We start from the raw sequence: 100,074 nt of genomic DNA on the forward strand, positions 1-100,074 counted from the left end.
TAGGTTTCCTAAAAGTTATTCAACGATTTTACTCTGAACTCGATGAATTGAAGAAACCCATATGGCAGCTGCCATAAGTAAATAGCTTCCTAGCTGCTCTTTGTAACAGGTAATACCTCCGCTATTTCGCTATCTAACATATCCAACACGCTAGCAAAACTATGCTTGGGTAACCAACTTAATTTTTCTTGTCCTGCCGAGGAGTCATATACACGGTCTAAGCTTGATGGCAACGACCACCTCCTTGCTCACAGGTAACAATCAGGTGAATCCTAAATCTATTCGCCTCAGTGTCAGGCTACAATACAAAGGAAGGGCTTTGGTTTATGTAAAGCCCCTTTACAAAGGGGGCTTACACTTTTTCGTGACTCTAGATTTTACGGTAAATTGATGTGCCTTATGAATGTTGGCGGCTATGCAGCAACATTCATGAAATTTTTATCAAAGCGGCCATCAGGATCCTTTACGATGACCAGTTCATGCAGTGACTTTGTTTGTAAAGCTGGGTTTTCTGAAAAAAGAGTCAATAGTAACGACTTAACCGTGTTTTTATTTAATGCTTCAGCGAGTGCTTCATGTGAGAGTAAACATAACATATCCTCTAAGGTACCATCACCATCTTGCTCTAGCTTTTCCCAGCTCTCCATTATATCTCTTAATTCATAGACGTGAGAGTGATCTTCCTCAAAGTCAGACAAGGTAATAAATGGGGCTGCTAAAAAGTGCTGGTGAGGAGAAAAATGCGTTTCTGGATGACTGTGAATTTGCCAATTAATATCATAGTGCCAAAATTCAACCGAGAGAGACATATGTGAAAAAGCGTTTTGATTAATATAAAAATGTAGTGCGCTTTTGCGCTCGTTAAGCAGTGTAATTAATACACTTTCATATACTGCAATTAGCGTGTTTTTATTTATCATTATGTATCCTAACTACTGCCTTACGTAATCTAAGGTTTGGATAGAGTATGAGTCATCCAAAGTAAATGAGTAAGACGGACTTTCCTATTTTTGCCAAAAAAGCGTCACACCACTTTACTACACCTGTATGAACTTTTACCACTTTTCGTGACAAAGAAAGTGGTATTATGCAGTAGCTAGGTAATACCAATTTTCTTAATTAAGTGGTCTACTTTGAGGCGAGAAAATCTTGTCGATAACCTGGCAAAAATTTTGCTATTTAGTTGTTCTAAATAAGAAATTTTTAACGCTGTTCGCGTCAGATTTACTCCTTCAAACTGAGCAAGTATTAAGTCAAATTGGTATAATGTTGGATCTGAGTGATTACGCTTACCTCACAATACAGAGATAGAGTGCTACACCTCCAATAAACACGTTAGCAATAGAGGTGCTTTAAAAGAGGATACAAGCGCACAGTCAATATAAAACTTGCTACTTGTATCAAGCCAAATCTCGACACCTGTTAATATCGAGTGTGCATAACGCATCTACAAGTTGTGAAAAGTCCCTAATGACAATATCTGCTTGCTCCGCGTAATGCGGTATATTGTTAGGAGCAAATAGACATGAAGGCATCTGAGCATTGTGTGCGGCCTGTATATCATATAAGTAATCTCCGACATATACACATTGATAAGAAGGAACTTGCCATGTTTGGGCGACTCGCAGGAGTGCCGTTGGATCTGGCTTGGCGGGGGCATCATCTCTGGTGAGTGTCAGAGGTATAGGGAGTCCCGTCGCTTTTAATTTTAAATGTGCCGCTTTAGCAAAGTTTCTGGTGACCACAGCAAGTGGTACACCCATCTGAGAAAGCTGCGTTAGCACTGGCTTCACCCCAGGTATCACTTCACAATGTTGTGCGTCGCAAAGCTCATGTTGGTGCACTATATTCATTGCTTCTTCTCGCATATATGGAGATGGCAATGAGTTGATATAACTGAGTAAATCATGTCCTGACGGACACCCAATCTGTGCCCGAATAAGAGAAAAATCAAGTTCCGATGTCACTAATGTGCCATCTAAGTCAAATATGATGCCTTTAACCGGTATCCTATCCATTTTGATATCCTTTGGTTTTGCATTAGTACTGCGCAGCCCTAGTTAAAGGTAGGTACGTAATTGGGGTTTGTAAAGATCAAGGTGAGAGAGTTTTGGCCCATTATTTAGACTCACCTTTACATGGGTGAGTCTAGATTCTGGTTAACGGTATTAAGCTAGTTTGCGTAAGAGGCCTTGGGTGTTTTGCTTCATGGTCTTTGCAACCATAAAATAGCCGATAGTTGCTACAAATGTTGCACCTGTGGCAGGTCCAAGTACCCATATATATGGATGCAATCGACCATCAACATCAAAGGTTTGGATCTGGATCACCAACAGAGTAACGTCGCTTACAACGGCTGCAACGAGTCCTGCGAGTGCTCCGAGTAGCAAAAACTCGTAAAGTGTTGCTAATTTAATGAGCCGCCCTTTGGCGCCAAGAGTACGCAAGATAACAATCTCTTGCATCCGCTCTGCAAGGCTCGCTTGAACTTGCGATATAAGAACTAAAGCACCACTTATCAGTACAATACTCAAGACAAAACTGATAGCCAAAGAGACTTGAGAAATCATAGACTGCGCTTGTTTGAGTCTACTTTGAATATCTATCATGCTGATAGTCGGGTAATCTTTCAAAAATTGGCTGATTACTTTCGTGTCTGTTTCTTTTAACTTAGCAGCAGTAAAATAGGTCACTGGAAATTGGCCAGCAATTTGATCGTTAAATATCATCACAAAGTTTGGCTTTAACGACCCCCAGTTGACACTACGTAAACTTGTTACTTTAGCGTCAAGCGTCTGACTATTAATCAAAAAGCTAAGCGTATCGCCGACCTTAATTCCTACACGTTCAGCAAGTCCTTGTGCAACCGAAACTTGAAGTGTATCAGAGTCATCAAACCATTGGCCGTCAACAACTTCATTGCCCTCTGGTAGTGTATTAAGCCATGTTAGGTTGAGTTCTCGCCCTACCCCTTCTCGCGCTTCATCGTCTTTCTCTTCACCTTCTTGAAGTGACACTCGACGTGCAAACACTTCTCCGTTTAGGGCATTGACTCGACCTAAAAAGACGGGATAAAAATGTTCATGTTTAATACCACTGTCATCCAGCTGTTGTTGCATTGGCTGAATTTCTTGTTCCGAGATATTGATAAAGAACGCATTTGGCGCGTCTTGTGGCACTTGCATTTGCCAATCTGAGATCATGTCGTTTTTAAGCACCACTAAAAACAGCATTAGTTTGATAGCCAGAGCAAAGCTTATAAGCTGTATCGCGTTTGCATTAGCGCGTTTTTGCAAGGTAGCAATAGCCAAAGACCAGCTTGAGCCCGGGCTTAGTCCAAGTTTTCGACCTGCTGAAAACAGCAGTCGTGAGATAACGAACAATACCGCCATGAGTAGTGAAGTTGCACCGAACAAAATCGCAGTGATCTTAATATCACGACTAAATAGCCACATTAAGCCAAAAATAGTGAACACTGAGAGCGCCATATGGATCCGGCTAACTGCAATGGTGTCTCCCAGGTTGCGCCTAAGGACGCGTAGCGGCGGAATGTCAAATAAATCTAATAACGGCTTTAACGAGAACATCATGGCGCAGACGACTCCCACCGCAATACTCAGAAGCCAAGGTCTAAAGCTAGCTTCCGGCAAGGTGGTATCCATAAAGGTTACTAGATAAGATGCTCCTACGCTTTGTAATACATAGCCAATTGCAAGACCCAAAATAACAGAAAAAAACGTAACCAAAGATAGGTGTAGCAGATAAATACGGCGAATAGTTTTTCTGCTTCCACCTAAGGTTTTCATCATGGCTACTGGGTCATACTGACGTTCGCAGTAGCGCTTTGCAGAAACCGCCATTGCTACCGCTGCGAGCATGATCCCGAATAACCCCGCTAGGAGTAAAAAGCTCTCTGATCGGGCTAAGTTCTCTCCAAGAGGGGACTGCCTATCTTTTATTCCCTGCCAAGACTGGTTGTTTTTGAGTTGTGGTTTGAGCCATGTGTAGTAGTCTGCCAACTGCTGCTCGGAGCCTGAAAACAGTAATCGATAAAATACGCGACTTCCTGGCTGAATAGCCTTAGTCACAGGGATATCGTCATAATTAATAAGTACACGTTTATTCCCCGCGAGTGAGAAGAAGGGGGCATCGGGTTCGTTAATGAGTACTTTACTCACAGTAAACTGTCCAGCTCCTATTTCTACCTCATCACCAATTTTGAGACCAAGTGAGTAAAATAAGCCTTCACTGAGCCATACATTGCCTTTTTTGGGCGCAGCTTGAGCTTGGTAATTCTCTCCATCAAGTTGATCTCTTAGTGTTAGCTCGCCTCTGAGTGGATAAGTATCTGTCACTGCTTTGAGCGAGCCTAAAACGAGCTCGTCATTGGCAAATAACATAGAGTCAAAGTAGACCTGTTTTGCGGTGTTTAAGCCAAAATCTTGTGCGGTGGTCAAGATTCTGTCATCAAAGTCATGGTTACTCGATAGCCTTCTATCGGCTGCGATAAAATCTGCGGATTTTTGCTCTATATTCAAGCGGATCCGCTCGGTAATCGAAGATAAGCTAAACACCGTCAGTACAGCAAGCGCAATCGCTGCAAGAATGATGGTTAGCTCGCCTCTTCTTAACTCTCTAGAGAATAAAGTGAGTGCTAACTTAAACCACATTAACCGATGCTCCTTGTTTTATTACCTCCAGCTTACCCGCTTCAATATGAATGATTCGATCGCACTGTTGGGCGAGTTGCTCATCATGTGTAACTAACACTAAGGTCGTGCCATTTTCTTTGTTTAGGTCAAATAGTAAGCGCTCGATAAGGTGGCCATTCTTACTGTCCAAGTTAGCCGACGGCTCATCAGCAAATAGAATTTTAGGTTTGCCAACAAAGGCTCTCGCAATGGCCACTCGTTGCTGCTCACCACCTGAAAGCTGTGATGGGTAGTGGGTTAAGCGGTGTGATAAGCCGACCTTTTCTAATAGCTTTGTTGCTTGATTTTTTGCGCCTTTGTCCCCAGCTAGTTCTGCAGGAAGCATGACATTTTCAAGAGCGGTTAGGCTTTGAACCAGCATAAAAGATTGAAATACAAAGCCAACCTTTTCCGCGCGTAGTTGCGCTCTGGCTTCTTCATTCATTGTTTGCAGCGGCTCACCGTCCAAGTGAACCTCTCCTTTGGAGGCGATGTCTAGCCCTGCGAGTAAACTTAGCAAGGTAGACTTGCCTGAGCCTGAGGCTCCGACGATGGCGACGGACTCGCCAGACTTGACAGTGAAATTTATATCACTAAGGATAGTTAGATTACCTTCAACTGTAGAGACCTGTTTAGTAAGGTCTTTTACTTGGATCATATTTAACTGAGAAAGCACTGACATGAAGTACTATTTCCTAAAGTTGTTGTTCATACTTGTTATTTTAATGGCGCCTATTAGCGCAATTGCCAAGCAAAAACTCATGATAGTTGGTGATAGCTTAAGCGCCGCTTATGGCCTGAAACAAGACGATGGCTGGGTTAAATTGTTACAAAATAAATACGAAGCAGAACAAAATCCGATCGAAATTATCAATGTGAGTGTCAGCGGCCAAACAACTGGTAATGCTCTAGCTAAAATTGATCAACAATTACAAACTATTGCCCCATCCCATGTACTGATTGAATTAGGTGGGAATGACGGGCTACGAGGGTTCCCAATCAAGCGATTACGAGCCAATCTTACTGAGCTTGTTGTTTCGAGCCAGCAGTTCGGCGCGAAAGTGGCTGTAATGGAAATCCAAATTCCTCCTAATTTAGGGCCGCGCTACACCACTATGTTTACGCAAAGCTACCAACAAGTAACAGAACAAACAAAGAGTCACCTGATGCCTTATTTTATGCTTGAGATAGCAGGTAAGCCCGAACTAATGCAGGATGATAATCTACACCCTAATAAAGCAGCACAGCCGATCATCAGAGACTTTATGTATAATGCCATTAACCAATGGTTAGCTGAGTAGCACAGCCCGCTTTGCATGATGCTTATCGCTTTGCGGATAGTTGGTTGACTGTATTAAAAAACCCGCAATCCTGCGGGTTTGGTGGTGTTTTAGTTTTTGGGCAGCATAGATAGCGGATACCACTACACTGATTTAGCTTGTGCCAAGGAAATACAGCCTTATTAATAACCTGAGACGCTGGTGAAAAAGGTACGTATACCAACTTGACTTAATACTTGCTCAATTTGAAGGAGTAAATCTGACGCGAACAGCGTTAAAAATTTCTTATTTAGAACAACTAAATAGCAAAATTTTTGCCTCGTTATCGACAAGATTTTCTCGCCTCAAAATAAACCGCTTAATTAAGGAAGTTGGTATTATTCATGGCTTTTCGTCTCAAGCCAATCAGGACATGCTTGCTTTACGCAATATCATTTGTCTCGCAAGCAGGCCCTAGTTGGTTGAGCTAATTGGTATTACTTAAAGTTTGCAATGCTCGTTTTTGTTGCATCTACTGTTTTCCAAGCAAACGCTTTACCAACGATGCCGTAAGGTTCACCGCCTACTGACCAATTTGGATTAGAGAAATAGTCATACTGCGTTGCATTACCAAATACATGTGGGTATGCCATAATACTAGCAAACTTGTCTTTTACACCGTAGCCCATACCATCGACATAAACACCGCCACTCGTATCACCTTGCTCACGCGAGTGAGTTAAGCCCTGATTGTGACCTAATTCGTGTACGAATGTTGTTGCGCCACAATCAATACCTGTAATACTAAACATACGGTCACTCATATATGAGTGCAGGTTACCTGTGCTGCTACTACCTTGCCCTACCCACGCTAAACCACAGGTAATATAGTTACCATCACGTTCACCAGTGCCAAGTACTGCGACCATGTCTGCACGCCAAGTATCACGCAGGTTTGCCACATAGCTACTGTTAGTCACAGAGTCTAACCACCCACTCGTTGGAGTAATGTTGTAGTTACCTAGGTTTTGTTTGCCTGCAAGACGTAGTTGTAGATCAATACCATTTTGGCTATACACTTGGTTTGTGAAAGCAATTAATTGGTTGATTTTTGTATCGATGTTTGATGTTGCAGCCGCTGATTGGTCAGTATATAAAATACCAATATCGACTGTAACTGCTGATGCGCTTGCTGATAGTGCGAGTGCTGTTGCCAGCGATGCTACCTTTACTGTTGTTTTCATTGTTTTTCCTTTCTTTTAGTGAACGTTATACCAATTTGCCATAATACTTACTCAATTTCAGTGCGCTAATTAGACGCGAAAAGAGTCAAAACTTTCTATTTAAAACAAATAGATAGAAAGTTTACCGTCAAGTTTTAGTTAAGACCCTCTTGTTTCAAAATAAAGCAGTTAAATAAGCAAATAGGTATTACTTTTTGGGTGTAAAAATATCTTCTTCTATTGAAACTAAGTCTTGTTTCGTGTCCTTGTGGTGATCATGGGGGTGAAGTTCTTCTTCTTGATGCGACCGATACAGATCTCGTTTCGCTGCAATCCAGCCGTATTGATCTTTGGACTCAAATACGTAATTCCCACTAGGTGCAGTAAGCTGACCGTAAACAGCGTCTTTGCCGACGGTTAATACTGTGGTGTGAAAGCGCCCATCTGCACCCGTTACTTTACCAAACACACTTTTATCGCCATTTTCAGCTGAAGAAATTCCGGTAACTTCGGCAATAAATGACTCCTGCGTTTGTGGGATCAGCAGCTCAAAGTTATCACCACCTTCGAGTTTTCTCAGCGATGCTAAATCAAACTCAATATAAGCTTCGTTATTGAGATCTTTTGGCAGCACTTTTGCGGCTTCGAGTACAGCTTTTGCTTTGTCTGATACTTTGTTTACAGCATAAAAATCACTGTCTTTGTGTTGTGAAGTTGCTTGTAAGTCTTTTTGAGACGTTGATGTGGGTACTATGACCTTTAAAGTTGAACTTATTTCATCACTTTGTTCATTGCTCTGAGTATTCTCTACTTGAATTAAATTTGTATGTGATTGCCCCGTTTCAGGCATCATTTTCCAAACAGCAATACCAATAAAACCAATAAGTAATGCAATAATCAGTAACCGCATAATTCACCACGACGACGTTAATAATTAGTGAAATACTATTCATGATGCGGGATCTTGATCAACTTATAATTTACGATGTTTTTTCAAATGGATTCATTGAGATTAAATATCTTCATGATATGTATGTATATTTTTCATTAACAAATCTTTACAATGTGTGTGTTTTTATCATGTTGAATCTCCTTTTTGTCAAACAAATGTAACTAAAGTATGTTGCGTTAAAGTGGTTGATTCGTTTAGCTTTTATTTCAGTATTTGATAATTGTATCTAGTGTATTTTTTTATCTTATTGATTCTTATGTTTAAAATATTTTGATTCATCTGTAATTTTTTTGCATGAGCAATACGGGGATTTCTGTTCCTATTTTTAGTTCAGAACAGCTGCAATTTTCATGTGAAACCTCATTTCTATTTGCGTAGTTGAAAGCGCATTGACGCTAATATCAGAGTAGTGAGTTGAGGACTACAAACAAGCCTTTGGTCAATGAGGGGATATACATTGATGGATCGGTTGCCAAGTGAACCGTGGATTAAAAAGTGTATCTCTTGTATGGCCACTTAGATTTGGGTTGAGGAGTTTTAATACCTGCCTGTCCTCGAATTTTGCTTTGGTTATTGCCTCGCGAGTTACTGGGTGACTAAAAAATAGTTTGTCGAATGACCCATCATCAATGGCTTTTTTCAAGCCAAAAGAGAGTCGCTCTTTTAAACGTGTGTTATTTTTATTAACGAAGAAATACATGGCAGCGGGATAGCAAAATGCAAACTGAGGTTCTACTACTGCGTTATCTATGTGCGCAAGCTCGGTCCAGGGCTCATGCAGTGCCCTTGGAAATAACTCAAAACGTTTTTCCTCAAGCATCTTAGGTAATAGTGTTGCAACGCTGGTAACAACATCAAAGCCGTTTTTTTCATAGATTGCGGTATCAGGCCAGTCAATGCCACTTCCTATGGTAAGGCTTGCCAACTGCACGGGGGAGTTGAGTAATGCTATGCTAGCTGCGGTATCTTTGTGAATGAGGAAAAGCCGTGCCCCCATCATCCCTTTTAGAAGCGGGATATACACGGTGCCTAAGTGTTGTTCTCGTTGAATAGATGTCATACTCCAGTGGACATCTAGTAACTTCCCTTGTTCTAAAATCTCCAATGTCCTACCTTGAGGTGTTTGATCAAAGGAGTTTTCGATTAATTGATATGGGCCATATTGATCACGACTTTTATTAAGTGCCAATCGCAACAAGGCGATATAATAATCTTGTTTAGGATCGGCAAATTCTTTGGAAATATTGTAGCGAACCACATCTTTTGCCACAGAAGTAAGAGGCGCTAGCAAAATAAAGATAAGTATATATACCACTGAGGCGTTCATTCCTTGCCCTCACTATCGGATAAATTTATAGTTAGTTTTAGTCTAGGATATTTACGGGGAAAGTAAAAAGCGCCGTAGCGCTTTAGGTTAAAATGTCACTTTGAGCCAGTCATCGCTGCCATCGAAGTGTAAGGACTTCACTTTTCCTTTACCTTCAAAATTAACTAGGTTCACCTGTTGCGGCCAGACATCTCTGAGTGCACCGTGACGCATATTCAGCGCAGTAATTGGTGAGAATAAAGGGGTCTGTTGGTATACCCAAAAAAACTGACCGTCGATTTCAGCACCCACTAATTGTAATGGGAGCGCTTTACCGTTAGTTGCTTTTAACTCAACTCGTTTACTGACATAGCTTGCAAAGTTATCTCTATCTTTTTGATTGTTAAAAATGTCAGCATCTTGACTAAAAAGGTGCTCAATTGCGTGCTCAGTGTCATGTAGGTAAAAGCGGTGCATTATTTCAATGTTTCCGCTTCGCTCATTAAATAACACAGTAGTGATTGCCGCTTTTAGTTGATGTGCATGACATAATGAAGACAGCATTAGTAGTATTAAAACACAGCTGAAATACCAGACCCTCATGGCTTATCCTCGTTTTCGTCAAGTGGTTTCAGTTTGGATTTTACATCTTGCATAATGTCACGATATACCTTCCCTTCACGGGCTTTCTTTTTATAAAGCTCCAAACGAGACTCTATAATCCGCCTCGGATAATGATTATTCTCAATGTCAACATCAGCGGTTTCCCAGCGCGGATCAATTGTGACTGATGCAAGTAACTTATCTTTGTCGGTGATGATTAATTTATTCACCGTTTTGGCATTACGGCGCCAAATTTCAGCTGGAATATATCGCGACTCTTTTGTCCCATCTTGATAGGTTAGCTCCAAGAGAATAGGCATCACCAGTCCACCTAGATTGCTAAAAGCGAGTACGTAATAATTTTTGTCTTCTTTGATTGCGCGCTCAAGGGTTCGCCTCTCCCAAGGTTTTAGTTCTGATAAGAACTCTTGATACTCATTGCGCTCTTCGTTCGTTACGGTGAACTGATCATGGTCATCGTAAAAGTCACGAATGTCTTTGTTTTTATCAACCCACAGCTCACGGCCTTCTTCTTGGTTGCGCATAACAAACAACGACACGGGCTTGCTTTGTTCAAATTCTCTTAGGCGATTAAAGTCTATGTCTGGATCTTTGGTATCCAAACGTAACTGATAGACTTTATCCAGTGAGATGTCGACGTGATCTGTACTATAAAACCAGCCGCGCCAAAACCAATCCAAATCAACGCCTGAAGCTTCTTCCATGGTTCTAAAAAAATCAGCTGGGGTTGGGCGCTTATACTTCCAACGCAGCGCATATTCTTTAAAGGCAAAATCAAATAGTTCACGACCTAAAATCACTTCACGTAATATGTTCAATGCGGCGGCTGGCTTGGTATAAGCGTTTGGTCCTAAATGTAGTACACTATCAGACTGAGTCATGATGGGAGATTGGTTTTCAGATTTCATGTAGGCTGCAATGTCTCTTGGCTCGACTCCCCAGGGGATGGTGGGATCCCACTCTCTTCCCGCCACGCCATCTAAGAAGCTGTTTAGACCTTCATCCATCCAAGTCCACTGGCGTTCATCTGAGTTGACTATCATAGGAAAGTAAATATGCCCAATCTCATGAATAACAACACCAATCAAAAAGCGTTTTTCAGCAAGTGAGTAAGTCCGGGTAGCATCTTTTTGTAGTGTAGTTCTTGGTCCGTTGAAGGTAATCATCGGATACTCCATTCCTCCAACAGGTCCATTAACTGACTGTGCGGTTGGATAAGGGTAATCAAATGAAAACCGAGAGTAGACCTCCATGGTATGGATAATTGCTTCTGTTGAATACTTTTTCCAAAGTTCCCCACCCTCTTTTGGATAAAATGACATGGCCATGACGAGTGGTTGCTCACTACCACCTTGCTGATAGCCTTTTGCATCCCACATAAACTTTCGTGAGGATGCCCAAGCAAAGTCACGCACATTCTTAGCTTTGAAATGCCATGTTTTAGTTTCATTCGTCGCGGTTTTTTCGTTGGCAACTGCCTCCTCTTTAGAGACTATAAAAACTGGGCGAGATGCTGTTTCTGCCTGAACTAGGCGTTGTTGTTGTGACTGGCTTAATACCTCTTGCGGATTTTCAAGCGCTCCTGTTGCGGCGACGATATGATCCGCTGGCACAGTAATTTCAACATTATAATCACCAAACTCTAGTGTAAATTCACCACTGCCAAGAAAAGCCTTATTTGTCCACGCTTCGTAGTCGGTATAGGCCGCAAGTCGTGGAAACCACTGAGCAAGTAAAAATATATCGTTACCATCTTTATCAAAATGCTCATATCCTGAACGTGCGCCGACGGCATCTTCTTCAACAATATTAAAGGCAAACGCTAAGTTTAACTGTGTTTCCTTTCCTGGTTTTAGTGGCTCGTTTAGGTCCACACGCATCAGGGTGTCTACAATGGTTATATTGAGCGGTTTATGGTGCCTATCTGTAACTTTTTCGATGATGAACCCTAATTCGTTATCATCCATAAATTGCTGGCGTCTGAGTTGATTGAGTGAAATTTTTGCAGGGTTTGCAACAGGATTACTCTGTAATTTATTCTCAAATGTGGTGCTGCGCTCTGCAATTGAGTCCATTTTAAAAATATTTTGGTCTAATTGTAGCCATAAATATTTGAGGGTATGGGGTGAGTTATTTTTATAGTGGATAGTTTGCTTCGCACTTATCTTTTTAGCCTTTTCATCTAAGTGAACATCAATATCATAATCCACTTTTTGTTGCCAATAGTGTTCACCTGGCTCCCCTGCTGCACTGCGATATATGTTGGGGGTGGGGAGTGTTTCGTCAAGTTGGCGGAACTTATCTTCGAAATGGCCTTTGGTCTGAGCAATCGCACTAGCATGCGCGACCTGTGATAAAGCCAGTATTGCCATCAAAGGGATGGCACGTGTTGATATTTTCATTATTATTTCCTGTTTTACCGTACCAAAACTCTGATCGATAAGTCCTATTTTTCAATGTTTTATATTATATGAATCCGAAGCGAATAGTGTGTCGACACGTGGTGATGAAGGCGCTCGGTCAATGCCAATAAGTTGACAAAGAAAAAACCAGAGATCAAAGTTTTGAGATAAAGTAACAAGTTCCGATAACCGATGACTTTCATACTTTTCAATTCTTTGTTTTTGATAAGGAAAAGTGGCAAATTAGGATAAATTAATTTGCATGCCATAAAGGTATTCTGCCAATTTATTGTCTACATTTTATAAATAAATAAAGAAATCAAAATTAGTTGTTGATATTGACCTAAGTTTGTCATTAAAATCGCGCACTTCACAATATTTGAGTAAAACTGGCGTTAGTTTTGCTCAGTACTAAATACCCGTTTAGCGAATCTAATGTGGTGAGCAGTATGGATTTCTACATACTAAAAAAACAAGAGAAGTTTGTTGCAATTCCTGCAGACGAACAGAACTGTAAAGACTATCTAGATGATGGCTATTTTTACGTTGATAAAGTAGCAGCATGTAATGAAAAATCGGCTATCAAACGTGTGCAAGATAAACACAGTCGCGTTTTGAAGCTGCCGGCAAAATTCTTTTTAGTCGCTCTACCGGTGATCATTTTTGCGTGGTGGCAATTAACTCGATAAGTAGGTAAAGCGCCAATATTCACAAGACGAATATTGCTTGACGATGTTATATTAGCGTTTCTTGAGAAAAAGGAACGCTAAATGAAGGTTTTACACACATCTGACTGGCACTTAGGGCAAACATTCTACGAACATGATCGGATAGAAGAGCACCAATGCTTTTTAGACTGGTTATGTGATGAGTTGGTCAAAAACCAAATCGATGTGTTATTGGTAAGTGGTGACATCTTCCACACTGCTACGCCGCCAGCTACGGCAGAAAAACAACTATATACTTTCATTCAAAAAGCCACTCAATTGTGCCCTGCGCTGCACATCATAATTATTGCTGGCAACCACGATTCAGCTAATCGTATTGAAGCTGCAAAACCTCTATTAACACTGTTCAACACACATGTAATTGGTCGCTTTGACAAATTAGCACCAGAGAAAGTGGTGATAGAGCTGACAGTCGCAGCCCAGCAACTACACGTCGTTGCAATGCCATTTCTGCGTAGTGCCGATCTTCCTAAACCCTCAGATGAAGAGTTTGATTATCAAACAGGTGTTAAGCTCGCTTACCAACAGGCGATTGATACCATACCCAAACGCAAAGGCCCGGTTATATTGATGGGGCATTTGCATGCCAAAGGTGGCGCTATTTCGGAGGATTCAGAGCGCAACCTCAATATAGGTGGCTTCGACTCAATTTCAGCGGGTGTGTTTGGCGAGCAGTTTGACTATGTTGCATTGGGTCATTTGCATAAAGCGCAGAAGGTGGCAAAGCACGATGCGATTAGATATTGCGGCACACCCTTACCTATGTCTTTTTCTGAACGACATTATAGCCACCAAGTACTGTTGGCCGAATTCAGTGAACACAGGCTGGTGGCTGTAAATCCCCTTTACGTTCCACGCTTCAAAGATGTACTTTATATTCCTGATACGGGATCAAAGCGTCTTCGCGAGTTATGTGAGGAAATCACGACAAACGATTTTAGCCAGTACGACAGTGCTCCTTATATTAGGTTAAGGCTTTCCTCAGCAGAGACGAGTAGTCGCTTTCGTGCTGAAATTGATGCTGCATTAAAAGGCAAAGCGATAAAGTTTTGCGGAATTGAGCGTGTAACACAGGCGCGCGACACCGTAGAGGATTTGTTTGAGGACCTAGCCAAAGTAGAATCACTGTCTGTTACCAGTTTACTCGATATTGCATACAGAGAACTTGAGCCTGATGAAGAAAAAGCGCCTGTAAGTCTACACAATAAGCTTGCGGAAGTTATCGCTAACATGGAAGAGTTAAACGATGAAACTTGAAAAGATACAGATCACCAATCTTGCATCCATTGAAAGTGCTGAAGTAGACTTTACGAAAGCGCCTCTCAAAGATACCGGTCTTTACGCAATCACAGGTGACACCGGCGCGGGAAAAAGCACCTTACTTGATGCCATTTGTCTTGCGTTTTATGGTAAAACCGCAAGGTTAAAATCAGATGACAAAGAAAAGGTAGCGTTTAACGGCGACAACATAAAACTCAATGATCCCCGAAATTTGCTGCGCAGAGGCTGTACAGCAGGATCGGCATCGGTTGTTTTTGTCGCACAAGATAATAATCGATACCAAGTGGTTTGGTCTGTTGAGCGTGCCAGGAAAAGCCCAAAAGGCAATCTAAAACCGGCATCGATAGAGCTATTTCGTCTACCTGATATGACGCTGGTGTGCGAAAAGAAGAAAGACACTGAGCAAAAAATTGAACAGTTAGTCGGGCTGACCTTTACCCAGTTTACTCGGGCTGTATTACTTGCTCAGCATGAATTTTCCGCATTTTTGAAAGCGGGAGGTGATGAGCGAGCGCAATTACTCGAGTGCCTAACCGGCACCGAAAAGTTCAGCCAGATCGGTAAAGCAATTTTTGAAGCGCATAAGGTAAAAAAACAAGAGTTAACTGCACTGCAAGAAAGGTTAGGGCAGATTGTCTTGTTATCAGCAGAGCAGCGTGCCGAGCTTAAAACACAAAAAGACTCACTGCTGACAAACAGAAATCAACTACAAAGCAAAAGCACTCAGTTTCACACCCAGCTTCAGTGGTTAGTTGATATTGAAACACGACAACAAAAAATTATTGATATTGAACAGAGGTTGCAGCAACAAGAACAGCAACTGATACAGAGTGAACCGCAGCAAAAACACGCAGAGCAAGTACTCAAAGCGAATGAGATCCGAGATAATAGAGAGCAGCTAGAGCAAGTACAATTACGCCAAACAAAGTGCCAAACACAGCTCTCAGAACTACAAGAGCTAGAATTTGAGACTACCTTGGATACGTTACGAACACATGAGCAAGCGTTAGAATTGCAACTTGCCCAGCAGCAGGCGCACTTTACCCAGCAAGCGACAAAATTTGATGCAATCACGCAATTAGATGACAAATTAAAGTTGCATCGTGCTCAGGAGCAAGAAACTAAACCCATCATTGCAAAACACACTGAGTTGGCAGCTCAGTATGACTTTGAATTACAGCAGCAGCTATCGCAGCGTCAAGACATTGAGAGCGAACTTACCCAGCTTAAACAGCAGCAAACAGGCTTACAATCGGTTGCCAACATAGCATCGCAGTGGCACACAGTACTGCCTCAGTTTGAGGACTTACAGCAATTATTGTTACAGCTCAAAGAATGTACTTCGTTACTCGATAGCTTACCGGAGCAGCAGCAACAACTCGCGACGCGTTTACAGGAATGCCAAGTACAAGCACAAGCCCTAAACTCAGCCTATCTTACTGATGTTCAAACGCTTGAAGAGTTGAAAGCAAACTTAGCCCCGTTAACGGCTCGAGACTTAACTCAAGATATGCAAAACTGGACGGCGTGTGTTCAAGCGCACAAGAGTATCAATGAAGGAGAGGCACTTTTACATCAACTGCGCTCGCAGCAAACTCAACATCATATTGGTTTAGAGCGATTAGAATTACAGATAAAAGATACTAAACAGCAGGACGAACTTTCAAAACAGCGCCTAGCACTCACCCGAGATAATTTAGAACAAGTGCAACTCAGAGCTAGTGAGCGGATCAGTGACTTACGTTCACAACTCAAAGCCGGCCAAGAATGTATGGTGTGTGGTGCAAAAGAGCACCCCTATGGTGTTGAGCATATTGATACACATTGGGAGCAATTATTGCGGGACTTTCGTGCTCAATATCAGGCTGCGGAGCGAGCTCGCGAACAAGTGTTGCAGCGGTATAATCAACAAGTGGGTGAAAAAGAGCGTGAGAATGCGTTGTGGCAATCTGTGAACCAAGAGATTGCTCATTGCACTAAGCAGATTGATGAAAGTCGCAAATATTTAGAGACGTTACCGAACAACTATCAGGTAGAAAACGCGACGCAAGCCGAACAAAAGTTACTCCAAATTCAGTCTCAGATCGCTGAATTAACACGTTTGAGAAGCCAGATAGACGAACAGTGGCAACATGTTCAGCTGTCACAGCAAAGACTTGAGAAAGCTAAAGATCAAGAGCAGGCGATACAGCAACAGCATCATGACCTAGATAATCAGATCGTTCATATACGTACTGAACATGAGAAACTTGTGCAAAAGTCCAAATCATTAAGAGACAGGTTAGCGTCATTAATTGATGATAAACAGTGGTGGCAGCAATTTGATTTATCATGCAGTACCGGTTTGGCTGAGTTGGAAGCGCGAGTACAACGTTGGCTTACCACCACTAAGCGCTATGATGAGCTGTTACAAAATCAAGACAGTTTGACGCATCAGTGCAATTTATTGGCACAGCAAAAGCAAGACGAAGCGCTGAGGCTAGCTGAGTTGGAAGATGTGCTACAGCAGCATCAACAGCACATACAAGATATTGTGTGTGAAAGGCAAAAGCATCTACCATCACAACATTCGACATTAGATGAGTGGGTTACTGCGTTAAAATCGCAGCAAAATACGACCCAAGAATCGCTCATACAATTGCGAGTTGACATTAGTCAGACGGAAGCCAAACGTGAAAGTGCCTCACAAGCTAAATCACAATTAACAGAGCAACTTGCTGAGTACGGCGAACGTGTGCAGCAGCTAACACAGCGATTTGAACACTGGTTAAATGAGAATCGCTTAGAACATGCACAGGTATTAATATTACTCGATGCTTGCTCAGAGGAGGCACGTACCGAGTTGGATCAGTATCATCAAATCCAGCGTATGTGCGATGACACAAAAATACTTTTGTCACATCAACGTGAGGAGTTGCTACAGCTACAACAAAAATTTCCTGATGGAATAGATAAAGAGCGCGTGCAGGCTGAGCTTGAGGTGAGCAACCAAGCACTCGAGGAAGTACAAAATCAATTACTACAAGTGCAGAGCACTTTGGAAATTGATACGCAGAATAAACAACAATTTTCAGACCAAGCAACTATTTTGGCTCAGCTGCAAGAAGACTATGAGCACTGGCATTTACTAGATAAGTTACTTGGCGATGCAACGGGCAAAAAATTACGCAATTGGGCGCAAACACAAACATTAAAAATATTATTACAGTACGCTAATCAACAACTTCGGACACTGTCTAGACGCTATCTGTTGACGACGATTGAGCAGTCATTAGAAATCGCGGTAATAGACAAGGACATGGCGGATGAGCAGCGAAGTGTCAATACGCTATCAGGCGGTGAGTCGTTTTTGGTGTCGTTATCTTTAGCTCTGGGGCTTGCCGCATTATCTTCCAATCAGGTGAGTATACATTCTCTATTTATTGATGAAGGTTTTGGGACATTAGATCCAGAAACACTGGGAGTCGCGATTGACGCGTTAGATGCGCTGCAATCTCAGGGGCGTAAGGTTGGTGTGATCTCACACGTAGCGCAAATGAGTGAGCGGATCGCAACGCGGATCCATGTCGATAAGCAGCCTGGAGGCTATTCATCATTACATTTGGTACCACAAACATAAGGAAATTTGGATGCCGACTTTTACGGGCGAAGAAGCCCAAAACTACGACTCAAGAATCACTAAACTAGTACCAGGTTATGAGTTACTTCATCAGTTAAGTAGCGCTCAATTATTAGCGCTCTATCCTGATGATGCGACAATTCTGATCGTTGGTGCTGGAACAGGAAAGGAAGTGGTTGAGTTAGCAAAGCTTAATCATACGTGGCGTTTTATCGCGCAGGATGTATCTGCTGATATGTTAGAAATAGCAGATCAATATTTTACTAAGCTGAAAATCAACTCACGTGTTCAACTTCACTATGGTGCGCTTTCGCCTTCGGCCTATCAAGTTGATGCTGTGCTGTGCTTATTGGTGATGCACTTTGTGAAAGACAATGGCGATAAGGCTCGGTTATTTAAACAAATGAGTGAGCAGCTAAAACCCAATGGTCACCTTTTTATTGCTGATTTGGAGAAGCCGGTGACGCCCTTTGAACGTGACGCACAGCTTATCGCTTGTAAGCAACTGGGGCTATCTGAGAAAGGTGAGCAGCACATGCGAGTCAATTTAGAACATGAGTTTTTTCCAGTCGATAAAATACGCTTAGCGGAATTACTCGATGCAGCAGGGTTTGGGGTCGCTAAACCCTATTTCAAGGCACTTGGTTTTTCAGGTGTTGTTGCAACCAAAAAATAGAGCAAGTTTTTACCAAGTCTACTACCAATTTGCTTGCCTCAAAATAGACCTCTTAATTAAGCAAATTGGTATAAGAGGTGTTAGTAAAATATTGATCTAGATTGCTCGCTTTCTGTTGTTTTATCCCATATTTCGACGTTAAGAAGCCGATTTGTAAGCAATATAACTGCTAATTAGGTTAGTAAAATGATGATCTGATACTAAAGCGCTTTACGTTAGATCACATTTTTACCTAGTAAAAGTGTGATCTAAGAGTGTGAAGTTAACGTCAATGATGGCAGGAATGAGCTTAGTTTCCCTTAATTATCTTTGCTAACCTATTGATTTTTATATTACTTAGCTGGCGATAGTCTAAAAATGGTGAAACGATCAGGTTTAACTCTGTATCTACTGCAAACTCATCATCTAACCATATCAAGCTGTTAGTAAAAATCTGATCTTTCAATAGCGATTTAGCATATGTTCGCCCTGCAATTATATGCCAGTTGTATGATTTTATTGAAAAATCTGGTGATGAAAAGAGTAGGGCTTCTTGGCTTGAGGCTTGTAATAAAGCGCTATCTCGATATGACTGCCAACTTGGGAAGTTAGTAATATTGTGATCTGGCAACTGAGCAGCGAACAAAAACTTGGCAAAAACATTAAATATTTTCCGCCAGCCATTACCACATTGGTTGTTGATATAATCAATCTCTCCACCCTCTAGGGGTATGATTTTACTGATGTTCTTATAGGAAAGTATGGCTGGTGGATGTTCAATATAAAAGGCAACATGACCTGTCTTTGCACCAAAGCCACGAGTTAGTATTTTTTTGTTTTGTGTTGTATCCATGGGGCATTGCTGAGATAAATTTTTATAAGTGTAAAATAAATCGGGAAAAATTGGCATGCTAAACGGTAAATCACTACTTTCTTTACATACCAAGTACTAATTATATTTTGATCTAATCTACAACATTAATAAGCGCGTATGATTAGGATGACAAAATTGGAGACAATAATGAAATTAAGACAGCTACTTTTGGGTGCGATCGTGACCATATCGATGGCGGCCTGCACCGGACTGCCAAATGGAATTGAACCGGTCAAAGAATTTAATGTTGAGCGATACCAAGGTACTTGGTACGAAATTGCAAGGTTGGATCACGCATTTGAGAGAGGAATGCAAAATGTTACCGCGACTTACAGCCAAAATTCGGATGGCTCTATCAAGGTTGTTAATCGGGGGTATGTAACAGAAGAGCGAGTGTGGAAAGAAGCGATAGGAAAGGCCAAGTTTGTTGCAAATAAGGAAATAGCGCACCTTAAAGTATCATTTTTTGGACCATTTTATGGAAGCTATGTGGTATTTGAATTAGATGAAGACTATCAATATGCTTTTGTAACAAGCTATAACCGAGATTATCTATGGTTACTTTCAAGAACTCCGAAAGTGTCTGAAGCTGTTATGAATAAATTTAAAGCGACATCTGATAGATATGGCTTTGACACTGAAGCACTTATTTATATGGAGCATGAAGCAATAGAGCCAGAGTAGTGTAAACCCCCTTTACAACAAGTACCCTTTTTGGGTTTTTATTTCAATGGTCGTGAGACAACGGCCATCGTGTCTTATTCCTGTAGGAAATGGTTAATAAATCATTCAGTCAACTGTAACAGGAACACTTCACACTGTTGCACGCTTTTCAAAACAATAATACTTAGGAACTGGAGTAACTCATGAAGCGTGTAGCATATTCTTTAATAGCAGCGGCAGTTGCCATGGCACTGACAGCTTGTGACGGTGACGATGGTGCGCAAGGCGCCACGGGCCCGAAAGGTGAGCAAGGAACTGCGGGTCAAGATGGAACAAATGGCACCAATGGTCAGGATGGTGTCGATGGCACTGATGGCACCAGCGGCAAGGACGGTGTGGATGGTACTGACGGTACTGATGGTCGTGACGGTAGTTATAGTGTTCCTGGTCTAGTCCGTATCGCAACGGTACCAGCAGGTGCAGAGGTAACGGGTCTTTTCCTCTCTCAAGGTGGTGATTTATTCTTTAATGTGCAACATCCAAATGACACAAACACTGAGACAGATAACTTTAACAACACGCCTTTTAATACAGGTACAGTGGGTGTCCTCACAGGTGTGAATTTTAATAACTTGCCATCTAATATACCCAGTGCTCCAGTACCTGCATCAACCATGGAGCAACAAACGGTGGTTTCTGCAATTGGCCAATACCAAATTTTGGGGCAAACAGGTGATAAGTTCTCGCAGCTAGGTGACAAAGGATTAGCCGGCGGTCTTGGGGTACATTACAGTATCTCCACAGGTGAAGAAATCATTAAAAACGACAATCCTGATTTTAATGGCTTTATTCCAGTAACTGCGGATTCTGGTTACCTGTTTACAAACTGGGAAGCCTACCCTGGTGGCGTAAGCCGTTTAAAAATGAGCAAATCGACAACTGGTAAGTGGTCAATTGAAGAAGCAATGATGGTTGATTTTGATGGTGTTAAAGGCACTGCGGCGAATTGCTTTGGCTCAGTTTCTCCTTGGGGAACTCCGCTAACTTCTGAAGAGTGGATTGTATGGTCCGCGGTTGATACGACACAAGATCCACAGTGGAATAACCCTGCCGAAACAGGGAATGACACGATGGAAGCGTTGACAGCACCTGACTTTCCTAATCCATATCGCTACGGCTATATTGCAGAGATCCAAAACCCGACAACAGACACTCCAGATGTGGTGAAGCACTTCACAATCGGACGATATGAACATGAAAACTCAGTCGTGATGCCGGATCGTCGCACTGTTTATTCATCACAAGATGATACCGGTGGAGTATTGTTTAAGTTTATTGCCGATCAACCTGAAGATTTAAGTGCAGGTGTGCTATATGCGGCAAAATTAAAGCAAGATAGCGGATTGACAGATCCTGCTGTTACCGGGTTTGACATCTCTTGGGTGGAGCTTGGCCGAGGTAGTAATGCGCAAATTGAAACTTGGATTGCTGAGTATGATGGTATTAATACATCAGACTATGTGGAAGGGCAAACAAGCTACTTGTCTGTTGCGGACGTTAAAGCGTGGGCGACAGGGGCTGCAACCTATCCAACCATAGAAAATGGTGGCGGCAAAGTAACAGCTGGTAAACCTATGGATAACAGAGCTATTTTCCTTGAGTCACGACAAGCTGCACGTCAAAAGGGCGCAACGGCTGAATGGCGCAAGCTTGAGGGCATTAGTATTAATCATAACCGCGTTTTGGAGGCTGTAACCGGACAAGATGTGGTGCCTGGAGAAGTCGTTGATAAAGCGTATATGTATATCGGGATTGCAGATATAGATAAAACCATGATTGATGGTGAGGGTGATATTCAACTTTCAGCACGGGTGAAAGATTGTGGCGGTGTATATCGAGCACATATCGACAATAACTATAACTTAACACGTATTGAGCCAGTTGTGATGGGATCGACGTACCGCTCTTCACTTACTGGTGCTGAGCGCTGTGATGTGAATCAACTCTCACAACCTGACAACGTGATTGTGATGGAAGATGGTCGCATCATTATCGGTGAAGATGGCTTCCAAGAAAACAATACGCTATGGCTTTATGATCCAAAGCAAAATAACTAAATAGATGGCAGTGCATTTATCGATGCACTGCATTTTTTTGTCCAAATTTTGGAGTCATAAAAGTGAAATACGTTAGCCTTTTTACCGTACTTTTTAGTTGTATTAGCATAGTTGGTTGCGATAATGAGCAACCTAACATAGTGAACAATACGTTGTTAGAAGTAGCGCAAGCTTCGCCACCTTATCAGCCAGGAGATGATATTCCCGCTACTGCATATATGGAACATAATGAAGTTTATAACCCTGAATCAGTTATCCCACCTCAGTGTTACACAAAAACAGATGGCGTGAAGAACCCATGCTACGCGTGTCATCAGTCATACGACGATAAAAGTAGGCCGAACATGATGCGAGATGCAAACTTACAAGGTGCCTATGAGTTTTCTGATTTGGGGTTCAAAAACCACTGGAAAAACTTGTTTATAGACCGCTCTGAACTTATTAAGCGTATTTCAGATCAAGATATTACTAACTGGGTTAATCAAGACAATTACACACCTTTTATTGAAAAGCTTAAAAATGACCCAAGCTGGAAAGGCGAAATAACACCAATCAAAGATTTGGCATACCCAGATAAAGCATTCAATGAATTAGGGATAGCGAATGACGATAGTGGTTGGGTGGCATTTAATTATAAACCTTTTCCTAGCACCTTTTGGCCAACCAACGGCTCAACTGGGGATGTGATGATAAGGCTTGCCGACGCTTTCAGAGAAAAAGGTGATACGTATAACCAAGATGTGTACTTAACAAATCTGAGTTTAGTGGAGTTGGCTGTAAAGGGGCTTGACGAAATATCTACGCCCTTAATTTCAGAATTGCGAGTTGGTGAGGATTTAAATGGCGATGGCAAAATAGCACAAGTAAATAAAATAAAACGCCGCCTACATTATGTTGGAGATGCGAAGCACATCCAACTTGCCCATCAGCTGTACCCTGAAGATACTGAGTTTTTGCATACTGTTCGTTACATAGGAGTAGACGATAATGGGCAGATATTTAACGCGCCCAGAATGAAAGAAGTACGCTATATGAAAAAGCATAACTTTAAGTCAAAACAATCTCTGGGAGCCGCTTATTATCGTGAAGCAAAAGAAAAGTCTTTTGAAAACTACCCTCAAACACTTTACCTTGGTGATTTAGGGATTAACAACAACTTCGGCTGGACCATTAACGGATACATCGAAGACAAGTCGGGGCAACTTCGTCCGCAGCATGAGCAAGAATTAGCGTTTTGTAATGGCTGCCACAAGACGATCGGCTCTACGTATGATCAGACTTTCTCGTTTGCGCGAAAAGTTGAGGGTAAGCTTGGTTGGGGTTATATCAATTTACACGATATAAAAGATGTGCCAAATAAAGGTGAAGTACAAGGAGAGTTTTTAACTTATATGATGCGTGTCGGAGGAGGGGATGAGTTTAGGCAAAATCAAGAAATGCTAATGCGCTGGTTCAACAAGGATGGCTCGCTAAATACAGAGAAAGTGAATGCTATTGAAAATATATATGAGCTAATTACACCTTCAAAAGCGCGTGCATTGGCATTGAATAAAGCATACTTGACGATTGTGCATGAGCAAAGCTACTTATTTGGTCGCGATGCTACCTTAGTGAAAGCAAAAAACGTGCTTGAGCAAGTTGATGACTCGCAGCAACCACTCGCCCCCCAACACCGATATGTTTGGGATATGCAGTTAGACTGGAAGGCAACAACCCAGCATGTCTCACGATAAAAAGGGTACTCATTTCATAAGAGTTAAGCGATACATTGTGAGTTTACTCTAGTACGTAAGCTTCGCAGTAGGCAATGACTTCAGCCGCTGTTATTCCTCAATATCGTATCGGTGGAAATAATAGCGGCTTCAAGGCCTATCATCACTCCCATCATGTATTAGATCGTAATTTTACTAACTGAGTTGGACAGTGACATTAAAGTTAACTTTCACCATCAGCTTTTCAATTATCTAAAATAGACACGCTAGATAAAGGAATAATATGCTGTGAGTTTAAAAGCCATGAGTTAGCACATCCCTCATCTCTGTTGGTTTGTAACTTTAGGGCTATGTTCCCTTGTTTGGATCAGATTTTTACTAAGCTAATGCAAAGAGAAAATATATAGATCATATTTTTACTAACTAACCAATCAAAAAGAGCGAATTGGATCAGAATTTTACTAAGTGTATGTGGTTTGAGTTAGTAAATTTGCGTCTTGAAGTGGAGTGCTGGCGATATTTTGTTCTAAATGTTGTTCTTTCAAAGGGTTAACTAAGAAACCTTAGTAAAATAGTGATCTGAAAAGGGCGCTGCAAGCAGCGCCTTAGTTAAATAATGATCCAATATAGTGAGCACAATACGATGCTAAAGCTCACTAGGTAAAATAGTGATCTGAAATAGTGAGGCTTGGTTGCAAAAATAGCCACCAGTAGCAGCACTGCTACTGTCATGTAACCAATAAATTGTACGCTACCATATGCGCCTTGAGTTACGATTGACAGTATCAGGCTGCCTATAAGACAAAGCCAGCTGGCAATATTTAAGTGACTTGTTATATTACCTTTTGGGCGTTTGCCTAGTACTTCTTTATAGTGGTTGGGTTTCGCTATGGCAAATCCCATAAAGGCAAGTAGACAAAATAAAAATATCAGCCATTGCATCAGATCTTAACCTCGCGTTGAGAGCGGCGGGAGGGTGCTGCTGGTGTTACTTGGGAGCGACCTAACTTCCTAGCTTGCACCAAAAAGCTTACGGCAATACCAATAGCCAGTGCGTCAAAACCAAATAATACCCACTGTTTATGTATTAAATAACTCACCAAGTTCCCTTCAATCGTGAGCATGGACACTACAGGAAGTCCCGCCCATGCGAGCGCGTTTACTTTAGCCGTCAGTTGCCAAGCTAATCTATCCGATTTGTAACAGGCAGCGATGGCAACGATAGCCCAGACAATAAAGAATACGAGTACCTCTTTGTCTGCGCGTGCAACAAGCTCCGTGGGTAATAAACGATTGGCATAGAAAAATGCTGCCGTTGCCGCTGGTAGACCCATTATTGTACCTAAGTTTAGAGACTCTACCAGTTTAAGGCCAAAGCCTGGCTTTTCATCTCTCTTAAGCTTTTGGCGTAGCCGCTTAGCCCACATGACAGCACCTGTTGCTATCATTACGCAGCCTGCGAGTCCTGCAATAAAGTACAGCCATCGCAGGGTCGGCTCTGCCAACCGTCCTGTGTGTAGTGCTATCATGCCGCCGTAGAGGTTTTCTGCACCAGATAAGGTGACATTGTGTGTTTTTAATAACTCACCAGATGCGGCATTGTACATCCAGCTCGGTGGATCATCCTGTACAGCACGCCCCGCGTTGGCATAAAGCTTTATAGTTGCGCTTGCATCGTTTGGTGATGAAATAACGACACGGCGAAGTGGCGCATTGCCTGAGTTAGTATAATAGTGATCCAATGCTTTATTTAACGCAAGCTCCTGAAGCGGCAGCCCTGTAGCAGGTGCTGTCGCAAGTAGAGGATAGCGTTCGGCTCTTAGCGTTCGTTTGTCTTCATAGCGTTGCTGCGCAGGTTGTGGTAACAGCATAAAAATTAGCGTAACCAAACCGGTGTAGGTGATCATTATATGAAAAGGCAAAGCAATGACGGATGAGACATTATGTGCATCTAACCAACTTCGAAGACCTTTTTTGCTTCTAAATTGAAATAAATCCTTAAAAATACGCTTATGGATCACCACACCAGAGATTAGCGCAATCAGCATGAATAAGGTCGCGAAGCATACAATCCACCGTGCGGTTATTGCATTCATATAATGTAAGTCGAAATGAAGGCGATAGAAGAAGTTGCCTCCTTTTGTATCTCTAAACTCAGGTAGCGCATCTAACGTGATCGGATCCAAGTATTCTGAATGGCGCTTCCCTCTTCTTTCTCCTTCTTCGGGTTTCTCAGAGTACATAAGTAAAAGGCTCGGGCGGCGCTCGGTTGGCAGTTCTATACGCCAAGATTCGGCTGTGGGAGCAATGTGTTGAAACCGTTCTATGCTTTTTGTAACGGTTTGCTGTTGAAAAGCATGGTTATATTGCGGTAAATGATGTGTCGCTGGCTGCGCCCATAAGCTAATTTCATGTCTGAAAAAACTCGCAGTCCCAGCAAAGAAGATTAAAAATAGCAACCAACAAACGAGTAAACCAACCCAGGTGTGTAACCAAGTCATACTACGAAAAAATGACTCCCTCACAGCTTGCCTCCAAGCAGTGTCAACGTGCCGTAAAGAATACAAAGTACTCCAATCATGCTAAGCAATACCTTTCTAAAAGAGCGGCATCCGAATACCCATATAAAAGTGATAGGATAAAAAAGAATGCCTGTTGTTAATGCGTATAAAAGCGCATCTAAGCGCTTTATTGGTAAGGTTAAAGCAAGCAGAGACGAAGCCATAACGGTGACAAAATAGCCGCCGATTATAGCGATTAAAAAACGTGAAATTACTTGCGATTTGTATAAAGCTGCCTCAATTTTAGTGTTATCCTGATTAGGCATAGTACCCCTTAAAATTACAACAAGAGTAATAGATTATTATCCAATAATTTGCATCTAAATGATAGTGATTCGCACTTGTTTTCATGGCCTGCTACTCAATTGACATAACTTGAGCTGCTACCGTTGGGTGATATTCTGTACTTGTATATTTCGTCTAGTTGTTATGGTGGGAGTCGGTTACACAACAGGCTTCAAATGGAGTTAAACTAAGTAAGTATTAAATAAAAGCTTCAGTGCATTGGGGGATAAGCGTTGCTATGCGATAATCTTGGTTGTTTTTTATTGCCAAAACCAGCAAGCTAAAATGGATATTTTTACACAAGTGAACTTATGTCGGTTCTGCGAACCTGAGTTACCTCTTGGGGCTAACCCAATTATTCAGGGAAATAGTCTTTCGAAAATACTCATCATTGGACAAGCTCCGGGATTGAAAGCGCATAACAGCAGGTTACCGTTTAATGATCCTAGCGGCGATAGATTGCGCAGTTGGCTCGCTGTGGAGCGGGCGCAATTTTATAATCCAGATCTCTTTGCCATCATGCCAATGGCGTTTTGTTATCCCGGTAAAGGTAAATCAGGTGATTTAGCACCAAAGGCAGTGTGCGCGCCAAAGTGGCATCAACAGGTGTTCGCATCTCTGAAACAAGTGTCTTTGACCTTACTTATCGGTCAATACGCACAGCGATATTATTTACCGCAGTACTCATCAGTGACAGACGTGGTAAAAGCAGCAAATTATGAAACCCAAAACATGATCCCGCTACCTCACCCAAGCCCTAGAAACCAAATATGGTTGAAAAAGCATAACTGGTTTGAAGAGTGTGTTATTCCACAACTGCAAGCAAAGGTAAGGAAGGCATTAGATGGGCATGAAGCGGCGATAATACCAATTTGACTTAATACTTGCTCAATTTGAAGGAGTAAATCTGACGCTAACAGCGTTAAAAATTTCTCATTTAGAACAACTAAATAGCAAAATTTTTGCCTCGTTATCGACAAGATTTTCTCGCCTCAAAATAGACCACTTAATTAAGCAAATTGGTATAAAAAGTGGGCGATAGATTCGTGTCATTGTTTGTTTCAAATACCGAAACTTTACATTTATTTGAAATACCCCTTTTGGGAATAAGATATTCCATATAATTTTATTTTTTGTAACCTTATATGTGGTCAATAATTAGCTCGTTCAATGCAGCCATAGTGGCAGAAGTAAACCAGCTTAGGTGATCTGAGCCTGCGCCAAGCAGTAATTTGCGTGAATATTTCTCATCATTTGGTTGCGTAATTAAGTGTATTACTCCATACTTCACTCTGTTTACATCACATACACTTTTTAACATTTTCAAAGGACTTGATAATGATTTATAAAGCTACCGGTTGGGCCGCCGTGCTCCTTTCTATCGTTGCATTATATCCAAGTATGCAGCCTGGTGCGTATTCTGTTATTGGTTTCTACCTTTGTTTGTTTTCTCTCATTATTGCTGCATTCGCGAGCCACATGGACAGGCCTATTTATTTTCGCGGGGCGATAGGCATATCACTCGTTAACATACTATTGGTTAACGATGGCACGCGAGCCAGCTTATTACTTGGACAAAGCGACTGGGTGTATATCGGTTCTATGTATGGGATTTTTCTCGTCGTGGTCAGCATCTGTGGATTTTTGGTGAGTAGAGACTTACTGATTTCAACTCTTGAAAACCATCGATAATGCTTAACGCCATGCAGCTGTTACATCAGGTTAATTAGACTGGTATTGAATGATGTTGTGTATGAGTTATGTCCTCTCTGTTTGGGGACGGCTATATATTATACTAGTTAGTCCGAGCTTAAAGGTTAAATCAGTTTCTTCCTTATCTCAGCCTAAGACTCGCTTTCATTCTTATAATTAGAATGAAGTTAGTGATTTTTACAAATTTTATATTATAAAATGGAATGTATACTTTCCTCATCGGCTCTTCAATAAAGAGCTCCCAATTTTATCAACTGAGGAAAGTATCATGAACATCATTAATATCATCAATCCAAGTAGTACGTTTTCATCGTTAGCATCTTTGTTTGGCCGCGTTGGGTTGTCAGCGATTTTCATCTTAGCCGCTGTTAATAAGATCCAATTTTACGAAGGCAACGCGGCGTATATGGCCTCCAGTGGTTTGCCTAGTGAGTTATTACCTTTGGTTATTGCGTTTGAGTTAATTGGAGCGCTCTTCATTTTGATTGGCGCTTTTACTCAACTAACAGCGCTCGCTTTTGCCGGATTTAGCTTAGTTAGTGCTTTGCTGTTTCACTTTGACCTTGCGGATCAAATCCAGTTTTTAATGTTTTTTAAAAATATAGCCATGGCCGGAGGCTTTTTGGCATTAGCGGCAACTGGCGCTGGTGACTTTAGTGTTGATAAAAAACTAAATAACTCACGTTTGATTAAGGTAAAAGGCGAGTCATAAAACTAAAGCTGCCCTTGCAAAAATAATTGCCGAATGTCGTAAAAGAAGCGCACAGGGTAGGGTCTGTGCGCTTGCGGGATCAATGCTAGGCTTGTTTAAATTTGGTATGTGCAACAAAGCACAGGAGACAGGTTTGTAGGGTGAATATGCTCAGGTGGTAATAAATTGCAAAACCTAAAGCGGCGTCAATAACACCAAGCGCTAACTGCGAAATATGGAAGGTAGGTAAAAGCCAAGCAAACCACTGCATAGGCTCAGGAAAAAGAGTAATTGGCAGCCAAAGACCTGACAACAGTGAAAGTGGTAAGTAGACTAAGTTGACGACAGCTGGCGCTGCTTTTGCCGACACACACAAGCCAATTACGAGCCCTAACAGACATAAAGGAAAGGTACCTAATAAGGCGATTAACACAATTATAAGAAACTGTTCCAAGGCTAATGATACACCTGAAAACAAAGCTAACATACTCATTAAACAGGCCACAATTAATGAAAAAACCGAGGCACTTACGCATTTTGCGAAGAGGTATTGGTATGCAGAAACAGGGGATAATTGCTTAAGAACCAACCAGCCATTTTGCTTTTCAATAGCCACGTTCACACCAAATGAAAATAACGCCGGGCTTATCATTCCAAATATCAAATAGTTGATAAACATATAATTGTGAGAGTCGTCATGGCTGAACATGATGCCAAAGAAAAGATAAAACAAGCATGGAAAGACTGATGCAGGGATCACAAATCCCTTACTTCTAAAAATACTCAATAGTTCAACTTTGCTTTCTAGTAAAAAAGACGTTGTATTCATCATGTTAAGCATTTCCATTATTCATTAAAGAAAGGTAAGCCTCTTCTAGGCTCATTGGTGCTACCTGTAAATTGTGAACATCAAATTGCGTTAATAGTCGCTGTAGAATGGGGTTTGGCTCGTTCGTTAGTATGGTGAACTTATTGCCTTCAACACTAAGATTTACCATAGGGAGAGCGTCAAGAAGTGTGACCTCAGGCAAATCGCAGGTAAACTTTATTTGAGCACGGGGGTAGATGTTAGCTAATTCTGGTATATCGGTTAGGTTTGTACACTTACCCTCCCTTAACACCAATAATTCATCAGCCAGTGTCTCAGCTTCATGAAGATAGTGTGTGGTAAGCAACACCGTTTTATTTTGCTGCTTTAGCGCGAAAATGGCTTGCCAAAGTTGTTGTCGCGATTCTACATCCATACCAACGCTTGGCTCATCTAAAAAAATAACATCCGGATCGCCCACCATCGCGATGGCCATAAATAATCTTTGTTTCTGCCCTCCAGAGAGCGTATCAAAGGTTTGCTGTAAAAAACCTTCGAGCTGACAGAGTGAGATAATGTCATCCAATGGGGTAGGGTGTTGATGATAGCTTGAAAAAAGCTCGATAAACTCTCGCACTTTGATATGCAGAGGCAGCCCGCCCAACTGCATCATAGCGCCAACACGCTGGCGACAAAATAATGAGTCTGGAGGATGACCAAGTACACGAACCTGTCCCGATGTTGGCTTTATTCTTCCGAGCATGATGTTTATTAAAGTAGTCTTCCCTGCACCATTTTGCCCCAAAATAGCATGCACTTGGCCTTGTTGAAGGGTAAGGTTTAGCCCCGCTAAAAGGGGGTTACTGTCTCGGTATCCAAAATTGATGTTTGATAAATCGATTGCGCTATTCACGGTCTTGATTCCATTTACTAGGTATATTTGCAGTATGTATAGGTAACGGAATGAATATCAGTGAGTGTTGTCAGAAAATAAAATGACAATTGTCAGAGGTGGAAAACGCAAGACAGGTGTGACGAACACCACACCTGTTAAAACCTCAGATATTAAAGGCCTGTGACTTTTGATAAATGTGTAGAGAGCGTAAGTTGTATTTTTGTATTGGGCGCTTTGACCGTAAATAACGCTTCTTCAAAATCACCTTTTGAAAAACTGTCATGAATATTATTGGATAAGGCGTAAGGCTCACTGGGCATGCCTGTAAATGGGAAAATCATTCGATCCATGCCACCATCACTGTCTTCGTCATGAATAACATGAATGGCATACTTACCAGCTGGTACCGACTCAAAAGTAACAGTGGTTAAGGGAGAAGTTGGGGCGACAACCAGTTTTCGAAAAAAGTGTGCATCGGGATCATTCACATTCTTGTCACTGTGGTAGTCGGCGCTGTTGTCAAATAACAATACCAGCATTTGTCCTTTAGTGTTACTTACTTCAGTAATTTCAACAGTTAGATTAGTTGGTGGGCCTGCAACAGCGTTTACACTGACAGGGCTGGTAGAACTACACGCCGTAAGTAATGCTAGCGCCATCAAAATAATTAGAGACTTCATCCTTTGCTCCTAGTAGCAGTTAAATTGTAGCCTCTCAAGCTTGTCAGATAATTGTGTTATTACTGTTAAAAATTGTTATTTTTGACGTGCATTATCACTGTTCAGACCAGAGTGAAGTGCTGCTGAGTATTTAATCTAATTATAGGCTAAGTTTATTCCATTCTATTAAATCGAACGTACTAACCAAATTTGACTAATTTTAATCTTTTTCAGCTTTGTTATGCTAATTCTCAACAAAGATATTGAGACATTATTATGAAGATACGTCGAATACAAAAAGCACAAGCAACAAGTGACGGAGCTGGTGTAAAGATTAACCGAGTGGCAGGTTTCGATGGAAAAAGTTTAGATCCATTTCTAATGATTGATGAATTAAGGTCGGAAGATCCGAAGGATTTTATGGCTGGTTTTCCACCTCACCCACATCGCGGTATAGAAACATTAACGTATATCAGAAAAGGTGGATTTGAGCACCAAGACCAAATGGGCAATCGTAAGGCAATCCAAGCCGGAGATGTTCAATGGATGAGTACGGGGCGTGGCGTAATACATAGTGAAATGCCGTTAAGTGATAAAGAGGGGATGCATGGGTTTCAGCTTTGGTTGAATATGCCAGCTAAAGAAAAGATGCGGGCGCCCAGATACCAAGATTCAACAAAGCAACCTGCAAAACAAGTAATGCTCGACGAAACAAGTTATTTTACAGCGCTAGCGGGTACATGGCAGGTTGGAGAGATGCAGCTAAAGACGGCGCTACAAGAGTTAGCTGGTCAAAGTGCACTTGCTGATGTGTGGCTACAAAAAGGAGCGCATTTACAGGTAGATATTACTCAATTTGCTAAAGTGATGATCTATATCCATACCGGACAATTGGAAAGTTATGGTGAGCAAACGCTTATCGAATTAGACTCAGACTTTTTGCTTGATATGGTGGCGACAAATAACGTCGGTTTCTTGCTCCTCGCTGGACAACCGATTAACGAGAAAATAGCGCATATGGGACCGTTTGTTATGAATACGCAAGAAGAGTTGCAACAGGCGGTGAGAGACTACCAAATGGGTCGCTTTGGCGACATTGTATAGGTGGTTTACATGGGACTATTAATTGATGGTCAATGGCACGACAAATGGTATGACACCAAGCGCAGCAAAGGCAAATTTGAACGGGAATCTGCAAAGCTACGTAATTGGATCACGCCCGATGGTCGTGAGGGAGCAACAGGAAAGGGTGGATTTAAAGCTGAGTCTGGTCGTTATCACTTGTATGTATCGCTAGCCTGTCCTTGGGCACATCGTACGCTTATTTTTAGAAAGCTCAAACAGTTAGAAGCGCATATTGATGTCTCGGTTGTGGATCCTGATATGCTTGACCAAGGTTGGAGTTTCTTAAGTCAACGCCCTGAGGTTGAAGAACGAGTGTACGGGCTTGAATTTATGCACCAGCTGTATACAAAAAATGATAAAAGCTACTCAGGCAGAGTAACCGTTCCCGTACTTTGGGATAAACAAACTGCACAGATCGTCAGTAATGAGTCGAGTGAAATCATCAGGATGTTCAATAATGCGTTCAATCACATCACAGGAGATAGTAGCGACTATTATCCACATGCGCTGAGAAGTGAAATTGATGAAATCAATGACTTTGTTTACCACAATATTAATAATGGTGTATATAAAGCAGGGTTTGCTACAACGCAAGATGCCTATCGCATTGCTGTTCATGATTTGTTTGAGGCATTAGACGAAATTGAAACTAGGCTTGCTAACACTCGGTACTTGGTTGCAGGGCAATTAACGGAAGCGGATTGGCGACTATTTACGACTTTGCTCCGGTTTGATAGCGTATATCATGGGCATTTCAAGTGTAATATTAAGCAGATAGAAGATTATCCAAATCTTAGTGCTTATTTGCGGGACTTATATCAACATGCTGGGATAGCTGAAACCGTCAATTTTGAGCACATAAAACGGCATTATTATTTTAGCCACACTATGATTAATCCGACCCAGGTAGTACCGGAAGGACCCAATATTGACTATCTGAGTGGCCATAACCGCCACAGACTTTCATTGTAAAAGAGAGCCAACATTGCCTTTGTATTGATTTAGACTAGAGTTAAATAGGCGATGATTATGTGGCTTTATGGTGTCGTCATCGTCTATTCTGAAAGTTGAGAGGCGGTGTTGGCGTCAACACATACGATTGTTTATTGTAATGTTAGTCGCAGCTTTGCGTAGTGTTGAATTTGGATAAAAAGCGAGATAAGTTGCGATTTTAAGTTATACCAATTCGCTTAGTTAAGCTTTCTATTTTGAGGCGAGAACACTTTGTCGATAGTCTCGTTACCACGCTTTGCTATCGCCAAGGTTTTTGCATTTGTGCGGGCACGGTAAAAATTTTGCTATTTAGTGGTTTTAAATAAGAAATTTTCAACGCATTTAGCGCTAGGGTTAATGCTTCAAATTGAGCAAGTATTAAGTCAAATTGGTATAAATCAATGCCTGTCTAGGTATAGAGCTATAGTGGTGATGCAGGGAGTACATGCTGCGGTCACAAAATCAAGGAGAAAGCGTGTCTTCTTCCAATATTGCTAAAAGTGCGATTGTATTATTGTTGGCGGTTCTGCTCGGGGCTATTTTATATTTTGAAAATAACATTCAAGACGACCTCAATGACAGTTTTTATCAGCGCTTGGAGCAAGTGCACTTAGCTCAAAATAATATCTATTTAAGTGAAATTGATGCCAGTAGAAGGTTTTTGTACTTTCTACTTGATACGCCCCCTATCCAAGGTATTGCCAGAGCTGAAAAAAATAATGGCATCGACCCGCAGGAGAATACGCCTTTACAAGTGTGGCGAGCGCGACTAAGCACAATTTTTAGATCTATGCTTTATTCTTACGACGGTCTGATTCAGATCCGGTTATTGGATGCACACACTGGACTGGAGCTAGTCAGAGTGGAGCGACAACTCGGAAAAGTTATTACGGTTTTAGATAGCAAGTTGCAAAATAAAAGCCAATATGATTATTTTACGCAGTCACTGCAACTGCCTGAGCGAACTATCTACTCAACGTCAATTAATTTGAACAAAGAGCGCGGTCAAATTGTTGTGCCGTTTCAACCCACGAAGCGTTTTACCTTACCCACCTACGATATTGATAACGATTTGTTCGGCATATTAGTGATCAACACCAATGCAGAAAAAATGATAAATAAAATTGTCTCACAAGCACCCAATACGCAAAAAGTGATAGTGCTAGGAGAGGGCGACTCATTTATTTATCATCCAGACTTTGCTCTGCGTTACAGCAGAGATCTCAATCCGGATATAGATTTTCGTAGCCGCTATCAAGTGCAGCCATGGAACAACAAACTACAGCTAGTGGAAGACAAAGAAACGAATGCACGCTTTTTAGCATTAATTAATGAAGTGGAAGGGGTAAACGTTGGCAGCTTGAAAGCGAAATTAGTCAATCTGATCTCATTTTCAATTTACCAGCAAAGTTTGAATGAAAAACGACTCACAACATATAGTTTACTTGCAGTTGCCAGTGGTGTATTTGCGTTGATTTTCTTTGCTTTTTGGCAATATACCCGAAGTTTACAAGCGCTTGACTCAACGCGTGCAGAGTTCAAAGCTATTTTAGATGGAGCATCAGATGGGGTGCTTGGTTTTGACAAAACTCTACGGCTCACAAGTTTTAATGAGTCGGCCACATCTTTTTTTAACAAATTGAATAATACCAAGCTCAGGAGTGAACCGCAGTTTCTACCTGACCCCGTATCTGCATTTATTTATGCTAATGCAAGTAAAGTACTTGAAGGCAAAGAAGTCGAGTCTCGCTCGATTAAGCTGACTCAAAGCGGTCAAGATAACAGTTGGTTATCGCTGAATTTATCGCCAATTTATGGTGGTAAACAAGTGATCCAAGGTGTGGCATTGTTTGTTGAAGATATAACCGCACAACAGGAGGCTGAAACACAATTGCTATTGGCGAATGAGCGTCTTGAAAATGAAGTCGCAGAGCGTACCAAGGAGCTAGTAGATGCGCGTGATAAAGCTGATAAAGCCTCAGAAGTGAAAAGTGCCTTTATCTCAACTATTAGTCATGAGATGAGAACGCCACTCAACGGTATTTTGGGGTCGCTGAATTTGGTTAGAAAGGAGCCTGTAACAAAGCATCAGCAAAAATATTTAGAAATGATGGAAACTAGCTCAACCACACTGTTGTCACTGATCAATGATGTGCTTGATTTATCAAAGATAGAAGCTGGAAAGTTAGAGATTGATAATGAACCTTTTAATCCACTTTCTGTGATTGAGCATGTAGCCTTGTCTATGTCTACCAAAGCCAAAGAGCAAGAGATAATTTACATAGTCGACCAACTAGGTCTCGAATACATCGAATTATGTGGGGATGCTGCGCGAGTCAAACAAGTTGTATATAACTTACTTAGTAACGCAATTAAATTTACCAAAGAAGGCTATGTTAAATTAAGTGCCACCACTGAACTGACAGACGATACGGTATGGCTTAAAGTTGCAGTGGAAGATACTGGTGTAGGTATAGACAAAGCAAACCATAATAAACTGTTCCAGTCTTTCAGCCAAGAGTCAACCAACACCGCAAATGAGTTCGGAGGTACAGGCCTAGGTCTTTCTATCTGTAAACAATTAGTTGAAAAGATGCTGGGGCATATTCGTTTTGAAAGTGAAAAGCATAAAGGTAGTGCATTTTGGTTCGAGCTACCGTTTGCTAAATCACAAGCTAAGGCTATCAACCTCCCCAGTTTTCTTGCTGGAAAAACCGTGTCTGTTTTTTGCGATACGACTGTTGAGTTGGACTACATGATTAAACTCATCACGAAGTTTGGCGGGCAACATGTTGATCATGCTCGCCCAAGCGATATTTGTATTGCAACCAGTAAACAAGCGTTTTCTCAGGTAGAGCAAGTAGCAAGTGAGTTCAAAAAGGTGATTTTGGTTGGCGATGAACTGCAACATATCAATGATTCTGACAATATTGTGCATATATCCGCACCTGTGAGGTTGGGCGAGTTTGTCTCTGTGTTTGACCTCAATAAAGCTGTGACCCTTCAGCCGAGCTTAAAGAAATCAGGAGAGGCAGTAACGCTTACAGGCAACTTGGTAGCAGGGTGCGAGTTTCTTGTGGTTGATGATAACCAAATTAATCGCATTGTTGCTAAAGGTATTTTAGAAGGACAAGGTGCTAAAGTGCAATTTGCAGTAGATGGTCAGGATGCTATCAATAAACTATTATTATTTGAGGATCAAGGGGTTAATTTTGATGCCATCTTTATGGATTGCAATATGCCTGGAATGGATGGCTACCAAGCGACAAGAGCTATTCGTCAAGGGCAAGGTGGTGAGTGTTTTTGCAATACAACAATCATTGCGATGACAGCAAGTGCTTTGGCGGGAGAAAAAGAGCGCTGTCTCAGTGCAGGTATGGACGAATTTGTGACCAAACCAGTTGTAATTGAGCAGCTATTTTCAGTGCTAGAGAGCCTCAACATCTATGCTAAAGAAGATGATTCGGTGCTTATCCAACCATTTGATTTTGGCAACCAAGACGATGAAGAGGTACGGCAACAACTCCCCATTTCAGAGAGTGAGGTAATTGCGCGGTTATCAGGAAACTACGAGCTGTTACAACAGCTTTATGCGCTGTTTTTACAAGACTCTGAAAGTAAAATGCAGCAACTAATACTAAGCATTAAAAATAGTAACTGTGACGCAACTGTAAAATACAGTCATTACCTGAAAGGGCAAGCTGGAGATTTGGCTGCTCAAAAGTTGTTTGATGTGCTCGATAATATTGAAACATACGCCCGAAACCATCAGGCTGGTCAATGTAAGTCCCACCTCGCAGCTGCGCAAATAGAGTATGAGAATGTACTTAAGTTTGTAAAAAATCGAGTTGCAGAGCTAGAACAACAACACGCCAAGAGTTAGTAAAATGTTTGGTTGTATGGATACAGTTCCCCTTTTGCCATCAAGAAACGTGGATGGCGCTATCACGAGGTTTTATCGCTCACAAGGGGTTAATTAACAAAATTTATTGTGTATAAATCTTCCGTAAATTCTGGCGTCATTGCACCAAAGCGATACAATGGGTTTGGTATAAAGTTAGGCTGAACTATTCGTTAGGATATTTCGGCCAGTCGTAGTCCATTTGCATCGCGGTTTTTCGAGCGGTAGCCTGCCCAAAGCGCTTTTTCACAAGCTCCAGGCTCATATCGATACCAGCAGAGATACCCGCTGAGCTAGTAAAATTTTGATCCATCACAAATCGTGTGTCTTCAATGACTTCTAGGCTAGGATATTGCTCACGTAAATCATCGAGATCTTGCCAATGTGTTGTGACACGTTTGCCATCTATAATACCGGCCTCTGCGTACAAAAATATGCCAGTACAAACTGATGCACACTGTGAAGTATGATTTGCGGTTTCTGCAAGCCAATTGAGCACATTGTGGTTTCCACAAATTTTGTGGTGAAGTCCTCCAACGACAATAAGTAAATCGAATTTAGGATGTGAATGTATGCTGTAATGGGGGTTTACACTCATTCCACCCCTTGTTGTGACGGGGATATGAGTAGGTGCAACTAGGCTGACGTTAATGGGGGTATCTATAAAGCGTTTTGCTGTATTGAATACTTCAAATGGACCACAAAAGTCTAAACATTCTGCGCCATCGTATATGAAAATGCCTACTTCCATTATCTATTCTCACAGATCAGTTTTTTACTAACTTGGCTGATTTCAGCTAATTTTTCAAGGTAAATTGTAACAATCCATGAAAAAGCTTTTGGTTTTGCACTAAGCGTTGGGCTATTTATGCAGCGTAACTGTTGAGATTAACCCATTTTGCAGCCGATGAGTGCACTTCTTGCTGCTCTATCGCGTAGAATCAGGTTTTACCCGCAAAGCAATTGCACTTTTGAAGGCAATCCGTAATATTTCCCTTCAAGATAACAACAAGCGATGAAATATTATGTTCAAACCTTCTATCACATTATTAAGCGCTGCAGTGTGTGTAGCCCTTGCTGGTTGCGCAGGTACTACTAACAAAACGGCTGAGCCGGTCAAATTAGTTCAAGACAAACAGTATGATAATGTGCTGTTACAGGAATTTTCAGGTCCTTATCAAGGTGTTCCTCAGTTCGATAAAATGAAACTGAGTGATTTAGAAGCCGCTCTTGAAATCGGTATGGCAGATAATCTGAAAGAAATTGAAGCGATTGCGAACAACCCAGCAGAGCCTAATTTCGATAATACAATTGTGGCATTAGAGCGCACTGGTGCAGCTTTAGATCGTGTTTTTACCTACTACGGTCTGTGGAGTTCAAATATTTCAAGTCCTGAGTTTAGAGAAATTCAGTCGCGAGTAGTACCAAAGTTTTCTGAATTTAGCTCTAAGATCACACAAAATCAAAAGCTGTTTGAACGAGTGAAAACGGTGTATGAAAGCGCAGAGTATAAAAAGCTAACTGCGGAAGAGCAGCGTATTACTTGGATGCGCTACAATAGCTTTGCACGTAATGGTGCAACCCTCACAGGTGATGACGCTAAGCGTTATGCAGACATTAATCTTGAATTGTCAAAACTACACACAAAATTTGCGAATAATGTACTTGCTGACGAAGAAAACTATGTTGTTTACCTCAGTGAAGCGCAGCTGTCAGGTTTGCCTGAGTCATTTGTGGCGTCTGCAGCGGCTGCAGCGAAAGCGCGAGGTAAGTCAGGGATGTACGCGATTACAAACTCTCGTTCTTCGATGGATCCATTTTTAACTTACTCAACAGAACGTGAGCTACGTGAAAAAGTTTGGAATAACTACTATAACCGTGGCAACAATGGCGGTGAGTTTGACAATAAAGCTATTATTTCTGAAATCTTAAAGCTCAGACACGAACGTGTTAATTTACTGGGCTACGAGAATTATGCTCAGTGGCGTCTTGAAGACCGTATGGCCAAAAAGCCAGAAAATGCCATGGCACTGATGAAGAAAGTGTGGCCAGCAGCCATTGCTCGTGTAGAAGAAGAAGTTGCGGATATGCAGGCTATCGCTGATAAAGAAGGAGCCAAGATCACTATTAAGCCATGGGATTATCGTTTTTACGCTGAAAAAGTACGCCAAGCTAAATATCAGTTAGATTCAAATGAAGTGAAGGCTTACTTACAATTGGATAACCTGCGCGAGGCGATGTTCTATGTTGCGGGTCGTCTGTTTAACTTTGAGTTTACTGAAATCACCGATGGGTCGGTACCTGTTTTCCACCCAGATGTTCGAGTGTGGGAAGTGACCGACAAAACATCAGGTGAAAATATCGGCCTGTGGTACCTAGACCCATTTGCACGTAAAGGTAAGCGCTCTGGAGCGTGGGCTTTATCGTATCGCAGTCATACCACATTTGATGGTAAAACCAATGTGTTGAGCTCAAATAACTCTAACTTTGTAAAAGCACCAGAAGGAGAAGTTACACTTATTTCTTGGTCTGATGCTGAAACTTACTTCCATGAGTTTGGCCATGCACTTCATGCACTATCATCGAATGTGAAATACCCAAGCTCTAACTCTGGTGTGCGTGACTATACAGAGTTCCAGTCACAGCTATTGGAGCGCTGGCTTGCAACTGATGAAGTAATTAACCGTTACTTAGTACATTACAAAACAGGCAAGCCTATGCCTAAGGCACTTATCGAGAAAATTAAAAAGTCAGCGACCTTTAATCAAGGTTTTGCAACGACTGAGTACTTAGGTTCAGCGATTATGGATATGTTGTTCCACACAACGGATCCAGACAAAATTGGCGACCCAGTTGCATTTGAAAAGTCACAGTTAGATACGCTTGGCATGCCGAGTGAAGTGGTTATGCGTCATCGCACGACACATTTTGGTCACGTATTCTCTGGTGAAGGGTACTCTGCAGGCTACTACGGTTACCTATGGGCTGAGGTATTAACATCTGATGCTGCAGAAGCTTTTGCTGACTCTCCTGGCGGTTTCTACGATAAAGACGTTGCACAGCGTCTGGTGGATTATCTGTTCTCGGTACGTAACGCAATGGATCCAGCCGAGGCGTATAGAAAGTTCAGAGGTCGTGATGCCAAAGTTGAAGCATTAATGCGTGATAGAGGTTTTCCAGTAGAAAAGTAACACTGAATATGCACACCAAAGCCCCCTAGTGACCAACTAAGGGGCTTTTTCATTTAGTATTTTGAGTTAGATTGATCACTGAACAAAGACTTTAGCCCGTCTGCAAACTGTTTTAACTGTATTTTCATTGAGCGTTTTACACTGACCTCAAGACTTCCCAAAATGGTTCTACCTTTAATATATATGCGAGGGCGTTGTTTTACTTGAGTATTTGTCGCTAAGGTATTTCGTGTATTTTCGACCGAACCCATAACATTGTTTATATCGGTTATCACATCCACTGAATCAGGAATATAGATTTCGCCACTGCCTAGAATGCAGTCCATGTAAATATGTACTTCAGGGTGGCTAAAAATAGCGCAAGTAAAATCCAACTCAATACTACCGAGATAATTTCTTATATGGATTTCCTTGGGAACAATCCATTCACCGCTGCGGTGGCTTGACCCTAACATTGAAGTCATGTGCATTTTTTCGACATCCTCAGTCGATGAGGTAAACTTTGGTCCCAACCGAGCTGCTTTTTCAGTGTGATATCTGGGGTCTGACTTGAGTGGTAAGTCGGCACTCAATGCGGCAATTTTTTGTTGTTCTTGTAAATTGTAGGCTTGATCTAATCTTCTCTCGAACGCCTCAGCTGATAGTTCACCATGGCTATAGTTGAGTATTAGCTGGTCGATGATTTCCTCTCTAACTGACTCGAGAGGCCTATCTTGTAGTGGTACAGACATAACATGAGGTTCCATTTCGTTGATGTGCTAGGTATTAAGCAATTATTAAGCCACTGAAAGCTTTTAATAAAATCAAATGGTTAAAATAACAACAAAACGTGACTTTATGATAAACACTAAAACTTAACGAATGAGCCTACTATTTGGTCAAAATAATCTACTTGATTAAGCAAATGAATTTCACTCCTCGCTGGTTGGCCTTTTCTATGAGGTTGAAATCACTGTGGCATTTGCTAAGGTGTAATACCAATTTGACTTAATACTTGCTCAATTTGAAGGAGTATATCTGACGCTAACCGCGTTAAAAATTTTTTATTTAGAACAACTAAATAGCAAAATCTTTGCCTTGCCTACAGGACGTAGGTACCTCGGCGTGAGCAGGGCGCGGAAGCGGTGTTATCGACAAGGTTTTCACGCCTCAAAATAGACCACTTAATTAAGCAAATTGGTATAATCTCAACTAGTTGGCTTAACTAAGCTAGGAATTAGTTGATATTCAGTGGACAAAAATCAATTAATCAAGGAGTTTTCTCATGGCGAAAAAAGACGATATAAAGCAACTTAAAAAGGAAATAAAAGCCCGTAAAGCAAAGATTGAAAAGCATGAAGCTAAAATCAAAAAGCTGAAAAAGGCGATTAAAAAGGCATAGCCGCAGCACCATCAGTGTGACTTGATTTTTTGTAATTCAATCAAGGCACACTGATGCCGAATGCGGGCGCAGACCATTACCTCAAGCTACTTACCTTGTGATGTCGCTTCATAGCAATAAACTAAAACAACTGCCTTTTTCGATTTCGGAGCAGACACTAATCCGGCCTTTATGACGATGAAGAATTTGTTGACTAAGTGCAAGTCCTATTCCTGAGCCATTGGATTTGGTAGTAAAAAACGGCACGAAAATTTTATCAATGGCACTTTGCTCTATTCCTACACCATTGTCTGTGACCTTTATCTCACATTTGCCGTAGCGATTAATAGTAGCGGTTACTTGGACTACTTTTTCTTGCTTGTTAGATGTTGCGTTAAGCGCCTCTTTGGCGTTGCTGAGGAGATTCAATAGCACTTGCTCTATCATTTTTCTATCGATCTTGATGGTCAGTGACGCAGGGGAAACATCAAAGGACAAAGAGATTTTGGCTTCATTAAATTCGTTTTGGACAAGGGGAGCAATATCATCAAACAGTGCTTTGACTGTAACTGGTCTCAGCTCAAGCTCTGGAATATGGGTGAGCTTTCTATAATTATCGATAAACCCGAGCAAAGATTGGCTGCGTATCCCTATGGCTTGTAAGCTCTGAAGATAGTCTTCAACAAGCTCTTTGTCTGCTACTGTACCTGCGAGGTGATTGTTAGTCATGTTCACAAGTGTATTAGAGAGCGAATAGATGGGCGCAACTGAATTACCAATTTCGTGAATAAGTACTCGGATCAACTTTTGCCAAGATTCAATTTGCGTACTTTCAAGCTGCTCTGAGATAGCGGTAAACAGCCAAAGCTCGTATTGGTTATTATGATTAGAAAAAGTGAAGTATTTAAATAGTAGATCGGCAGTAATATGACTACCTACTTTGGCCTGTTCAAGCTCTGGGTGAACTTTTAACAATGAAGTTCCTGTTTCGGCACCGCGAATATCGAGTAACTGCTTTGCGCTGTTATTACAGAGTATAATAGTATGGCCATTTTTTATGAGGATGAGGCCAGCCTCAATATGTTGTAACATGGTTTCATAAGTGGTCACTAACTCATCTTGTTTGACTTTATCTTCTCGCACCTTTTGCATCATTTCGTGACAAACAGTGAGCGCTTGCTCACTAATAGGGTGTGCATGATTAATCCGAAAGCTACTATCTTGGTATTTGAGCGCAGTAAATACCTCTTCGAATTGTTGTTTTTGGCTTTTTAATGTGGAAATAGATAAAGCAGAGAACCCTGCGGCAATAGCGACAGCCAGCATGCTAAACAGGTGAGCGTAGCTATGAAGTAGGCCTAAAACCCCAAGCGTCGCGAATAAAATAGCCCCAAGTTGAAAGGCTATCATTCGAGTAAGAGGCTTATTCCACATCGTACTTCTCCATTTTTCGATAAAGCGATGCGCGTGTTATGCCAAGCGCTTTAGCAGCGTGACTGATGTTGCCTTTGAAGTCTTTAATCGCGCGTTCAATGGTTTTTTGCTCAATTTCTGCCAGGTTGTAAGAGTCTGTCACTAGGTTGTCAGGTGCATGTGTTTTTGATGTAGTGAGTTGGAACTCGAGCTGTGCCGAGTCAGACAAAATAACGGCACGCTCCACTAAATGCTGCAACTCACGGATATTACCTGGCCACTGGTACTGTACTAGCTCTGCCATCACTTTATCGCTGACAGTTTTGCGCGCTAACTTGTACTTTTTACTATATAAATCGGCGTAAAACTCGATAAGTAACGGAATGTCTTGAGGCCTATCTCTGAGCGCTGGGAGCGTCAACTCAACCGTATTGATGCGATATAATAAATCTTGGCGAAAATTACCTTCACGAACCATATCATATAGGTTCATGTTGGTTGCTGTGATCAGCCGTAAATCGACTTCAACTTGCTTGCTGCCACCTACAGGCGTGACTATTCTATTTTGGATAGCGGTAAGTAGTTTCCCTTGTAATGCTAAGGGAATATTTGCGATTTCATCTAAAAACAAAGTTCCGGAGTCTGCCAATTCGAAACGGCCTGGCTTATTGCTCTTGGCATCAGTAAATGCACCTTTGACATGACCGAACAGTTCACTCTCAAATAACGAGCTGGCAATCGTCCCCATGTCCACAGACATAAAGGTGTGCTCTTGTCGCAATGATTGTTTGTGTAGCTCCCTCGCGACGACTTCTTTCCCTGTGCCACTTTCACCTAAAATAAGTACATTGGCATCGGTTTTTGCCGCTTTTTCTATGGTTTGAAAGACTTGCTCCATGGCGGGACTTGACGCAATTAAGTGTTCAAACGGTTTATGTTGTGCAGCCATTGAAATTTGTGCGAGCTGCGTCAGTTTTTTGGACTTTTGTCTTTGTTCGCTCAGTTCAATGCAGTTTGCGACTGTGGCCAGAAGTTTCTCATTTTGCCAAGGCTTAAGTACAAAATCATTGGCGCCAAGTTTAATAGCATCAACCGCCATGTTTAGGTCACCGTAGGCGGTAAAGAGCACAACGACAGCATCTTCATCTATTGCTTTTATTTGCTTTAGCCAATAAAAACCTTCAGCACCCGAGGTAGACTCTCGAGTGAAGTTCATGTCTAACAGTACTAGCGCAAAGTCTTGTTCAGACATCGCTTTTTTAATGTCATGGGGATTATCTAACGTTACCACTTTTTTATAATATTGTTTGAGCAACATTCTCGTGGCGACAAGTATTTCGGTGTTATCGTCTACAACTAAAATCGCTTTGTTATTGACCGCCATAGGATCTCCTTACCTCGTAAAACTGTACGATATCGTACACTAGGTGTTTAATTTTTTTACACTCTTTTGTTCCTTTATTTTATTGTTTAAACTTATCTTCATGATTTTTATGCTGTTTTTTATTTGGCATGTAACTTGAGTTATTAAATCCAACTAAATTCAAGTGAGTGACAAAATGGATAGAAAAATAACACCTAACAAAAAATTCCGACTTTGGTGGTTGGCTCTGCCTATGGTTGTAGTCGCATACTTTGCATTCGGTAGTGCTGCGACGAGTAGCGGAAATCGATTAAATGTTGATATCAATCGAATCAAAATAAGCACTGTCACAGAAGGGGAGTTTCATGATCTGATCCCTCTAAGAGGTAATATTACCCCAAGTAAGTCAGTGTACTTAGACGCCATAGAAGGAGGGCGAGTAGAGGCGCGCTTTGTAGAAGAGGGAGCCATGGTAAAAAAAGGCGACAAGCTACTTGCGCTAAGCAATACCAGCTTGCAGCTTGATGTTATTTCTCGCGAGGCGCAAATTTCAGAGCAGCTGAATAATTTGCACAATACACGCTTAGCAATAGATCAAAATCGCTTAAATTTAAAACGGGATCTATTGGAGTTGGACTTTCAAGTTAGTCAAAGTGAACGAAAGCTTGCTCAGTTTAAGCGCCTAGGTAATGGTAACTTGGTTTCAAAAGATGAACTGCAAGCCGCCGAAGACGAAACCGTGTATTTGAAAAATCGCCGCAAACTAATTATTGAGCAGCAACAACAAGATGAAAAGATCCGTACCGCACAAATTGCGCAGCTAGAAGACAGTGTTAAGCAATTAAATAAAAACTTAGCGTTTGCCCGTAAGAACTTAGAGAATTTGATAATCAAAGCGCCTATTGATGGACAGTTGACTGCACTCAGTGCAGAGTTGGGTGCATCTAAAGCAAGGGGAGCGCGGTTAGGTCAAGTTGATATCGTTTCTCAATATAAAGTGTCGGCACAAATCGATGAATTTTACCTTGGCCGTGTGTATGCAGGGCAAGCTGCAAGATTGTCTTTGCAAGGTCAACAATATGAGTTAACCCTAGCAAAAGTGTATGCCGAGGTGTCAAATGGGCGATTTGAGGTAGAGTTAACCTTTAATGATGCTTTACCGAGTGGGATCCGCAGAGGGCAAAGCTTACAGTTGGATTTATTACTGGCAGATGCTAAGTCAGCAACATTGTTGCCAAATGGCGGATTTTATCAAGATACCGGCGGTCAATGGGTGTTTGTGTTAGAGCAAGGCAGTCAAGTGGCGGTGAAAAAGCCGGTGACGTTTGGTCTGCGTAATAACAAATTTATTGAAGTACTAGATGGACTGGCAGTGGGTGACCGAGTGATCACCTCAAGTTACGGTAGCTTTAAGGATATGCAGTCAGTAAGCCTGACGCACTAAGTGTAAGCCAAACCCCAAGTTAACAAGATTTAGAAGGCACAAGAATATGATACAGCTAACAAAAATAAATAAAGTTTTTCGTACAGAATTGGTTGAAACTTACGCGCTAGAGGACGTCTCGCTGGTAATTGAGCGCGGTGAGTTTGTGGCCATTATGGGGCAATCAGGCTCAGGTAAATCTACCCTACTGAATATTATCGGCATGCTAGATCAGCTTGATGGTGGTGAGTATATTTTTGATGGTAGTGACATCAGCCACTCAACAGAGGGACAATTGGCGGATATTCGCAAAGACAATATTGGTTTTATTTTCCAAAGCTTTAACTTGATTGATGAACTAACAGTATACGAAAATGTTGAGCTACCTTTGGTATATCAGGGAGTTGCAAAAAAGGAGCGTCAGCAGCGTGTCACTGCGGTATTAGAGAAAGTGAATATTGCTCACCGTAAAGATCACTACCCACAACAGCTTTCCGGTGGTCAGCAGCAGCGAGTTGCAGTTGGACGAGCCATTGTCGCCAAGCCAAAAATGATTTTAGCGGATGAACCAACTGGTAACCTAGACTCCAAAAATGGTGAAGAGGTGATGGGGTTGCTGGCTCAACTCAATCAAGAAGGCGTGACAATTGTGATGGTAACGCACTCTGAGCACCATGCAAATTATGCACACAGAACGATTCACGTTTTGGATGGGCATATCGTTTCCAGCCAAATGCAGGAGGTACGTTATGCTTAAAAACTATCTCTTGATTGCGTATCGTAGCTTGCTACAACAAAAGCTTTATTCGGCTATTAATATTTTGGGTTTGGCGATTGGTCTTGCTATTTGTATTAGTATGGCAATTTTTGTTGAATCTGAGCTTGGCTACGACAAGTTTATCCAGAACCACGAGCAAGTGTATCGTTCGTCAGTAAAGTGGATGCCTCCCAGTGCGCCTGAAATTTATTATGCTCAGGGGCAAGTGTTTAATGCCCAAAACTACAAAACACATTTTGAAGAAGTCGTCGATGCCACTCGATTTAGACAGGTGACGGTAGCACTTGGTGAAGGTAGGGAGAGCTTTATTCATGAAGGTGTACTGCTTGCTGATGCGAACTTTATAGACTTTTTTTCTTTGCAAGTACTACATGGTAATGGCCAAACTGCGCTCAATAATCCTAATTCCATCGTGCTAACAGAAGCTGCCGCAGAGCTTTATTTTGGCCGCACCTCTGTTGTTGGCGAAGCGTTACTAGGTGATGGAAAGTTACCTCTGAAAGTCACTGCGGTTATCAAAGATTTACCACAGCGCACTCATTTGAATGTGTTTGCACTAATCAGTATGGAAACGGCAACAACTTATTATGGTGATACCAGTTGGCAGCGTGACCCAAGTTTTAACTATTTCACTTATGTTAGGCTTGCTGATGGCGTGTCGGGGCACGACGTAGAGGCAAAAATCCCAAGTTATTTAGAGAACCGCTACGGCCAGGGTGCAAGTGACACGTTAGACTTTACATTAATGCCTGTCAGCGATATTTATCTTCACTCTCAAATGTATGGCGAGATGAAAGAAAACGGTGACATTAATACGGTATATTCATTTAGTGTGATATCGGCACTTATTCTTTTTATTGCTTGTGTTAACTTTATGAATTTATCTACCGCGACTGCTACTAAGCGAGCAAAAGAAGTTGGGGTGCGTAAAACCTTGGGTGCGAAGCAGCAGCATTTGGTTGTACAGTTCATCGTTGAAGCGATGATGTTAAGTTATATTGCCTTGATCATAGCCGTGGCACTGGTTGAGGCTTGTTTACCTATGTTCGCAAGCTTTATTGGTAAACCACTTAGTTTTGATTTTTATTCACAGCCCGTTATTTTAGCTATTCTATTGCTACTAGGCTTTGTCGTTGGGATCATTTCAGGTTCGTATCCTGCTTTTTATCTGAGCGGCTTTAAACCCGCCAAGGTACTCAAAGGAGAAATCACACAAGGTAGGTCAGGGGCACTGTTACGCAAAGGGCTAGTGGTGTTCCAATTCAGTGTTGCCATCGTGCTTATTATTGCCACTGTAGTGTCAAACCAACAATTAAAATACGCCCGAGCGATAGAGTTGGGCTATGACAAAGACAACACTTTTGTACTGAATCGTCTCTATACCGATATTGCAAGCCAGCAACGCAGTGCACTGAAGACAGAACTGCTCTCACATCCAAATATTAACAGTGTAACGGCAAGCTCTGCTGTACCAACACAAAGCATAGTTGATGCCTTTGGAATGGTTAACCCTAAGACTCAATTATCGCAAACCATGCCTACTTTAGCAGTCGATGAAGATTACTTTAGCAGCTACAACATCAAACTACTAACTGGCCGTGGGTTTAGCCGTGATTTTCCTGCGGATATATTTACTCTGCCTAGTGAGACCAATCCACACCCTCACTTTTCTGTTGTGATAAATGAAAAAGCAGCACAGAGTCTTGGGTTCAGCTCTGATGAGGCTATCGGTAAAACGTTTGAAGTGAGATTAACTCGACACTCAAGCGCAACAGCGACCATCATTGGCGTCACACAGAACTATTACTTCTCGTCGCTCAGAACAGAAATAAGTCCAACCTATCACTTGTTGAGGGAAGGAGAGGGGAATGCTATGGCAATTAAATTCCAAGGAGATGCGTCGCTTATTCGCGATTTTATAGAGGCGACTTGGCGTAAGCTGATACCCGAGCAACAGATGGAGTTGACATATCTTCAAACTGAGTTTGAACAGATGTATCAACAAGAGGATAAAGAAATCACTGTGTTTAACTTGTTTTCTCTCCTTGCCATTTTCATTGCGTGCCTTGGACTTTTTGGCCTTGCTTCTTTTACAACGAAACGTCGGACAAAAGAGATTGGCGTGCGTAAAGTGTTGGGTGCCTCGGTGATGGACATTGTCTTATTGATCAACAAAGAGTTTTCAAAACAAGTCTTGATTGCAAACCTGATTGCTTGGCCGTTGGCATACATTGTGATGAGAGAGTGGTTGAATAATTTTGTTTATCGCATTGAGCTATCTTTTGTCCCATTTTTGGCCGCTGCCGTGATAGCCTTTGTAATAGCTTGGGTGACAGTAGGTTCTTTAACTATGGTAGCTGCGCAGGCAAGGCCTATCAATTCATTGCGATATGAATAAAAACGTTAAGGCCTCACATTAAATGAGGCCTTTTATCTGTTTGCGCCGCAGACTTTGTTTTTTCCGCCATATTTTGCTTCATACAGTGCATCATCAGCTTGTTGTACCAGCGAGGCAGCTGACTCGTGATGGCTTTGTGCATTGTAAGTTGCCACTCCAGCGCTGATGGACGCATAGTTAAAAGGGGAATGCTTGTGCTCGATTTTGGCATCGAAAAAATGCTTGATAATACGCTCGGTGATCTTAATTGCCGAGTCGTACGGGGTGCTTGGGAGTAAGATCACAAACTCTTCGCCACCGTAGCGGTACACGGCATCCATTGGGCGACGGATATGGCTTTTGACAGACTTAACCACATGCTTTAATACGTCATCTCCCATAAGATGTCCATATTCGTCGTTGTACAGTTTGAAGTAGTCAACATCAAGCATAATAACACTCAAAGCATGCTCGGCTCGCTTTGCACCGCGATAATGTTTTTCAAGATCTGACTCAAAAAGCCGACGGTTAAATGCTTTTGTTAACCCATCAACATAAGAATATTCTCTTAGCTGATCAGCCTGTTTTTTGTACTTTAAATGGGTTTTTACGCGGTTTACCAGTGTTCGAGCAACAATAGGTTTACTGATAAAATCGACCGCCCCCGCGTCCCAGCACATTTCTTGCTGATTTTCTTTTATATTTGAAGTAACAAATACAACCGGAATTTGCGCTGTGATCGGATCCTTTTGCAATTCTTTGCAGGCGTCAATGCCAGTGAGCCCATCGAGCATCCAATCCATAAGGATTAAGTCCGGCAGAGCGAGTTTAATATAGTCAATGGCTTTTTCAGCGCCTTCAAATGCAACCACTGTGCACATATCATCAAGGCAAGCTGTTAATACTTTTTGTGTCAGCGGGGAGTCTTCAATAATGACCACGGTGCAATCATTAAGCTCAGTCACTTCTTCAAACATTGTGTTGCTCTACTCCTACGCGAGGCTGCCAATCATGATGGCTCAAGGTTTAATATAGCGTTAAACCTGCTTTGCTGCGATGTCAACGTCATACCAAGGTTGTACCAAGGTTGTACCTTAATGGAAGTATACGCTTTATTCATGAATTAAAACACTTTTATAACAAAAGAGCGGTTTTTGCTTGAATAAACGGCGATTTTTACTATACAAAAGTATACGTGATTTAAAGGAATAACGATGACAAATTCAGTCCCCCTCGCCAAAGCAGAGCGGTTTGTTGGTGATGACTCGCTCTCTGATCTAATCTTCGACAATATTCCTGACTATGCCTTCATTAAAGATGACAAGTTCAGGATTGTGAAAGCAAATGACGCTTTTCGTTCAATGTACCCAGAGTCTGCCCGTGAGAAAATTATCGGCTACACCACTTTAGAGTCGTATCACCCTGAGGAGGTGGAAGCGTTTATCAAAGACGACAAGCTTGCATTTGCTAGCGGATATGCCGAATGCTATGAGACGGTAACCTTTCCAGATGGCGGCGTACGTACACTCTTCACTCGCAAGAAGCGATTTTATGATGCCAATGGTGCCGCGTTTATATTGGGGCTCTCGAGTGACGTTACCGAGCGAGAGCATTTGGTTGTGCAGCTCAGACGCTCAAATGACGCATTAGATGAATTTGCATATATAGCTTCACATGACTTAAAAGCACCACTCAATGCGATTTCAAAACTAGTAACTTGGATTGATGAAGATGAATTACCTGAAGGGGCAAAAGAAAACTTTGCGTTGATCCAGCAGCGCGTCTCTAGAATGAATAAGCTGTTGCATGACTTGTTGATATATTCACGGGTTAATCGCAAGCATAGTGAATGCGAAACTTTTGAATTTAGTGAGTTTTCACAAGAAATTTATGACTCAATTGATATCGAATCAACGCTAACACTGCAATGTGTGTCACTAATGGTCACTTTACCAAAAACAGCCCTTGAGGTTGTCACGCGAAACCTGATCAGTAACGCACTGAAACATCACCATTGTGAGAGTGGTAATTTGATCATAGACATCAAAGAGACGCCAGAATTATACCAGTTGCATTTTACTGATGATGGCCCCGGGATCCCCAAAGAGTATCGAGAAAAAGTATTCGAAATGTTTCAAACACTCAAACCCCGAGACCAACAAGAAGGCAGTGGTATGGGGCTCGCGATTATTAAAAAAGTACTAGATTATTATGGTGGTAGCATTGAGATATTGGATACAGGTGTAGGCGCCGAATTTGTAATTAAGTGGCCAAAAGTAGACACCAGAGTGAATCCTATTTAGGCGAATAAGAGATGCAAAATAACGATATTACAGTGTTAGTTGTTGAAGATGACGACGTTGATTATATGACAGTAAAAAGAAGCTTCGCAAAGCGCAAAATCATGAATCCTATGGTTAGAGCAATTGACGGCGTTGAAGCACTCGAATTACTGCGAGGTGGCCAAGTTGATTACCGTTTATTATTCTTCTTGATTTAAAGATGCCACGGATGGGCGGGCTTGAATTTTTAGAGAAGTTAAGAGCAGATAGTCAGTTACAAGAAACGGTGGTATTTGTGCTTACTACGTCAAAAGACGAGGATGATATTCACCACAGCTATGCAAATAATGTTGCCGGTTATTTTTTAAAAGAGCAGGCTAGTGACTCGATGTCGAGTTTAGTGGGTATGTTGGATGGGTATTGGCGGATTGTGCAGTTTCCGGCGAAGTAAATGGTGCATATATGAATATATTGCTGGTCGATGACGATATTGTTGATAGGAAAATGATCCGCCGCTCTTTAATAAAGGGAGGTATCGAGCATCAACTTACCGAAGTGGAGAGTGTTGAAGAGGGGATAATTGCTCTTGAGCAGCTTTCGTTTGATTTGTTGCTTCTTGATTACAATATGCCAGCAAAGAATGGCTTAGACCTATTGATAGAGCTGAAACGGATTAACCATATTCGAGATCTAACTATCGTTATGATCAGTAATGCGCAATCTGATGAGCTGGTATTAAAGTGCCTTGATTTAGGGGTTCAGGATTTTTTATTAAAAGAAGAAGTCACAGCCTCAATATTGAGTCGCTCAATTATTCAAGCGAGAAAGCGCTTTGAACTTGAAAGCCAGCTCCACGATAGTTACTTACAAGTAAAAGAAATGGCTGAGCTGGATGCGCTCACCGGCTTGTATAATCGTTATTACTTTGAAGAAACTTGTCAACGGCTGATGCAAGCAGGCAAAAGTCGATATAGCTGTGCTGGGGTTTTGATTGTAGATATTGTTGATTTTAAAAAAATCAATGACCGGTTTGGTCATGAGGCAGCCGATCAATTGCTGGTTGAGCTTGGTGCAAGCTTTAACCGGCATACCAAACCCGAAGATATAGTAAGCCGTTTTGGGGGGGATGAGTTTGCTTGTTTGCTGGTATCTTGCGACAACCCATTACAAATAAAAATTGAGGCAGAAAAGTTAATAAAGCTATTAAGTCGTACCTATTCTATTATGTCTAAGGATATTCGCTGCCAAGTACGAATGGGGCTAGCGCTTTATCCTCTAAACGGTAAGCGAGCAGATGACCTTATCCGCTTCGCTGATATTGCACTTTTTAGATCGAAATCAGCTAAGAGCAGTGCGGCATGTATATTTGAAGATAACATGCAGACTGAATTTCAAATGAAATATAACGTTGAGCAAGACCTAAGAGGAGCAATCGACAAACAAGAGCTCGAGCTTGCATTTCAACCTATCGTAGATATTCGCCAAGGGAAGGTAGTATCACTTGAGGCGCTGATCAGGTGGCCTACTGCTAAATTCACTAGCAGTCCGCAGGAATTTATTTTGGTAGCGGAAGAGTCACGGTTAATAGAGCCTTTAGGAAAATGGATTATTGAGCATGCGATCTACACATTAAAACAAATTAACTCGAAATTCGGCTATCCGATCCGTTTAGCCATTAACCTTTCACCGTTGCAGCTGGTGGATATGTCCTTACCTGCTTTTATCAATGACTGTCTTGAGCGTGCAAACATGGAAGGGGGATTATTCACATTCGAGCTGACCGAAACCGCGCTGCTTAATGATAGTGAGCGAGTAATGACTAGCTTAAATCGCATTAAGGATATTGGTTGTAAACTTGCTTTAGACGATTTTGGTACCGGTTATTCGTCTATCTCTCACCTGCTAAATTATCCAATTGATATTGTAAAGGTAGACAAATCCCTTACCGATAGAATAGAAGCAGATGAAATGGGGGAAAGAGTTTTCTTTGGCTTAATAAATATGTTGAAAAGCTTGCAGTTAAGTATTGTGGTGGAAGGTGTTGAAAGATATCAGCAGTATTATGCTTGTAAAGAGGCTAATGTTGATAAAGTTCAAGGCTATTATTTCTCAAGTCCTGTGTCTGAGTCCTCAGTTATCAATACTATAAGAGCAATAAACAAAGATCTCGCCAGAGAAGTAGATGCAAGACGTTAACGGGTAAACCAGTGAAGTAGTGGTTTACCCGCCGATCAGCTATTAAATCAAGAAATGCTTAGGCACCTGGTCCGCACTCTAAACAATGAGCGATAATGTCGGGTCCAAACTTTAGATTGGCATTGAGATTACGAAGCGCAGTTCTTAAGCCTTCTTCTATCACTGGATGATAAAACGGCATCTCAAGCATTTGCGGTATTGTCATCTTATTTTGCAGCGCCCAAGCCAGTAAATGAGCGATATGCTCAGCCGCAGGGCCAACAAATTCCGCACCTAAGAATAGCCCAGTCCCCTGCTCAGCATAAACGCGCATATGTCCTTTATTTTTTAGCATGACTCGACTGCGGCCTTGATTTTCAAAGCTCACCTCGCCGATGGCGAAACAGCCACAATCACCGTATTGTTTTTCTAGATCCTTGTAACTTGCCCCTACCATCGCTATTTGCGGATCGCTAAAGACTGCTGCAAGTTTGGCTCGGCGTAGTCCGACTCTAACATCCGGAAAGCGACCGGCATTTTCACCTGCAATGGTGCCCTGATCCGCAGCTTCATGTAACAATGGGATTTGATCACTGGCATCGCCAGCAATGAAAATGTGCGCGTTACCTGAGCCATCAAGGCATTGCATAGTGTGTGGATCAGCTATAGGAACGCCTCTACTATCAAGTTCAAGGCTTGTATTTTCTAGCCCCAAATTATCAACATTAGGAATTCTCCCCGTGGCAGCTAGCACATAATCAAACTGCTCTGTTTGTGGGTAACCCTGCTTATCTATATAGGTGAGTTCGGCTTTATCGCCCACTTGCTTCATCTGTGAGACGTTGGCATCGGTATCGAGATAAAATTCGTTGCTAAATACAGTAGTAGCATAATCTTTCACAATGGGATCCGTCAAAGGGCCAAGGCCTTTGCCAACGCCAAATACTTTGACTTTCACACCTAGGCGGTGCAGCGCTTGGCCAAGCTCTAAGCCAATTACTCCAGGTCCAAATACAGCGACAGAGTGCGGCAGGTCGTCCCAGTCAAATACGTTGTCATTAATGACTAAGCGTGTTCCAAAGTTATTAAACGCCTCAGGGTAACTTGGTCTAGAGCCTGTGGCGATGACGAAACGTTTGGCTGTGATCTGCGTATGCTCATCTAATTGTACCGTGTGATTGTCTATGAATTTGGCTTTACCTTGGAGTTTATCGTGCTCAGGTAATTCATCAACGGCATCCACAACAAAGCCTACAAAGCGGTCACGCTCGCTTTTTACTCTTGCCATTACTGCTTTGCCATCAATTGTGGCTGGTGGTACTTTTACACCGAACTTTGGCGCAGTTTCAATTTGATGTGCAGCTTCTGCCGCTGCGATTAGTAGCTTACTGGGCATACACCCAACGCGAGCACAAGTAGTTCCATATACACCTGATTCGATCATTAATACTTCTGATGTATATTTCTTAGCATTTCTATAGGCGCTAAGACCAGCAGTTCCCGCACCAATCACGACTACGTCAGTGTTTATCTTTTTCATTTGTTGATCCCAAAATTTGAAAGTGTAAACCCCCTTGACAATATATGATTCACTGTCTTATTTGCTCGTGTTGGGGGGCGCAGTATGACTTGATATCTGTATATACCAAGTCACTGTGTAATAAGGTTATTGAAGTTATTTACGCAAAATATTCGGCTAAGTCGTCTGAGCCACCAATATGCTTACCGCCAATAAATACCTGTGGTACAGTTTCACGTCCAGACAGCGCTTTAAGGCTGGTTAGTGATGCTTGTTGACCTAGTACTAACTCTTCGTATGCTAGCCCTTTTTCCGTTAGTAATGCCTTGGCTTTTTCACAGAACGGACAGCCAATTTTGCTGATAATAGTCACGGGTTCAGGCTTTATTTGACTTGGGTTAATATACTCTAACATGGTGTCTGCGTCTGACACTTCAAATGGGTCTCCCGGCTTTTCTGGCTCAATAAACATTTTGTCAATCACACCATCTTTAACTAGCATTGAATAGCGCCAGCTTCGTTTACCAAAGCCTAAATCATTTTTATCGACTAACATCCCCATGCCGTCAGTGAATTCGCCATTACCATCAGGGAGTAGCGTTATATTTTGCGCTTCTTGATACTGGGCCCACGCATTCATTACAAAGGTATCATTCACAGATAAACATACAATTTCGTCAACGCCGTTTTGCTTAAATACACTCGCAAGTTCGTTATAGCGAGGCAGATGAGTCGATGAACATGTTGGTGTAAATGCACCTGGTAATGAAAACACAACGACGGTTTTACCTTTAAAGATTTCATCGCTGGTGATGTGCTTCCACTGATCATTTTCTCTGATTGGAAATGTAACCTGTGGTACGTGTTGACCTTCAATATTCTTTAACATTTTGCTTTCCTTCTTAAGTTGATGTGGCTAGTATGCCGAGAGTTTATCTATTTGTATAATTGATTGTTTTGATTGAATCGTACAGTAAAATAGATTGGTTGGGACTTTGAACACCGTTAACTTTGATCTACTTCATGAACATTGTTAATCTGAATTTTGGATAGTTGATGCCCGCCTTGTTGCAAGTGTAGGCGCTATTTTAGTGAGAGCAAGCCTCCTTTTCATACCTTGGTAAGAGAAGTTGTTTGCTTCTTGTCCAAAAACTCAAGTTAGGCTTTTTTAGGGAATTAGAATAGTAGATGAAATCACATTTTGAATTAATGGCAGATTACAATCGCTGGATGAATGAAAGGATGTTTGAGGCAATTGCAGAATTAAGCGACATTGAATTACACCAATCTCGGGGGGCTTTTTTTAGTTCTATCATAGGGTCGTTAAATCACATTCTTGTTGCAGATGTTATTTGGCTCAAACGATTTTCTACAAGTAGCCATCAATTCAAAACATTGCATCCATTACTAGATATGACAATACCATCAAAATTAGACGACCTACTATATGATGAGTTTGCGACCTTGAGGGCTGCGAGGGTAGCAATGGATGAAATCATTATAAATTTTGTTGAAGAGGTAACAGATGAAGTCCTAGCAACAGAGCTTCACTATCAGAACACAAAAGGTAAGACTTTTGCTCGCAAATTAAGCTTGTTACTACTCCATTTATTTAATCATCAGACACACCATAGAGGACAGGTAACAACATTGCTTAATCAAATCGACATCGATATGGGAGAAACTGATTTATTGGCACGGATCCCCCAGTGAATTAGGCTCATCTTCAATCGCTAGTGGTGTCACTAGTAACTTTTATAAGTCTCAAACCATCATAAAATGTCCGCACAGCAACAGTGTGGCTGATGGTAATAAAGTAGGACTCGTAATATTGCAGCTCGAGGCTGAGCAGGTTATACAATGTGCCTTAATTAAGAGATCTATTCTGAGGCGAGAAAATCTTGTCGATAACATCGTTTCTGCGTCTTGCTAGTGCCAAGATACCTAAGTATATGTAGGTAGGCAAAAATTTTGCTATTTAGTATTTTTAAATAAGAAGCTTTTAACGTAGTTAGCGCCAGGTTTACTCCTTAGCGCTAACTGCGTTGAATTCACTTCCAATAGCCAGCTATTGGTGCATAAATTCGCCTTGCCTACAGGATGTGGGTACCTTAGCGAGAGCAGGATGCGGGAGCGGTGTTTTCCCTAAAACTCTCTGGCTAGACAGGGGAAAAACTAAGTTGTGCTTTAGCAACAATGAGTTGGAACATTCTTTACCCAAACCTCAGGTTACCTAGTAGGTATTAACTATGGGGGTGAGAGGAGAGGTATGCCTTTAATTCCCTTACAAATTCGCTGCCAATTTCATGGTGGATAGCTTTTATCTTTTCGGCGCATAGGCTGCTGTTGCCGTCCATTGCAGCATATTCTAGCTCCTGTAAATAGTCTGCTAATAACTCAGCACCGACTGCTTTTGCTGAGGTTTTAAGATAGTGCGCTTCATCTTTCAAGCGCTTTAAATCGTTATCTTGATACGTTGCCCTCATTTTTGCAAAGCTCGATTTTGATTGAATTAAAAAGTCAGTATAAAACTTTTTAGCCGTAATAAAGTCATCGCCGATTAGTTCGATCAGCACATTAGGGTTGAGGGTTTTACTCATAACTTTAATTCCATCTTTAGCCATTTGCCCAATGTACTTTGAAGCTCTGTTAACCTGACAGGTTTGCTGACATAGTCATTCATACCACTATCAAGGCACAACTTTTTATCACCCTTCATTGCAGCACCAGTTACAGCAATGATGGGAGTTGGGTTGAGCGTGTTGGCAGACTCAAATGCACGTATCAACTTAGCAAGCTCGTAACCATCAAGTTCAGGCATGTGACAATCAGTAAGCAATAACTGATATCTTTGTTTTTTAAACATAGCTAGCGCTTCGCTGCCGTTGTTGGCAATATCGCACGATAATCCGAGCTTAGTTAACTGCTTGACTAGGAGCTTTTGGTTAAATGGATTATCTTCAGCAAGTAAAATATGAACGGCTGTCTTATTGTCGACAGCTGCGCAGCCGCTTTGAACAGCAGCATCTTGATGCAATAAAAACTCATCAATGGCGCTGAAATCGCTCAAATTTTCTAGCTTTGTTACTTCACATTGCTTTGTCTTTTCAGCGAGCTTTTCTAACAATTGCCTTATTGAATAACATGTTTGAGGCGATACGGGTTTGGACGGTTGAGACAAAGGTGGGCAATTAGCAGCAGACCGCATTGACCGCTCATCAACAAACAGTAATGTCGGCACTTGATAACAATCTATATTACTGCCGGTATTGTTTCTACCAACGATAACGTGAACTAATGCGCAATTGTTTGTCTCTTCCATTTGCTCTATTGCATCAATAACGACTAGCTTATGGCAGCAATGTAAACATGCCTGATAAAGTTGTTTAAGCGTTACTTGGCTTTGCCACGAAATATCACAAAACCAATATAACGTTTCGAAAATCTTATTTTTTGGTTGCTCAGGGCTTGCTTGCCAAACGGGAATACTAATAGTAAACGTAGAGCCACTACCTAATTGACTTTCCAATGCCACTTTGCCACCCATTAAATCGATTAGTTTGCCACAAATTGCAAGTCCTAACCCTGTTCCGCCATATTTCCTTGTGGTGGAGCGTTCTGCTTGTGTAAAGGGGGTAAACAGTTTTTTTTGTACTTCAGCTGCGATGCCTATACCGTTGTCTTCTACCTCAAAAATAAGGTGAGACAACGCGACGCCTTCAGACTCCCAATGAACCGATATTTTGACAAAAGCCCCCTCGTCACGCTCGGGCATGCTAAATTTGATGGCATTACTAAGAATGTTAAAAATAATTTGCCGAGTACGGTTTTCATCACCTACTACCTCTAGTGGAAGGCTCTGATCTTCAAGTACAAGGAGCTGTACGCGATGCTCTTTGGCATGAGCCTCGAATGTCTTAAGAATATTGTGAATCATTTTCGAAGGTGAAAATGGGTAGCTTTCGAGCTCCATTTTTCCTTGTTCCACTTTGGCGAGATCTAAAATGTCATTTAAAATGGCAACTAAGTTATTAGCAGAGATCTGTGCTGTTTCTAACAGCTCTTTGTTATCTTCATCAAGCTCTGACAATCCGATTAAGTCTAGCGAGCTGATAATGCCATTCATAGGCGTTCTTAGCTCGTGGCTCATCATTGATAAAAAGTCGGATTTGGTGCTGTTTGCTTGCTCAGCCTTGCTGATTGCCGCTTGCAAGTCTGCGGTACGTTCAGCGACGCGTTGTTCCAATTCTTGATTAATGTGCTGTAATTTTTTTTGCGCGATATAAACATCAGTTTGATCGATAACCACACCGTCGATACGAGCAGGCTCTCCAGCTTCATTTTTCCCTACTACACCTTTAGCATAGGCGACGATAATATCTCCATCATTGAGCAAACCGCGATAACGTTGTTCAAACACTTCACCAGTTAATAGCGAGTGTTCAAGTGCTTTGATAACACGAGGCTTATCTTCAGGGTGTAAGCTTTGCTCCCACTGACTTAATTGACCTATAGCATCTTCTGGAAGTTTGAAGATTTTATTCGCTTGATGATCCCAGCTCCAAAGCCACTGCTTTGAAACTCTAGTCGCTCGCCATGTGCCTATTTTTCCTGCTTGCATTGCCAGGGCTTTACTTTCTTCTGCATCATGCAAAGCACTTAACATGTCTTTTTCGTGTGTACAATCAGCCAAAATACCATATATGCTATGGGTACGAACGCAGTACTTTACTTGCTCGCCTTTTAACTCAAACCACCTCAGTTTTCCTTTAACTTCAATCCTAAATTCAAAGTGTAACATCAAGCCGAGTTCTATATGGTGTGATAAAAATTCAGTAAACAGTGGCCGGTCTTCATCATAGATCATGTTTTGTAGTGATCCCCAATCCAAAGCTGCTGATACAGGTAAGCCAATTAGGGATTTAAATTTTGGTGAAAAATAGGCACTTTTATTGACTAAGTCGTAACACCAAGCACCAAGGTTGGCGCTATTTACAGCGTGCCTTAAAATTCGAGTTTGCTCATCTTCCAATGGGTTCTGGCAGTAATACGTTGATAATTCTGCAATATGCACAAATATTTCATTGCTTTTTACATCATAAAAAGACAATAAAAATTGTACTGTTGGGGATCCGCGAAGTGATACCTGTATGAGTGCACCTTCCGACAGTGAACGATGCTCGGTGGTACAAGAAGGAAATATGAATAGGTCTTCTAGGTGTTGGTTGATAAGTGTATCTGGAGAGTGAAGTAGCTGCTGAGCTACAGTGGTTGAGTGGCTCACCTTCCAGTCAGCTGTCACGATCAGCACAGGCATGCTATTTTTCAATGCTGTTAACATCTTATCCTCCTGAGTTCCCCTCAATAATATAGCAGCTTATTAGTGTGTTGCTTATGTTACGATAGTGTTGAGAGGGGAAATAGGTGGTTTTCATATCTCCTGAATTTATTGCATATATAGGAATGAGATTTTAGTTGGATTTATTAATTTTGAAATGTATTATAATAAATTAAAAACTTTATATAGGATATTTATGCTTTTAACTGGTTATTTCCCAAGGCTTCTTATTATTTTTATATCTTTTTTCTCGTTCTTTTCTTACGCATTAGATAAAAACCCAGATGGACTTGTAAGTTTGTGGAAGCTAGACAATGCTCAGGCTGTTATCGACTCTGTTGGTGAAAATCACGGTACATTTTACAATGGCCCTGTAACTACGCAGGGGAAAAATAATCTTGGAATAAAATTTGATGGTGTAAATGATACCGCTATTATACCTGATAGTGAAAGTTTAAACTTTGGCAATGGTGATTTTACCGTCGCGTTTTGGGTTAAAAAGCTCCAACCTACAACGAGTAATTGGAACCGATGTGCCGCAGTTAATAAGTGGCACAGCGGAGATAAGCCGGGAACAAATGAGTGGCATTTATCTATCTGTAGCGGTAGAAGCTCCAAAGGACTTACATTTGGAGTTGAAGTAGACAAGCAGTCCGTCAGCGTGAGAGATTATGAAGCGCTTACACTCAATGAGTGGTACTTTATTACAGGTGTGCGTGAAGGTGAATATATAAAATTATATAGAAACGGTGAGTTAAGAGGTACTGAATATGTGGGGAATGGCTCAATAGCAGATACTAGCAGAAGGTTACGGTTTGCAACGTGGGAAAAGTCGACTCTATATAGTCACAGCGCATCAGTGTTGGATGATGTTCAAATATATAGTAGGGCACTCAGTGAAACTGAAATTGCTCGACTTAGTCAAGGTGGTCTTTTTGCTAAAAGCACTTTGCAACTATGCAAGAGCCAACTAGACTCAGCGGAATTGAGTATCAGTAGTCTTAGTACTCAGATTGTTAATTTAAGAAACTTATCTAACATTTTAGAAAATAAAGTGGCGTCATTAGTCAATGAAAATGACAGCCTAAATAAAACAATTTCGGAATTGACTCATACTACTCAAAATCAGCAGCAAGAAATTACAGAGCTAGAAAATAGTAATATGTTACTGTTAGAGGAGAGTGCTCAAAAAGATGTTCATATATCTACACTTAATCAAGAAATATTGAATCTAAAAGCGGAGCTCGCGGCGTTAAAAGGCGAGTAATCGGAAGCTGATGAAATAAAATAGCCGAAGATTTGTAAAAAAATGAGTTAATATCTAATTTTAGTTGCACAAACGGTGCTCATCTCATAAAAAATAAATCTGCGTGATTTAACGGGATAACCAGAAATAAGTATTTTTGGTTATCCTATTACCTACACTACTTCTACATCTAGTCTTTCTGCGAGTAATTGACGCTCATTGTTGAGGCCTCGATAATCTCTTAGTCCAGCGATTAATGCTCTTAGTAATATTGTATCTGGGTTGTTATTTTGTAATTGGTTCTCTAACAGTGTGAGGGTATGTTCAACTATTTTTCGCTTTGGTTCGGATAGCTTCAGCTTTTGCGCTTTATTTTTGAGCTGAGAAAATGCTTGCTGAACTTGTTGTTGTTGTAGCTGCTGCTTTTTCGCTTCAATTTCTTTGAGTGAAGGGAGATCTCTTTCGGTCAATACGGGCGGTAGACCCTGCTTTGGTAGCTGTGTACAGATTGAGTCTAAGCAAGATACAACCCAATTGACCAGCTTTTCAGTGTCAAAGTCAATTCCCTCGACAACCGAAAGGGAAAGGTAATTAGCGATTATTCCGTCTAACGTCATCGCCAAGTCGGTTTCCCAGCGTTGAATTTGGTCACCATACTTCTCCCTCAAAAACCCTACTTGTAAGGTCAACCAAGTCAAGCGGAATTCTTGGTAAAACATGAGTAGGCTGTGGTTCAAACTTAGAGACTCCTCTTGTAATAACAGGTTAAACATCGCCTGATATTGCTGTAAATCTTCATGTTGAAAGCGAATTTGTTGCCGCAGCTTTTCGTCGGGGGTGAGTGTGGCGTTTTTCAAAACCGTGGTTATTTTTTCCAGTAAGTTGTTGGTTTGACTTTGAAATACAGCTAATAGTAGATCTTCTTTTGACCTGAAATGCAAATAAATAGCCCCTTTTGAGATCCCTACGGAGTCGGCGATAGTTTGCATACTAAACGCACAGTCTCCTTCAGAAACCAACAGTGCTTCTGCACACTCCAAAATTAGTTTTCGCTTATCAGACATCATGCCTCCTGTAATCGTAAATAGTATACAGTCAAATTAAAAATGACCAATAGGTCATTTTTAATTTGACTGAGATTGAAATTTGGTCAATTATGTTGCTATGAAATCAACAGGAATATATAAATATGAATAGTACAGCATCATTAATTCGATTAGTGCGTCGCACAAGGCCTAGTGGGCTGTTGTTGTCGACACTTTTTGTAGTGACCTTGATGTCTAGTCTTTTAGGATTATTAGTCCCGCTACAAACTAAAGCGCTACTAGATAAGCTGAGTGAGGCAGGGGCGTTTACCAATGAACAAGCGCTAGTTTTGCTCTCGGTACTAATAGGCTCTGCGATATTAGCTGGGGTAATGACTTATATTATGGGGAAGATAGGTAATGAGCAAAAACGCAAGTTGCGTGCAGATTTATTTAACCACATTATAGCTTTACCGATGTCATTCTTTGATAACACTCGGGCTGGAGAGCCTGCAAACCGTATCGTGAAAGATACAGAAATTATTGAAAATCTGGTGAGTGAGCAATCAGTTTCATTTCTTTCTGGTGTGGTGTCATTACTGGGGTCTTTTATTATTCTATGGTTTCTAGATTGGCAAATGACGATGGTAATGCTCGGGGCTGTTATGGTGAGCTTTATGCTGATTTTACCTTTTTCAATGAGGCTCACCATGCTTTCAAAGCACCTACAAGATACGGAAGCATCTTTGTTAGGGCGACTAACAGAGCTGTTTTCTAATATTCGACTACTCAGAACACAATGTGCTCAAGAATTTGAAATTAATCACAATAATAGCCAGTTAAATGGGCTTTATCATACCGCAATGAAAGAACATTTCTTACTTGCTACGATTGGTTCATTAGTCAATTTGGTTATTATGGGGTCTATTGTTTTGGTACTAGGGTTTGGTGCTTCACGCGTTGCAAGTGGAGCGATGACACTTGGTGCTTTTGTCGCTTTTATCATGTTTTTATTAAATATAGTCTTACCTATGGGTCAGCTAAGTATGGTAGTCGCTGCATTCAATAAAGCAAAAGGCGCTGCTATTCGGATCAATGAGATATTGACTACTCCTTTACAAATAGAAGAGGGGGTGAAATTAAGTTTGACCAATGAGTCAATCATTGTCAGAGAGTTATCATTTGGTTACCGTGATGACAAAATGATATTTGATACATTGAATTGTAGGTTCATGGCTGGAAAAACGACAGCCATTGTTGGAGCATCTGGCGCAGGTAAGTCTACTTTGTTCGCATTGCTACAGGGCTTTTATCAGGCTAAAAGTGGATGTATCGAAGTCGCAGGTTCAAATTTGAATGAGATAGACAAAGAGAGTCTTAGATCACAAGTTGGGTATGTGGCACAAGACAGCCCACTATTGTGTGCGACAATATACGAGAACTTGGTTTATGGTGCAAAGCAACAACCAGATCCGGAGCGACTGAGGCAGGCTATTATTGATGCCGATCTCAAGCATTTTATCGATACCCTGCCAGTTGGGCTAGATACTCAAGTTGGTGAACGCGGCGTCACTCTATCAGGAGGGCAAAGGCAGCGTATTGCGTTAGCGCGAGCATTATTGAAGGAGCCAGCTGTACTTTTATTAGATGAAGCAACAGCTAATCTTGATGCGCATACGGAAGCTGCTATTCAACTTGCATTACACAAAGCGCAAGCCGGCCGAACTACGATTATTGCTGCGCACCGCTTAAGTACGGTTGTAGATGCTGACAATATCTTGGTAATCCAAAATGGAAAAGTTGAATCACAAGGTAAGCATGATGAATTGATGCAAAGCAGTGAGTTTTACAGCCAACTGATAAGTAAGCAGTTCGGATTAAAAACAAACAGGGACATCACTGTAGCTTGCTCTTAAGCTGTGTACCTGTTTGTAATTAAACTGCGAATACACATCTGCCCCCTTACTATAACAAAGCCTTCGCGTTTGTTTTTGAGGGGGCATCACTCTACTTTAATATTTGGTAATTATTTTGTATTAATTTTTATTTTAGTGTTGGTTCTTTTTGGTGGTTTGTAATACAGTTAACGTGATAAACAACCTCTGCCTTAGATTAAAGTTGCTGTAGTAGGTACGGTATATTTTAACTTGAATATTTTTATGAGTTAAACAAGTTCATATTTTTCGGCTGGTTGTAAAGGGAGGAATCACCAGGAGGGTAAGTTATTTAATTGATACGTATAGGTTTGCTTATGTCTCGTAAAACTTTACACCCCAATTCACGTACATCATTACCTCTTGTGCTGCTCATGACCGTGTTGTTGTTAGTGTTTACGTTTTTGCATTTTCCTTAATGAGTAGAAGCTACCTGAAATGCCGCGTAGAGTGCACCTCCAATCGCTTTTCATCTCGATATAACTCGAGCTTTTTCAAATGTCGACGCCATAGTGAAATTAGCACATCGTTTCGGTGCCTCTATTAAACTTATACAGTTAGATACAGAACCAAACTGGAGTAAACTTGGGCGGAATACGTAGTTTACGATTCAAACCTTTGCTCCAATAAATCAACAAAACAACCTCAGCTGAGCTTGTTCCACACTTTGTAACAGTTTTTATATCGTCAAATTTAATATTTAAAACAAATGCTTATGGTTCTTTGTTAGTCGGGTAACGTAATTCAATTGTTTGGTGGTGTAATTCTGGCCGCGATAATTTGCTTATTGCTCTCAACTCGGTATAGTTTAACGCTGGCCAAATAAAGTAAACCTGAGCTTGGGTAGTAAACGTATTTTTAACACCAAACCGCCATGACAAACTGGTTGTATTGGTAGCAAACGGTGACGACTTAGTTATGCTGTCAGACTACTTGCTCAATTTGAGGGAGTAAAATTGGGGCTTACTATGTGAAAAGCTTTTTGTTTGGGACCACTAAATAGCAACTTTTACCCGAGCTTGAATGGGCATAAGTACGTTGGCGAAAGCAGCAGTGGTTTGATGTGATCAATATGCTTGCTTTACCTCAAAATAGTTTATTTAAGTAAATTGGTATAAAACGCATTTTAGTGGACGAAAGTGCTGTTTAAAGTGAGCTTTAAAAACAACGTTTTTATTACCTCTTTACCTTAATCTCAGGTTAGGAAAATATCGTCCATATTATATGGACATCATAAAATAGGCCTTAGTTTTCAGAGGCAGGTATGCAATTAATTCAGCTAAAATCAGATGATCCACAAGTAATGTCGGTGTTTTCTGAAATAGATAAGCTTATGAATAGCTTATATCCAATCGCAAGTGCACAATCTTTATCGGTGGAAGAGATCAATCAACCTAATGTCTACGCTGTAGGTTTACAAAATGATGACGGTATAGTTGCTTGTGGAGCTATCGTTAAGCAGTTTGATAAAACGCTTTATGGCGAGATTAAACGGCTGTACGTAAAGCCGAGCTATAGGGGGAAGGGGCTATCCAAACGGATTATGCAGATTTTACTTCATTACGCTGGTGAAGCGCAAATTCCACTTATTCGCTTAGAAACAGGTTCAAAGCAAACAAGTGCTATCAACTTGTATGAAACTTTAGGTTTTGAGCGTTGTGAACGTTTTGGTATGTATCGCGACAACCCACTTAGTGTGTTTATGTCGCTATCCCTAAATACTGGCAACTAAATGGTAGGAAAGTGGTTAACGTAACCGCTATTACGTTAACCATGTTGTCAATGCTACTTAAACTAAAGCTCCGTATTTGGCGTGGTTTTTATGGCTTTGATTTTTGCATGAAGATAGTGACTTCAGCCATGACAATCCCAAACTTTTCGATATAAGAGCGATTAATGAGTGTTGATTGGTCGAATGACCACATCCAATCATCAAATTTAACCTCATAGCTCGTGTCTCCAACAGGGAGATCCATTCTGTATTGCCAATTCATGGCGTTGCCAAATGTACCACCGGTTGCTTTATCAAGAATATCACCAGCAACGCCGGAATATTGATTATCAGCTTCTTTACTAATGGTCCAAACTCTTGTTTTTACACCGTCCCCGAGTAGGTACTCAAAATATTCGTCGAGTACGAGCTGGCCGCTGTTATTGATTGAGCCTTTGATATCTACGGTGAACTGTTGTACTAAATTTCCATCTCTGTCTTGAACTATGCCCCAGGCCTTTACATCTCCTAAAAAGAAGTCATAAGGGTCAAATTTTGGCGTCAGTGAGGTGTATTTAGCCCCCTCAATTCCTGTACTACATGCGGTTAAAAACAATATTATCAGTGAACTAAAAATTAAACGCATAACTATCTCCTTAGGCCTAACAGCTCGTTGCGCATTTGCGGCTCTGTGGTTTTTTCACCGAGCCAGATATTAAAAAACCAGGTGGTAAAAGCTGGATCTTTGACTTCGCCTATCAATTCGTTGTTGTGATAGAACAGAGTATGGTCTTGTGCTGTTTTAATTCCAAGAAGCACCGTTTCATCTTTCACATCAGGGAATATATTGTTCATTATTGTGAGCCACTGATCACCGAGCTCAGCATCATTAAAGCCTTGTTTTTGCATTTCTTCGAGAGAACGTTTGGCAATGTCTTCACCATTTAATGAGCGAAGGTACTGCAACTTGAGCGCGAATGGTTGGGTGGCAGAAAAGTTACCTTGGGTAGCAAAAAGACTCGCGTCATACACATCCCAAAAAAGATATGTCATGCGACTAGTTTGACCAACTTGTTTTGGGTTTTCGATAAAGTTTGCTATTACATTTTCACTGGCAGTGGCTAACTTGCTAAGTAGCAGCAACAAAGTAAAAAGGATCGTCCTTCGCATTGATTTTCTCCAATTTCAACAATGCTAACCTTTACGTATGAAAGTGCTGCTTTGTTCACTTTGGTTGGTTGCTTGTCTCATTGTTATCTTTTCATATTATTTGTTAAGCTGGGTGAAACCTGATTATTGGAGTAACAATGAACATCTCTATTCGCCCTGCCAAAATCACAGATGCAGAAACCATCTTACACTTTATCAATGAGCTGGCTGCGTATGAAAAAGAGCCTGATGCTGTATTGAATACCGTAGCTGAAATTGAAGATAAGCTATTTGGCGCAGATGCCAGAGCACACAGTGTGATCTGCGAGTCAGAAGGGGTCGCTATCGGCTTTGCTGTTTACTTTTTTAATTACTCTACATGGCTCGGTAAACACGGCTTATATCTCGAAGATTTGTATGTCTCTCAAGATAAACGTGGCAGTGGGGCAGGTAAAGGGATCATGAAGTATTTAGCACAGTTAGCGTTAGAGAAAGGGTGCGGTCGTTTTGAATGGGTAGTACTTGATTGGAATAAGCCGTCAATAGACTTTTATGAGAGTATCGGTGCTAAAGCCCAGAGTGAATGGATTATTTATCGTTTATCAGGACAGGCGTTGCTCGATTTTGCAAAAGACGAATAGTCTGGGTGCTGGACAAGTTGTGCTCTCTTTCACGGGCATCTTATATTATACCAATTTGACTTAATACCTGCTCAATTTGAAGTTATAAATATTACGTTAACCGCGTTAAGGGTTTCTTATTTAGAACAACTAAATAGCAAAATTTTTGCCTTGCCTACAGGACGTAGGTGCCTCGGCGTGAGCAGGACGCGGAAGCGGTGTTATCGACAAGATTTTCTCGCCTCAAAATAGACCACTTAATTAAGATAATTGGTATTAAGTAACCTGAGCTGCGGATAATTAAATGCCTTTCTAGCAGTCAGTGCCTGCTGATACATTGGCCTGAGAGGACGTGGTATTTCCCCTAAAACTCTCTGGCTAGACAAGGAGAAGAATGAAGATGTGCTGCAGAAGCAATAAGCTAAAACATTCCTCATCCAGTCTTAGGTTAAATAAAATACAATGAGTGTTCTGATATTTTTTACGGATCACCAGACCAACTTAGAGACTCTCAGTTAGGTGAAGCCGTTAATGTTTATGCCGTGTCTCAGTGTTTATCGACATGGCCTAAGTCACGTGAAGGGTCTAACAAATCACGAACCTTTCGTTTTAGTATTTTGGCTTCAGGAAAACCACCATCAGCTTTACGGCACCAAATTAATGTATTGTCGTAATAGATTTCAAATACGCCTTTACTCGCAGGAACCAAGGCAACTTGCTGAAGGTCGTCAGAAAAAGTTGATAGCAGCTCTTGGGCTAGCCATGTTGCTCTGAGCATCCATTGACAGAGCACGCAGTAGTGAATAGTGATAGTGGGTTTATTCATAGTTGACTTTACTTCTGATTGTTTGTGTATGTGCCTGTGCTGGGAGTTGCATTGAGGCTGGCTTGGGTAAGTTTACCAGACTCCCTGTTGAGCGTCATAAACAATACTAGGATGAACGTGAGGTAAAGTGAGCAGTAACATAATTTTTATCAATATAGATTGACTAGCAGCTTAATCACACCTTGAGTTATGTAACACATTAAATTGCAGGAAAGTAAAAAGTATGAGATGAAAATAATAATGTCGAGAAAAAAACGGGGGGACTCCCCCCGCAATTATCCAGGGAGACCTCAATGTTAAGGTCAAACTATAAGTTACGGAAAATTTACATGTTAACAACCCATTTGTGTTGAGCTGTGGTCAAATCGTGACGAATGTTGCTAATTTAGTGATTATTTTTATAATTAATTAATCTTTTTGTTAGGTTAGCGTTCCATTCGCTCCTAGTACTGAACTCGCCTTGAATCGCCGAGCGCTGAGCCAAGGTAAGCGCCGGATGCCATATTGAAAAAATAAGGACGATACGGTCTTTGTCGCCACCATTATGTGCCATGTGTAAGTACGAGTCGTCAAATATCGTAAGAGAGCTGTCCTGCCATAGTACACGTTCGCCATTGACTTCTAAGTAACACGCGTCTGGTATATCAATTGCCAAGTGAACGGTCAAACTATGATTAGAAAGTCCATAGTGTGGTGTAATTGTCTGTCCTTTTGCTAACTTTGAATAGAATACTTCATAAGGTGTATTGGTTAGGCCGTAGCATGGCACATTCTCTAGTGCTTGCTTTAACTTTGGAAACTGACTAGAGATTGCGTGGTTTTCGCTACCATCTTTAAACAAAGAAAGCGCTTGCCAATTATCGCTATTAGCGAGCTTTGGAAATTCATTTTCATATATTTTGCCGGATAAATAAGGGGTTAAATGCGAAGAAAGCGATTGAATTGCATGTTTATACTCAGTAATTATGTCGGGCACACAATCCATAAACTCCTGATACCAAGAAAATGTTTCAGCAGGCCATATAGGTCGAGCATCGAGATCCGTTACATAGAACAAATGTGGTGCTTGAGGTGTTGTAAAGGGAGTGCTGGAGTACTGTACCCATCTGGCTGCTTTGTAGCCTTTGGGGGCAGCGAGGTTACGCTCCATACACTGCCAAGCGTTTTTAAAGCGTTCTACCGTTTGTGGCGCCATATTCTTTGGAAGCTGTAGTTGTTTAAAATTGCCAGTTAACCTCTCACACAGTGCGTAACAAATTAACGCTGTATGTTCTTCGCCCCGTTGCTCGAGTAAATTGCCAAGATATAAGTACAGTAAATAATTGTTTGGTGCGAGTTCAAGGCATTGAAAATAGGCAGCTTCACTTTCTTTGAAAGCCTCGATTTGCTCTAGAATCACGGCGACACGATAGCATAACTCAGCATTGTCTTGATGCTGTGATAGTAAGCTACCTAATAGTGCTGGCCACTTAGTTTGTGGTTCAAGATTTAAAATCGGCTTTAGCAGAGCGTCGATGTTGAGCGTTTGAGCTGGCTTAGTTGTCATTAAAATATTATCTCTGTATTAATTTTTTAAAATGCCAATATCAAGAGGTAGCGTCATGCGATAACTACTGTCTGTTGCTTGGAAAGGTTGCGTCCCATGCCAAAAATAAGAAGGGAAAATAACAATCTGGCCTCGCCTCGGTTTGACCGATTTGAATGGCGGAAAATCATATGGTGGCGCCAATGGTGGGCGGCCAAATTCAATGAGACCGCTGTTACTATCGTCTTCGGGTGTATTGATGTATAGCACGACGCTTATCCAACCTGCAGGGTGAATATGGCTAACATGAAACCCCTGCTCACTGAGCTTAACAGACCAAGAGCCTGTAATTTTTCTCTCACTATGCAAATGAGCTAGAAAAGGATGATCTTGCTCTGCACTTAGCTGGTTAAGGCACCTATCGACATCGGCTAATAATTGCGTTTTAGTTTTTGCAATAATATCGATGTCTCTATTTAGGAGGCCTCCCGATATTTGCGAACCGTTGACCAAGGTCTGCTCACTGGGAGCTTGCTTTCCCTGATGAAGCGCAATTAGGCAAGCTTCAAGCTCTTGTAAGAAGGTTTCATTGCTGTCATAACCCTTTGGCGCTGATAGGGTTGTGGTAAGTACAAAGTTTGGATCGCATAAATGCTGGTGCTTCTGCTCGTCCGTTGCCCGATAAAGCACGCTCAGCCAAGCAAGCGCAAGTTGTGAGTCTGGCCGCTGTTTGAGTACATTTAAAAGTAATTGATTAGCGACATCAAAATTTCCCAACTGCAGCGCAAATTTAGCTTGCTCACATAATCGGTCATGCTCAGGTGTTATTTTGTTGGCGTTATCTAAGTGTTGAAAGGCATCATCAAAACGCTCTTCTTTGGCAGCTAAGCGACCCAGAAGTGTCTGCATTAGAGATGATGAAGAAGCAAACCCTGAATTTGTTATACAAGCTTTACATGCTTGATATTGGTTAGTATTCCAATACAGCTCTGCTAAACACTCCGTCAGTTCACGTTTGTTATCTGTCGCCGTATACAACGCTTCCTTTATACTTATCGCAAATAGTTCATGCTGACCATTTTGCCAATAAAGCTCATTGAGTGCTTTGTGCACTGTCGTATTATATGGTGTTACTTTTAAGGCATGTTGGTAGGCTTGTTGTGCAAGCTGAAATTGACCATTGGCAAAATAGCAATCGCCTAGGTTGTACAGTGGCTCATATTGCTCTGGCGCGTGTGTGTGTACAAACTGAAAACATTGGATAGCCAACTCAAACTTTGTCTGTAACTTGTAACATAAACCAAGATTATGAATGGCTCGAAAAGCTACTGGTGCATCTTGTGGTACCGCTAAGTAGCACTTTATCGCTTCATTAAGGTTATCTTGGGCTTTGTGTATGTCTCCAAGGATTTTCGTAAACTGTCCACTACGGTCGGCACCTTGGCCTTTCATAGCCCATTTTTCAGCAGCTGAGAACTTATTTTGCTCAAGATAAAGTAGTGCAAGGTTTTTTATTGTTTCTTGGTGTGTGGGCTGGTTGCTCGCTATTTGTAAATAATGCGCTTCGGCTTGAGTATATTGGGCCGATAACCAGTAGCATTTAGCAATATGGCTTAGGATTTCTGATTTTTGGGGGGATAACTTATACGCGGTGCTTAAAGATGAAATAGCTAGAGGCCAGTTTTCTTGGGCTTTATGACAAATACCAATAAGGTAGTGAATGTCTGGGTGGTTGGAATGGGCAAATTTTTCAAGCATAAATAAAGCCTGATTTGGCTGATTTGCTTGAATGTGATTGAGCGCGTTTTTCAGCGTGGTGTTCATTTCATTCGTTTGCATTGTATTGTTGTTATTTTAAAAGTCGTTTCGCACGCAAAATAGTAAATTCGCCACACATTAGTATAGCGGCTTTCCCTGTTGTAACTACCTCAGCCAATTTACACATTAGGATTAGCCTCAGCTCAAGGTTGATTAACTAACTTCTTACCCCGAAAACAGGCTACATAAGAAATTAATGAATCTAAAAGAGTATTGCTTCTTCGTATTGACTAGAGCGTTAGCATAGTTGGAATAAACCAACAGCTTTAAAAATAAGCGTGAAGAAAAGTTAGGCTCATGTCAATATGCTTAAGTTTACATCAAATAATGAAAAAGGGAGCCTTAGCTCCCTTCAATACATTACGTTCTGGCTAGAATGTGTAAACCGCACTCATGAAGTAACGAGGGCCGATTACATCATACAGCTCAGGGAAGGTATTCGCTTGTTGCTGAGCATCACCTAGTGGTGTTGGCTCAGTGTCTAGCACGTTTTTAATACCAAATGTTGCTTGAACATTGTCGCTGAAGTGATAGCTGGCACTCAGATCGACATACCATTCGGCTTTTGACACAGGTACAATGGTATTTGTACCCGTATCTTCATCCACTTCGCTCATGTAGCGAACTAGCGCCGACAGGCTTAAATCACCAGATGTCCACGTGAAGCGGTTATTACTCTGGAATTCTGGGCGAGGTACAAGACAAGTGTTACCGAACTTACCTTCACAATAAACAGTATCGGTAAAGCCTACACTCGCAGTTTGGAAGTACTCGTCAAGAATAGTGTTCTTAGAGTTAATGTTCAGCACCGAGCCATTATTACCGATGCCAAAACCAAGCTCAGTTGTCCAGTTAAAGTTAATGTCATAACCTTTAGTACCTAGCTCTGCAATGTTAGCATTTAGCGCTGTTACTAAGTCAACATTACCGTCAGGACGACGTACGATTGCTTTACAGAATTCTGAGTTAGGATCTTTAAGCTGGTTATAACAAACATCTAGAATGTTATTTACACCACCACCTAACACATCAATTGCATCATCTATCGTGATATCGAAGTAATCAATTGTTACGTCAAAATTTTCAGTTGGCGTAATAACGAGACCTAGCGTAACCGTTTCAGAAGTTTCTTCTTTAAGGTCTGGATTACCACCAAAGCTACCTTCAATTTGCGCATTTGCTTGTTCAAATACACCTACTTGAGACGCAGCAACACCGTGCGCTTCACATAGTGCTCTGTCTGTTTGACCTTCTACGAAGCCATCAACACTACAAGGATCAGTTGCACTTGGGAAGCCGTTAGCTGCACCTTGGAATAGTTCAGAAATATTTGGTGCACGTACTGACTCTTGATAACCTGCACGGAATGACACGTACTCGTTTACGGTCCAGTTAATGGTTGTCGCAAATGAGGAAGCGTTGCCAATGTTAGAGTAATCAGAAACACGACCTGCAAACCATAGTGTAATATCATCAGCAAACGCAGCATCAGTAACTAACGGAATATCAATTTCTGTGAAAATTTCATCGACACTGTAGTTACCTACAGTCGGTTCACCAGCGTTGAAGCCTAGTACATCACCAGATGCCAAAAACTCATCTGGACGGAAACTTGAGTCATCAAAGCGGCTCTCATAACCAATTACAAAGCCTACAGGCATATCCGCAGATGGAACTGTGAATGGCAATTCACCAGCAATATCAAAGTGGAAAATTTCTTGCTTGATATTTGTGACGTTAGATGCACCAACATTAACGAAATCAATGGCTGCTTGCGAAATATTACCTTCACCAAAAATATTTATTGGTGCACAGCCACCAGACGGGTCTTGACAGGCAGTACCGTCGTCAGTAACTAAAATCGCTTGTCTGAATCGAGACTCAGAAACGTCATTATTTAAAAGGTTCGAGCGGTCAAGCTCTGAGCGGCTATAATAAGCGTTATATGCCCAATCGCCGATAAAGCCATCAACACCAACTAATAAACGCATGGCGTTACGTGTGTCAATTACTTGTCTAGGACCGTTTTCAACCATACGACGGCCGATAGTTGCAAAAGTGAAGTTACCATTTGCGTCTAACTGGCTGATCATGTTGCCTGTTGGTTCGCCTTCATCATCAAGCTCAGGGACCAAAGCTTTCATTGCGGCTTGTACATCAGCACCAAAGAATGGACTATCAGGGTTGACTACAAGATTGTTTACAAAAGCTGGTGTAGGTGCTAGTTGCGAAGGTACCTCATTACGGATGAAGGACAGTTCACTGTATAAACGTGTATCGTCGTTCACGTAATAATGTGCAAAGGAGTTAAGCGTTAAACGCTCTTGAGGCAACTGAAGGTAGTTATCTGGTGCATAGTTGAATGCGTCTGCTGATGTGTAAGGTAAGCCTTCGCCATTTGGACCAAAACGTCCTAATGTATCACCATTAGGTAAAGTTGGGCCTGCAAATATACGAGTGCCAGGAATACCTGATGAACCACCAGGAACTAAGCCATTTTCACCTTCCGTTAGTGTTACACTGGTAAAGTCTCTATCACCTTGGAAAATAGATTCGCGCTTTGCGTAACCGATATATACTGTTGCATTGCCCTTATCGTCTGCAAAATTACCACCAATAGTTAGGTCAGTGTTGAATTTTTCACCATCACCTTCTTCTGTGATGTCATACAGCGCTGAAATTTCAGCACCTTCAAAATCGTCTTTCAAACGGAAGTTTACAACACCAGCAAGTGCGTCAGAACCGTATACCGCACCAGCACCACCGGTAATAATATCTACACCTTCAATCAAAGAAGCAGGAATGGTGTTTAAGTCAACTACCCCTGTTTGTGTTGCTGGAACCCAGCGGCGACCATTTACCAAAACCAAGGTACGCTCATCACCCAGACCACGCAAGTCAACTCGAGCGGTACCATCACCAGGGTTATTGGAACTTGGTCCAAAAGAAGGTACAGTTAGCGGCAGCTCAGCAAGCTTCTGTTCGACGTTGAGGTTTCCAGACATAGCAAACTCTGTACCGTCTAATTCGATAACCGGTGTCTTAGCTGTTAACGCCACACGTTGAATACGAGAGCCCGTAATCGAAATTCTTTCTACTTCTTCTACTGCACCGTCGTTTGCTTCTTCTGCTGATGCTTGCAAGCCTAAGCTTCCGCCTATCAGACACGCAGAAGTGATAAGCATGCTCACTTTAGAACGCTTAAATTGCTTCATGATATCCCCTGATTAGTATGTTTTGTTTTTGATACCTCTGTTGAGCTTGCAAACTCATTACAAAGGCTTATTAGTATCAGGTCGAGGCTATGATGGAAGTTCAGATTATGCTAGCTGAGATCCACAAGGTGAAGGAAAGTAGTGACAACAGGCGAGAAAAAAAAGATCAAAATTTATTTGCATATTACATTATGACAATTTATAACAATAATATGTTAATATTTGTGACGTGAGATATAAGGAAACGTATCTTATTTTACTCGGTTTTGCGTATATAAGGTGCCAGATGAAAAGTATGACAATTTTGATGCCCTCCAGTATATCTGAGCTTGGGGCTGAAATGAGTACAAGATTAAAGAGTTCCGATATTAGCTCTCGGTTTGTATATTATAATGATGTTGTTGATATTATCGAAACAATAAGAGGGGGTGAAATAAGCTGCTTTCTGTTTGACTCTGGAATAGAAGCGTCAGACATGTTGTTGGTGTTGACTGAGCAGGGAGTTGAAATACCTACGATTAAATTTGGTGTAAATACCAGCTTAAAAAGCCAGTCTGAACTGACATTTAAAGGCCAGACAAAACAGGACTCCTTGATAGCTAACCTCACCTACGCTGCATTGATGCAAGTATCAAGCGAGTCAGAAAATCACTACCTACCAGCCAAACGATTGATAGTAAAAGATTCAGGTCATATCCACGTAATCAAAGTAGAGGAGTTAGCCTGGGTTGGTGGGGCTGGGAATTATGTTGAATTACATATGCTCAATCGACAGCGCTCTATTTTACACCGTGATACCATGTCTGCGATGGAAAAAAACTTAAAAACCTACGGCTTTTCAAGGATCCATAAGTCGTCTTTAGTCAATTTAAACGCCATTACAGAGCTAAAGACGCGAGACAATGGTGATTATGATGTCATATTAGAAAATGGTGACTTGCTCCATCTATCTAGACGTTATAGGCAAAACTTAGCGGCATTGCTGCAGGTGAATAGTTAGCAGACATTACGGTTAGCTAACACCTTTTGCAAAATGAACAAATTCGCTAAATATTGAGTCTTTTACCAGTCTATCAGGGGTAAACGCGTAATAGTTTTGAAAGGTGTTTTCTATCGTACCTAGCAGTGTTACGCCATAGTGACGTTGCAATTCTGCCTTGATAGAAAGCGGCGCTGGAAAAATGCCAAAACCTTGCTGACCTAGAGCCTTCATTAGCGCACTATCGTCAACATGACCCGATACTTTGACTTCGATATTCTGATCTTGCAACCAGTATTGAATAGAGTTGGTCACAGGGCTGTTTTTCGCGGGTAGTATGATAGACTGTGCTTGTAAAGAAAAAGGGTAATTTTCACGGAGCCGCTCGCAAATTGCAGCAGAGCCATAAAGGCCGATTTGACTCTTGCCAATCTCATGACAGAAAACTTTAAACGGTAAGTGACTGTCTAGTGGTTTGTCAGCAAGTACAATATCAAGCTTATGTGTAGCCATTTGCGCTAATAGCTCTGACTGTTGACCATCAATACAGTGGAGGTTGGCAACTTGTTCATTTTCAATTAATGGTGCGAGCCATTTTGACACAAGCGATTTTGGAATTGCATCTGAGATACCTACTTTCAACGTTCTGTGCATAGCCGCTGCACCATCTTGGGTCGTTTCTAGCCATTCTTTTGCTATTGAAAACATGTCATCTGCGTATTGTTTGGTTAAAATACCAAAATCCGTCAATCTGAGCCCTCTCCCTTCTCTGATAAACAAGGGTTTTCCTAATCTTTCTTCTAGGCTTGATAGTTGGGCACTAATCGTTTGCGGTGTGAGGTGTAGCACTTTACTTGCACCCGCGATACTACCTTCGTTACTGACCTGCCAAAAATAATAAAGATGGTTGAAGTTAATATTCATACTGTTCGTAAAAACCTTATGCTTAGTTAGATATAATCAGCTTTTATCTTTTTTTGAACATTAGTAGATTTAGGCATACAGCGCAAGTATTCGTTATTGAACTTGACGTTTTGTGATGGATAGTTGATTTGGTGGACTGAGGTAACAATGAAATTAAACCTGATAGGTGTCAATGAACCAATAGCGGCATCAAACAAAGTAGCATTTATGAAACTCATAAATAGTGCGTTACACAGCTACACAAAGAATATACGCAAGGTGAATGTAAAAGTCGAAAAGCAAGGTCATACAGGTAACTTTACGCTGTGTCACGTAGAACTGTTGCTGCCGGGACTACCGACGTTAAAGGTAAAAGCGAAGGGAAAAACCTTGTTACAAGCGCTCACTCGCGCACTCCAGAATAGTAAAAAAATATTGAAAGAGAATTATTTTAAACTTAGTCGCTAGCCCAAGATTAAGTTATTCCGTTCCCAAGCACTTGCAGTGGCAAGGATGCCACGCAATTTTTTGTAGCACGCGGGATGCTAAATTAATCCCGCATTTACCTCAGATACTTACTTTATCCAGCAACTTTGCTTGAATTCTGAACGGTGATTGCAACCGACTGAACCTGAGCCTCCAGCGACATATTTTGTTTTGTGAGAAGGAATAAAGTTCTCACCGTTTAATTCCTTCAATTTTTTGAAGCAAGTTTTAATTTGTTAGTAAGGTAAAAGTCAACTATTTTTTTCTAAAGATCTCAGAATAATTACCGATAATATATACTCAAGGAAATCATATCGGTCAGTAACAATGAGTGTTAATTTTTTAATTCACAGTCCCGCGCGCTCTGCAATACCTGAAAAGGTACTTGATCCAGACACTGAAAAGTCATCTCAAGCAGAACAACCCAGTCAAGCCCAGCCCGTTCGGTTATCAGAAGAGGAAATGGCTAAATTATCTGGAGAAGAAGCGAAAAAGGAGCAAGATGAAGCTGCCTTACCTGAACATATTCAAAAAATGGTTGAAAAGCTTGAAGAGTTGAGAGAGAAAATAAAAGAAGAACAAGAATTGCTAGATAAACTCAAAGCGAGCGATTCATATCCCGAAGAAATGAAAGCTGAATTAGTGACACAAAAGCTTGAATACATCATGGCGATGCAGAATCAGGTGATTGAACTAACGAAAAACATCCAAGATGCGCTTAAAGAAGCGGGGATCACTGACCCTGGCATTTTGTTAAAAGCGCTAGCCTAGTAACCCTACCAATAATATTTTACCTTGAGCCATGTTGGGACGCTGACAACATAAGTCTATTCTCATGTTGTCAGCTGTTTTGTATAAGCGTTTAAGTTTGGGAAATGGTTTAGAAACCAGTTGTAAGGTTTTTACCCGTAAGCTTCTTCTGGTAATACTATCTAAAAAAGCGTATGACGTTGAGTTTAAGGCAGAATGGCAAGCGCTAAGTATATCATCGGTAATTTGTTGCTGATGGACTGCTTGGTAACCCGCTTGATCCGATAATTGCCCTGCCGAGGCTGCTAATACACAGATAGCATAAACATCAAACACTCCGATAGCGCGTACTTTTTGGCTGCTGGGATCTTCGTATGCCACCATCATGCAAGGTAAGTTGTCAGCATCATATTCCATTTTCATAATTTGATAGAGTCTTAGTTCAGAGTCAATATGCTTATTCATTAGCTTTTCTAATTGACCGACTTGTGGAAGTGGGATTCCCTTATGCAGTGTATGGATCTGTCTTGTTTTGTTGTTTTCTTCCGCGGCGATAACCAGTGGCATTATTTTGTTGTGCAGGTCGTCATCTGCAAAAGGTTTAGATAACACAAACTCTGCACCGTAATCTAAGGCGAGCTTAATTTGCGCTTGGTCGTCTACGGTGGTTACCATCGCCATGGTTATATCGAGTCGTTTTTGTTTTATCGCCTTAACTAATGCTAACCCAGAAATATCTGGCATGTGCCAGTCGGTAAGTACAATGTCAGGTTGCCAAGCACCTATAATTTTTAATGCTTCTTTTGCACTCTGAGCCTTTTTAATCAACAGTTTACGATATCTAAAGCGCGCCAAGCCGCGACTTATAATTTCCAGCGTTGCAGCACTATCGTCTACGAGCAATATCTTCACAAAAAACCACTTTATTGAAAAATATAGATTTATTATAGGCACGATTTTTAACCAATACTAAAATGTATAAGAGAAATAAATAGGTGTCCGATATGCTATTTGACAAACTACCTACCGATGTACTCGTATACTTGGCGGTAAACTTTGGATTACTAATATTAGCTTTTTGGTTTTATATTCTATTACTTATTCTAAGAGAGTTTAGGTTATTTGCTACCAAGACAAGTGGTGCTAATGTTAGTACCAATGCGGAACAACAATATCTATTGCAGCACTGTAGAGAAGCAATTAATAAATCAATGAGGTTTGTGGAAGATAATCAGCAGACGATTCATGAGCTTGCTAGTTTGCAAGTAAATCTGGAGCAGCAACTTGCGGAACTTCGCCTATCAACACAAGGACAGATCACAGCTGAAGAGCAAATTAAAATAGACGACCTCAACAGCAAATTAGTGAAATCCCATCGGTTAATTAAAAAATTAAGGGGAGACCTTGCCAAGAGCCTAGATAGACTAAAAGAAACTCGGCAAAAACTTTACGATCATTATAGGTCGACTGATGAACTGCAAAAAGAAAATGAGTCCCTTAAGCAGCAGTTAGAAGCGTCTAAAACGTCAGGTGGGGGAGCTGAGCAGGAGCTAGAGCAGCTTGTAGCTACTTTTGAAAAAGAGCGCCAAGATATGGCTCAAACTATTAATGAATATAAAAGGCAAATTGCAGAGCAAAGCCAAGCTCTCCAACAATTGATGGTTCAAGAGCAGGAAGTTGAAGACGGTCCAAAACTTCAAGCTATCCAAAAAGAACTCGAGCAGACAAGAGATGCGCTAGAGCACCTATCCAAAGAAAAGAAATTCATAGAAAGTAGATATTTAGAAGTTGTCAAAAATCAAACTAAATAGTTAACAAAATGTTTTATTATGCGTGACTTTTGCTTCGGGTTTATGTAAGGTTTACTAACTTAGATTACCTAAATTACCGTCGGTACATAACACATTACCATTAAAAAAGGTCTTAAAAATAAACATGTTATAGAGCCGATATCAAAGCTGTAAGCGGGCTATATGGCAACTTTGCGATTGTGTGTGTTGTAAGTACGTAGGTGTTGGTAAAAGGATTAATACATGGCTTATATTCCCGATACGAGTGCACAAGACTCGGTAGTTGAAAAACCTAAAAAAAATAAAATAGTTATCGGCATAGTCTGCGCTTTTATCGTAGCGTTTCTTTTTTTGCTTGAGCCGATTGTTGGTCAGTGGCTTAGTGGTCAGAGTGCAATTTCCAGTGACAAAATACATATTTCAGCAGTTAAGCAAGGTGACTTTGTTCGCGATATTTCTGTTCAAGGTAAGGTCGTTGCCGCAAGGCGTCCAACTATCTATAGCCCTGCTGAGGGGACGGTGACTTATTTGGTTGAGTCAGGCGATAGTGTGATTGAAGGACAGACTTTAGCTGTGATTGATAGCCCAGAGCTAAAAAGTGAGTTTGCTCAGCATCAAGCTGAGTTAAATCGGCTTGATACCGAGTTGCAGCGACAGATCATTCAAGCTAAAAAGCAAGAGCTGGCGCAAGAGAATTATTTGGGCAAAGCAACCGTTGTGCTCAATGCTGCAAAACGAGAGATGCGTCGTTCAGAAGACGGTCTGAAAACACAAGTTGTAAGTGATATTGACTATCAAAAAGCGAAAGATGATCTGGAAAATGCTAAACGTGAGTATCTTCTGGCTTTAAAAGAAGTTGATTTACAAAAAGAAAGTCAAAAGTTTGAGATCCGAACTAAGGAACTTGAGCTTGAAGCACAAAAAGTAAAAGTGGCAGAGTTGGAGCGTCAAGTTGACGCTTTAAAGATAGTGTCACCTGTCAGTGGCTTGATAGGCAACTTAGCGGTAGAGCAGAAGAACTCTGTCGCGAAAAATCAACCTTTGCTAAGTGTAGTAGACCTTTCAAAATATGAAATCGAAGTGCAAATACCAGAGAGCTACTCTGACGATTTAGCGCTTGGGATGCTCGCTGAAATCAACTTAAGCGGTCAGTTATACGAGGGAGAAATTGTTGCCATCTCTCCGGAAATAGAAAACGGCCGCGTTGCTGGGAAAATCAGATTCAAAGAAGGTGCTATTCAAGGGCTTCGGCAAAATCAAAGATTAACCAGCCGCATTATAATAGAACAAAAACAGAATATTGCTTATCTGCCGCATGGGCAGTATTTAGAAGCATATAATGGCCAGTTTGCATATGTGGTAAAGGAAAACACGGCGATTAAAACACCAATACGGATAGGATTGAGAAGTATTGGTCAGGTTGAAGTGCTCTCGGGGTTGAATGTCGGAGATCAGGTCATTACGTCAGATGCTCGGATTTTTAAAGATGCCCCTAGTGTGAAAATTATTCAATAAAGGATTAGCACTATGCTGTCGATGCGTCATCTCTCAAAAGCTTATCATACTGACACCATAAAAACTCAAGCGTTACAGCCATTTGACCTTACAATTGAGCAGGGTGAGTTTGTGGCAATAATAGGCCCTTCTGGTTCAGGTAAAACCACCTTCTTGAATATTACAGGGCTGTTGGAAGATTTTTGTGAGGGAAGTTATGAGCTCGATGGCGTTAATGTTGAACACTTAAGTGATAAAGCAAAATCAAAGCTGAGAAATGAAAAAGTAGGATTTATATTTCAGAGCTTCAACTTAATTCCAGAGCTAACTCTCTATGACAATGTAGATATGCCGCTACGTTACCGTAAATTATCTTCAAAAGAGCGCCATGAACGTATTATGGATGCGCTTGGGAAAGTGGGGCTGGCATCGCGCAGGGATCACTACCCAGCACAGTTATCTGGTGGGCAACAGCAGCGGGTTGCGATAGCACGGGCAATTGCAGGTAAACCATCATTTTTGTTAGCAGATGAACCAACGGGTAACTTAGATAGCAAAATGGCAGAAGGGATCATGGCATTACTTGAAGATATTAATGCCCAAGGCACCAGTATTGTGATGGTTACCCATGACCCTAATCAAGCAGCCAGAGCACAGCGGGTTATTGAGATCCGCGATGGTATATTGAGCGAAGGTAAGAGAATTGAAAAAGCGATAGCGTAAGGAATAACTATGCTTGGATATTATCTTAAATTAGCGCTTATCTCTTTAAAAAAGACGCCGTTTTTGTCCTTCTTAATGATTATCACTATTGCTATTGGCATTGGCGCTGCAATGACGACGTATACGGTAAGCTATTTGCTGGCGAAAGACCCGATCCCTTCCAAGAGTGAAAAATTATTTAATGTTCGTCTGAATAGTTTTGGACCAGATAAGCCATTTAATATTGCCAAAGGTAAGGAAGTCCCTCCAACGATTCTTACTTACCAAGATGCAATGAATTTGCAAAATGCTCAGCAAGGTGTGCGACAGACCCCACTTGGTGGTTTTAAGATGATGACTCGCGGCATTACGCAACCTGTCACTGAAGCAAAAATGACTGCCATCAGAAGTGCATATCGCGATATGTTCAGCATGTTTGATGTACCGTTTAAATTTGGCGGGGCATGGGATGAAGTTGCTGATAAAGAAGGATTACAAGTTGCAGTGATTAGCCAAGAGTTGAATGACAAGCTGTTCCTTGGAGAAAACTCAGTTGGTAAGTCTTTACTTATTGGTGAGTCCTCTTATCAAATAGTTGGTGTGACTGATGATTGGTATCCTATTCCAAAGTTTTTTGACTATCGAGTGAGAGCATATAACAAACCAAGAGATATTATTATTCCATTTAATACTCAAATTAATAATGAGTTGTGGACAAGTTCAGACGTCTCATTCTTATGCTGGAAAGAACCATCTGACGATTCTTTTTCAGCAATATTAGCATCAGAATGTGTGTGGGTTTCATATTGGGTGGAGCTAGCGTCTGAGGCGGATCGAAGTCGCTACCTTGATTTTTTGCACCGCTACTCGATGGAGCAGCGAGAGTACGGACGTTTTCTTCGCGAGCCACTACATCAGTTGTTCAACGTCAAAGAAGATCTAGTTGATAGAAAAGTACAGAAAGAGGACGGCAATATAGCACTGTGGCTTGCGTTTGCGTTTCTTGGTGTATGTTTACTCAACTGCATGGCGATGATGGTAGCAAAATTTCACACTAAGACAGGTGAGGTTGGTTTACGCAGGGCTGTTGGTGCATCTAAACAAGATATTGTCGCGCAATTTTCCATCGAGACTTGCATTGTGGGACTGCTTGGCGGTGGTTTAGGGTTGTTGCTGGCACAATTTGGTTTGGTGGTAACGGCTCAGCTCTATAGTCATCTATATGCCGAAATGTTAGAAATGACATTTGGTATTGTGGTGATGACTATTGTATTGGCTATTACTAGCGCGATGGCTTTTGGCTTGTTACCTATTTTGCATGCAGCAAAGGTGCAACCATCTAGTCAGCTGAAAAGCCTATAGGAGCCTATATATGAAAGACTTACTACCAATTTTAAAAACCTTTAGAAAAAATAAAGTCTCTCCTTTGCTGCTGATACTTCAGATAGCCTTAACTTTTACCATTCTAGTGAATGCCATTTTTATGATGGTAACAAAAGAAAATGAGCTAATTCAGCCAACAGGATTAAGTGAGAGTCAGCTATTTAGTTTCAGCACAAATCTTGAGGGAAGTGACGAAGAAAAACACGCAGCATTAGATACCGATTTAGCTGATATTCAAGCGCTGGCCAGTGTTGAGAGCGCAAGTACCATCACCAGTTTACCACTGACCAATTGGGGTCGCTCGCTTGCGGTTGGCTTAACTCCAGAGGATGAAGATAGAGTCACGCATGCAGGGTATTATGGGTCGGATGAAACGGTGGTTGATACGCTCGGGCTTAGGGTTGTTGCAGGAAGAAGCTTGCAGCATAACGATGTGGTGCACAAATATTTTGATGGCCATACAGCATCAGCAAGCGTGCTGATCTCGCAAGACCTTGCTTATAAAATTCGCCCTAATGATTGGAGTAGTGTGGTTGGTGAAACCATATACGTACAATCTGTACCTCAAAAAGTCGTTGGTATCGTCGAGACTATGAAATCTCCATGGCGGTTCTGGTATGCGTATGATATGGCTGTGATCAGTTCAGTAAAAGAGCATTATGAGCAAAGTATTATTGTAGTCAGAGCCGTGGAGAGCCAAAGAGAGCAAGCGATGAGCGAAGTGCATCAGCTTTTATTCAAAAAGCCAGCAAGGCAAGTGGATAACTTTAAGTCATTCGAACAGATAAAAGCCGAGAATTTGCAAGCTGACTATGCGGTATCCCAAACCCTAAAAGTGGTGATAGCGGCACTAGCATGCGTGACTATTTTGGGCATTTTTGGCCAAGCACGATACACAGTATTAAAGCGCAAAAAGCAAATAGGTACGCGTAGAGCGCTAGGTGCGACACAAGGTGATATTCTGCGTTATTTTATGATTGAAAACGCAGTTGTATCATTACTTGGTGTATTGCTCGGTACAATTGTTGCTATTATTGCAAACATCTATTTGGTCAATTATTTTGGGCTAACGAGTGTGCCAAGTGATTACTTAATTAGCGGTGCCATTGTCATGGTTATTGCAGGCCAACTAGCTGTCTACTACCCAGCAACGACAGCTTCTAAAGTACCACCGGCAATAGCAACTCGTGCTGCTTGATTGTTGGCTAGATAGGTATAAAGTGACGAGCTATATATTACGACCCTCATGATTTTGCTAGAATACAGCATGGAGGCTTGAAAATATTATGCTTAAAATCTCAAATAACGTTACGCTTGCCCCTTGGGAGATAGACATTACAGCTATTCGAGCTCAAGGCGCTGGTGGTCAAAATGTCAATAAGGTGTCTAGTGCCATTCATTTGAGGTTTGATGTGAATCGCTCTACTTTGCCCGCTTTTTACAAAGAACGCTTACTTGCGCTAAAAGACTCAAGGATCACCAAAGAAGGCGTAATTGTATTAAAAGCCCAGAGCTTTCGAACCCAAGAGCTGAATAAAGAAGATGCCTTGGCGAGGCTTAAAGCGCTTATTCTAGAAGCAACTAAAGTTGAGAAAGCCCGTAGAGCCACTAAACCAACAAAAAGTGCTCAAAAAAAGCGATTGAATCAAAAAACCAAACGCGGTCAAACCAAAGCGTTAAGAGGCTCGGTAAACTGGTGAGGTAAAGGCTCACCAGAGCCAATTCTATCTCGACCTTTGAAAGTTTGCTCTCAATAAAGACTGGTTTTTATGTTTATTCATTTTGTATATCGTGAGTTAGTGCACTCCTCACCCAAGCCTTAAACTGTCTAAGTTTCAGATAATCAATGCCTCTCTAGCAACCGATTTAAAATGTAAAAACGTCCTCAAACTTTTCACCATTGTTTAAGCGTTCTAAATTTAATACCAATTTTCTTAATTAAGTGGCCTATTTTGAGGGAAGAAAACCTTGTCGATAACCCCGCTACCGCGTCCTGCTATCGCCAAGGTACCTACCTTTGTGTAGGCAAGGCAAAAATTTTGCTATTTAGTTGTTCTAAAAAGAAATTTTTAACGCTGTTAGCGTCAGATTTACTCCTTCAAATTGAGCAAGTATTAAGTCAAATTGGTATAAGTAGAGATCTTTTGGCTTTAAAGGCTCGATTGCTATTCTATCGCTGTTAATTTGTAATTAATTTTAACCTTTTATTTTTCAATGTGATAGAGGTTTTTTCCTATATTAATACAAAACAGCAGTTTACTTTTTGCACTGAAATGTTAAAAAGTAACAATAAGATTTATTTTTTGTGTTAGTAAGTAACACTCGCTGCGCAGCCTTGGTAGCACGTACCGCAGTTTTAAGTTTCTCAGAGTCGCAATATTAATAACGGCTCTGCTACTGGTTTAAAAAAAGAAAAGGAACAATAAAATGTCAAACCTAGTCACTGATATTGGTAAACACAACCCAAAGCGTAGTAAGTTGAGTGTCGCTGTATCCTCCATATTATTTGGACTTACTCCTTTTTGGGTTCTCGCTGAAACTGCGGCAAAAAATGACAGCGATGTCAGTATTGGGTCGCAAAACGAAGCTATTGAAGTTATCGAAGTGCGTGGGATCCGAGGTAGCATTAATAGTGCGCAAAACATCAAGCGTTTTGCTGACACCGTAAAGGATGTAATCACAGCTTCAGATATTGGTGCATTACCCGATAAATCAGTGACAGAGGCATTACAACGAGTTCCCGGTGTGACCATAGAGCGATTTGCATCATCAGATGACCCTAAGCATTATGCTGATGAAGGTACTGGCGTATTGGTTCGGGGTTTGGATAGAGTTCGATCTGAGGTGAATGGCAGAGATGCTTTTAGTGCCAATCCCTCAGGAGGGTTAAGTTATGAAGATTTTCCTGCCGAGCTACTCGGTGCGGTAGAAGTGGTTAAAAACCAAACTGCGGATCTGATCTCCGGTGGTATATCCGGCACGGTAAACCTCATTACACGTAAACCATTTGACTCTGATGAGCAGCTTATTTCCTTTAATGCAAAAGCGAACTATGGCGATTTTAGAGATGAAGTAACTCCCTCATTTTCTGCACTTTTCTCAGATAGTTGGGAAACCAATGGGGGCAAATTTGGGTTTCTTATTGCGGCTTCTACATCAGAATATCAAACTCGAGGCGATGGTGTTGGCTTAGGTAATTTCCACTCCCGAGAGGATTCCTTTGTTCCTACCTTAGATCAATGGGGTGGCATAATAGGCGTTGACCCCTCATCTCCTGTAGATGGCCCCGCTTTGCCTGGGCAACCTGAAGGTAGCGTTTGGCATGTGCCTGTCGCTATACATATGAGCACTGCGACGAATGACCGCAAAAGAACAGGTGTTACGTCATCGCTACAGTGGGCAAACGCTGATGAAACCATTGTTGCAACCATAGAGCATATTTATTCTGAGGCATCGCTTGAATGGAATGAACGTCAAATAGGCCAAGCGGCGCAAGGATTTAAAAGTTATATGGGCTCGTCACAAAATTGGATGGACGATGTGGAAAATGGCTTCCCACTTACCACCGAAGGTGGCTTTGTGACATCGGGCATTGCGTTAGGTGTGAGTCCAGAAACTCCATTTTTTTACCGTAGCCGCTGGAACTATAATGAAAATACAGTCAAAGACACCTCATTTAAGTTAACCCTAAAACCAATAGACAGGTTAACGGTAGAGTTTGACTATCAACGCATCGACTCTGATAAAGACGTACAAAACTACAGTATGTCAGGACAGACCCGAGGCAATCATGTTCATGTTGTTGCGCCTTACTTCCTAGATATGCGTGGTTCAAGACCTACCGTAGAGTTTCTAAGTGATAACCTGCTCACTGCTGGCTGGTCACCGAATGAAGATTGGAACGGACCTGTGCCTAACGTCTTTTTAGGCAGTGGCATGGAGCAGGTTGAGCGAAATACGGCAGAGTCAGATAGCTTTAAATTAGATTTTAAATATGAACTTGATGGTCACTTTACCAGTGTAAGTTCAGGTTTTTATATGTCAGATAAAGACTTAACCGTTCGTGATACCGCCTATGAAGGCTGGTCTGCCATTGGTACACCATGGATCCAAGATGATCGTAATGCGGCAGCTGCTGTTAATCGTCCTGAGTTATTTGAACGTGTTGACTTTTCAGATTATTACGATGGGAAAGTACTCATGGGTACGGTCAATGACTTTTTATTTCCTCGAATGGAGCTGGTAAAGAATTATGCGGCATCTTTACGCCAAGGGTGTCGTGAGGGCTGGCATAATGCCACCATTAGTGCGGCAAATAATGGGGTATGTTCTGGCACTTATGTTCCTTATGAAGATAAACCTAATCGAGTAGAGGGACCTTTTGCTGCCTATAATATCAGTGCAACGAACGAGAAGCGCACAGAGTTTTATGTTCGCGGTGACTTTGACATTGAGTTTCAAGGTATTTCAGTTGTCGGTAATGTTGGTCTGCGTTACGTAAACTACCAGTTGGAGTCAACAGGTGCATTGGTTCAACCAGCATTAATTAAGCGAGGAGCAGAGGGCAGTTCATTAAATAACGTGATGCAGCAACCGCAATACAAGCGCTATTACGACATTGCTGGAGGTGAGTCGGAACTGAGTACGGTGGATGGTACTGACTACAGCGCAGTGTTACCCAGTTTAAACCTTAGTTTTGGCGTGTCCGAAGATGTAGTAGTGCGCTTTGGTGCGTCAAAAGCTTTGTATTATCCAAGCCTAGTAGCGGCAAGAAATATTAGTATTCTTAACTTGGATTATGTACCTGTGCTACAGACGCCTGGTGCAGATTACGATGAGGGCACAAACCCTATTGTCGGGCTGGATGATATAAACCTGACGGCGCTTTCTGGTAATCCAAATATTGAACCTGAAGAAGCGATTAATACAGATTTAACCACTGAGTGGTATTTTGCTTCCGCAGGATACGTGACTTTGGGATTATTCCACAAAAAATTAGATAACATTATTCGTGACCGAGCGTTCGACCTTGACGTGTCTTATGGCAGTGAAGAATACAATGTATCAGCCTATGGCCCTGCCAATACTGGCTCAGGCACTATCAAAGGGGTAGAGTTTTCTTACTCGCAATTTTACGACATGTTACCGGGTGCGTGGAGCGGTCTAGGGCTACAATTTAATTTCACTTATATCGATCAAAACGGTTTGGAAGATCCAAACGAAATATCGAAAGGCACGCTAGGGTTTGACGAAGATGGCAACCCGCTAGATGATAACCGTAATACGTTTAGGGTTTTTAGTGGTTTGCCGCTACAGGGATACTCAGATCAAAACTTCAATATCATTGGTATGTACGAATATGAAGACATTTCATTTCGTCTTGCTTACACATGGCGCTCAGAATACTTATTAACACTCAGAGAGTCCGAAGAGTATGTACCAGCATACGCAGAGGCGTCAGCGATGGTAGATGCAAGTCTCTACTACACCATTAACGATAATTGGAAAGTTGGCTTTGAGGCTAGCAATATTTTGGACACAGAGACCAAAACTAAATATCAGATGGATCAGAGTGGTACTAAGACACAAGCGCTCAACTTCACCACCGACAGACGCTTTGCTTTAAGTGTACGTGCCACTTTTTAACGCTGTGGCCTGGATTGGTATGAGCTAAGTAGGAAGCTAACTCAATGAAGAGAGTAATGACAAAGGGCTCTGGAGATCTAGACAAGCTAAACGGTAGAGGATGGGATATTTTGGCTGAAGAAGTCAGTTTGCCTGTTGCGGTAGTTAGGCAGCAGGCAATAACCCATAATGCCCATTGGATGGCACAGTTTACCCAAGCAAGTGGAGCCCTTTTAGCTCCTCATGGTAAAACAACAATGTCTCCAGAGTTATTTGAGTTGCAAATAGCCCACGGTGCGTGGGCTATTACCGTAGCCACGGTAGCGCAGCTATCTGTGGCCGTCGCTGCCAAAGTGCAGCGGGTGATCTTAGCAAACCAACTTGTCGGCTTGTACCACTTTAAACAAGTTGCAAACATGCTCCGTGATACTGACGTTGAACTCTATTGTTTTGTGGACTCTATTAACAATGCCCAAGCGCTTGGGGCGTTTTCTAGTGCATACTCGGTGCGCCTTTCCATTTTATTGGAAGTGGGTGTGATGGGAGGGCGTGCTGGTTGGCGTGATCTTAAGACGTTAGGGAAGCTAGCTGAAGCATGCCAAGTTTATCCTTATTTAAATATTGCAGGCATTGGATTTTATGAAGGAGTGATCCATGGCGATGATGCCAAGGAGCAAATCCAGCAATTTGTTGATGCGGTGATGAAAACGGCGAAGAAATTACAGCAGCAAGGTGTGTTTTCAGAGGCCTTGCCTATCATCTCGGGCGCAGGCTCTGCATGGTACGATGTTGTGGCAAGTACTTTTAATCAAAGTCCATATGCTGAGCAATTTCAGTTGGTACTGCGCCCGGGTTGCTACCTAATTCACGATACTGGTATCTATCAGGATGCTCAACATGCGGTATTGTCGCGATCCCAGCTTGCATGCGATATCGGTGATAGTTTGCAGTCAAGTTTAAGCATTTGGGCATACGTACTTTCTACACCTGAGCCGAACATGATAATCGTTGGACTGGGCAAAAGAGATGTGGCTTTTGATGCTGGCATGCCAACCCCTGAGCTGATGTATTCTGTAAACGCAAAGCAGCTCCGAGAGATAAATGGCGCGCTTAAAGTGGAAAAAATCATGGATCAACATGCGCTGGTCAGTGTGCAGTCTGAATGTGAAGTGGCAGTGGGCGATATGATTTGTTTTTCAACATCCCACCCTTGCCTTACTTTCGATAAATGGCGGGAAATTGGCGTCGTTGAGCAGGACTGGGTGATCACTCATACTATTTCAACCTATTTTTAATTAATACCCAATTACTCCTTCAAATTGAGTAAGTATTAAGACAAATGGTATAAGGCGACGTAGTGGATATTATTAGCAAAATTAAAGAAGGTTTGGGTCATTTTAGTCCGGCTGAAGAGAAAGTCGCACGGTTGATTTTGGCTGAATTGACCTTTGCAGCGAGCGCTACTATTGGTGAGTTAGCTGAAAAAGCGCAGGTGAGTCATGCCAGTATTACACGCCTTGCACGTAGTTTAGGGTGTCATAACGTACGTGACCTTAAATTTAAGCTTACGCAATCAGCGGCAATTGGAGAGCGCTTTACGAGTGCTGAGCCTATCGAAAAAGAAAAAATCTCTCAGGTTTATACCTCGATCCAAGAGATTTTGACCCTCAATGCTGGATTAATCGACGAAGCAACGGTAGAGCAAGCCAGTGAGATAATTTGTGCGACACGTCATTGCCTCATTTTTGGTGTTGGCGGTGGCAGTAGCTTGATGGCACAAGAGTGTCAAAATCGATTATTTCGTTTAGACGTGCTCAGTAATGCCCATTGCGACCCGATGATGATGCGCATGGTTGCTGCGACGGTAAACAAAGGAGATGTGGTGATTTGTTTATCGCTAAGTGGCGTCTCTCCTGATGTGAGAGATGCCGCCTTGATAGCGAAAGAATATGGTGCGCAAATTATCGCAATTTGTCCGAACGGTGATTTAGCGAATATAGCTGATCACCATTTACCAATCAAAACCCAAGAAAGTGATTATATCTTCAAACCGAGCGCGGCACGTTATGCCATGATGGCTGCGATAGATATTCTATCAAGCGAAGTTGCTATTCGTAATCAAAAGCGCTCAAGGGAGAAGCTCAGACGATTAAAGACTCAGCTAGATCAACATAGAGATAAAAGTAGTAACTCACCACCGGCAGATAAACGTTTTCCATTGGGGGATTAATGACTGGCGCTTCCAACTATGTGGATACTCTTATTCAGCGTGCAACGGTTTACTTTACGCCACACTCAAAGGCGCAGATAGTCGATGTTGCCATTGATGGAGATAAAATTGTTGCTTTAGGTGATTGTGCTCATGTTATTGCAAGAGAGTATATTGATGCCATGGGATTAGTGTTGGCACCCGGTTTCATTGATGTGCATACTCATGATGATCTTGAGGTACTGCGAGCGCCGCACATGCTAAGCAAGGTAAGTCAAGGTGTGACTACGGTTATTGCTGGAAACTGCGGGATCAGTGCTGTGCCTTATAGTCCAACTTCTACACCCGTAGACCCAATTAACCTTCTAGGTGAAGGCGCTGAGTTTGTCTACTGTGAACTAAAGGATTATCAGCGGGCTTTCAGTGAGGCTGCGCCAAGTGTGAATTTGGCCATGCTAGTTGGACATACCACACTAAGGGCGCAGGTAATGGATGACCTATCTCACGCTGCCACGACACAAGAAATTAATCAGATGAAAGACTTATTGCACAAGGCAATGATGCAAGGGGCAATAGGTCTTAGCACTGGGCTTGCTTACTATAATGCCAAAGGAGCAGATAAAGCCGAAGTCAACGCACTGGCCGAGGTTGTTACACCATTTGGTGGCATCTATACCACACATCTGCGTACAGAGTTTCAGGGGGTGCTGCGGGCAATGGATGAGGCGTTTTCAACAGCTCAGCATGCCAAGTTACCGCTAGTTATTTCACATATTAAATGTGCAGGCCAAGAAAATTGGGGAAGAGCGCCTGAAGTTTTAGCCCATTTTGAGCAACATCGGCAAACCGATCAAATAAGCTGTGATTGTTATCCTTATGCCGCAAGCGCTAGCACTTTAGATCTAAATCAAGTGACAGGTGATACGGATATTTTTATTACTTGGTCTGAGCCGTACCCTGAGCTGGCACAGCAGAGCTTGGCAGACATAGCCTTGCATTGGCAAGTATCGCAACTTGACGCCGCAAAACGTCTGCAACCCGCAGGGGCGGTGTATCATTGTATGTTGGAAGATGATGTGCGGCAATTTCTAAGTTACGAGCACAGTATGGTTGGCTCTGACGGCTTACCCTGCGATCCTCATCCTCATCCAAGGCTTTGGGGGACGTTTCCCCGAGTACTTGGACATTATTGTAGAGAGCAAAAGTCGCTGCCGCTGGCATTGGCCATCCATAAAATGACAGCGCTGCCAGCTGCCCGCTTTAAGTTAAAACAACGTGGCAGTATACAAACGGGTTACTTTGCTGATCTGGTTTTGTTTGATCCCAAGCGGGTGTTAGATCGAGCAAGCTACAGCAACCCAAAACAACTGGCGACAGGGATAGTGAAAGTGTGGGTGAACGGTACCCTTAGCTATGTGGAAGGCACGACACTAGATAACATCTGCGAATTTGGTCGTGCAGGGCGATTTTTAAATCGTTAAAACTCATTAAAATCATCAAGAGGTTAATATGACAATAAGAAGAATAGGTGCTGAGGGCGGTACAGGAACCGGAGGGCAACATTTACCCTTTGCACGAGCAGTTGAGGCTGGTGGTTGGCTTCAGGTTTCAGGGCAAACACCGATGCGAGATGGGGAAGTTGTCGAAGGCGGGATCGTTGAGCAGTCACGCCTAGCGATTGAAAACTGCATCACGATTATGACTGAAGCAGGCTATGGCCTTGAGCATGTCACTCATGTGTCGGTGATATTAACGGATGCAAGATACTTCCAATCTTTTAATAAGATCTTTGCTGAGTACTTTTCAGCACACCCTCCTGCACGGATTTGTATGGTGGCTGATTTGGTCGTGGATTGCAAAGTAGAGGTTGACGTTACTTGTTATAAAGATAAGCAGGCGTAGCCATACAAAGCTGCACAAGAGGGAAGAGATGATGGATAACCAGCAAATGTATTTGCTTATTTTTCTGTTGTACTTGTCGGTGATGATAATAGTGAGCTGGTTGACATCGCGATGGCAACGTTCAAATAGTGACTACTTATTGGCTGGGCGTAAAGTGCCACTATTACTGACATTAGGTACAACCGTTGCCACTATGGTTGGCACTGGCTCATCGATGGGAGCGGTAGGGTTTGCTTATCAACATGGCTGGGCAGGCACGCTTTATGGAGTTGGTGGAGCAATGGGAATTTTATTACTTGCCTGGTTATTTGCTCCAGTCAGGGCTGAGCGCTTTGCAACGATGAGTGAGGAGTTGGCAAGTTATGTTGGTAACCATCAAATGGTTAAAAAAATACTAGCAATATTGATTTATGCTGCCAGCGTTGGTTGGTTGGGCGCACATTTAATTGGTGGAGGCATGTACCTTGCTTGGTTAACAGGACTTGATGAAACCAGTGCTAAGCTCATTATTGGGATAGGACTTGCCGTTTATGTGACCTTAGGTGGGTATTCTGCAGTAGTATGGACGGATGCCATTCAAGCCATTATTTTATTCTCAGGCTTTTTGCTAATGAGTTATTTTGTTGTTGACGTGGTAGGCGGCTGGCAAAGTTTAACCAATGTGACTGTTGCCAAAGATGCGGGGCTATTTTCATATCAAAACATAGGTATGTTGCCAGCAATCTCCATGGCGCTTGCAGTGCTGGTTGGCGTCTTAGCAACCCCCTCGTTTCGCCAGCGGATCTATTCGGCTAAAAGTATAGCGAGTATTCGTACATCATTTTTTATCTCAGGAGTGCTTTATTTAGGGTTTTCGCTTATTCCTGCGGTGATAGGGATAGGAGCCTATGCCGTGAACGCGAATTTAGATAACCCTGCGTTTGCCTTTCCTTATTTAGCGTTGACGGCGATGCCCGTACTGATAGGTGGTTTAATTTTGCTGGCGGGGATTTCTGCAACGCTGTCGAGTGCCAGTTCAGATGCAGTTGCTGGTGTGAGTGTATTGGTCTCTGACATCTATTTAGCGTGGTATAAAAGTAATATTACGCCGCGCAACTTGCTACTAACATCAAAAATAGCCATGTTGATTACAGTCTTTTTGGCATTATTTATTGCGGTGTTATCAAATAATATCATCAGCTATATCACCAAGATGATTTCGCTTGTATTGGCTGGGCTTTGTGTGATGGGAGTGTTAGGGCGCTTTTGGAAAAGCTATACCTGGCAAGGTAGTTTGGCCACTTTACTTGCTGGTTTTATTGCTACGTTGCTTGTGGGGGCGAATGACAGCTGGTTGGCTTTTTTTGGTAACCCAATTATTCCGGCGTTGTGTAGTGCGCTACTATTTGGGGTATTGACGAGCATAGTGACCAAACCAAGAAACGCCGAGTTGTCAGAAGAGGTAAAAGTAACCTCATGAAGTCAATGATAAAACGGATAGTCTTTTTTGGTGAATGTATGGTGGAGCACAATGCTGATGGGGTGACTGCGTTTGGTGGCGACACTTTTAATACCGCTTGGTATTTGGCGCAATTACTCAGACAAGTCAAACATGACGAAATCACAGTAAGTTATGCTACTGCTTTGGGCACCGACGGTGCCAGTGCTGATTTGACCGCGATGCTATCAGCCGCTCATATTAATCAAGATTATATTATAGTCACACCAGAAAGTCGTTTGGGTGAATATTGGATATCTCTTGATAATAATGGTGAAAGGCGTTTTACCTTTGCCCGCGATAAAAGCCCAGTAAAAGCGTATTTCAATAGAGATCAACGCCTCATACAAGCACTACAAGATAAACAGGTTGATGCGATTTACCTCTCAGGGGTAAGTCTTGCCATTTTATGTGATTCACAAAGGCGATGTTTATTCCAAGCATTAGCCATGTTTAAAGAAGCCGGTGGCATGATATTTTTTGATAATAATTACCGCCAGGCGCTGTGGCCTAGCTCTGAGGCAAAGCAGAGCTATTTGGCTCTGATGCCACTAGTAGATATTGCATTTTTGACCGATGAGGATGAATATGCCGTATACGGCACGCAAGGCGTCAATGACATTATATCTTTGCACCAACAACGAAGCATGCAGCCGCAAATTTTAGTCATACGTCAAGGCGCAAAGCCATGTCTATTGGTTTCTTCTAATGATACTCCAGTCATTTATATTGCAGCGCAACATATAAAGCCAGCGTTTATTCTAGATACCTGTGGCGCTGGAGACGCATTTGCTGGTGGGTTTATGGCACAGTGGCTGTTAGGCACTGAGCTGCGTTCAGCTGCGCGTTTTGCTCACCGAGTGGCGGCTAAGGTTATTCAACATCACGGTGCGCTGATCCCTGAGCACTTACTACCGAGCCTAGAGACGCAGGAATGTCATTATGAAAATGCCCTTTAGTATTATCCTATTTAGCATATTGTTACCCATATTTGCAGTAGCGGCAGCGCCACTGCCACTTATGCCGATGCCAAAACAAATCGAAATGGGCACAGGCACACTCACGCTCAACAGCGAAGTAAAAATAGCAGTTCATGGTTTTGGATCACAGAGAAAAGCGTTTCAGCTTGCTAGAGTAGCGCAATACTTTGAGCGTATTGCAGGAAAGCCTATTGCTTTACGCGTTGTTGAGGGGGAGAAAGCAGATTTAACTATTCGTGTAAAACAGGCTGAAACCCAATTAAACATGCCTCAACTGGGGATGCCAGAAGACTACACGCTAAACATAGATAAAAATGGGATAACCCTATTGGCAACATCAGTTTTTGGGGCGCAACACGGCATCTCAAGCATACTGCAACTGGCGACGGGGGATCCTCTCAACCCGCTGTCGTTTCCCTATACCAGTATTTCAGATGCTCCGCGCTTTACTTGGCGAGGCCTGCTGATTGATAGCGTTCGTCACTTTATGCCAATTGCAACTATAAAGCGCCAACTTGATGGCATGGCTGCTGCAAAACTGAATGTATTACATTGGCATTTAACTGACGACCAAGGTTGGCGTATAGAAAGCAAGGTGTTCCCGAAGCTAACCAAAATGGCCTCTGATGGGCTCTATTACCGCCAATCTGAAGTTAAGGAAGTAATTGAGTACGCGAGCCTTTTAGGTATTCGCGTGGTGCCCGAATTTGGCATGCCTGGTCATGCGAGCGCTATAGCCGTGGCGTATCCTAAGTTAATGGCCAAGGTTAAATCATATGAGATGGAACGCCACTGGGGCGTTTTCAAACCGTTACTCAATATTGCTAACCCTGAAGTGTATGTATTTATTGATAACTTACTGGCTGAAATGGTGAGTTTATTTCCTGATAGTTACCTTCACATTGGCGGTGATGAAGTTGAGCCTGCGCATTGGCTTGAAAATAGTGAAATACAGGCGATGATGTTGCAGCATCAGTTAAAAAACGGCCATGATCTTCAAAACTACTTTAATATACGTGTACAAAAGCTAATCGCCAAATATCAGCGAACGATGATGGGGTGGGATGAAATTTTTCACCCCGCACTGCCTAAAGATATTTTAGTACAGTCGTGGCGCGGTCATGACTCGTTAAATACAGTAGCAAAAGCTGGGTATGCAGGCATATTGTCAACGGGTTTTTATATCGATCAACCCCAGTATTCGTCATTCCACTACCGTAACGATCCGTTACCAGAAAAACCGCAAATTAACCTCACACAGCCACGTGTGATGAGTTTTACCTTTACTGTTCCACGCTTAAAAGGCAGCGCAATTGAAGGAGAGTTGGTGGTGTTGGGTGAGCAGGTGCTGATCAAGCTAAATAGCAATCTGCACCAATTGGTTAAAACGGATAAACCAATCACACGTGAGACACAGCAATTTATCGCGACGATGGACAGCTGGATGGGGCCACTACAATTTGAGTTTAACCGAACCATAAACAGCGGTGCAGTCATGATAGGTAACAGCCGCTACCCTCTGACTATTGCAAGCATAAGTAACCCTGCCCCTGTAAATGTGTCGGCCTCACTTAGTCGTGATAATCATGCCCTGATTTTAGGGGGAGAAGCGACAATTTGGAGCGAAATGGTTATTGAGCATAATCTTGATGTCAGAATTTGGCCACGGCTTTTTGTTATCGCTGAACGTTTATGGTCTGCACAAAGCCTCACTGATAGCGACGCCATGTATTTACGGCTCGAGCATATTAGTGACTTTTCGCATCGCGTTATTGGGCTTAAGCATAAAGTGCAACAGCGCTTGGGTTTTAACTCACTAATTAGCACAACACTAGGTGAGTCAGAGCGTATTAAAACACTTGAGTTACTTACCCATATTGCACAGATTGTTGAGCCAAGTCACTACTACACACGTCATCATATTAAATTTTTACAGGACGAATATCATCAAATAGCACCACTCAATCGGTTTGTTGACTATCTTGGCGTTGAAAGTCGTCAAGTCCGAGAACTTGACCAATTAGTTACACGGTATGTTGCAGGAGATGTCGCTGCATTAGTCCAAATTGAGAAGCAGTTACAACACTGGCAAATGAAGCTACAGGATGCAAGCTTATTACGGCATAGCCCTGAACTGACTGAAGTACACGCAACTGCGCTCAAGGTATTGCAATTGATTGAGCTTAGCCAACACGTGCTGGAGGAGTGTAAAGGGGCTTTACAACCTTCACAAACTTCGAACTTAAATCAACAGTTATTGGCATTACAGAGCTTGACGGATGAAATCGTCATTACCGGTATTTATCCGATGCGAACGCTCTATCTTCATTGCCAATCAGTAAATAAGCATTGAATAGGAACATCATGAAAAAAATTTTGTTGAGCTTTTTGTTACTACAAAGCAGCGGCTGTGTGATAGCCAATACAAATGCAGATACCGAGGACTGGATCGTTGATGGCGTGTTTACGCAAGGTATTGAAGGCCCCGCGGTTGACAGCGCAGGAGTGTTGTATGCGGTGAACTATCAACAACAAGGAAGTATTGGCAAGGTAACGGCAAAGGGTCAAGTAGAAACGCTACTGACATTCAAAAATGGCTCTATTGGTAATGGTATTCGTTTTGATAAAGAAGGGAACATGTATATTGCTGATTACATCAACCACAATATTCTGAAAGTCACCAGTAGCGCGCTCAAACAAGGCGGTGATTTATCAGAATTTGTGAGTCTATTTGCACACCATGATGGCATGAACCAACCAAATGATCTTGCGATTATGGATAATGGCATTCTGTTTGCCAGTGATCCAAACTGGCAAGCCAGCAGCGGGAATTTATGGCGTATAAACACGACAGGAGAAGTAACTTTACTCGAAGCGGGTATGGGGACGACGAATGGCATAGAAGTCAGTCCTGATAATAAAACCCTGTACGTGAACGAAAGCGTACAACGCAAAGTGTGGCGCTATGACATAGATGAACAAGGTAATATCAGTAACAAGAAACTATTGATTACGTTTAATGATTTTGGTTTGGATGGCATGCGTGCAGATAACCAAGGCAATCTCTACATTGCTCGTTACGGTGCAGGTGTTATTGCTGTAGCCTCACCAGAGGGTGAATTACTTAAAGAAATTAAATTGACAGGCAAACACCCAACCAATGTTGCTTTTGGCGGTAACAATGGCAAGCGTTTATTTATTACGATGCAAAAACGTGGAGCCATTGAGATGGCCGAAGTTGAGTTTGCAGGTCGTGAAAGATAATGGGGTTATACCAATTTGACTTAATACGTGCTCAATTTGAAGGAGTAAATCTGACGCTAACAGTGTTAAAAATTTCTCATTTAGAACAACTAAATAGCAAAATTT

78 protein-coding genes and 1 pseudogene are annotated in these 100,074 nt (G+C 41.7%); 45 read left to right on the forward strand and 34 right to left on the reverse strand.

Going from position 1 to position 100,074, the window contains the following annotated elements:
- Positions 1-89: 89 nt before the first annotated feature.
- From HUZ36_RS21720 to HUZ36_RS08975, 5 genes and pseudogenes are all read right to left on the reverse strand, one after another.
- Positions 90-245: pseudogene (locus tag HUZ36_RS21720) on the reverse strand (NAD-dependent epimerase/dehydratase family protein); the annotation flags it as partial.
- Between the two features lie 168 nt (positions 246-413).
- Entirely contained in the window at positions 414-920 is a 507-nt protein-coding gene (locus HUZ36_RS08960) for a hypothetical protein (RefSeq protein ID WP_128732371.1), read from the reverse strand.
- A gap of 480 nt (positions 921-1,400) precedes the next feature.
- Positions 1,401-2,018: an HAD family hydrolase gene (locus HUZ36_RS08965; RefSeq protein WP_128732372.1), complete on the reverse strand. Its 618-nt coding sequence runs from the start codon at positions 2,016-2,018 to the stop codon at positions 1,401-1,403.
- A 150-nt stretch (positions 2,019-2,168) separates the two neighbouring features.
- Positions 2,169-4,670 (reverse strand): ABC transporter permease, encoded by a 2,502-nt coding sequence (locus tag HUZ36_RS08970; RefSeq protein ID WP_176032631.1) that lies wholly within the window; start codon positions 4,668-4,670, stop codon positions 2,169-2,171.
- Entirely contained in the window at positions 4,660-5,373 is a 714-nt protein-coding gene (locus HUZ36_RS08975; protein ID WP_176032632.1) for an ABC transporter ATP-binding protein, read from the reverse strand. The genes HUZ36_RS08970 and HUZ36_RS08975 overlap by 11 nt, the downstream gene beginning before the upstream one ends.
- On the opposite strand from HUZ36_RS08975, the gene HUZ36_RS08980 reads away from it, so the two are divergent.
- Positions 5,372-5,992 carry an arylesterase gene (locus HUZ36_RS08980; protein ID WP_176032633.1) on the forward strand — a complete coding sequence of 207 codons (621 nt, stop codon included), beginning with the start codon at positions 5,372-5,374 and terminating at the stop codon, positions 5,990-5,992. The genes HUZ36_RS08975 and HUZ36_RS08980 overlap by 2 nt on opposite strands.
- Before the next feature lie 455 nt (positions 5,993-6,447).
- Here the strand turns inward: HUZ36_RS08980 and HUZ36_RS08985 are convergent, their stop codons facing one another.
- The 5 genes from HUZ36_RS08985 to HUZ36_RS09005 all read right to left on the reverse strand — a co-directional run bounded on the left by HUZ36_RS08985 (position 6,448) and on the right by HUZ36_RS09005 (position 12,457).
- A complete protein-coding gene (locus HUZ36_RS08985; RefSeq protein ID WP_147390530.1) occupies positions 6,448-7,194 on the reverse strand; it encodes a reprolysin-like metallopeptidase in 747 nt (248 codons plus the stop codon).
- Between the two features lie 187 nt (positions 7,195-7,381).
- Positions 7,382-8,083: a hypothetical protein gene (locus tag HUZ36_RS08990; RefSeq protein ID WP_176032634.1), complete on the reverse strand. Its 702-nt coding sequence runs from the start codon at positions 8,081-8,083 to the stop codon at positions 7,382-7,384.
- A gap of 481 nt (positions 8,084-8,564) precedes the next feature.
- Positions 8,565-9,452, reverse strand: coding sequence for a hypothetical protein (locus HUZ36_RS08995; RefSeq protein ID WP_176032635.1), 888 nt, complete (start codon positions 9,450-9,452; stop codon positions 8,565-8,567).
- Between the two features lie 87 nt (positions 9,453-9,539).
- On the reverse strand, positions 9,540-10,034 hold the full coding sequence (locus tag HUZ36_RS09000; protein WP_176032636.1) for a DUF6702 family protein: 495 nt from the start codon (positions 10,032-10,034) through the stop codon (positions 9,540-9,542).
- Positions 10,031-12,457, reverse strand: a complete 2,427-nt coding sequence (locus HUZ36_RS09005; RefSeq protein WP_176032637.1) for a M1 family metallopeptidase — start codon at positions 12,455-12,457, stop codon at positions 10,031-10,033. Before HUZ36_RS09005 ends, HUZ36_RS09000 begins: the two co-directional genes overlap by 4 nt.
- A 449-nt stretch (positions 12,458-12,906) precedes the next feature.
- On the opposite strand from HUZ36_RS09005, the gene HUZ36_RS09010 reads away from it, so the two are divergent.
- From HUZ36_RS09010 to HUZ36_RS09025, 4 genes are all read left to right on the forward strand, one after another.
- Positions 12,907-13,146 (forward strand): hypothetical protein, encoded by a 240-nt coding sequence (locus HUZ36_RS09010; RefSeq protein WP_125251227.1) that lies wholly within the window; start codon positions 12,907-12,909, stop codon positions 13,144-13,146.
- Between the two features lie 81 nt (positions 13,147-13,227).
- Entirely contained in the window at positions 13,228-14,442 is a 1,215-nt protein-coding gene (locus HUZ36_RS09015; protein ID WP_176032638.1) for an exonuclease SbcCD subunit D, read from the forward strand.
- Positions 14,432-18,085, forward strand: coding sequence for an AAA family ATPase (locus HUZ36_RS09020; protein WP_176032639.1), 3,654 nt, complete (start codon positions 14,432-14,434; stop codon positions 18,083-18,085). The genes HUZ36_RS09015 and HUZ36_RS09020 overlap by 11 nt, the downstream gene beginning before the upstream one ends.
- Positions 18,086-18,095: 10 nt before the next feature.
- The gene (locus HUZ36_RS09025) at positions 18,096-18,761 is read left to right on the forward strand and encodes a class I SAM-dependent methyltransferase (RefSeq protein WP_147390537.1); all 666 of its coding nucleotides are present in this window, start codon (positions 18,096-18,098) and stop codon (positions 18,759-18,761) included.
- Between the two features lie 289 nt (positions 18,762-19,050).
- On the opposite strand, the gene HUZ36_RS09030 is transcribed toward HUZ36_RS09025, so the two are convergent.
- Positions 19,051-19,593, reverse strand: coding sequence for a DUF6942 family protein (locus HUZ36_RS09030; RefSeq protein WP_176032640.1), 543 nt, complete (start codon positions 19,591-19,593; stop codon positions 19,051-19,053).
- Between the two features lie 168 nt (positions 19,594-19,761).
- On the opposite strand from HUZ36_RS09030, the gene HUZ36_RS09035 reads away from it, so the two are divergent.
- The 3 genes from HUZ36_RS09035 to HUZ36_RS09045 all read left to right on the forward strand — a co-directional run bounded on the left by HUZ36_RS09035 (position 19,762) and on the right by HUZ36_RS09045 (position 24,127).
- Complete coding sequence (locus HUZ36_RS09035; RefSeq protein WP_176032641.1) at positions 19,762-20,298, forward strand: lipocalin family protein; 537 nt, start codon at positions 19,762-19,764, stop codon at positions 20,296-20,298.
- Positions 20,299-20,480: 182 nt separating this feature from the next.
- The gene (locus HUZ36_RS09040; protein WP_125251221.1) at positions 20,481-22,394 is read left to right on the forward strand and encodes an alkaline phosphatase PhoX; all 1,914 of its coding nucleotides are present in this window, start codon (positions 20,481-20,483) and stop codon (positions 22,392-22,394) included.
- A 62-nt stretch (positions 22,395-22,456) separates the two neighbouring features.
- Positions 22,457-24,127: a hypothetical protein gene (locus tag HUZ36_RS09045; protein WP_176032642.1), complete on the forward strand. Its 1,671-nt coding sequence runs from the start codon at positions 22,457-22,459 to the stop codon at positions 24,125-24,127.
- Positions 24,128-24,715: 588 nt separating this feature from the next.
- Here the strand turns inward: HUZ36_RS09045 and HUZ36_RS09050 are convergent.
- Positions 24,716-25,048, reverse strand: a complete 333-nt coding sequence (locus HUZ36_RS09050; protein WP_128730573.1) for a DUF3325 family protein — start codon at positions 25,046-25,048, stop codon at positions 24,716-24,718.
- Positions 25,048-26,631: a PepSY-associated TM helix domain-containing protein gene (locus HUZ36_RS09055; RefSeq protein ID WP_176032643.1), complete on the reverse strand. Its 1,584-nt coding sequence runs from the start codon at positions 26,629-26,631 to the stop codon at positions 25,048-25,050. Before HUZ36_RS09055 ends, HUZ36_RS09050 begins: the two co-directional genes overlap by 1 nt.
- Positions 26,632-27,237: 606 nt before the next feature.
- On the opposite strand from HUZ36_RS09055, the gene HUZ36_RS09060 reads away from it, so the two are divergent.
- The 3 genes from HUZ36_RS09060 (at position 27,238) to HUZ36_RS09070 (ending at position 29,377) form a co-directional block, all read left to right on the forward strand.
- The gene (locus HUZ36_RS09060; protein WP_176032644.1) at positions 27,238-27,828 is read left to right on the forward strand and encodes a uracil-DNA glycosylase family protein; all 591 of its coding nucleotides are present in this window, start codon (positions 27,238-27,240) and stop codon (positions 27,826-27,828) included.
- Between the two features lie 462 nt (positions 27,829-28,290).
- Positions 28,291-28,644 (forward strand): hypothetical protein, encoded by a 354-nt coding sequence (locus HUZ36_RS09065; protein WP_128730577.1) that lies wholly within the window; start codon positions 28,291-28,293, stop codon positions 28,642-28,644.
- Between the two features lie 289 nt (positions 28,645-28,933).
- Complete coding sequence (locus tag HUZ36_RS09070) at positions 28,934-29,377, forward strand: DoxX family protein (RefSeq protein ID WP_176032645.1); 444 nt, start codon at positions 28,934-28,936, stop codon at positions 29,375-29,377.
- Positions 29,378-29,462: 85 nt separating this feature from the next.
- On the opposite strand, the gene HUZ36_RS09075 is transcribed toward HUZ36_RS09070, so the two are convergent.
- The 3 genes from HUZ36_RS09075 to HUZ36_RS09085 form a co-directional block, all read right to left on the reverse strand.
- Positions 29,463-30,188 carry an ABC transporter permease gene (locus tag HUZ36_RS09075; protein ID WP_125252520.1) on the reverse strand — a complete coding sequence of 242 codons (726 nt, stop codon included), beginning with the start codon at positions 30,186-30,188 and terminating at the stop codon, positions 29,463-29,465.
- Position 30,189: 1 nt separating this feature from the next.
- Positions 30,190-31,077 carry an ABC transporter ATP-binding protein gene (locus tag HUZ36_RS09080; RefSeq protein WP_176032646.1) on the reverse strand — a complete coding sequence of 296 codons (888 nt, stop codon included), beginning with the start codon at positions 31,075-31,077 and terminating at the stop codon, positions 30,190-30,192.
- A gap of 152 nt (positions 31,078-31,229) precedes the next feature.
- Positions 31,230-31,739, reverse strand: a complete 510-nt coding sequence (locus HUZ36_RS09085) for a DUF2141 domain-containing protein (protein WP_125252522.1) — start codon at positions 31,737-31,739, stop codon at positions 31,230-31,232.
- 255 nt (positions 31,740-31,994) lie between these two features.
- On the opposite strand from HUZ36_RS09085, the gene HUZ36_RS09090 reads away from it, so the two are divergent.
- The 3 genes from HUZ36_RS09090 to HUZ36_RS09100 all read left to right on the forward strand — a co-directional run bounded on the left by HUZ36_RS09090 (position 31,995) and on the right by HUZ36_RS09100 (position 37,719).
- Positions 31,995-32,822 carry a pirin family protein gene (locus HUZ36_RS09090; protein ID WP_147390972.1) on the forward strand — a complete coding sequence of 276 codons (828 nt, stop codon included), beginning with the start codon at positions 31,995-31,997 and terminating at the stop codon, positions 32,820-32,822.
- A 9-nt stretch (positions 32,823-32,831) separates the two neighbouring features.
- Positions 32,832-33,815, forward strand: a complete 984-nt coding sequence (locus HUZ36_RS09095) for a glutathione S-transferase family protein (RefSeq protein ID WP_147390971.1) — start codon at positions 32,832-32,834, stop codon at positions 33,813-33,815.
- A gap of 496 nt (positions 33,816-34,311) precedes the next feature.
- Complete coding sequence (locus HUZ36_RS09100) at positions 34,312-37,719, forward strand: ATP-binding protein (protein WP_176032647.1); 3,408 nt, start codon at positions 34,312-34,314, stop codon at positions 37,717-37,719.
- Between the two features lie 184 nt (positions 37,720-37,903).
- Here HUZ36_RS09100 and HUZ36_RS09105 read toward each other — a convergent pair whose 3' ends face one another.
- Positions 37,904-38,488 (reverse strand): DJ-1/PfpI family protein, encoded by a 585-nt coding sequence (locus HUZ36_RS09105; RefSeq protein WP_147390969.1) that lies wholly within the window; start codon positions 38,486-38,488, stop codon positions 37,904-37,906.
- Between the two features lie 274 nt (positions 38,489-38,762).
- Here HUZ36_RS09105 and HUZ36_RS09110 point away from each other — a divergent pair, with 274 nt between their 5' ends.
- Positions 38,763-40,928 carry a M3 family metallopeptidase gene (locus HUZ36_RS09110; protein ID WP_176032648.1) on the forward strand — a complete coding sequence of 722 codons (2,166 nt, stop codon included), beginning with the start codon at positions 38,763-38,765 and terminating at the stop codon, positions 40,926-40,928.
- 53 nt (positions 40,929-40,981) lie between these two features.
- Here the strand turns inward: HUZ36_RS09110 and HUZ36_RS09115 are convergent, their stop codons facing one another.
- The 3 genes from HUZ36_RS09115 to HUZ36_RS09125 form a co-directional block, all read right to left on the reverse strand.
- Positions 40,982-41,659: a LiaF domain-containing protein gene (locus HUZ36_RS09115; RefSeq protein WP_176032649.1), complete on the reverse strand. Its 678-nt coding sequence runs from the start codon at positions 41,657-41,659 to the stop codon at positions 40,982-40,984.
- Between the two features lie 758 nt (positions 41,660-42,417).
- Positions 42,418-43,722 carry a sensor histidine kinase gene (locus tag HUZ36_RS09120; RefSeq protein WP_176032650.1) on the reverse strand — a complete coding sequence of 435 codons (1,305 nt, stop codon included), beginning with the start codon at positions 43,720-43,722 and terminating at the stop codon, positions 42,418-42,420.
- A complete protein-coding gene (locus tag HUZ36_RS09125) occupies positions 43,712-45,085 on the reverse strand; it encodes a sigma-54-dependent transcriptional regulator (RefSeq protein WP_176032651.1) in 1,374 nt (457 codons plus the stop codon). Before HUZ36_RS09125 ends, HUZ36_RS09120 begins: the two co-directional genes overlap by 11 nt.
- Positions 45,086-45,260: 175 nt before the next feature.
- Here HUZ36_RS09125 and HUZ36_RS09130 point away from each other — a divergent pair, with 175 nt between their 5' ends.
- Genes HUZ36_RS09130 through HUZ36_RS09140 form a run of 3 tightly spaced genes read left to right on the forward strand, consistent with a single transcriptional unit; the run spans position 45,261 to position 49,663 of the window.
- Entirely contained in the window at positions 45,261-46,508 is a 1,248-nt protein-coding gene (locus HUZ36_RS09130; protein WP_176032652.1) for an efflux RND transporter periplasmic adaptor subunit, read from the forward strand.
- Between the two features lie 46 nt (positions 46,509-46,554).
- Complete coding sequence (locus HUZ36_RS09135; protein ID WP_147390666.1) at positions 46,555-47,244, forward strand: ABC transporter ATP-binding protein; 690 nt, start codon at positions 46,555-46,557, stop codon at positions 47,242-47,244.
- On the forward strand, positions 47,237-49,663 hold the full coding sequence (locus HUZ36_RS09140; RefSeq protein WP_176032653.1) for an ABC transporter permease: 2,427 nt from the start codon (positions 47,237-47,239) through the stop codon (positions 49,661-49,663). Before HUZ36_RS09135 ends, HUZ36_RS09140 begins: the two co-directional genes overlap by 8 nt.
- Positions 49,664-49,695: 32 nt before the next feature.
- Here the strand turns inward: HUZ36_RS09140 and HUZ36_RS09145 are convergent, their stop codons facing one another.
- Positions 49,696-50,619: a GGDEF domain-containing response regulator gene (locus HUZ36_RS09145; protein ID WP_176032654.1), complete on the reverse strand. Its 924-nt coding sequence runs from the start codon at positions 50,617-50,619 to the stop codon at positions 49,696-49,698.
- Positions 50,620-50,856: 237 nt separating this feature from the next.
- Between HUZ36_RS09145 and HUZ36_RS09150 the strand changes: the two genes are divergently transcribed.
- Genes HUZ36_RS09150 through HUZ36_RS09160 form a run of 4 tightly spaced genes read left to right on the forward strand, consistent with a single transcriptional unit; the run spans position 50,857 to position 54,120 of the window.
- Complete coding sequence (locus tag HUZ36_RS09150) at positions 50,857-51,945, forward strand: PAS domain-containing sensor histidine kinase (protein WP_176032655.1); 1,089 nt, start codon at positions 50,857-50,859, stop codon at positions 51,943-51,945.
- Between the two features lie 11 nt (positions 51,946-51,956).
- Positions 51,957-52,142, forward strand: a complete 186-nt coding sequence (locus HUZ36_RS21950) for a hypothetical protein (protein WP_318671595.1) — start codon at positions 51,957-51,959, stop codon at positions 52,140-52,142.
- Positions 52,143-52,153: 11 nt separating this feature from the next.
- Complete coding sequence (locus HUZ36_RS21955; protein WP_318671596.1) at positions 52,154-52,375, forward strand: hypothetical protein; 222 nt, start codon at positions 52,154-52,156, stop codon at positions 52,373-52,375.
- 11 nt (positions 52,376-52,386) lie between these two features.
- Positions 52,387-54,120 (forward strand): EAL domain-containing response regulator, encoded by a 1,734-nt coding sequence (locus HUZ36_RS09160; protein ID WP_176032656.1) that lies wholly within the window; start codon positions 52,387-52,389, stop codon positions 54,118-54,120.
- Between the two features lie 58 nt (positions 54,121-54,178).
- Here the strand turns inward: HUZ36_RS09160 and HUZ36_RS09165 are convergent, their stop codons facing one another.
- On the reverse strand, positions 54,179-55,639 hold the full coding sequence (locus HUZ36_RS09165; protein WP_176032657.1) for a dihydrolipoyl dehydrogenase: 1,461 nt from the start codon (positions 55,637-55,639) through the stop codon (positions 54,179-54,181).
- Positions 55,640-55,778: 139 nt separating this feature from the next.
- Positions 55,779-56,507: a glutathione peroxidase gene (locus HUZ36_RS09170; RefSeq protein WP_125252539.1), complete on the reverse strand. Its 729-nt coding sequence runs from the start codon at positions 56,505-56,507 to the stop codon at positions 55,779-55,781.
- A gap of 299 nt (positions 56,508-56,806) precedes the next feature.
- Here HUZ36_RS09170 and HUZ36_RS09175 point away from each other — a divergent pair, with 299 nt between their 5' ends.
- The gene (locus HUZ36_RS09175) at positions 56,807-57,331 is read left to right on the forward strand and encodes a DinB family protein (protein WP_176032658.1); all 525 of its coding nucleotides are present in this window, start codon (positions 56,807-56,809) and stop codon (positions 57,329-57,331) included.
- 530 nt (positions 57,332-57,861) lie between these two features.
- Here HUZ36_RS09175 and HUZ36_RS09180 read toward each other — a convergent pair.
- Together HUZ36_RS09180 and HUZ36_RS09185 are read right to left on the reverse strand one after the other, a co-directional pair.
- Positions 57,862-58,218 carry an Hpt domain-containing protein gene (locus tag HUZ36_RS09180; protein ID WP_125252541.1) on the reverse strand — a complete coding sequence of 119 codons (357 nt, stop codon included), beginning with the start codon at positions 58,216-58,218 and terminating at the stop codon, positions 57,862-57,864.
- Complete coding sequence (locus HUZ36_RS09185; RefSeq protein ID WP_176032659.1) at positions 58,215-60,959, reverse strand: ATP-binding protein; 2,745 nt, start codon at positions 60,957-60,959, stop codon at positions 58,215-58,217. Before HUZ36_RS09185 ends, HUZ36_RS09180 begins: the two co-directional genes overlap by 4 nt.
- Positions 60,960-61,152: 193 nt before the next feature.
- On the opposite strand from HUZ36_RS09185, the gene HUZ36_RS09190 reads away from it, so the two are divergent.
- Positions 61,153-62,223, forward strand: a complete 1,071-nt coding sequence (locus HUZ36_RS09190) for a LamG domain-containing protein (RefSeq protein ID WP_176032660.1) — start codon at positions 61,153-61,155, stop codon at positions 62,221-62,223.
- 152 nt (positions 62,224-62,375) lie between these two features.
- On the opposite strand, the gene HUZ36_RS09195 is transcribed toward HUZ36_RS09190, so the two are convergent.
- Positions 62,376-63,266, reverse strand: a complete 891-nt coding sequence (locus HUZ36_RS09195) for a TetR/AcrR family transcriptional regulator (RefSeq protein WP_176032661.1) — start codon at positions 63,264-63,266, stop codon at positions 62,376-62,378.
- 125 nt (positions 63,267-63,391) lie between these two features.
- Here HUZ36_RS09195 and HUZ36_RS09200 point away from each other — a divergent pair, with 125 nt between their 5' ends.
- Complete coding sequence (locus HUZ36_RS09200) at positions 63,392-65,143, forward strand: ABC transporter ATP-binding protein (protein WP_176032662.1); 1,752 nt, start codon at positions 63,392-63,394, stop codon at positions 65,141-65,143.
- 1,282 nt (positions 65,144-66,425) lie between these two features.
- Complete coding sequence (locus tag HUZ36_RS09205; RefSeq protein WP_125252546.1) at positions 66,426-66,893, forward strand: GNAT family N-acetyltransferase; 468 nt, start codon at positions 66,426-66,428, stop codon at positions 66,891-66,893.
- 88 nt (positions 66,894-66,981) lie between these two features.
- Here HUZ36_RS09205 and HUZ36_RS09210 read toward each other — a convergent pair whose 3' ends face one another.
- Complete coding sequence (locus tag HUZ36_RS09210; RefSeq protein WP_147391280.1) at positions 66,982-67,518, reverse strand: DUF3833 domain-containing protein; 537 nt, start codon at positions 67,516-67,518, stop codon at positions 66,982-66,984.
- A gap of 2 nt (positions 67,519-67,520) precedes the next feature.
- Positions 67,521-68,042, reverse strand: coding sequence for a chalcone isomerase family protein (locus HUZ36_RS09215; protein WP_176032663.1), 522 nt, complete (start codon positions 68,040-68,042; stop codon positions 67,521-67,523).
- 137 nt (positions 68,043-68,179) lie between these two features.
- On the opposite strand from HUZ36_RS09215, the gene HUZ36_RS09220 reads away from it, so the two are divergent.
- Positions 68,180-68,662 (forward strand): GNAT family N-acetyltransferase, encoded by a 483-nt coding sequence (locus HUZ36_RS09220; RefSeq protein ID WP_176032664.1) that lies wholly within the window; start codon positions 68,180-68,182, stop codon positions 68,660-68,662.
- Between the two features lie 526 nt (positions 68,663-69,188).
- On the opposite strand, the gene HUZ36_RS09225 is transcribed toward HUZ36_RS09220, so the two are convergent.
- The 4 genes from HUZ36_RS09225 to HUZ36_RS09240 form a co-directional block, all read right to left on the reverse strand.
- Positions 69,189-69,467 (reverse strand): SelT/SelW/SelH family protein, encoded by a 279-nt coding sequence (locus HUZ36_RS09225; protein ID WP_125252550.1) that lies wholly within the window; start codon positions 69,465-69,467, stop codon positions 69,189-69,191.
- A gap of 385 nt (positions 69,468-69,852) precedes the next feature.
- Positions 69,853-71,013, reverse strand: a complete 1,161-nt coding sequence (locus HUZ36_RS09230) for an aspartyl/asparaginyl beta-hydroxylase domain-containing protein (RefSeq protein ID WP_176032665.1) — start codon at positions 71,011-71,013, stop codon at positions 69,853-69,855.
- Positions 71,014-71,031: 18 nt separating this feature from the next.
- Positions 71,032-72,831 carry a tetratricopeptide repeat protein gene (locus HUZ36_RS09235; protein ID WP_176032666.1) on the reverse strand — a complete coding sequence of 600 codons (1,800 nt, stop codon included), beginning with the start codon at positions 72,829-72,831 and terminating at the stop codon, positions 71,032-71,034.
- Between the two features lie 350 nt (positions 72,832-73,181).
- Complete coding sequence (locus tag HUZ36_RS09240; protein ID WP_128731479.1) at positions 73,182-76,025, reverse strand: TonB-dependent receptor plug domain-containing protein; 2,844 nt, start codon at positions 76,023-76,025, stop codon at positions 73,182-73,184.
- A 286-nt stretch (positions 76,026-76,311) separates the two neighbouring features.
- On the opposite strand from HUZ36_RS09240, the gene HUZ36_RS09245 reads away from it, so the two are divergent.
- Complete coding sequence (locus tag HUZ36_RS09245; protein ID WP_147390719.1) at positions 76,312-77,025, forward strand: LytR/AlgR family response regulator transcription factor; 714 nt, start codon at positions 76,312-76,314, stop codon at positions 77,023-77,025.
- Between the two features lie 12 nt (positions 77,026-77,037).
- On the opposite strand, the gene nhaR is transcribed toward HUZ36_RS09245, so the two are convergent.
- On the reverse strand, positions 77,038-77,928 hold the full coding sequence (gene nhaR / locus HUZ36_RS09250; RefSeq protein WP_128731477.1) for a transcriptional activator NhaR: 891 nt from the start codon (positions 77,926-77,928) through the stop codon (positions 77,038-77,040).
- Positions 77,929-78,075: 147 nt separating this feature from the next.
- On the opposite strand from nhaR, the gene HUZ36_RS09255 reads away from it, so the two are divergent.
- Positions 78,076-78,375 (forward strand): hypothetical protein, encoded by a 300-nt coding sequence (locus HUZ36_RS09255; protein WP_176032667.1) that lies wholly within the window; start codon positions 78,076-78,078, stop codon positions 78,373-78,375.
- A gap of 345 nt (positions 78,376-78,720) precedes the next feature.
- Complete coding sequence (locus HUZ36_RS09260; protein ID WP_128731476.1) at positions 78,721-79,164, forward strand: hypothetical protein; 444 nt, start codon at positions 78,721-78,723, stop codon at positions 79,162-79,164.
- On the opposite strand, the gene HUZ36_RS09265 is transcribed toward HUZ36_RS09260, so the two are convergent.
- The gene (locus HUZ36_RS09265) at positions 79,156-80,055 is read right to left on the reverse strand and encodes a response regulator (protein ID WP_128731475.1); all 900 of its coding nucleotides are present in this window, start codon (positions 80,053-80,055) and stop codon (positions 79,156-79,158) included. The genes HUZ36_RS09260 and HUZ36_RS09265 overlap by 9 nt on opposite strands.
- A gap of 92 nt (positions 80,056-80,147) precedes the next feature.
- On the opposite strand from HUZ36_RS09265, the gene HUZ36_RS09270 reads away from it, so the two are divergent.
- The 15 genes from HUZ36_RS09270 to HUZ36_RS09340 all read left to right on the forward strand — a co-directional run bounded on the left by HUZ36_RS09270 (position 80,148) and on the right by HUZ36_RS09340 (position 99,969).
- Complete coding sequence (locus HUZ36_RS09270) at positions 80,148-80,954, forward strand: chromosome partitioning protein ParA (RefSeq protein WP_176032668.1); 807 nt, start codon at positions 80,148-80,150, stop codon at positions 80,952-80,954.
- 222 nt (positions 80,955-81,176) lie between these two features.
- Complete coding sequence (locus tag HUZ36_RS09275; protein WP_128731473.1) at positions 81,177-82,448, forward strand: efflux RND transporter periplasmic adaptor subunit; 1,272 nt, start codon at positions 81,177-81,179, stop codon at positions 82,446-82,448.
- A gap of 12 nt (positions 82,449-82,460) precedes the next feature.
- Positions 82,461-83,150 carry an ABC transporter ATP-binding protein gene (locus HUZ36_RS09280; protein WP_125252560.1) on the forward strand — a complete coding sequence of 230 codons (690 nt, stop codon included), beginning with the start codon at positions 82,461-82,463 and terminating at the stop codon, positions 83,148-83,150.
- A gap of 9 nt (positions 83,151-83,159) precedes the next feature.
- The gene (locus HUZ36_RS09285) at positions 83,160-84,491 is read left to right on the forward strand and encodes an ABC transporter permease (protein ID WP_176032669.1); all 1,332 of its coding nucleotides are present in this window, start codon (positions 83,160-83,162) and stop codon (positions 84,489-84,491) included.
- A gap of 10 nt (positions 84,492-84,501) precedes the next feature.
- Positions 84,502-85,710: an ABC transporter permease gene (locus HUZ36_RS09290; protein ID WP_147390717.1), complete on the forward strand. Its 1,209-nt coding sequence runs from the start codon at positions 84,502-84,504 to the stop codon at positions 85,708-85,710.
- Positions 85,711-85,798: 88 nt separating this feature from the next.
- Positions 85,799-86,212 carry an alternative ribosome rescue aminoacyl-tRNA hydrolase ArfB gene (arfB, locus tag HUZ36_RS09295; protein ID WP_125252563.1) on the forward strand — a complete coding sequence of 138 codons (414 nt, stop codon included), beginning with the start codon at positions 85,799-85,801 and terminating at the stop codon, positions 86,210-86,212.
- 727 nt (positions 86,213-86,939) lie between these two features.
- A complete protein-coding gene (locus tag HUZ36_RS09300; protein ID WP_176032670.1) occupies positions 86,940-90,158 on the forward strand; it encodes a TonB-dependent receptor in 3,219 nt (1,072 codons plus the stop codon).
- 44 nt (positions 90,159-90,202) lie between these two features.
- Entirely contained in the window at positions 90,203-91,432 is a 1,230-nt protein-coding gene (locus tag HUZ36_RS09305; RefSeq protein ID WP_176032671.1) for an alanine racemase, read from the forward strand.
- 62 nt (positions 91,433-91,494) lie between these two features.
- Positions 91,495-92,367 carry a MurR/RpiR family transcriptional regulator gene (locus HUZ36_RS09310; RefSeq protein WP_176032672.1) on the forward strand — a complete coding sequence of 291 codons (873 nt, stop codon included), beginning with the start codon at positions 91,495-91,497 and terminating at the stop codon, positions 92,365-92,367.
- Complete coding sequence (locus tag HUZ36_RS09315; RefSeq protein ID WP_176032673.1) at positions 92,367-93,827, forward strand: N-acyl-D-amino-acid deacylase family protein; 1,461 nt, start codon at positions 92,367-92,369, stop codon at positions 93,825-93,827. Before HUZ36_RS09310 ends, HUZ36_RS09315 begins: the two co-directional genes overlap by 1 nt.
- A 28-nt stretch (positions 93,828-93,855) precedes the next feature.
- The gene (locus tag HUZ36_RS09320) at positions 93,856-94,248 is read left to right on the forward strand and encodes a RidA family protein (RefSeq protein ID WP_176032674.1); all 393 of its coding nucleotides are present in this window, start codon (positions 93,856-93,858) and stop codon (positions 94,246-94,248) included.
- Positions 94,249-94,276: 28 nt separating this feature from the next.
- Positions 94,277-95,707, forward strand: a complete 1,431-nt coding sequence (locus tag HUZ36_RS09325; protein WP_176032675.1) for a sodium:solute symporter family protein — start codon at positions 94,277-94,279, stop codon at positions 95,705-95,707.
- A complete protein-coding gene (locus HUZ36_RS09330; protein WP_176032676.1) occupies positions 95,704-96,684 on the forward strand; it encodes a sugar kinase in 981 nt (326 codons plus the stop codon). Before HUZ36_RS09325 ends, HUZ36_RS09330 begins: the two co-directional genes overlap by 4 nt.
- Complete coding sequence (locus tag HUZ36_RS09335; RefSeq protein WP_254879524.1) at positions 96,668-99,058, forward strand: family 20 glycosylhydrolase; 2,391 nt, start codon at positions 96,668-96,670, stop codon at positions 99,056-99,058. Before HUZ36_RS09330 ends, HUZ36_RS09335 begins: the two co-directional genes overlap by 17 nt.
- A gap of 11 nt (positions 99,059-99,069) precedes the next feature.
- The gene (locus HUZ36_RS09340; protein WP_176032677.1) at positions 99,070-99,969 is read left to right on the forward strand and encodes an SMP-30/gluconolactonase/LRE family protein; all 900 of its coding nucleotides are present in this window, start codon (positions 99,070-99,072) and stop codon (positions 99,967-99,969) included.
- Positions 99,970-100,074 lie beyond the last annotated feature (105 nt).

Origin of the sequence: Pseudoalteromonas sp. McH1-7, assembly GCF_013366255.1 — a bacterium.
Classification (GTDB): Bacteria; Pseudomonadota; Gammaproteobacteria; order Enterobacterales; family Alteromonadaceae; genus Pseudoalteromonas; species Pseudoalteromonas peptidolytica.

Bases quoted from the DNA above. Each gene is read 5' to 3' on its own strand.
- HUZ36_RS08960 (WP_128732371.1), bottom strand. From the start codon at position 920: ATGATAAATAAAAACACGCTAATTGCAGTATATGAAAGTGTATTAATT.
- HUZ36_RS08965 (WP_128732372.1), bottom strand. From the start codon at position 2,018: ATGGATAGGATACCGGTTAAAGGCATCATATTTGACTTAGATGGCACA.
- HUZ36_RS08970 (WP_176032631.1), bottom strand. From the start codon at position 4,670: ATGTGGTTTAAGTTAGCACTCACTTTATTCTCTAGAGAGTTAAGAAGA.
- HUZ36_RS08980 (WP_176032633.1), top strand. From the start codon at position 5,372: ATGAAGTACTATTTCCTAAAGTTGTTGTTCATACTTGTTATTTTAATG.
- HUZ36_RS08975 (WP_176032632.1), bottom strand. From the start codon at position 5,373: ATGTCAGTGCTTTCTCAGTTAAATATGATCCAAGTAAAAGACCTTACT.
- HUZ36_RS08985 (WP_147390530.1), bottom strand. From the start codon at position 7,194: ATGAAAACAACAGTAAAGGTAGCATCGCTGGCAACAGCACTCGCACTA.
- HUZ36_RS08990 (WP_176032634.1), bottom strand. From the start codon at position 8,083: ATGCGGTTACTGATTATTGCATTACTTATTGGTTTTATTGGTATTGCT.
- HUZ36_RS08995 (WP_176032635.1), bottom strand. From the start codon at position 9,452: ATGAACGCCTCAGTGGTATATATACTTATCTTTATTTTGCTAGCGCCT.
- HUZ36_RS09000 (WP_176032636.1), bottom strand. From the start codon at position 10,034: ATGAGGGTCTGGTATTTCAGCTGTGTTTTAATACTACTAATGCTGTCT.
- HUZ36_RS09005 (WP_176032637.1), bottom strand. From the start codon at position 12,457: ATGAAAATATCAACACGTGCCATCCCTTTGATGGCAATACTGGCTTTA.
- HUZ36_RS09010 (WP_125251227.1), top strand. From the start codon at position 12,907: ATGGATTTCTACATACTAAAAAAACAAGAGAAGTTTGTTGCAATTCCT.
- HUZ36_RS09015 (WP_176032638.1), top strand. From the start codon at position 13,228: ATGAAGGTTTTACACACATCTGACTGGCACTTAGGGCAAACATTCTAC.
- HUZ36_RS09020 (WP_176032639.1), top strand. From the start codon at position 14,432: ATGAAACTTGAAAAGATACAGATCACCAATCTTGCATCCATTGAAAGT.
- HUZ36_RS09025 (WP_147390537.1), top strand. From the start codon at position 18,096: ATGCCGACTTTTACGGGCGAAGAAGCCCAAAACTACGACTCAAGAATC.
- HUZ36_RS09030 (WP_176032640.1), bottom strand. From the start codon at position 19,593: ATGGATACAACACAAAACAAAAAAATACTAACTCGTGGCTTTGGTGCA.
- HUZ36_RS09035 (WP_176032641.1), top strand. From the start codon at position 19,762: ATGAAATTAAGACAGCTACTTTTGGGTGCGATCGTGACCATATCGATG.
- HUZ36_RS09040 (WP_125251221.1), top strand. From the start codon at position 20,481: ATGAAGCGTGTAGCATATTCTTTAATAGCAGCGGCAGTTGCCATGGCA.
- HUZ36_RS09050 (WP_128730573.1), bottom strand. From the start codon at position 25,048: ATGCAATGGCTGATATTTTTATTTTGTCTACTTGCCTTTATGGGATTT.
- HUZ36_RS09060 (WP_176032644.1), top strand. From the start codon at position 27,238: ATGGATATTTTTACACAAGTGAACTTATGTCGGTTCTGCGAACCTGAG.
- HUZ36_RS09065 (WP_128730577.1), top strand. From the start codon at position 28,291: ATGATTTATAAAGCTACCGGTTGGGCCGCCGTGCTCCTTTCTATCGTT.
- HUZ36_RS09070 (WP_176032645.1), top strand. From the start codon at position 28,934: ATGAACATCATTAATATCATCAATCCAAGTAGTACGTTTTCATCGTTA.
- HUZ36_RS09075 (WP_125252520.1), bottom strand. From the start codon at position 30,188: ATGATGAATACAACGTCTTTTTTACTAGAAAGCAAAGTTGAACTATTG.
- HUZ36_RS09085 (WP_125252522.1), bottom strand. From the start codon at position 31,739: ATGAAGTCTCTAATTATTTTGATGGCGCTAGCATTACTTACGGCGTGT.
- HUZ36_RS09090 (WP_147390972.1), top strand. From the start codon at position 31,995: ATGAAGATACGTCGAATACAAAAAGCACAAGCAACAAGTGACGGAGCT.
- HUZ36_RS09095 (WP_147390971.1), top strand. From the start codon at position 32,832: ATGGGACTATTAATTGATGGTCAATGGCACGACAAATGGTATGACACC.
- HUZ36_RS09105 (WP_147390969.1), bottom strand. From the start codon at position 38,488: ATGGAAGTAGGCATTTTCATATACGATGGCGCAGAATGTTTAGACTTT.
- HUZ36_RS09110 (WP_176032648.1), top strand. From the start codon at position 38,763: ATGTTCAAACCTTCTATCACATTATTAAGCGCTGCAGTGTGTGTAGCC.
- HUZ36_RS09115 (WP_176032649.1), bottom strand. From the start codon at position 41,659: ATGTCTGTACCACTACAAGATAGGCCTCTCGAGTCAGTTAGAGAGGAA.
- HUZ36_RS09120 (WP_176032650.1), bottom strand. From the start codon at position 43,722: ATGTGGAATAAGCCTCTTACTCGAATGATAGCCTTTCAACTTGGGGCT.
- HUZ36_RS09125 (WP_176032651.1), bottom strand. From the start codon at position 45,085: ATGGCGGTCAATAACAAAGCGATTTTAGTTGTAGACGATAACACCGAA.
- HUZ36_RS09130 (WP_176032652.1), top strand. From the start codon at position 45,261: ATGGATAGAAAAATAACACCTAACAAAAAATTCCGACTTTGGTGGTTG.
- HUZ36_RS09135 (WP_147390666.1), top strand. From the start codon at position 46,555: ATGATACAGCTAACAAAAATAAATAAAGTTTTTCGTACAGAATTGGTT.
- HUZ36_RS09140 (WP_176032653.1), top strand. From the start codon at position 47,237: ATGCTTAAAAACTATCTCTTGATTGCGTATCGTAGCTTGCTACAACAA.
- HUZ36_RS09145 (WP_176032654.1), bottom strand. From the start codon at position 50,619: ATGTTTGAAGAAGTGACTGAGCTTAATGATTGCACCGTGGTCATTATT.
- HUZ36_RS09150 (WP_176032655.1), top strand. From the start codon at position 50,857: ATGACAAATTCAGTCCCCCTCGCCAAAGCAGAGCGGTTTGTTGGTGAT.
- HUZ36_RS21950 (WP_318671595.1), top strand. From the start codon at position 51,957: ATGCAAAATAACGATATTACAGTGTTAGTTGTTGAAGATGACGACGTT.
- HUZ36_RS21955 (WP_318671596.1), top strand. From the start codon at position 52,154: ATGGGCGGGCTTGAATTTTTAGAGAAGTTAAGAGCAGATAGTCAGTTA.
- HUZ36_RS09160 (WP_176032656.1), top strand. From the start codon at position 52,387: ATGAATATATTGCTGGTCGATGACGATATTGTTGATAGGAAAATGATC.
- HUZ36_RS09165 (WP_176032657.1), bottom strand. From the start codon at position 55,639: ATGAAAAAGATAAACACTGACGTAGTCGTGATTGGTGCGGGAACTGCT.
- HUZ36_RS09170 (WP_125252539.1), bottom strand. From the start codon at position 56,507: ATGTTAAAGAATATTGAAGGTCAACACGTACCACAGGTTACATTTCCA.
- HUZ36_RS09175 (WP_176032658.1), top strand. From the start codon at position 56,807: ATGAAATCACATTTTGAATTAATGGCAGATTACAATCGCTGGATGAAT.
- HUZ36_RS09180 (WP_125252541.1), bottom strand. From the start codon at position 58,218: ATGAGTAAAACCCTCAACCCTAATGTGCTGATCGAACTAATCGGCGAT.
- HUZ36_RS09185 (WP_176032659.1), bottom strand. From the start codon at position 60,959: ATGTTAACAGCATTGAAAAATAGCATGCCTGTGCTGATCGTGACAGCT.
- HUZ36_RS09190 (WP_176032660.1), top strand. From the start codon at position 61,153: ATGCTTTTAACTGGTTATTTCCCAAGGCTTCTTATTATTTTTATATCT.
- HUZ36_RS09195 (WP_176032661.1), bottom strand. From the start codon at position 63,266: ATGTCTGATAAGCGAAAACTAATTTTGGAGTGTGCAGAAGCACTGTTG.
- HUZ36_RS09200 (WP_176032662.1), top strand. From the start codon at position 63,392: ATGAATAGTACAGCATCATTAATTCGATTAGTGCGTCGCACAAGGCCT.
- HUZ36_RS09205 (WP_125252546.1), top strand. From the start codon at position 66,426: ATGCAATTAATTCAGCTAAAATCAGATGATCCACAAGTAATGTCGGTG.
- HUZ36_RS09210 (WP_147391280.1), bottom strand. From the start codon at position 67,518: ATGCGTTTAATTTTTAGTTCACTGATAATATTGTTTTTAACCGCATGT.
- HUZ36_RS09215 (WP_176032663.1), bottom strand. From the start codon at position 68,042: ATGCGAAGGACGATCCTTTTTACTTTGTTGCTGCTACTTAGCAAGTTA.
- HUZ36_RS09220 (WP_176032664.1), top strand. From the start codon at position 68,180: ATGAACATCTCTATTCGCCCTGCCAAAATCACAGATGCAGAAACCATC.
- HUZ36_RS09225 (WP_125252550.1), bottom strand. From the start codon at position 69,467: ATGAATAAACCCACTATCACTATTCACTACTGCGTGCTCTGTCAATGG.
- HUZ36_RS09230 (WP_176032665.1), bottom strand. From the start codon at position 71,013: ATGACAACTAAGCCAGCTCAAACGCTCAACATCGACGCTCTGCTAAAG.
- HUZ36_RS09235 (WP_176032666.1), bottom strand. From the start codon at position 72,831: ATGCAAACGAATGAAATGAACACCACGCTGAAAAACGCGCTCAATCAC.
- HUZ36_RS09240 (WP_128731479.1), bottom strand. From the start codon at position 76,025: ATGAAGCAATTTAAGCGTTCTAAAGTGAGCATGCTTATCACTTCTGCG.
- HUZ36_RS09245 (WP_147390719.1), top strand. From the start codon at position 76,312: ATGAAAAGTATGACAATTTTGATGCCCTCCAGTATATCTGAGCTTGGG.
- nhaR (WP_128731477.1), bottom strand. From the start codon at position 77,928: ATGAATATTAACTTCAACCATCTTTATTATTTTTGGCAGGTCAGTAAC.
- HUZ36_RS09255 (WP_176032667.1), top strand. From the start codon at position 78,076: ATGAAATTAAACCTGATAGGTGTCAATGAACCAATAGCGGCATCAAAC.
- HUZ36_RS09260 (WP_128731476.1), top strand. From the start codon at position 78,721: ATGAGTGTTAATTTTTTAATTCACAGTCCCGCGCGCTCTGCAATACCT.
- HUZ36_RS09270 (WP_176032668.1), top strand. From the start codon at position 80,148: ATGCTATTTGACAAACTACCTACCGATGTACTCGTATACTTGGCGGTA.
- HUZ36_RS09275 (WP_128731473.1), top strand. From the start codon at position 81,177: ATGGCTTATATTCCCGATACGAGTGCACAAGACTCGGTAGTTGAAAAA.
- HUZ36_RS09280 (WP_125252560.1), top strand. From the start codon at position 82,461: ATGCTGTCGATGCGTCATCTCTCAAAAGCTTATCATACTGACACCATA.
- HUZ36_RS09285 (WP_176032669.1), top strand. From the start codon at position 83,160: ATGCTTGGATATTATCTTAAATTAGCGCTTATCTCTTTAAAAAAGACG.
- HUZ36_RS09290 (WP_147390717.1), top strand. From the start codon at position 84,502: ATGAAAGACTTACTACCAATTTTAAAAACCTTTAGAAAAAATAAAGTC.
- arfB (WP_125252563.1), top strand. From the start codon at position 85,799: ATGCTTAAAATCTCAAATAACGTTACGCTTGCCCCTTGGGAGATAGAC.
- HUZ36_RS09300 (WP_176032670.1), top strand. From the start codon at position 86,940: ATGTCAAACCTAGTCACTGATATTGGTAAACACAACCCAAAGCGTAGT.
- HUZ36_RS09305 (WP_176032671.1), top strand. From the start codon at position 90,203: ATGAAGAGAGTAATGACAAAGGGCTCTGGAGATCTAGACAAGCTAAAC.
- HUZ36_RS09315 (WP_176032673.1), top strand. From the start codon at position 92,367: ATGACTGGCGCTTCCAACTATGTGGATACTCTTATTCAGCGTGCAACG.
- HUZ36_RS09320 (WP_176032674.1), top strand. From the start codon at position 93,856: ATGACAATAAGAAGAATAGGTGCTGAGGGCGGTACAGGAACCGGAGGG.
- HUZ36_RS09325 (WP_176032675.1), top strand. From the start codon at position 94,277: ATGATGGATAACCAGCAAATGTATTTGCTTATTTTTCTGTTGTACTTG.
- HUZ36_RS09330 (WP_176032676.1), top strand. From the start codon at position 95,704: ATGAAGTCAATGATAAAACGGATAGTCTTTTTTGGTGAATGTATGGTG.
- HUZ36_RS09335 (WP_254879524.1), top strand. From the start codon at position 96,668: ATGAAAATGCCCTTTAGTATTATCCTATTTAGCATATTGTTACCCATA.
- HUZ36_RS09340 (WP_176032677.1), top strand. From the start codon at position 99,070: ATGAAAAAAATTTTGTTGAGCTTTTTGTTACTACAAAGCAGCGGCTGT.